The 115,343-nt window shown below is 68.4% G+C and carries 99 protein-coding genes and 1 tRNA gene (2 of these 100 running past the window's edge); 66 read left to right on the plus strand and 34 right to left on the minus strand.

Going from position 1 to position 115,343, the window contains the following annotated elements; genetic code table 11:
* The 7 genes from CFREN_RS04490 to CFREN_RS04520 form a co-directional block, all read left to right on the plus strand.
* On the plus strand, window positions 1-702 hold the 3' portion of the coding sequence (locus CFREN_RS04490; protein WP_209653535.1) for a hypothetical protein. The gene continues 372 nt to the left of window position 1, outside the view; only the last 702 of its 1,074 coding nucleotides appear in the window; the start codon falls outside the window, past its left edge; its stop codon occupies window positions 700-702.
* A 110-nt stretch (window positions 703-812) separates the two neighbouring features.
* Entirely contained in the window at window positions 813-1,655 is an 843-nt protein-coding gene (locus CFREN_RS04495) for an LOG family protein (protein WP_070523674.1), read from the plus strand.
* A gap of 71 nt (window positions 1,656-1,726) precedes the next feature.
* A complete protein-coding gene (gene folP, locus CFREN_RS04500) occupies window positions 1,727-2,539 on the plus strand; it encodes a dihydropteroate synthase (protein ID WP_070523759.1) in 813 nt (270 codons plus the stop codon).
* On the plus strand, window positions 2,536-3,414 hold the full coding sequence (locus tag CFREN_RS04505) for a glucosyl-3-phosphoglycerate synthase (RefSeq protein WP_209653532.1): 879 nt from the start codon (window positions 2,536-2,538) through the stop codon (window positions 3,412-3,414). Before folP ends, CFREN_RS04505 begins: the two co-directional genes overlap by 4 nt.
* Window positions 3,411-3,653: a hypothetical protein gene (locus CFREN_RS04510; protein ID WP_070523670.1), complete on the plus strand. Its 243-nt coding sequence runs from the start codon at window positions 3,411-3,413 to the stop codon at window positions 3,651-3,653. The genes CFREN_RS04505 and CFREN_RS04510 overlap by 4 nt, the downstream gene beginning before the upstream one ends.
* Before the next feature lie 11 nt (window positions 3,654-3,664).
* Entirely contained in the window at window positions 3,665-3,832 is a 168-nt protein-coding gene (locus CFREN_RS04515; RefSeq protein ID WP_070523668.1) for a DUF3117 domain-containing protein, read from the plus strand.
* Between the two features lie 225 nt (window positions 3,833-4,057).
* A complete protein-coding gene (locus CFREN_RS04520) occupies window positions 4,058-4,933 on the plus strand; it encodes a methyltransferase domain-containing protein (protein ID WP_209653530.1) in 876 nt (291 codons plus the stop codon).
* 6 nt (window positions 4,934-4,939) lie between these two features.
* Here CFREN_RS04520 and budA read toward each other — a convergent pair whose 3' ends face one another.
* Window positions 4,940-5,707, minus strand: coding sequence for an acetolactate decarboxylase (gene budA, locus CFREN_RS04525; protein WP_290252618.1), 768 nt, complete (start codon window positions 5,705-5,707; stop codon window positions 4,940-4,942).
* Between the two features lie 135 nt (window positions 5,708-5,842).
* On the minus strand, window positions 5,843-7,039 hold the full coding sequence (gene glgA, locus CFREN_RS04530) for a glycogen synthase (protein ID WP_070523663.1): 1,197 nt from the start codon (window positions 7,037-7,039) through the stop codon (window positions 5,843-5,845).
* A gap of 232 nt (window positions 7,040-7,271) precedes the next feature.
* Between glgA and glgC the strand changes: the two genes are divergently transcribed.
* Window positions 7,272-8,489, plus strand: coding sequence for a glucose-1-phosphate adenylyltransferase (gene glgC, locus CFREN_RS04535; protein ID WP_070523660.1), 1,218 nt, complete (start codon window positions 7,272-7,274; stop codon window positions 8,487-8,489).
* 572 nt (window positions 8,490-9,061) lie between these two features.
* Window positions 9,062-9,673: a type 1 glutamine amidotransferase domain-containing protein gene (locus tag CFREN_RS04540; protein ID WP_224371621.1), complete on the plus strand. Its 612-nt coding sequence runs from the start codon at window positions 9,062-9,064 to the stop codon at window positions 9,671-9,673.
* Window positions 9,674-9,893: 220 nt separating this feature from the next.
* Here the strand turns inward: CFREN_RS04540 and CFREN_RS04545 are convergent, their stop codons facing one another.
* Window positions 9,894-10,520 (minus strand): O-methyltransferase, encoded by a 627-nt coding sequence (locus CFREN_RS04545; RefSeq protein ID WP_209654731.1) that lies wholly within the window; start codon window positions 10,518-10,520, stop codon window positions 9,894-9,896.
* Window positions 10,521-10,814: 294 nt separating this feature from the next.
* Here CFREN_RS04545 and sigE point away from each other — a divergent pair, with 294 nt between their 5' ends.
* The 4 genes from sigE (at window position 10,815) to tatB (ending at window position 14,089) form a co-directional block, all read left to right on the plus strand.
* A complete protein-coding gene (gene sigE / locus CFREN_RS04550; RefSeq protein WP_244979810.1) occupies window positions 10,815-11,435 on the plus strand; it encodes an RNA polymerase sigma factor SigE in 621 nt (206 codons plus the stop codon).
* A gap of 165 nt (window positions 11,436-11,600) precedes the next feature.
* Window positions 11,601-11,960 carry a zf-HC2 domain-containing protein gene (locus CFREN_RS04555; RefSeq protein ID WP_168161408.1) on the plus strand — a complete coding sequence of 120 codons (360 nt, stop codon included), beginning with the start codon at window positions 11,601-11,603 and terminating at the stop codon, window positions 11,958-11,960.
* On the plus strand, window positions 11,957-13,483 hold the full coding sequence (locus tag CFREN_RS04560; protein WP_246580178.1) for a S1C family serine protease: 1,527 nt from the start codon (window positions 11,957-11,959) through the stop codon (window positions 13,481-13,483). Before CFREN_RS04555 ends, CFREN_RS04560 begins: the two co-directional genes overlap by 4 nt.
* Window positions 13,484-13,576: 93 nt before the next feature.
* Window positions 13,577-14,089 (plus strand): Sec-independent protein translocase protein TatB, encoded by a 513-nt coding sequence (tatB, locus tag CFREN_RS12825; RefSeq protein WP_217124652.1) that lies wholly within the window; start codon window positions 13,577-13,579, stop codon window positions 14,087-14,089.
* Window positions 14,090-14,106: 17 nt separating this feature from the next.
* On the opposite strand, the gene CFREN_RS04570 is transcribed toward tatB, so the two are convergent.
* From CFREN_RS04570 to CFREN_RS04585, 4 genes are all read right to left on the minus strand, one after another.
* Window positions 14,107-15,243: a nitronate monooxygenase gene (locus CFREN_RS04570; protein WP_209653526.1), complete on the minus strand. Its 1,137-nt coding sequence runs from the start codon at window positions 15,241-15,243 to the stop codon at window positions 14,107-14,109.
* Window positions 15,244-15,328: 85 nt separating this feature from the next.
* Entirely contained in the window at window positions 15,329-16,462 is a 1,134-nt protein-coding gene (locus tag CFREN_RS04575; protein ID WP_035119628.1) for an Mrp/NBP35 family ATP-binding protein, read from the minus strand.
* Window positions 16,463-16,473: 11 nt separating this feature from the next.
* Entirely contained in the window at window positions 16,474-17,058 is a 585-nt protein-coding gene (locus CFREN_RS04580; RefSeq protein ID WP_070523644.1) for a DUF1003 domain-containing protein, read from the minus strand.
* Window positions 17,059-17,061: 3 nt separating this feature from the next.
* On the minus strand, window positions 17,062-18,417 hold the full coding sequence (locus tag CFREN_RS04585; RefSeq protein ID WP_083291727.1) for a magnesium transporter MgtE N-terminal domain-containing protein: 1,356 nt from the start codon (window positions 18,415-18,417) through the stop codon (window positions 17,062-17,064).
* 167 nt (window positions 18,418-18,584) lie between these two features.
* On the opposite strand from CFREN_RS04585, the gene CFREN_RS04590 reads away from it, so the two are divergent.
* Window positions 18,585-19,070 (plus strand): YflT domain-containing protein, encoded by a 486-nt coding sequence (locus tag CFREN_RS04590; protein ID WP_070523640.1) that lies wholly within the window; start codon window positions 18,585-18,587, stop codon window positions 19,068-19,070.
* 87 nt (window positions 19,071-19,157) lie between these two features.
* On the opposite strand, the gene CFREN_RS04595 is transcribed toward CFREN_RS04590, so the two are convergent.
* A complete protein-coding gene (locus tag CFREN_RS04595; protein ID WP_209653524.1) occupies window positions 19,158-20,645 on the minus strand; it encodes a DUF6777 domain-containing protein in 1,488 nt (495 codons plus the stop codon).
* A 206-nt stretch (window positions 20,646-20,851) separates the two neighbouring features.
* Window positions 20,852-21,913: a magnesium and cobalt transport protein CorA gene (locus tag CFREN_RS04600; protein WP_246580179.1), complete on the minus strand. Its 1,062-nt coding sequence runs from the start codon at window positions 21,911-21,913 to the stop codon at window positions 20,852-20,854.
* Window positions 21,914-22,075: 162 nt separating this feature from the next.
* On the opposite strand from CFREN_RS04600, the gene CFREN_RS04605 reads away from it, so the two are divergent.
* Entirely contained in the window at window positions 22,076-22,843 is a 768-nt protein-coding gene (locus tag CFREN_RS04605; protein WP_209653522.1) for a type 2 periplasmic-binding domain-containing protein, read from the plus strand.
* Between the two features lie 121 nt (window positions 22,844-22,964).
* Here the strand turns inward: CFREN_RS04605 and CFREN_RS04610 are convergent, their stop codons facing one another.
* The 3 genes from CFREN_RS04610 to CFREN_RS04620 all read right to left on the minus strand — a co-directional run bounded on the left by CFREN_RS04610 (window position 22,965) and on the right by CFREN_RS04620 (window position 31,775).
* Entirely contained in the window at window positions 22,965-26,687 is a 3,723-nt protein-coding gene (locus CFREN_RS04610) for a multifunctional oxoglutarate decarboxylase/oxoglutarate dehydrogenase thiamine pyrophosphate-binding subunit/dihydrolipoyllysine-residue succinyltransferase subunit (protein ID WP_209653519.1), read from the minus strand.
* Window positions 26,688-26,753: 66 nt separating this feature from the next.
* Window positions 26,754-30,761 carry an ABC transporter ATP-binding protein gene (locus CFREN_RS04615; protein ID WP_246580180.1) on the minus strand — a complete coding sequence of 1,336 codons (4,008 nt, stop codon included), beginning with the start codon at window positions 30,759-30,761 and terminating at the stop codon, window positions 26,754-26,756.
* A gap of 42 nt (window positions 30,762-30,803) precedes the next feature.
* The gene (locus tag CFREN_RS04620; RefSeq protein ID WP_209653515.1) at window positions 30,804-31,775 is read right to left on the minus strand and encodes a hypothetical protein; all 972 of its coding nucleotides are present in this window, start codon (window positions 31,773-31,775) and stop codon (window positions 30,804-30,806) included.
* 712 nt (window positions 31,776-32,487) lie between these two features.
* Here CFREN_RS04620 and CFREN_RS04625 point away from each other — a divergent pair.
* Together CFREN_RS04625 and CFREN_RS04630 are read left to right on the plus strand one after the other, a co-directional pair.
* Window positions 32,488-33,423: a (2Fe-2S)-binding protein gene (locus CFREN_RS04625; RefSeq protein WP_209653513.1), complete on the plus strand. Its 936-nt coding sequence runs from the start codon at window positions 32,488-32,490 to the stop codon at window positions 33,421-33,423.
* A 134-nt stretch (window positions 33,424-33,557) separates the two neighbouring features.
* Window positions 33,558-34,502: a hypothetical protein gene (locus CFREN_RS04630; protein ID WP_209653511.1), complete on the plus strand. Its 945-nt coding sequence runs from the start codon at window positions 33,558-33,560 to the stop codon at window positions 34,500-34,502.
* Between the two features lie 63 nt (window positions 34,503-34,565).
* On the opposite strand, the gene CFREN_RS04635 is transcribed toward CFREN_RS04630, so the two are convergent.
* A complete protein-coding gene (locus CFREN_RS04635) occupies window positions 34,566-35,246 on the minus strand; it encodes a TetR/AcrR family transcriptional regulator (RefSeq protein ID WP_209653509.1) in 681 nt (226 codons plus the stop codon).
* 79 nt (window positions 35,247-35,325) lie between these two features.
* Here CFREN_RS04635 and CFREN_RS04640 point away from each other — a divergent pair, with 79 nt between their 5' ends.
* The 3 genes from CFREN_RS04640 (at window position 35,326) to CFREN_RS04650 (ending at window position 37,218) form a co-directional block, all read left to right on the plus strand.
* Window positions 35,326-35,865, plus strand: coding sequence for a hypothetical protein (locus tag CFREN_RS04640; protein ID WP_209653506.1), 540 nt, complete (start codon window positions 35,326-35,328; stop codon window positions 35,863-35,865).
* A gap of 87 nt (window positions 35,866-35,952) precedes the next feature.
* A complete protein-coding gene (locus CFREN_RS04645) occupies window positions 35,953-36,237 on the plus strand; it encodes a hypothetical protein (RefSeq protein ID WP_209653504.1) in 285 nt (94 codons plus the stop codon).
* A 24-nt stretch (window positions 36,238-36,261) separates the two neighbouring features.
* On the plus strand, window positions 36,262-37,218 hold the full coding sequence (locus CFREN_RS04650) for an ADP-ribosylglycohydrolase family protein (protein ID WP_209653502.1): 957 nt from the start codon (window positions 36,262-36,264) through the stop codon (window positions 37,216-37,218).
* A gap of 4 nt (window positions 37,219-37,222) precedes the next feature.
* Here CFREN_RS04650 and CFREN_RS04655 read toward each other — a convergent pair whose 3' ends face one another.
* Window positions 37,223-37,804 carry a hypothetical protein gene (locus tag CFREN_RS04655; protein WP_209653500.1) on the minus strand — a complete coding sequence of 194 codons (582 nt, stop codon included), beginning with the start codon at window positions 37,802-37,804 and terminating at the stop codon, window positions 37,223-37,225.
* Window positions 37,805-37,936: 132 nt separating this feature from the next.
* Here CFREN_RS04655 and CFREN_RS04660 point away from each other — a divergent pair, with 132 nt between their 5' ends.
* The 5 genes from CFREN_RS04660 to CFREN_RS04680 all read left to right on the plus strand — a co-directional run bounded on the left by CFREN_RS04660 (window position 37,937) and on the right by CFREN_RS04680 (window position 41,808).
* A complete protein-coding gene (locus CFREN_RS04660) occupies window positions 37,937-38,197 on the plus strand; it encodes a PDDEXK family nuclease (protein WP_209653498.1) in 261 nt (86 codons plus the stop codon).
* A 39-nt stretch (window positions 38,198-38,236) separates the two neighbouring features.
* A complete protein-coding gene (locus CFREN_RS04665; protein ID WP_209653496.1) occupies window positions 38,237-39,052 on the plus strand; it encodes an HNH endonuclease in 816 nt (271 codons plus the stop codon).
* A 122-nt stretch (window positions 39,053-39,174) separates the two neighbouring features.
* Window positions 39,175-40,068: a NaeI family type II restriction endonuclease gene (locus CFREN_RS04670; RefSeq protein WP_209653494.1), complete on the plus strand. Its 894-nt coding sequence runs from the start codon at window positions 39,175-39,177 to the stop codon at window positions 40,066-40,068.
* Between the two features lie 151 nt (window positions 40,069-40,219).
* Window positions 40,220-41,182, plus strand: a complete 963-nt coding sequence (locus CFREN_RS04675; protein WP_209653493.1) for a DNA cytosine methyltransferase — start codon at window positions 40,220-40,222, stop codon at window positions 41,180-41,182.
* A gap of 188 nt (window positions 41,183-41,370) precedes the next feature.
* Entirely contained in the window at window positions 41,371-41,808 is a 438-nt protein-coding gene (locus tag CFREN_RS04680) for a DUF8453 domain-containing protein (protein WP_494337279.1), read from the plus strand.
* An 11-nt stretch (window positions 41,809-41,819) separates the two neighbouring features.
* Here the strand turns inward: CFREN_RS04680 and CFREN_RS04685 are convergent, their stop codons facing one another.
* Complete coding sequence (locus tag CFREN_RS04685; RefSeq protein WP_209653488.1) at window positions 41,820-43,100, minus strand: dipeptidase; 1,281 nt, start codon at window positions 43,098-43,100, stop codon at window positions 41,820-41,822.
* Between the two features lie 162 nt (window positions 43,101-43,262).
* Here CFREN_RS04685 and CFREN_RS04690 point away from each other — a divergent pair, with 162 nt between their 5' ends.
* Together CFREN_RS04690 and CFREN_RS04695 are read left to right on the plus strand one after the other, a co-directional pair.
* Window positions 43,263-44,504 carry an MFS transporter gene (locus CFREN_RS04690; protein ID WP_209653486.1) on the plus strand — a complete coding sequence of 414 codons (1,242 nt, stop codon included), beginning with the start codon at window positions 43,263-43,265 and terminating at the stop codon, window positions 44,502-44,504.
* Between the two features lie 623 nt (window positions 44,505-45,127).
* Window positions 45,128-47,521: a DEAD/DEAH box helicase gene (locus CFREN_RS04695; protein WP_209654728.1), complete on the plus strand. Its 2,394-nt coding sequence runs from the start codon at window positions 45,128-45,130 to the stop codon at window positions 47,519-47,521.
* A 285-nt stretch (window positions 47,522-47,806) separates the two neighbouring features.
* Here CFREN_RS04695 and CFREN_RS04700 read toward each other — a convergent pair whose 3' ends face one another.
* The 8 genes from CFREN_RS04700 to putP form a co-directional block, all read right to left on the minus strand.
* Window positions 47,807-49,195 (minus strand): ABC transporter permease, encoded by a 1,389-nt coding sequence (locus CFREN_RS04700; protein ID WP_209653483.1) that lies wholly within the window; start codon window positions 49,193-49,195, stop codon window positions 47,807-47,809.
* Window positions 49,185-49,907, minus strand: a complete 723-nt coding sequence (locus tag CFREN_RS04705; protein ID WP_209654726.1) for an ABC transporter ATP-binding protein — start codon at window positions 49,905-49,907, stop codon at window positions 49,185-49,187. Before CFREN_RS04705 ends, CFREN_RS04700 begins: the two co-directional genes overlap by 11 nt.
* Before the next feature lie 11 nt (window positions 49,908-49,918).
* Window positions 49,919-51,007 (minus strand): efflux RND transporter periplasmic adaptor subunit, encoded by a 1,089-nt coding sequence (locus CFREN_RS04710; protein ID WP_209653481.1) that lies wholly within the window; start codon window positions 51,005-51,007, stop codon window positions 49,919-49,921.
* 352 nt (window positions 51,008-51,359) lie between these two features.
* Complete coding sequence (locus CFREN_RS04715; RefSeq protein ID WP_209653478.1) at window positions 51,360-51,947, minus strand: hypothetical protein; 588 nt, start codon at window positions 51,945-51,947, stop codon at window positions 51,360-51,362.
* Window positions 51,948-52,211: 264 nt separating this feature from the next.
* Window positions 52,212-56,144 (minus strand): proline dehydrogenase family protein, encoded by a 3,933-nt coding sequence (locus CFREN_RS04720; RefSeq protein ID WP_244979545.1) that lies wholly within the window; start codon window positions 56,142-56,144, stop codon window positions 52,212-52,214.
* Between the two features lie 235 nt (window positions 56,145-56,379).
* Complete coding sequence (locus tag CFREN_RS04725) at window positions 56,380-56,880, minus strand: DUF2269 domain-containing protein (RefSeq protein WP_209653476.1); 501 nt, start codon at window positions 56,878-56,880, stop codon at window positions 56,380-56,382.
* A 103-nt stretch (window positions 56,881-56,983) separates the two neighbouring features.
* Complete coding sequence (locus CFREN_RS04730) at window positions 56,984-57,721, minus strand: HNH endonuclease family protein (protein ID WP_209653473.1); 738 nt, start codon at window positions 57,719-57,721, stop codon at window positions 56,984-56,986.
* Between the two features lie 96 nt (window positions 57,722-57,817).
* Entirely contained in the window at window positions 57,818-59,368 is a 1,551-nt protein-coding gene (gene putP, locus CFREN_RS04735; RefSeq protein WP_070522716.1) for a sodium/proline symporter PutP, read from the minus strand.
* 320 nt (window positions 59,369-59,688) lie between these two features.
* On the opposite strand from putP, the gene CFREN_RS04740 reads away from it, so the two are divergent.
* The 4 genes from CFREN_RS04740 to CFREN_RS04755 all read left to right on the plus strand — a co-directional run bounded on the left by CFREN_RS04740 (window position 59,689) and on the right by CFREN_RS04755 (window position 67,903).
* Window positions 59,689-62,844 (plus strand): DEAD/DEAH box helicase, encoded by a 3,156-nt coding sequence (locus CFREN_RS04740; protein ID WP_209653471.1) that lies wholly within the window; start codon window positions 59,689-59,691, stop codon window positions 62,842-62,844.
* Complete coding sequence (locus CFREN_RS04745; protein WP_209653469.1) at window positions 62,831-63,871, plus strand: hypothetical protein; 1,041 nt, start codon at window positions 62,831-62,833, stop codon at window positions 63,869-63,871. The genes CFREN_RS04740 and CFREN_RS04745 overlap by 14 nt, the downstream gene beginning before the upstream one ends.
* A gap of 118 nt (window positions 63,872-63,989) precedes the next feature.
* On the plus strand, window positions 63,990-65,198 hold the full coding sequence (locus CFREN_RS04750; RefSeq protein ID WP_244979544.1) for a metallophosphoesterase family protein: 1,209 nt from the start codon (window positions 63,990-63,992) through the stop codon (window positions 65,196-65,198).
* Between the two features lie 11 nt (window positions 65,199-65,209).
* Window positions 65,210-67,903, plus strand: coding sequence for an AAA family ATPase (locus CFREN_RS04755; RefSeq protein ID WP_209653467.1), 2,694 nt, complete (start codon window positions 65,210-65,212; stop codon window positions 67,901-67,903).
* A 26-nt stretch (window positions 67,904-67,929) separates the two neighbouring features.
* Here CFREN_RS04755 and CFREN_RS04760 read toward each other — a convergent pair whose 3' ends face one another.
* Entirely contained in the window at window positions 67,930-68,313 is a 384-nt protein-coding gene (locus CFREN_RS04760) for a YceI family protein (protein ID WP_070522728.1), read from the minus strand.
* Window positions 68,314-68,471: 158 nt separating this feature from the next.
* Here CFREN_RS04760 and CFREN_RS04765 point away from each other — a divergent pair, with 158 nt between their 5' ends.
* From CFREN_RS04765 to CFREN_RS04780, 4 genes are all read left to right on the plus strand, one after another.
* Window positions 68,472-68,963, plus strand: a complete 492-nt coding sequence (locus CFREN_RS04765; RefSeq protein ID WP_070522731.1) for a MarR family winged helix-turn-helix transcriptional regulator — start codon at window positions 68,472-68,474, stop codon at window positions 68,961-68,963.
* Window positions 68,964-69,070: 107 nt separating this feature from the next.
* Complete coding sequence (locus CFREN_RS04770; protein ID WP_224371667.1) at window positions 69,071-69,559, plus strand: MarR family winged helix-turn-helix transcriptional regulator; 489 nt, start codon at window positions 69,071-69,073, stop codon at window positions 69,557-69,559.
* 81 nt (window positions 69,560-69,640) lie between these two features.
* Complete coding sequence (locus CFREN_RS04775; protein ID WP_224371669.1) at window positions 69,641-69,892, plus strand: PspC domain-containing protein; 252 nt, start codon at window positions 69,641-69,643, stop codon at window positions 69,890-69,892.
* A 91-nt stretch (window positions 69,893-69,983) separates the two neighbouring features.
* Window positions 69,984-70,056: transfer RNA gene (locus tag CFREN_RS04780), tRNA-Arg, on the plus strand.
* Window positions 70,057-70,128: 72 nt separating this feature from the next.
* Here CFREN_RS04780 and CFREN_RS04785 read toward each other — a convergent pair.
* The 3 genes from CFREN_RS04785 to CFREN_RS04795 are packed head-to-tail and all read right to left on the minus strand — an operon-like array spanning window position 70,129 to window position 73,129.
* Window positions 70,129-70,809, minus strand: a complete 681-nt coding sequence (locus CFREN_RS04785) for a LutC/YkgG family protein (RefSeq protein ID WP_209653464.1) — start codon at window positions 70,807-70,809, stop codon at window positions 70,129-70,131.
* On the minus strand, window positions 70,806-72,371 hold the full coding sequence (locus tag CFREN_RS04790; protein ID WP_209653462.1) for a lactate utilization protein B: 1,566 nt from the start codon (window positions 72,369-72,371) through the stop codon (window positions 70,806-70,808). Before CFREN_RS04790 ends, CFREN_RS04785 begins: the two co-directional genes overlap by 4 nt.
* The gene (locus tag CFREN_RS04795) at window positions 72,368-73,129 is read right to left on the minus strand and encodes a (Fe-S)-binding protein (protein ID WP_070522740.1); all 762 of its coding nucleotides are present in this window, start codon (window positions 73,127-73,129) and stop codon (window positions 72,368-72,370) included. The genes CFREN_RS04790 and CFREN_RS04795 overlap by 4 nt, the downstream gene beginning before the upstream one ends.
* 233 nt (window positions 73,130-73,362) lie before the next feature.
* On the opposite strand from CFREN_RS04795, the gene argS reads away from it, so the two are divergent.
* The 4 genes from argS (at window position 73,363) to thrB (ending at window position 78,773) form a co-directional block, all read left to right on the plus strand.
* A complete protein-coding gene (argS, locus tag CFREN_RS04800; protein ID WP_209653460.1) occupies window positions 73,363-75,015 on the plus strand; it encodes an arginine--tRNA ligase in 1,653 nt (550 codons plus the stop codon).
* A 3-nt stretch (window positions 75,016-75,018) separates the two neighbouring features.
* Window positions 75,019-76,371 carry a diaminopimelate decarboxylase gene (gene lysA, locus CFREN_RS04805; RefSeq protein ID WP_209653458.1) on the plus strand — a complete coding sequence of 451 codons (1,353 nt, stop codon included), beginning with the start codon at window positions 75,019-75,021 and terminating at the stop codon, window positions 76,369-76,371.
* A gap of 129 nt (window positions 76,372-76,500) precedes the next feature.
* Window positions 76,501-77,844, plus strand: a complete 1,344-nt coding sequence (locus tag CFREN_RS04810; RefSeq protein ID WP_070522749.1) for a homoserine dehydrogenase — start codon at window positions 76,501-76,503, stop codon at window positions 77,842-77,844.
* A gap of 2 nt (window positions 77,845-77,846) precedes the next feature.
* Complete coding sequence (thrB, locus tag CFREN_RS04815; RefSeq protein WP_035123363.1) at window positions 77,847-78,773, plus strand: homoserine kinase; 927 nt, start codon at window positions 77,847-77,849, stop codon at window positions 78,771-78,773.
* A 94-nt stretch (window positions 78,774-78,867) separates the two neighbouring features.
* Here thrB and CFREN_RS04820 read toward each other — a convergent pair whose 3' ends face one another.
* The gene (locus CFREN_RS04820) at window positions 78,868-80,586 is read right to left on the minus strand and encodes a long-chain fatty-acid--CoA ligase (RefSeq protein WP_209653456.1); all 1,719 of its coding nucleotides are present in this window, start codon (window positions 80,584-80,586) and stop codon (window positions 78,868-78,870) included.
* Window positions 80,587-80,984: 398 nt separating this feature from the next.
* Here CFREN_RS04820 and rho point away from each other — a divergent pair, with 398 nt between their 5' ends.
* The 19 genes from rho to CFREN_RS04915 all read left to right on the plus strand — a co-directional run bounded on the left by rho (window position 80,985) and on the right by CFREN_RS04915 (window position 100,582).
* Complete coding sequence (rho, locus tag CFREN_RS04825; RefSeq protein ID WP_246580181.1) at window positions 80,985-82,973, plus strand: transcription termination factor Rho; 1,989 nt, start codon at window positions 80,985-80,987, stop codon at window positions 82,971-82,973.
* Between the two features lie 90 nt (window positions 82,974-83,063).
* Window positions 83,064-84,137 carry a peptide chain release factor 1 gene (prfA, locus tag CFREN_RS04830; protein ID WP_035123366.1) on the plus strand — a complete coding sequence of 358 codons (1,074 nt, stop codon included), beginning with the start codon at window positions 83,064-83,066 and terminating at the stop codon, window positions 84,135-84,137.
* 3 nt (window positions 84,138-84,140) lie between these two features.
* Window positions 84,141-85,205 carry a peptide chain release factor N(5)-glutamine methyltransferase gene (gene prmC, locus CFREN_RS04835; RefSeq protein ID WP_224371684.1) on the plus strand — a complete coding sequence of 355 codons (1,065 nt, stop codon included), beginning with the start codon at window positions 84,141-84,143 and terminating at the stop codon, window positions 85,203-85,205.
* Window positions 85,202-85,867: an L-threonylcarbamoyladenylate synthase gene (locus tag CFREN_RS04840; protein ID WP_070522768.1), complete on the plus strand. Its 666-nt coding sequence runs from the start codon at window positions 85,202-85,204 to the stop codon at window positions 85,865-85,867. The genes prmC and CFREN_RS04840 overlap by 4 nt, the downstream gene beginning before the upstream one ends.
* A 13-nt stretch (window positions 85,868-85,880) precedes the next feature.
* Complete coding sequence (locus tag CFREN_RS04845; protein ID WP_070522770.1) at window positions 85,881-87,083, plus strand: MraY family glycosyltransferase; 1,203 nt, start codon at window positions 85,881-85,883, stop codon at window positions 87,081-87,083.
* Window positions 87,084-87,177: 94 nt separating this feature from the next.
* Window positions 87,178-87,567 (plus strand): Cg1360 family ATP-synthase-associated protein, encoded by a 390-nt coding sequence (locus tag CFREN_RS04850; RefSeq protein WP_070522879.1) that lies wholly within the window; start codon window positions 87,178-87,180, stop codon window positions 87,565-87,567.
* A gap of 401 nt (window positions 87,568-87,968) precedes the next feature.
* Window positions 87,969-88,787, plus strand: a complete 819-nt coding sequence (atpB, locus tag CFREN_RS04855; RefSeq protein ID WP_209654718.1) for a F0F1 ATP synthase subunit A — start codon at window positions 87,969-87,971, stop codon at window positions 88,785-88,787.
* 121 nt (window positions 88,788-88,908) lie between these two features.
* A complete protein-coding gene (locus tag CFREN_RS04860; protein WP_046651169.1) occupies window positions 88,909-89,160 on the plus strand; it encodes an ATP synthase F0 subunit C in 252 nt (83 codons plus the stop codon).
* Window positions 89,161-89,194: 34 nt separating this feature from the next.
* Entirely contained in the window at window positions 89,195-89,761 is a 567-nt protein-coding gene (locus CFREN_RS04865) for a F0F1 ATP synthase subunit B (RefSeq protein ID WP_035123370.1), read from the plus strand.
* A 5-nt stretch (window positions 89,762-89,766) separates the two neighbouring features.
* The gene (locus CFREN_RS04870) at window positions 89,767-90,585 is read left to right on the plus strand and encodes a F0F1 ATP synthase subunit delta (protein WP_209653452.1); all 819 of its coding nucleotides are present in this window, start codon (window positions 89,767-89,769) and stop codon (window positions 90,583-90,585) included.
* Window positions 90,586-90,640: 55 nt separating this feature from the next.
* Window positions 90,641-92,284, plus strand: a complete 1,644-nt coding sequence (atpA, locus tag CFREN_RS04875) for a F0F1 ATP synthase subunit alpha (protein WP_070522780.1) — start codon at window positions 90,641-90,643, stop codon at window positions 92,282-92,284.
* Window positions 92,285-92,336: 52 nt separating this feature from the next.
* Entirely contained in the window at window positions 92,337-93,317 is a 981-nt protein-coding gene (locus tag CFREN_RS04880) for a F0F1 ATP synthase subunit gamma (protein ID WP_035123375.1), read from the plus strand.
* 2 nt (window positions 93,318-93,319) lie between these two features.
* Entirely contained in the window at window positions 93,320-94,759 is a 1,440-nt protein-coding gene (gene atpD / locus CFREN_RS04885) for a F0F1 ATP synthase subunit beta (RefSeq protein ID WP_070522788.1), read from the plus strand.
* A gap of 12 nt (window positions 94,760-94,771) precedes the next feature.
* The gene (locus tag CFREN_RS04890) at window positions 94,772-95,146 is read left to right on the plus strand and encodes a F0F1 ATP synthase subunit epsilon (RefSeq protein ID WP_035123379.1); all 375 of its coding nucleotides are present in this window, start codon (window positions 94,772-94,774) and stop codon (window positions 95,144-95,146) included.
* A 171-nt stretch (window positions 95,147-95,317) separates the two neighbouring features.
* Window positions 95,318-95,839, plus strand: coding sequence for a DUF2550 domain-containing protein (locus CFREN_RS04895; RefSeq protein WP_246580182.1), 522 nt, complete (start codon window positions 95,318-95,320; stop codon window positions 95,837-95,839).
* Window positions 95,840-95,906: 67 nt separating this feature from the next.
* Window positions 95,907-96,599, plus strand: a complete 693-nt coding sequence (nucS, locus tag CFREN_RS04900) for an endonuclease NucS (protein WP_209653450.1) — start codon at window positions 95,907-95,909, stop codon at window positions 96,597-96,599.
* A gap of 112 nt (window positions 96,600-96,711) precedes the next feature.
* Window positions 96,712-97,044, plus strand: coding sequence for an Rv1322 family protein (locus tag CFREN_RS04905; RefSeq protein ID WP_209653448.1), 333 nt, complete (start codon window positions 96,712-96,714; stop codon window positions 97,042-97,044).
* A 225-nt stretch (window positions 97,045-97,269) separates the two neighbouring features.
* A complete protein-coding gene (locus CFREN_RS04910; protein WP_209653446.1) occupies window positions 97,270-99,390 on the plus strand; it encodes a glucose PTS transporter subunit IIA in 2,121 nt (706 codons plus the stop codon).
* Window positions 99,391-99,604: 214 nt separating this feature from the next.
* Entirely contained in the window at window positions 99,605-100,582 is a 978-nt protein-coding gene (locus CFREN_RS04915) for a PDDEXK family nuclease (protein ID WP_070522797.1), read from the plus strand.
* A 176-nt stretch (window positions 100,583-100,758) separates the two neighbouring features.
* Here the strand turns inward: CFREN_RS04915 and CFREN_RS04920 are convergent, their stop codons facing one another.
* The 3 genes from CFREN_RS04920 to mce all read right to left on the minus strand — a co-directional run bounded on the left by CFREN_RS04920 (window position 100,759) and on the right by mce (window position 103,079).
* Complete coding sequence (locus CFREN_RS04920; protein ID WP_209654716.1) at window positions 100,759-101,817, minus strand: LLM class flavin-dependent oxidoreductase; 1,059 nt, start codon at window positions 101,815-101,817, stop codon at window positions 100,759-100,761.
* A 54-nt stretch (window positions 101,818-101,871) separates the two neighbouring features.
* Window positions 101,872-102,507 carry an SNARE-associated domain-containing protein gene (locus CFREN_RS04925; RefSeq protein ID WP_070522889.1) on the minus strand — a complete coding sequence of 212 codons (636 nt, stop codon included), beginning with the start codon at window positions 102,505-102,507 and terminating at the stop codon, window positions 101,872-101,874.
* A 119-nt stretch (window positions 102,508-102,626) separates the two neighbouring features.
* The gene (gene mce / locus CFREN_RS04930; protein ID WP_209653442.1) at window positions 102,627-103,079 is read right to left on the minus strand and encodes a methylmalonyl-CoA epimerase; all 453 of its coding nucleotides are present in this window, start codon (window positions 103,077-103,079) and stop codon (window positions 102,627-102,629) included.
* 50 nt (window positions 103,080-103,129) lie between these two features.
* On the opposite strand from mce, the gene CFREN_RS04935 reads away from it, so the two are divergent.
* On the plus strand, window positions 103,130-103,429 hold the full coding sequence (locus CFREN_RS04935; RefSeq protein ID WP_070522799.1) for a thiamine-binding protein: 300 nt from the start codon (window positions 103,130-103,132) through the stop codon (window positions 103,427-103,429).
* An 80-nt stretch (window positions 103,430-103,509) separates the two neighbouring features.
* Window positions 103,510-104,535 (plus strand): tetratricopeptide repeat protein, encoded by a 1,026-nt coding sequence (locus CFREN_RS04940; RefSeq protein WP_209653439.1) that lies wholly within the window; start codon window positions 103,510-103,512, stop codon window positions 104,533-104,535.
* A 51-nt stretch (window positions 104,536-104,586) separates the two neighbouring features.
* On the opposite strand, the gene CFREN_RS04945 is transcribed toward CFREN_RS04940, so the two are convergent.
* The gene (locus tag CFREN_RS04945; protein ID WP_209653437.1) at window positions 104,587-104,982 is read right to left on the minus strand and encodes a TIGR02611 family protein; all 396 of its coding nucleotides are present in this window, start codon (window positions 104,980-104,982) and stop codon (window positions 104,587-104,589) included.
* Between the two features lie 335 nt (window positions 104,983-105,317).
* Here CFREN_RS04945 and CFREN_RS04950 point away from each other — a divergent pair, with 335 nt between their 5' ends.
* Window positions 105,318-106,460 (plus strand): serine hydrolase, encoded by a 1,143-nt coding sequence (locus tag CFREN_RS04950; RefSeq protein WP_224371701.1) that lies wholly within the window; start codon window positions 105,318-105,320, stop codon window positions 106,458-106,460.
* A 20-nt stretch (window positions 106,461-106,480) separates the two neighbouring features.
* Here the strand turns inward: CFREN_RS04950 and glgB are convergent, their stop codons facing one another.
* Window positions 106,481-108,676, minus strand: a complete 2,196-nt coding sequence (gene glgB / locus CFREN_RS04955) for a 1,4-alpha-glucan branching protein GlgB (protein ID WP_209653435.1) — start codon at window positions 108,674-108,676, stop codon at window positions 106,481-106,483.
* 186 nt (window positions 108,677-108,862) lie between these two features.
* Entirely contained in the window at window positions 108,863-110,893 is a 2,031-nt protein-coding gene (locus tag CFREN_RS04960; RefSeq protein WP_209653433.1) for a maltotransferase domain-containing protein, read from the minus strand.
* Between the two features lie 252 nt (window positions 110,894-111,145).
* Here CFREN_RS04960 and CFREN_RS04965 point away from each other — a divergent pair, with 252 nt between their 5' ends.
* The 5 genes from CFREN_RS04965 to CFREN_RS04985 form a co-directional block, all read left to right on the plus strand.
* Window positions 111,146-112,000 (plus strand): ABC transporter ATP-binding protein, encoded by an 855-nt coding sequence (locus tag CFREN_RS04965; protein ID WP_070522893.1) that lies wholly within the window; start codon window positions 111,146-111,148, stop codon window positions 111,998-112,000.
* Window positions 112,001-112,005: 5 nt separating this feature from the next.
* The gene (locus tag CFREN_RS04970; protein WP_070522895.1) at window positions 112,006-112,866 is read left to right on the plus strand and encodes an NUDIX hydrolase; all 861 of its coding nucleotides are present in this window, start codon (window positions 112,006-112,008) and stop codon (window positions 112,864-112,866) included.
* Window positions 112,863-114,125, plus strand: coding sequence for a THUMP-like domain-containing protein (locus tag CFREN_RS04975; RefSeq protein WP_209653430.1), 1,263 nt, complete (start codon window positions 112,863-112,865; stop codon window positions 114,123-114,125). Before CFREN_RS04970 ends, CFREN_RS04975 begins: the two co-directional genes overlap by 4 nt.
* A 259-nt stretch (window positions 114,126-114,384) precedes the next feature.
* Entirely contained in the window at window positions 114,385-115,170 is a 786-nt protein-coding gene (locus tag CFREN_RS04980; RefSeq protein WP_070522818.1) for an electron transfer flavoprotein subunit beta/FixA family protein, read from the plus strand.
* A 48-nt stretch (window positions 115,171-115,218) separates the two neighbouring features.
* Window positions 115,219-115,343 carry the beginning of an electron transfer flavoprotein subunit alpha/FixB family protein gene (locus CFREN_RS04985; RefSeq protein ID WP_070522821.1) on the plus strand. It continues 826 nt past the right edge of the window, so 125 of the gene's 951 nt are visible here — the first part of the coding sequence; its start codon is at window positions 115,219-115,221; its stop codon lies beyond the right edge, outside the window.

Genomic DNA, 115,343 nt, shown 5'->3' on the forward strand with positions numbered 1-115,343 from the left:
GCGGTGGCGGCCGGCTCGTCGGCGCAGGGCGGGGCCGGCGCGCTGGTCATGATCGGCGTGCCCGTTTTGGGTTTGGCCGTCGGCATGGTCGGCGGGGTGGCGGTGCGGGGGTCGTGGGATCGTCGTCAAGCCGAACGCGAGCGTCGTCTGGCGGCCCTGCCGGATTGGGCCCGCGACGAGCTCGGCGCCGCCGCCGACGGCCTGGACCCGAATGCCACGCGCCCGCCCGGCCCGGCCGTGATCGGTTCGCATTCCGATCCGGCGGTGCGTCTGCTGGCCGCGGTGTGCCGCCCGTTGCCCGGGTCGACGGTGCTGGCCGGTGAGCCCGCCATCGCGGTCAACGGTTCCCGCGTCGCCGTCGTCGCGTGGGGCCCGCGCCTGGATCGTGCGGTTCAGGCGCCGCCGCTGCCGCCGTTGCCGGCAGGGGTGGGGGCCCGGGTGTTCGTCGTGCGCGAGGGCACGGAGCTTGCTTCTTCGCTTGACGACGCCCCGGCCTCGACGCCGTCCGCCGCGCCGGCCGGATCCGCCGTGCTTTCCGGCGCGACCGAGATCGTGGCCACCGAACCCCAGGAACTGGCAGCGCATCTCGGCGCGGGCACCCCGCCCGATGGCGACGCCTGCCACGGCATCGCCGCCGACCTGCATGCCCGGGTGCTCGACGCTCTGGATGGTTACTCTGGGGTGGGCGAACGCCACGGCTGAACGCCGACGACGCAGATGACGCAAACGACGGAGCTGCCGTCGACGTGGGGTTCACGGCCCGCACCGCACCCGCGCACGACCACGAAGAAACCGACCAGGAGACCACCGACATGGCCCCGCACCGCACCCCTTCCCCGGAGCGCAAGCGCCAGCTGCGCGGACCGATGATGGTCCGCAACACCGGCGAGTACGACCCGAACCGCTCGACGACGGATCGCCGCCTGCTCGACCCGGGCCAGGCCACCGACTGGTTGCACACCGACACCTGGCGGGTGCTGCGGATCCAGTCCGAGTTCGTCGACGGGTTCGGGGCGCTGGCGGAGATCCCGAAGGCCATCACGGTGTTCGGTTCGGCGCGCATGCCGGAGGACCACCCGTACTACATCCAGGGTTGCGAACTCGGCCGCGCCATCGTCGAAGCCGGCTACGCGTGCATCACCGGCGGCGGCCCGGGCCTGATGGAGGCGCCCAACCGCGGGGCCTACGACGCCGACGGCCTGTCGGTGGGATTGGGCATCGAGCTGCCGCACGAGCAAAGCCTCAACGACTGGGTCGACCTGGGCCTGAACTTCCGGTACTTCTTCGTGCGCAAGACGATGTTCCTGAAGTACTCGCAGGCGTTCATCGGGCTGCCCGGCGGCTTCGGCACCCTCGACGAGTTGTTCGAGGTGCTGGTCATGGTGCAGACCGGCAAGGTCACCCGGTTCCCCGTCGTGCTGCTGGGCACGGAGTTCTGGGGCGGGCTGATCGACTGGATCCGCGACCGCGTCCTGGCCGAGGGCATGATTTCGCCGGAGGACATGGACCTGTTCCTGGTCACCGACTCCATCGACGAGGCCATGGAGTTCATCGTCGCCGCCCACGAGGGGCAGGAGCGCGATCGCCGGGAGGAAGTCGCGCGCGAGGCGATCGCCCGCGCCCACCGCGACGGCGACCAGGGGCTGCTGGACTGACGGTGAAGGAGTTCGACGGGGTGAAGGGCGCCCGGCGCAGCGCATTCCAGCCGACGCCGCTGCCGGCGGTGATGGCCATCGTCAATCGCACGCCCGATTCCTTCTACGACCGCGGGGCCACCGCCGCGGAGGACGCTGCGTTGGCCCGGATCGACGCCGTGGTCGCGGCGGGGGCGGACGTCATCGACATCGGCGGCGTCAAGGCGGGGCCGGGGCCGGTGGTCGACGCGGCCGAGGAGATCGACCGGGTGGTGCCCACCATCGCCGAGGCGCGTCGCAGGCATCCGGGCGTGACCATCAGCGTGGACACGTGGCGGGCGTCGGTGGCCGAGGCCGCCATTGCCGCGGGCGCGGATCTGGTCAACGACACGTGGGCGGGCCACGATCCGGAGTTGGTGGAGGTCGCCGGCGCGCACCGAGCGGGGTACGTCTGCTCGCACACGGGTGGCGCGGTGCCCCGCACCAGGCCGTTTCGGGTGCATTACGACGACGTGGTCGCCGACGTCATCGCCGAAACATCCGCGTTGGCGGAGCGGGCGGTGGCCTGCGGCGTGCCCGAGGACAAGGTTTTGGTCGACCCGACGCACGACTTCGGCAAGAACACCTTCCACGGCCTGGAGCTGCTGCGGCGCCTCGACGAGCTGGTCGCCGCCGGGTGGCCGGTGCTGATGGCGTTGTCGAACAAGGACTTCGTCGGCGAGACCGTCGGCCGGGACGTCGACGGGCGGGTGCCGGCGACGCTGGCCGCCACGGCGTGGGCGGCGGCGCAGGGCGTGGCCATGTTCCGCGTCCACGAGGTCGACGACACCGTCGACGTGTGCCGCATGATCGGCGCCATCCGCGGCGACGTCGCGCCCCTGTCGACGATCCGGGGGCTGCAATGAGCGGCGGGGATGGCGGGAACGTCAACGGCGGTGTGCATGGCACGAAGGCGGATCGCGGGGAGGCGGGCGTCGTCAAGCGTCCCGCGGTGTCGGTGATCCTGCCGGCCCTCAACGAGGAAGCGACCGTCGCGTCGGTGATCGAGTCGGTGCGGCCGAGCCTGGCGGCGGGCATCGTCGACGAGATCATCGTCGTGGATTCCGATTCGACGGATGCGACCGCCGAGGTCGCCGCGGCCGCCGGGGCGCGGGTGGTCAATTGGGCCGACGTGCTGCCGGACGTGCCCACCCGCCCCGGCAAAGGTGAGGCCCTGTGGCGCGGGGTGGCCGCCGCGCGCGGTGACGTCGTCGTCTTCCTCGACGCCGACCTGCGCGACCCGTCCCCGGCGTTCGTGCCGTCGCTGCTGGCCCCGTTGCTTGCCGACGACACCGTGCGCCTGGTCAAGGGCCATTACCGCAGGGATGCGCCGGGGGACGTCGGCGGCGGGCGCGTCACCGAGTTGACCGCCCGGCCGCTGCTGGCGGCGTTTCGGCCGGACCTGGCCGTCATCCGGCAGCCGCTGTCGGGAGAGTACGCGGCGTGGCGGGCCGACCTGATGGAGCTGCCGTTCGCCGCGCGGTATGGCGTGGAGATCGGCCTGCTCGTCGACGTCGCCGACCGGTGGGGCGCCGCGGCGATCCAGGAAGTCGACCTCGGGGTGCGCGTGCACCGCAACCGGCCGCTGGGCGAGCTTGCGCCGATGGCCGTGGAGGTGTCCGCGACGCTGCTGCGCAAGATCGGCCTGGCGCCGGCCACCGGCGAGGACCTTCCCGGCGACCGCCCGCCGCTGGCCACGATGCTGCCCGGGACGAGGCGGGAACGAGTGGGCGACGAATGATCCAGTTTCTCGTCGTGTGCCTGTATGTGCTGATCATCCCGGTGTTTTGGTCGGTGTTCGCGGTGCTGCTGGCGCGGTTGCCCGAAAGTGCGGACAAACCCCCGGCGGTGCGAAAAGGCGTATTATCGGTGAGCAGGCGCGGCGTCGGAGACGACCACGTCGGCAGTGTCGGCGACCGCGTCGGCGCAGGCGGCGCAGAAGAAACCGAAGCACAGCCGTCCACGCACTTTCACGAATGAGGAGAAGTCACATGGCAGCGATGAAGCCCCGGACCGGAGATGGACCTCTGGAGGCCGTGAAGGAGGGCAAGAAGATCGTCATGCGCGTTCCCGCCGACGGCGGCGGCCGCCTGGTCGTCGAACTGACGCCGGAGGAGGCCGCCGAGCTCGGCGCCGCCCTCACCGCCGTCGGCGAGTGACCCCGACCGATCTTCGATTCCGCCGGGTGGAGCCCGCTACGCGGTGAGGCGCCCCGGCCGTATTTCGCCGTGCCCCGTCGACGATGCGTCGGCGGGGCGTCGCGTTCGGTGGCCCATTGGCGGCCCGTTGTCATTGCCGCGGGGTGTGCCCGGTAGAATTGGCCACCATTCACCGGTGTTCGCGACGGGCGCCACCGGTTCGCCGGATTTCCGAGGAGGAATAGGTTGCTCGCCGACATCATCGACGTGCTCGCCGACCCCATCGACGGGTCCCCGCTGCGGTGCGGCGACCCCGAGTGGGCGACGCTGAAGTCCGAGTCCGGTCACAGCTATGACGTCGCCCGTCAGGGGTACGTGACGCTGGCCGGTGGCGCGGGGCTGCGCTACTCGGGCGATGACGCGAAGATGATCGCCGCCCGCGAGGAGTTCCTGTCCGGCGGGCATTACGCGCCGTTCGTCGAGGCGGTGACCGGCAACGTGCAGGACGTCCTCGACGACGCCTGCGTGGCGGAGGAGGCCAATCCGGCGATCCTGGAGATCGGCGCGGGCACGGGCTACTACCTGGCGCACACGCTCGACGGGGTCAGCGGTGCGCGCGGCGTGGGCATCGACGTGTCGGTGCCGGCGGCGAAGCACCTGGCCAAGTGCCACCCGCGGGTGGGCGCGGTGGTGGCCGACGCGTGGGCGCGGCTGCCCATCCGCGACAATTCCATCGACGCGATCACGGTGATCTTCGCGCCGCGCAATGCGGAGGAGTTCGCCCGCGTGCTCAAGCCTGGCGGCCAGGTCGTGGTGCTCACCGCGGCGACGGGGCACCTGGGCGAGCTGCGTCAGCCGTTGGGCATCATCGACGTCGAGCGCGGCAAGGTCGAGCGGATGATCGCGCAGGCCGAGGGCCACCTGGTGCCGGTCGGAGAGCCGGAGCTCGTCGAGTTCCCCATGACCCTCGATCAGGCCGCGATCGCCGCGCAAATCGGCATGAGCCCGTCGGCGCGGCACATTCATCCGGACGTGTTGGCCGAGCGCATCGCCGCGCTGCCGCATCAGATGGAGATCACCGCCCGCGCGTACGTGACGCGTCTGGGCAAGAAGGAGCGGTAGCGTCGGCTAGTCCTTGACCTCGGTGGCGTGGATCTGCGCGTCGAGGTCTTCGGGGGCGAGTTCGGCGCCGGAGAATTCCTCGGACAGCGGCAGGCGCAGCTGCAGGTCGGTGCCGGGGCAGATTTCGATGACGCCGGATTTCAGCTTGAAGTCGAGGACGTGGCCGCCGCCGGTGCGGTCGTCGTCGATGAAGTGGACGTGGCAGCCGGGCACGGAGATGCCCTTTTCGTACACGGGGGTGCGGAATCCGGCGATGACGCCGCAGACGTTTTCGAAGTCGACGGATTCGTCGGCTTCGGTCGCGTCGATCATCTTGGGGTAGGGGCGGGACTGCTTGACGACGGTCCGCGTGGTGACCCATTCGAACTCGCCGGTGATGCGCAGCGCGTACATGTAGTTGGCGCTGGGGACGACGGAGTCGATGAAGGGGGTGATGTCGGCGCGCACGCAGTTGGGCGGTGCGTCGCGGACGATGTGCGGCACGAAGTTGGTCACCACCGCGTAGGGGGTTTTCTGGCCCATCGACGCCTTCGTCGCCGAGCCGTCGCCGCGCAGTTGCCAGCACACGCCGTCGATGATGACCATTTCGCCGTCGAGGCCGTCGAAGGTGCCGATGCCGAAGTTTCCCTTGCCCAGCAGTTCGCCGATCGACATTTCTCCGTCGTAGATGCCGTCGAGCAGGGCCGTCATCAGCGACGCCTGGAAGAAGGTGTGGCGGGTGGTGGGCAGGTCGGCGGGGTGGTCGCCGCGGGTCGGGTTCGCGTTGGTGTTCACGCGCCCCAGGCTAGCGTCGTCGCGTGCGACGTGACGACGGTCGGCACCACCCTTGCGGGTGCGCCGGCCGTCATCGGTCCCATATGCCCGGACTCACTTGGTCGGGGCTACATGCTCGGGCCCACATGGTCCGACCTACATGAGGGACTTGTACACCTCGACGGTGTCGCGGGCGATGGTTTCCCAGCTGAAGACGTCGATGGCGCGCTGCTTGCCGGCCTCGCCGATCTTCTTCGCCGCCTCGCGGTCGGACACCATCTTGTTCACCGCGGCCGCGATGTCGGCTTCGAAGGTCGCCGGGTCGTTTTCGTCGTAATGCACCAGCGCACCGGTTTCGCCGTCGACGACGACCTCCGGGATGCCGCCGACGTCCGAGGCGACGACCGCGGTGCCGCACGCCATGGCCTCCAGGTTGACGATGCCCAGCGGCTCGTAGATCGACGGGCAGACGAAGGAATCCGCGGCGGTGAGGATCTCCTGGATCTTTTCCTTCGGCAGCATGTCCTTCACCCAGAACACGCCGTCGCGTTCGGCCTGCAGGTCGGTGACCAGCTGCTCGGTCTCCGCCGCGATCTCCGGGGTGTCCGGCGCGCCGGCGCACAGCACCAGCTGGACGCCGTCGTCGAATTGCGACGCCGCCTTGATCAGGTGGCCCACGCCCTTCTGGCGGGTGATGCGTCCGACGAAGGCGACCATCGGGCGCGACGGGTCGACGCCGAGGTCCGCCAGCACGGACCAGCCGTTGGCCTCCTGCGACTCCTCCCACGTCGGGCGCGGGTACCACAGGCCCGGGTCGATGCCGTTGAGCACGACGTGCACGCGATCCGGTTCGATGCGCGGGTAGGCGTCGAGGATCGCCTCCTTCATGCGGGCCGACACCGCGATGACGCCGTCGGCGTACTCCATGGTGTTCTTCTCCGACCACGACGACACGTCGTAGCCGCCGCCGAGCTGCTCGCGCTTCCACGGGCGGTGCGGTTCCAACGAATGCGCCGTGGCCACGTGCGGGATGCCCTTGAGCTTGCCGGTCAGGTGGCCGCCGAGGCCGGCGTACCAGGTGTGGGAGTGGACGACCTGGATGTCCGTCGCCGCCGCGGCGTCCGCCATGCGCAGGCCGGTGGACAGGGTCTTGATGGCGGGGTTCGCGTCGGCGAGTTCGGGGTCGACGCCGTGGACGTAGCACCCCTCCTCGTCGCGCGGGGCGCCCATGCAATGCACGTCGACGTCGACGCCATCGAGCCCGCGCATGAAACGGGTGAGCTCGGTGACGTGTACGCCTGCGCCGCCGTAGATTTCCGGGGGATACTCTCGGGTCATCATCGCAACTCGCATGTCAACAAGCGTATCCGCATTTGGAGGGGTTGGCCGTGGGCGGCGCATGCGGGGGCGGCGGGCGCGGGTGGGGTGTGTGCGCCGGCCGGGGGAGGCGGCGCGGGTGGGGAGCGCGGGTGGGACGTTCGGGTGCAGTGGGGCGGCGGCTGTCCGGGCGGCGTGGACGCGGGTGCCGGGGCGGGGGTAGGGGGATCGGAAGCGAGACCGCGCAAACGCATATAGGTTGGGAGGCGTGAGGAGTCAACCGAATGTTCTGTCCATCGTTCTCGCCGGCGGCGAGGGCAAGCGCCTGTTTCCGCTGACTGCGGACCGCGCCAAGCCCGCAGTTCCGTTCGGCGGGAGCTACCGCCTCATCGACTTCGTGCTGTCGAACCTGGTCAACGCGGGTTACGTCAAGATCTGCGTGCTGACCCAGTACAAGTCCCACTCGCTTGACCGCCATATTTCCCAGGCGTGGCAGCTGTCCGGCATCACGGGCCAGTACGTCACCCCGGTTCCGGCGCAGCAGCGACTGGGCAAGCGCTGGTTCACCGGGTCGGCCGACGCGATTCTGCAGTCCCTGAACCTCGTGTACGACGAGTCGCCGGAGTACGTCATCGTCTTCGGTGCCGACCACGTGTACCGCATGGACCCGGAGCAGATGGTCCAGGCGCACATCGAGTCGGGTGCCGGCGTCACGGTGGCGGGCATCCGCGTTCCGCGCTCGGAGGCGCATGCCTTCGGTTGCATCGATGCGGATGACAACAATCGGATCACCAGCTTCCTGGAGAAGCCGGCCGACCCGCCGGGCACCCCGGATGACCCGGAGTCGACGTTCGCGTCGATGGGCAATTACGTGTTCACCACCGATGCCCTGATCGAGGCGATCAAGCGGGACTCGGAGAACGAGGATTCGAACCACGACATGGGCGGCGACATCATTCCGATGCTGGTCGCCGAGGGCGAGGCCTACGTTTACGACTTCAAGGACAACTACGTCGCGGGCGAGACCGAGCGCGACAAGGGTTACTGGCGTGACGTGGGCACCATCGACGCCTTCTACGAGGCGAACATGGACCTGATTTCGGTGCACCCGGTGTTCAACCTCTACAACAAGAAGTGGCCGATCCACACGTTCGCCGATGAGAATCTGCCGCCGGCGAAGTTCACGCAGGGCGGCATCGCCCAGGCGTCGATGGTCGGCGCGGGGTGCATCGTGTCGGGTGGCACGGTGCGCAATTCGGTGCTGAGCACGGGCGTGGTCGTCGAGGACGGCGCCACGGTGGAGGGTTCGGTGCTGTTCCCGGGTGTGCGCATCGGCCGTGGTGCCGTGGTGCGTCATGCGATTCTGGACAAGAACGTGGTCGTGGGCGACGGCGAGATCATCGGCGTCGATGCAGAGCGCGATGCCCAGCGGTTCAAGATCAGCCCCGGTGGCGTGGTGACCGTGGGCAAGGGCGAGGTCGTCTAGTTCGTCGCGCGTCCCCGGGTGCCGCCGTCGGGTGGCGGTGGGGACGGTGTCGGGCGTCGTCATGCGTGACGACGTCCCGGCGTTTCGCCCATCCGGCGTGCCTCATGGGGTGCGCCGGTGAGGCCGGGGGCGTGGTTCCCGGTCGTGTGACTCCCCGGTGTCCGTCCCGGTTTGCGGCGGGCATGGGCCGTGGTGCGTGGTGACGTGCCGCGGCCCTTTTTTTGTGTGCGGCGACGGGTTCGTGGGCGCTGGTGGGGCTGCACATTTGACGAGTGTGCGCTGCCGGCCCTGTGGCGCACATTCGTTGGTGTTGGCGGTGCTGCACATTTGACGAGTGTGCGCCGTGAGCTCTGTGGCGCACATTCGTCGGTGTTGGCGGGGCTGCACATTTGACGAGTGTGCGCTGCCGGCCCTGTGGCGCACATTCGTCGGCATTGTGGCGGAATGCCCACCATCGGTGACTAATGGTTACCATGGAGTTTCGGTGATCCGCGGATGCGGATTGGCCAACCTGGCCCGAGGGGCGGCATCGCCTCCGGGCCTGAATTAACGAACGAGAAGTTGAGGAGACCATGACGGACATGTCCAACCAGGACCAGATCGATCACGGCCAGGCGGACCAGGGCCAGGCCGGCAATGGTCGGCCGCTCGATGGGCGTCGCGTGGCGGTGCTCGCGGGTCAGGGCGTGGAGCAGATCGAGCTGACCGATCCGATGCGTGCGATCCGCGCCGCCGGTGGTGAGCCCGTGATCGTGTCCTACTCCGAGGGGTCTTTCGTCGCGATGAAGGGCGACTGGGAGCACGCCGATACCTTCGTGGTCGACGTCGACGTCAACGAGGCCGACGTCGATGTCTTCGATTCGCTGGTGTTGCCGGGTGGCACCCTCAACGCGGATGCGGCGCGGATCGACGAGGGGGTGCTGCGCTTCGTCAAGGCGTTCCATGAGGCGGGTCGGCCGATCGCGGCGATCTGCCATGCGCCGTGGTTGTTCATTGACGCGGGCCTGGCATCGGGTACGAAGCTGACGTCGTATGTCTCGTGCAAGGCGGATCTGGTCAACGCCGGTGCGGACTGGGTGGATGAGCCGCTCGTCGTCGACGGTAACATCATCACGTCCCGCAATCCGGGCGATCTCGAGCCGTTCTGTGCGGCGATCGTCGAGGCGACCGCTTCGGCCCGCTGATCGTTCTAGGCGGACATGGCCGTGGTGCGTGGTGACGTGCCGCGGCCCCTTTTTCGTGTGTGCTGACGGGCCGCCCAGGTGAGGTGGGGCTGCACATTTGACGAGTGTGCGCTGCGGGCCCTGTGGCGCACATTCGTGGGAGGTGCCGGGGCTGCACATTTGACGAGTGTGCGCTGCGGGCCCTGTGGCGCACATTCGTCGGCTGAGTACGAGGCGCCGCCTACCTCTTGATCAGCGCAATCGCGCCCGAGCCAATGGGCAGGCGGGCCACCAGCGCGTCCTCGCGTTCGAGGAGGTGTTTTTCGGCCTCGCGGGCGGCGTTGGTGTCGCGGTCGCGGCGGGATTCGTCGGCGATGGTGCCGTCGAGGAGGACGCCGGCGAAGATCAGCACGCCGCCGTCGGAAAGCAACGGCCATGCGCGTTCGCGGAACATCGGGATCTCGGCGGGGGAGACGTCGGCGTAGATGAGGTCGTAGGCGCCGGGCGCCAGGCGGCCGAGCACGTCCAGCGGGCGCGACGGCAGGAAGCGGTGGCGCGACGGGCCGATGCCGGCGCGGCGGAAGGCGTCGCGGGCGAGCTTCTGGTGCTCGGTCTCGGGGTCGATGCACGTCAGCACGGCGTTGTCCGGCATGCCCGCGAAGAGGTGCAGGCCGACGACGCCGACCGCGGGGGTCGCGGCGACGGCGGCGGGTCCGTCGGGGCGGCGGGCGGACGCCAGGGCGGCGAGCGCGGTGAGCGTGTCGCCGGCGACGGCGTCGGGGATCGACAGGCCGAATTCGGCGGCGTCGTCGCGCGCGCCGGCCAGTGCCTCATCGGCCACGGAGGTGGCGTTGATGTGGGCGCTCATGGCGTCGAGGGCGGAGATCGGAGCTGCGGAATCGGTCACGACGCCGAGTCTAGGGCGGGGTCGTCGTTGTCCGGGGAGGGCACGCCGGGGCTTGCAGTGGAATCGGTGAGGGGAGACGCCAGGGGGATTTGTTTCGGAGCCGCAACTGTACTCACATGTGACTATCAGGTTAAGGTCAATGGACCCCCAGGTAGATGAGGCAAGGTACCTGCCATGAACGACGAAGGCTCTCCTGTTCCGGACAGCGTTCCGGACAGCGTTCCGGACAGCAACGCCCCCGCCGATGTGCGGGACATGGCCGATGGCGGCCCGGTGACGGGTGCTTCGGCGGAGTCCGAGATTCTTTCCGGCACGGCGGCCTTCGATGCGGGCGAGGGGGACATGCCCACGTGGGCGGAGTTGGTCGAGGAGCACGGCGACAGCGTCTATCGCCTCGCGTTCCGCCTGACGGGCAATCCGCATGATGCGGAGGATCTGACGCAGGAAACGTTCATGCGGGTGTTCCGTTCGTTGAAGCGGTACAAGCCGGGCACGTTCCAGGGGTGGCTGCATCGGATCACGACGAATCTGTTCCTGGACATGGTTCGGCATCGTCAGGCGATTCGGATGGAGGCGCTGCCGGAGAATTACGATCGCGTGCCGGGCACGGCGCCGACGCCGGAGGAGGTGTACGCCGACGCGAATCTGGATCCGGATTTGGAGCGTGCGTTGGCGGCGCTGCACCCGGATTATCGTGCGGCGGTGGTGCTGTGTGACGTCGTGGGCCTGACGTACGAGGAGATCGCCGACACACTCGGCGTGAAGATGGGCACCGTCCGTTCCCGCATTCACCGCGCCCGGACCCAGCTTCGCGCGCATTTGGAGGCTGCGGAGCGGGAGCGCGCGGAGCGCGAGTCCTTCACGCACGCGCGGTAGTTGCGCCATCGGGCGGTCGTCGTCGGTATCGTGGGCGGGAGAACCGACCGGTGGGGTGGTCGGCGTCGGCGGTGCGGCTTTCCGCGCCCGCTGCGTGACGACGTCCCGACCTTGCCCTTATCGCCCGTGATGTTGCGGGCCAGGCTTTTTGGAGGAGGCGCGACAGTGGCTGCACCGCATCAGGAGTTCGCGTCGACCGACCATTTGGGCACCGAGGCCGTTGCGGCGTTCGTCGACGGGGAGTTGGGGGCGGTGGCGCGTCGTCGTGCGCAGGCGCATTTGTTGGCGTGCGCCGAGTGTCGGCGTGAGGTGGCCAGGCAGCGTCAGGCGGCTCGGCGTCTCCGCAATTCCGGTGAGGTGCGCATTCCGGCGGATCTGCGGGAGCGTCTTGCGTCGTTGTCGCGGGAGCAGATGCCGGAGAATGCGCCCGGCGCCCGCCACTTGTCGCATCGCCGGCCGGATTCGTTGGCCGCGTTTTTCGAATCCACGTGGCGTACTTTGCGCGGGCCGAGGAACGGCCAGTGACGGGGCGCGATCCGTTCGCCCGTCCCGACGGCGTCGTCGGCGGCGTGGATCCCCGTCATCGGGGTGAGGAGTTCGGTGGAGACGACGCCGAAGGTTGGGGCACGGGTGGCCGCAGTGCCGAGGGCTGGGGAACCGGTGGCCGGGACGCCGGTGGAGACGACGCCGACCTCGACGCCTACGTTTCCCGTGAGGACCTGGCCTTTTCTCCGGGCGGTGCGACCCACCAAGGTCTGCAGTTGCCGCCGAATGTGGATGGACGCGGGTCGTCGTCACGCAAAGGCGGTGGCGGCGGACTGTTCGACGAACCACGCGACGACGCTGGGGACGGGTACTCGCCGTGGGCGAACCCGCGCACCCGCATGGTCACCGGAGGCACCGCGCGGAAGCCGAAGCGGCCCAAGCGGGAGCCCGTCGTGCCCGTGCCCCGCGTCGACGTGCGCGAGGCGATGTTCGGCCGCATCGTGCCGTGGCGTTTCCTCGCCCTCGGCGCGGCGGTGGTGCTGGCGCTGGGCGGCATCGGCGGATTCGCCGGCGGCTGGGCGGGCAAGACGTTCCGGGCCGACCATGAGCGCGTCGAACTGCGGCAGGTGGAGGGGCGTCCGGGCAACGGCGACCTCACGGAGATCGGCGACGTCGCCCGACGCGTGCAGCCGGCCGTCGCGTCGATCAGCATCGATGCGGCGGGGATGAGCGGCATCGGCTCGGGCGTGGTGATCGACGATGCGGGGCACATCCTCACCAACAACCACGTCGTCTCCGAGGCCGCCGATGCCGAGGACGTCGAGCTGGCCGTGACGTTCACCGACGCGGGCAATCCCCGCAGCGTGCCGGCCACCATCGTCGGCCGCGACCCCAGAACCGACCTGGCGGTGATCAAAGTCGAGGACGTCTCGGGCCTCACCGTCGCCGAGCTGGGCGATTCGTCGCAGGTCCGCGTCGGCGACACCGTCATCGCGATGGGGTCGCCGCAGGGTCTCAACGGCACGGTGACCTCGGGCATCGTCTCCGCGCTCAACCGTCCGGTGAAGCTGGCCGGCGAGGGCACCGACACCGACGGCGTGGCCGACGCAATCCAGACCGACGCCTCCATCAACCCGGGCAATTCGGGCGGTCCGCTGGTCGACGTGCGTGGTGCGGTCATCGGCATCAACACCGTCATCTACTCCGTGTCCGGCGGGTCGCAGGGCCTCGGTTTCGCCATCCCCATCAACATGGCCAAGGACATCGCCGAGCAGCTCATCGCCGGCGAGCAGCCCGTCCACCCCGACATCGGCATCGCCGCTCGGACGGCCGCCAATGGTGCGGTCACCGGTGCCGAAGTCGCCACCGTCGTGCCGGACGGGCCCGCCGACGCCGCCGGCATCCGGGAGGGCGACGTCATCACGGCGGTCGGGGAGCGGTCGGTTGGTTCGGCCGATGAGCTCACCGTCGCCATTTGGGGCGTGCCCGTCGGCGAGACCGTCCGCGTCACGCTCGTCCGCGACGGGCAGACCATGGAACTCGACGTCACTCCGGCGGGGTGAGCGGCGTCGCAAAGCAAACGCGGCGGCGGGCGCTGCGTAATCGGCCCGCCCAGCATCTGCAATCGACCGCCATGGCGGCTAAGGTACTAACTCGTGTTCTCTAATGTCGGTTGGGGAGAAATCCTCCTTATTCTCATCGTCGGTCTGGTGCTGATCGGGCCCGAGCGGCTGCCGAGCATCATCACGGATGTCCGTGCGATGATCCTCGCGGCCCGCACCGCGATCGACGATGCCCGGCAGAGCATCACCGGCGAATTCGGCGAGGACTTCGACGAACTGCGCAAGCCGCTGGGCGAGCTCAACGAGCTGCGCAAGCTCAACCCCAAGACCGCGCTGACGCGCACGCTTTTCGACGGCGACGACACGTACCTCGACCTGCTGTCCGGCAAGCCCGCAGCGGGTGGAGGGGCCGCCGGAACCGCCGGCGATGCCGCGAACCCCAACCCGGGTGCGGCCGGAGGCAATGCGCTGCCGGGCAACACGGTCAACACCAACGACGGCGGTGGAGCGAGCCCGAATGCCGGTGGCGCGAACCCCGCAGCGGACCCGAATGCTGGCGGCGCCCAGGCCGGCGGCCACAACTGGGCCGACGACGACGTTCTGTAGCGGACTCTGGCCCGCCGCTACGGAGCCAGATCGTCGAGGATCTCCGCCGCCGACGCCGCACGGCACGACCGGTGGCCCACGCCGGCCCACAGATTTAGACCCTCGGGATCGCCGACATCGGCGGCTGCGGCGCGGATCGGCGACGTCAGATAGTGCACGTGCGGGTACGCGGCCGGCGCCATTTCGGTGTACCGAAGCGTGAAGTCGTTGACCAAGGCACGGGCCAAGCGGCCGGAGAAGCAGCGGGTCATCACGGTGTCGCGGTCGCGGGCCAGCAGGGCTTCGCGGTGCGGCTGCCGCGTACCCGCCTCGTCGGCGGTGAGCAGCAGCGTGCCCACCTGCACCGCGTCCGCGCCGGCCGCCAACAAAGCCCGTACGTCCGAGCGCCCGCCGACGCCGCCGGCCGCGATGATCGGCACGGTCGGGGTGTCGTCGGCGATCCTCTTCGCGTGTTCTTCCGTCAGCGCGCGCACCGACCGCACGAGTTCCGCCGTCGCCGATTGCGCTTCAACGGAATCGACGGACGCGGGAATCTCGGCGACGGTGAAGGTCGACTGGTGTCCGCCGGCACCTGGCCCCTGGACGATGAGATAGTCCACCCCGACGTCGAGCGCCGCCCGCGCATCAACCGGGCCGGTGACGGTGACGCCGACCGATTTCCCGGCCTCGTTGAGGGCGTGCACGACCGCCCGCTCGGGTAACCCGAACGTGAAGGTGACGGTCGAAACTGCGTCGCACGGCCCGGCTGCGGAACTTCCGGTGAGCAGCGCGAGCTTGGCATCCCAATCGTCGTCGGACCACCTTGGTGCGGCGGGCAGATCCACCCCCGGGAAATCCTCGGCCAGAAGATCGCGGTACTCGCGCCAACCTTCGGAATCGTCCGCGTCCGGCACGAAGAGGTTCAGGCCGATGCGCCCGCGCGCCGACCGGCTGCTCCCGGAGGGACGGTCGGCGCGGCGACGGGAAGTCGGGGCGTCGCACAGCGCGGCAGCGGCGTCGATGACCTCGGCGAGCCGTGCCGCGGTGAGATAGCCCGCCGCGATCATGCCGAGGCCCCCGGCCCGCGCGACGGCGGAGACCAGTTCCGGCGTGGAGGGACCGCCGGCCATCGGGGCGCCGACGAGGGGGAGCGGGAGATCGCGGGGACTGAACATGGAGTCCAGAATACGCAATTGAAGTCGGGTTGACCGATGCGGACGGTGGGAGCCGGTGGCGGCCGGTGCTGGCCGCCGCGGATTCCTACTTGGGCGTGACACCCAGGCCGAGCGACTTTCCGGCCAGGGACTCGCGCCGGGTGAACAGCTTCGCCGCGATGTCGTTGAGGGCCTTGCCCGCGCCGGACTCCGGTTCCGACAGGACGATGGGGGTGCCCTCGTCGCCGCCTTCGCGCAGGCGGGTGTCCAGCGGCACCTGGCCCAGCAGCGGCACGGTCGCGCCGGTGATCTGCGTCAGGCGCTTGGCGACGGTCTCGCCGCCGCCGGAACCGAAGACCTCCATCTTGGAGCCGTCGGGCATCTCCATCCAACTCATGTTCTCGATGACGCCGGCGATGCGCTGGCGAGTCTGCAGGGAGATGGTGCCGGCGCGCTCGGCGACCTCGGCGGCGGCCATCTGCGGCGTGGTGACGATGAGCAGCTCGGCGTTGGGCACCAGCTGCGCCACGGAAATGGCGATGTCGCCGGTTCCCGGGGGCAGGTCGAACAGCAGCACGTCCAGGTCGCCCCAGAAAACGTCGGCCAGGAACTGCTGGATCGCGCGGTGCAGCATCGGGCCGCGCCACACCACCGGCGCGTTGTCGTCGACGAAGTGGCCGATGGAAATCAGCGACACGCCGTGGGCCTGCGGCGGCATGATCATGTCGTCGACCTGGTGCGGCTTGTCCTGCGAACCCATCATGTGGGGCACGGAGTGGCCGTAGACGTCGGCGTCGAGCACGCCGACGGCCAGGCCCTTGGCGGCCAGCGCGGCGGCGAGGTTCACCGTCACCGACGACTTGCCCACGCCGCCCTTGCCGGACGCCACCGCGTAGACGCGGGTGCGGGATTCCGGCTGGGCGAAGGGGATCACCGGCTCGGAGGCCGAGCCGCGGACGGCGTTGCGGAATTCGCGGCGCTGCTCGTCGTTCATCACGTCGGTGGTGACGGTGACGGCGCCGACGCCCTCGATGCCCTTGACGGCATCTTCGGTGCGCTCGACGATGGTGTTCTTCATCGGGCACGCGGCGATGGTGAGGTACACCTCGACGGCGACGTCGTTCGACTCCGAAATGGCGATGGACTTGACCATGCCGATTTCGGTGATCGGGCGACGGACCTCGGGATCCTCGACCGTGGAGAGGGCGGTGCGGACCTGGGCTTCAGTAATCGTGGACATCGGTTGGGATTCTATCGGTCGTCGTGGTCTGCGGGGGAGCCGGGGTGGCGGTCGTCGTGGTGCGCGCCGGGGTGGCGGTCTTCTTCGTAGAGGCGGGCTTCGATGCGTTCGAGGACGCCGGTGAGGTCGTCGAGTTCGCGGCGCAGGTAGTCGCGGGTGACTGCTTCGCCGACGATGGCGCGGACGCCGGCGATTTCGCGGGCGAGGAATTCGGTGTCGGCCTTGGTTTCGGCGGCGCGGCGGCGGTCTTCGTTGACGGAGGCGCGGTCGCGGTCCTCCTGCCGGTTCTGCGCGAGCAGGATCAGCGGCGCGGCGTAGGCGGCCTGGGTGGAAAACGCCAGGTTGAGCAGGATGAACGGGTAGGGGTCCCAGTTCCACCACATGCCGCCGATGTTGAGGGCGATCCAGGCGACGACGATGATCGTCTGAAACGCCAGGTATTTGCCGGTGCCGAGGAATCGGGCGACGCTTTCGGCGACTTCGCCGACGCGGTCGCCGTCGAAGTCGAGGTATTTCTTCCGGCGGGCGACGACGGGCGTGTCCAGCCCGAGGCGCTCCTTGGCGGGCCGTTCGGTGCGGTGGGCGTCCTTCGCCATGGGTTACGCCTCCTTCTTCGTCGTGCCGGTGGTCCGGGTTGCGTTGCTTTGCGACGCCTCCGTGTTGGCGGCAGCGGCCGTGCGGATGCGGCCGGCGGGGCGGATGCCGTCTTCGCGCCAGTCGTCGGGGAGCATGTGGTCGAGCAGGTCGTCGACGCTCAGCGCTCCGAGGAGGTGGCCTTCGTCGTCGATGACCGGCCCGCACACCAGGTTGTAGGTGGCGAAGTACCGTGCGGCGATTTCGTCGTCGTCTTCGGCGTACAGGGGCGGCAGGTCGGGGTCGAGGATGCCGCCGATCTGCGTCGACGGTGGTTCGCGCAGCAGTTTCTGCAGGTGCACGCAGCCGAGGTAACGGCCGGTGGGAGTCGCCGTCGGGGGGCGCACGACGAAGACCATCGACGCCAGCGACGTCGGCAGCTCCGGGTCCCGCGCCCTGGCCAACGCCTCGGCGACGGTGGTGGTGGGCTGGAGGATCAGAGGGTCCGACGTCATCAGACCACCGACGGTGTCGGGTTCGAAGACCATGAGTCGCCGCAGCGCCTGCGACTCCTCGGGGGCCATGAGTTCCAGCAGCACGTCGGCTCGGTTTTCGTCGAGTTCGCCGAGCAGGTCGGCGGCGTCGTCGGGATCCATCTCCTCCAGGATGTCCGCGGCGCGTTCGATGGTGAGGTCTTCCAGGACTTCGGTCTGGTCGTCGTCGGGAAGTTCCTGGATGATGTCGGCGAGCAGTTCGTCGTCAAGCGCCTCTGCGATGCGGCGGCGCCGTTCATTGGACATGTCGGCCATGGCGGAGGCGACGTCGGCGGGGCGCATCTCGTGGAACTCGGCGATGAGCTCGGTGTCGTGGTCGCTGGGTTCCGCGCCGGCGCCGAGGCCGTGGACGTGGTTCCACGGGGCGACGGCGACATCCCGGCGGCCGCGCAACCCCCGTTTCGGGCCGAGCACGGCGACGCGGGTGAGGATCCAGTCGCGGGTGCGGGAGCGTTCCATCTCGACGTCGGTGAGTTCCTGCGGCACGCCGTGCAGGTGCTCCAGGTCGGGGTCGTCGATCTGCACCTTCGCGCCGACGAGGTCGCCGAGCACCGTCGATTCGCCCGGCCGCGCCCGGAATTGCCGCATGGACACCAGGCCGGAGTTGAGCAGGATCTCATTCGGCTCGATGGCGGTGATGCGCCCCATGGGCACGAACACCCTGCGCTTGTCGGTCAGCTGCAGCACCAGCCCCAACGCCCGCGAAGGGGCACCGGAGGGGCGCAGCCGCACGACCACGTCGCGGGCCCGTCCGATGGCGTCGCCGTCGGGGTTGCGGACGATCATCCCCGACAAACGGCCGGCGTACACGCGATCGATTGAAGTCATGGACACAACAATAACCGCCGCGTCGGGGCCGCCGTGATTGGAACAAATTCCGAGGCCGGGCCGTTGAAGGGGGTGGAACGAGCGGGCATCCGCCGACTCACTTCCGTTGGCCGCCAGTCGCCGGCCGACACCGCCCGCAGCCGAGGATCAAAAGGAGCATCACCGTCATGGCCCAGGGCCGCCGCCCCTACGGAAAACCCACCGCCACGCCGCCCGAGGGATGGCCGATCGGAACCTTCACCACGTACGCCGAGGCGCAGGCCGCCGTCGACGAACTGTCCGACCGGGATGAGTTTCCGGTGTCGGATCTGACCATCGTCGGCGTCGACCTCATGCAGGTCGAGCGGGTGGTCGGCCGTCTGACGTGGGGCAAGGTACTCGGCGGAGGAGCGTTGTACGGCGTGTGGATGGGCCTGTTCTTCGGCCTGCTGCTCGGCCTGTTCCAGGAAGACTGGATCGCCCCGCTGATCACCGGCGTCGTCGTCGGCGCGGTGTTCGGCATCATCCTGGCCGCAGTGCCCTACGGCATGCAGAACGGCAAGCGGGACTTCGCGTCGACCACCGAGATCGTCGCAGGCCGGTACGACGTCCTGTGCAACCCCCGCAACGCCGAGAAGGCCCGCGACCTGCTCGCCCAGCGTCGACTGCGGTAGGCGCACCCCACCCCTCCCGCTGCCGCCGTCGCCCGTGCCCGTGCGCGCGGGCATCACGGGCGCGCTGCCGGGGCTGCGGCTGATCGCTTACTGATCCAACACGGCCATCTCCGAACGATCGACGTAGACGTCGTCGTTTTCGTCCATGACGAATCCCGATGCAACGGCATCGCAACCAATGGTGTCGCCCAGGTTGAAGCAGGTGATTCCGCCGACGGTGACGGATTCTCCCGGTTCAAGAAGCTTTGAAGGATTCAGTCCGATGAGCGGGCTCTCCAACATCAGCGCGACCGGAATGAACCGCTCCCGAGGTCCACCGGCGATGAGAAAGTTCAGCGGACCATTGCCGTCAGGTGCATTCGGATATTGCGGGTCGATGGACATCCACCGCCCTTCCCGTCCGGAGTCCAAAAAATCCTGTACGAAACAGTAAACCGCTTGATTCTCCGGATGGATCAGGCAACCGACATCTCGGTTGGAGAATTGAACGTAATGGTCGCCCAGATAATCCGGTGTGCTGTCAGTCCGGAACTCCTCGGGGTCGACGGCGGCCGTTTGAGACCTCCAGTCGGCATCGCCGGATTCCGCATCGGCGTCTGATCCATCGCCGACGCCGCCCCAGCCGGTTTCGGCCCACTGCTGGTAGTCGGTGAAGCGGTCCGCACCGGTGGGGCGTTCGGATGCGTCGCCGTCGGCTTCGGCCAGACCCATTTCCCCGAGGAGCGTGGCGTCGGGACGCACGCCCATGTCCTTCGGCGTGGTCACCGGGGTGTCGTCGGTGACGGCATCGAGGACTTCTTGCTGCGTGGCGGAATCACCGGAGTCGATGCCGATGTCGAGCGTGGTGCCATCGTCGATGTCGATGACGTTGATGGTGTCGATTGTGACGTCGGTTTCGTAGATGGTCACGACGTCGCGCGGTTTGTATCCATCCCAGTTGGCCTTGTCGACTTCCGGAGCGGTGTAGCCGTTCCATGCTTCGGCAAGCGGGTTGCCGCAGGAGCACCGGACGCGGGGCACGCCGTAGGCATCGACCATCACCGCAGTGCCACGCTGCAGCACCGACTGGTACGGCGTTGCCCGTCCATTGTCGTAGCCGTGGTTGGTCACCCACGTGTCCTGGCGCAGGATGGCCGGGGTCAGCGAGTGGACGTAGCGCTCCACGTCGTGGGCGTTGATGCCGATTCCTTCGGCGAACGCGGCGTTGAGGTCGGCGTTGGCGGCCAGGTTGGCGACCAGTTCATCCGCATCACAGACGCTGAGTTCGCCGGACCCTCCGTAGATGTTGGGGTCATCGCCGGCGACGGCGCCTTGAGCGGAGGCACTGACCAGGTTCGAATGGATCGAACCCGCAGCCACGTCCTTGTTGACCGCCGATTCCATGAACGGATTCGGTCCGGGGTCGTCGGTGGAGATGTAGGACATTGCGGCAAGGTTCTTGCCCACGCCGCCAATGAAGAAGACGACGCCGCCGACGACGACGGACAAGACGACGAAGACGACGAGTGCCATCACCGGGCCATTGATGCTGCGCTTCTTCTCGGGCACCGGCCCCGACCCTGGCCAAGCGGTCATGGGCGCCCCATTGAGCGGCCCCCGAGCGCCGGACGATGTGGGGTGCCCGGCAAAACTGCCGGTGTTTGCCGGCGTCGAGTCGAAAACGTCCTCGCCGAAGAAGTCGTCCGGACCCGATCGGGGGTCGGGGCCATTGTCTTCGGGTTGCGGAACATCCCAGGGGTTGTTGCTCATTTCGGTGCCCTAAAACTCGTTGAAGGTGGTCATCACAGCCACTTGTTGCGGCGCAGCAGCCATACCAGGAACGCGACGATCCCGGCCATGATGAGCAGGACGATGTAGTACCCGTACTCCCAATGCAGCTCGGGCATGCGGTCGAAGTTCATGCCGTAGATTCCGGCCAGTGCGGTCGGCACGGCGAGGATGGCGGCGTAGGCGGAAATGGTGCGCATGTCGGTGTTCTGCTGCAGCTGGATCTTCACGGCCGCGGCGTCGATCAGGGCGGACAGACGCTCGTCGAAACCCTGCGCCATGTCGGCGGCGACGAGTTGGTGGTCCAGGACGTCCGACAGGTAGCGGCGGACGGACTTCGGCATCAGCTGGCCGCGCATCGCCATGATGGAGCGCAGCGCCGTCGTCAGCGGGTCGATGGCGTGGCGCATCTCCAGGATCTCGCGCTTGAGGATGTAGATGTCCTCGATCTCCGTGATGTATCCCGGCTCGAAGACGTCGTCTTCCATGTCTTCGACGAGTTCCTCGAGCTGCTGGACGGTGCGCAGGTAGTCGTCGACGAGGTAGTCGGTGATCGCCCACAGCACGCCCGCCGGCCCCGGCTGGATCAGCTCGGGGTCCTCGGCCACGCGTTCGCCGAGGATGCTCAGCGCCTCGCGGGCCATGCCCATGCGGATGGTGATGATGTAGTTGCGCCCCAGCACCATGAGCAGCTGGCCGGTGTTGATCTTCTCGTTTTCGTCTTCCTCCGTGCCGTCCGGGTTGTAGTGGACGGAACGGATGACGAAAACCATGTGGTCGTCGTGAATCTCGACCTTCGGGCGCTGCCGCTGCGTCAGGGCGTCCTCGACGGTGAGCTCGTGGAGGCCGTACTCCTCGGCGATGGCGTCCATCTGCACCGCGTTCGGCCGTGACAGCGACAGCCACACGAAACCTTCGCCGCGGTTGCGGACCTCTTCGAGTGCGCTGCGGTGGTCGAATTGCCCCGGCAGGCGGTGCCCGTTGACGTAGACGCCGCAGTCGCGCATCGCGTCCTGCGCCGGCTCGAATGCTTTGCGACGATTCGTCCGCGGAGTCGGCCGGGGGGACGAGGGCACTGGGACCTCCTACGTGGGTAATCTGGCGGCGTATTGCCGATTGACGGAAGCGAAGTGGTGAAGGCCGTGAGCGGTGCCGCGAAGATGACGGAGGTCCGGCGCATCGGAATGAGCTTACGACGCGACCGGCGGTATCGCCGAACGGGTCAAGCACGGGGGGCAATGCGCATGCGGGGTGCGGAGTCGACGGGGACGTCGACGGCAAGACTGCCGGTGATGCTGTCGGCGACGCTGGCGACGACCCTGGTGCTGGCCGGCTGCGCGTCCCAGGACCCCGCCGTGCCCGTGCCCGCCGAACAGTCCGAGCCGGTCGTCGTCGGCGCCGACGCGCGCATCGCCCAGCAGGCCGTCATGGCCGAGGTGTACGCCGGCGCGCTGGAACGGCGTGGTCGGGAAGCCGCGCCGGTCGTCGAGGTGCCCGCCGACGAACGGATGCTGGCCGTGCAGTCGGGGACCGTGACGCTGTCGTTCGGCTGCACCGGCGAACTGCTGGGGCTCATCGACCCGGCGACCGCCCGCGAACTCGCCGAGGAATACCTCGCCGACGACGACCCCGGCAAGGCCCTGTCCGCCGAATGGCGCGACCGCGTCTACGGCGCCATGTCGGCGGCGCTGCCCGGCGAAATCATGGCCACCGACCCGTCCAACGCGCAGGGCTGCGGCCGCGAGGACGGACTCGACGAGGACGAGGCGGCCGCACTCGAAGCACGCGTGGACGAGGACCCCGGCGCCGTGCTGCCGCAGCACATCGTGCCCTTCTACCTCAAGCCGGCGCTTACGAGGGCCGATCGCGTCAACGTCCTCAACCGCGTCGCCGGGTCGCTGTCGACCGAAGAACTCGACGACCTGACCACCCGCGTCACCGCGGGGGAAAACCCGTCGGAGATCGCCGCCGAATGGCTCGACACCTCCCGATTCACCACCGGGTAGACGCCGGGGGAGGGGCGTCGTCAAGCAAATCGCGCACAGCCCAACCGGACATGCGGAAGGCCCCCGCCCCGACCCGATGGTCGGAAGCGGGGGCCTCGTCAAACCCTGATGCGCGGGCGGCCTACTTGAAGGCCTCCTCGAGCAGAGCCTTCTGTTCCATGGCGTGAACCTTCGCCACACCCGTCGCCGTCGACGACTGGGCGCGACGCGACACGCGGGTCAGCTTCGGCATGTCCGGCAGGACCTCCGGCAGACCCAGCGCCAGGAACGGCCACGGACCCTGGTTCGCCGGCTCGTCCTGGACGAAGCGAACCTCGGTGGCGTTCGGGTAGTTGTCGAACGCGTCCCGCAGACGGTTGAACGGGATCGGGTGCAGCATCTCCAGACGGACGATGGCGACGTCGTCGCGCTTGTCCTTCTGGCGCTTCTTCTCCAGCTCCCAGTACAGCTTGCCCGACACCAGCAGGATCGTCTTGACCTTGTCCTTGTCGCCCTGCCCGGACTCGAAGTACTGGTCGTCGATGACCGACTTGAACTTCTTCTGCTCGGTGAACGCCTCCACCGGCGACACCGCGGCCTTGTTGCGCAGCATCGACTTCGGGGTGAAGACGATCAGCGGACGGTGCAGGTCCGACAGCGCGTGGCGGCGCAACAGGTGGAAGTAGTTCGCCGGGTCCGACGGCTGGGCGACGGTGTACGAACCCTCGGCCGCCAGCTGCAGGAAACGCTCGATGCGGGCGGAGGAGTGGTCCGGGCCCTGGCCTTCGTAGCCGTGCGGCAGCAGCAGGATCAGCTTCGAGGTCTGGCCCCACTTCGCCTCACCGGAGGAGATGTACTGGTCGATGATGGTCTGCGCACCGTTGGCGAAGTCGCCGAACTGCGCCTCCCACGCGACGACCGCGTCCGGGTTGCCCAGCGTGTAGCCGTACTCGTAACCCATGGCGGCGTACTCGGTCAGCGCCGAGTTGTACACCATGAAACGGCCGCCGTTGCCCTGCGACTCGGCGTAGGCGTTGACCGGGTTGTACTCGGCGCCGGTGTTCGGGTCGATGAGGACCGCGTGGCGCTGGGTGAAGGTGCCGCGGCGGACATCCTCGCCCGCCAGGCGGACGGTGCGGCCGGCGCCGGCGAGCGAACCGAACGCCAGCAGCTCCGCGAAGCCCCAGTCGATGCCGCCTTCCTTCGCGGCCTCGGCGCGCTTCTTGGCCACCGGGGCGACGCGCGAGTGCGCGGTGAAGCCCTCGGGGAGGTTGACGTGCGCGTTGCCGATGGCCTGCAGCTCGACCTTGTCGATGCTGGTGTCCAGGCCGTGCGGCAGCGGCTGGGAGCCGGTGATGCCGGTCTGCTCGCCCGGGCCACCGCGCTCGGCGGCGCGGACCTCGTTGAACACGGCCTCCATCTGGTCGTGGAAGTCGCGGCGGGCGGCCTCGGCCTCTTCCTCGGACAGGTCGCCGCGGCCGATGAGGTCCTCGGTGTAGGCGGCGCGCACGCCCTCCTTGGCGTCGATGACGTCGTACATCGCCGGCTGGGTCATCGACGGGTCATCGGCCTCGTTGTGGCCGCGCTTGCGGTAGCAGACGAGGTCGATGACGACGTCCTTGCCGTAGCGGTTGCGGTACTCGACGGCCAGCTGGCCGACCCACACGACGGCCTCCGGGTCGTCGCCGTTGACGTGGAAGACCGGGCAGCCGTAGGCCTTGGCCAGGTCGGTGGCGTAGTACGACGAACGCGAGGAGTCGGGGGAGGTGGTGAAGCCGATCTGGTTGTTCACCACGATGTGGACGGTGCCGCCGACCTTGTAGCCGCGCAGGGCCATCAGGTTCAGGGACTCCTGGACGATGCCCAGGCCCGCGAACGCCGCGTCGCCGTGGAGCAGCATCGGCATGACCGAGTAGCCCTCTTCGCCGCGGTCGATGATGTCCTGCTTGGCGCGCGCCAGGCCCACGACGACCGGGTTGACGGCCTCGAGGTGGGACGGGTTGGCGGTCAGGGTGATGTCGATCTCGCCGTCGCCGAACATCTGGATGTGGCGGCCCTCGGTGCCCAGGTGGTACTTCACGTCACCGGAGCCGCCGGCCTGGGCCGGGTCCATGTTGCCCTCGAACTCGGTGAAGATCTGCGACAGGGGCTTGCCGACGATGTTGGCCAGCACGTTGAGACGGCCACGGTGCGGCATGCCGATGACGACCTCGTCGAGGCCCTGTCCGGCCGCGGTGTCGATGGCGGCGTCCATCAGCGGGATCAGCGACTCGGCGCCCTCGAGGGAGAATCGCTTCTGGCCGATGTACTTGGTCTGCAGGAAGTTCTCGAACGCCTCGGCGGCGTTGAGCTTCTGCAGGATGTACTTCTGCTCGGCGTGCGTCGGGCGGGGCTGGCCGCCCTCGATGCGGTCCTGCAGCCACTCGCGCTCGTCGGCGTCGAGGATGTGGGTGTACTCGGAACCGACCTTGAGGCAGTAGGCGTTGCGCAGGCGGATGAGCACCTCGCGCAGGGTCATGCGCTCCTTGCCGCCGAAGCCGCCGACGTTGAACGTGCGGTCGTAGTCCCACAGCGACAGGCCGTGGGTGGCGATGTCGAGGTCGCGGTGGTCGGGGGTGATGATGTTCGGGTGGTCGAAGTGCAGCGGGTCGATGTCCGCGAGCAGGTGACCGCGCTGGCGGTAGGCCTCGATGAGGCGCATGACGCGGGTGTTCTTGTCGACGCCGACGTTCGGGATGTCCTGCGCCCAGCGGACCGGGGTGTAGGGCACGCCCATGTCCTCGAAAATCTGGTCCCAGAACTTGTCGTCGACGAGCAGCTGCGACATGGTGCGCAGGAACTCGCCGGACTCCGCACCCTGGATGATTCGGTGGTCGTAGGTCGAGGTGATGGTCACCAGCTTGCCGACGCCCAGCTCGGCGAGACGGTCGGCGGAGGCGCCGGCGAACTCGGCGGGGTAATCCATGGAGCCGACGCCGATGATGGCGCCCTGGCCCTTGGTCAGGCGGGGCACGGAGTGGCGGGTGCCGATGCCGCCCGGGTTGGTCAGCGAAATGGTGACGCCGGAGAAGTCCTTGCCGGTCAGCTTGCCGTTGCGGGCGCGGACGACGATGTCCTCGTAGGCGTCGACGAACTCCTTGAACGACAGCGTCTCGCATTCGCGGATGGCCGCGACGACGAGGGCGCGGGAGCCGTCCTTGTTCTGCATGTCGATGGCCAGGCCCAGGTTGATGTGCTCCGGGACGACGAGCGTCGGCTTGCCGTCGACGACGTCGTAGGAGTTGTTCATGTCCGGGTGGGCCATGACTGCCTTGATCATCGCGTAGCCGATGATGTGGGTGAAGGAGATCTTGCCGCCGCGGGTGCGCTTGAGCTGGTCGTTGACCAGGGTGCGGTTTTCGAACATGAGGCGGGCGGGCATGTCGCGGACCGACGTGGCCGTCGGGACCTCCAGCGAGATGTCCATGTTCTTGGCGATGGCCTTGCCGATGCCGCGCAGGGCGGTCTTGCCGGCCTCGGGGGCCTCGGCGGCCGCGGCGATGTCCATGGGGGACTTCTTCGCCCGGATCGGGGAGGCCTTCTGCGGGGTGCCGGTCGGCTCCGGTCCCTTCGACGGGCGGCGGCCGGTTTCCCTGGCCTCGGCCTCGGTGGCGGCTGCGGGCTTGGCCATCGGCGCCGGATCCTGCGGGTTGTTGCGCGGGGTCGCGGAGCCGACGCGGCTGGCGGCCGACAGGTCCGAACCGGAGGCGTTCTTGGTGAAGTAATCGCGCCATTCCGGGTCGACGGAATCGGGATCCTTCTTGAACTGCTGGAACATCTCGTCGACCAGCCACTCGTTCTGGCCGAAGCTCATGTCGCTGCTCACGGCAGGTACTCGCCTCATTTCATGTTGATTGCATCTGCGCGTTGACTGCGGAGTTTTTGGAGTCAATCAAGGATAACGGTTGTTGTCCCGTTCCTCCACGTCCGCCGCCCCTTTATGGTACGTGTCCCAAAGCCGAGCGTAGGGGCCGCCCGCCGCCAGTAGAGCGGCGTGAGCCCCGTCTTCGATGATGCGACCATTTTCGATCACCAAAATTCTGTCGGCGCGGGCTGCGGTGGCGAGTCGGTGGGCGACGATGACCGAGGTGCGGCGGCATGTGGCGCGGTCGGCGGCGGCGAGGAACGTCGCTTCGGTGGCGGGGTCGAGGGTGGCGGTGGCTTCGTCGAGAAGCAGCAGCGCGGGGTCGACCATTTCGGCGCGGGCCAGGGCGATGAGTTGGCGTTGGCCGGACGACAGACCGCGTCCGCGTTCGTTGACGGGGTGGGTGAAGCCGCCGGGGATGGCGGCGATGGCGGTCAGTGCGCCGACGCGGCGGGCGGCGTCGGTGATGGCGTCTTCGTCGGCGTCGGGGCGGCCGTAGGCGATGTTCGATGCGATGGTGCCGTGGAACAGGTGGGGTTCCTGGGGCACGTAGCCGAGGGTGGCGCGCCATTGTTCGAGGGGGAATTCGCGGATGTCGGTGCCCGAGGCGCGCACGGCGCCGGACACGGGGTCGTGGAAGCGGGCCAGGAGCTTGACGACGGTCGACTTCCCCGCACCGGTGGATCCGACCACGGCGACCGTTTGCCCGGCGGGGATGTGGAGGTCGAGTCCGTCGAGCACGGTCGGCGGGAGGGAGGTGGGGGCGGTGGTGTCGGCTTCCTCGGTGGAGTCGATGGTCGCACCGGATCCTGCATCGGTCTTTCGGCCGGTGGTCGCGTCGCCGTCGGAGGCGTCGGAGTCTGCGGGGGCGTAGCGGAAGGTGACGTCGTCGAGTGCGACGTCGCCGGCGGCGGCCGCCCGGGCTCCGTCGCGGGCGCCATCGTCGGCGACGGTCGGTTCGGTGCCCAACAGGTCGGAGATGCGGGTCAGGCCGACGCGCGCTTGCTGGTAGCCGTCGAAAACCTGGGACAGCTGCTGGATGGGGCCGAACATCATGCCCAGGTACAGGGTGAACGCGATGAGCACGCCGGCGGTGGTGGCGCCCTCGGCGACCTGGGTGGCGCCGACGAAGAGCACGGCGGCGGTGGTCAGTTCGGCGATGAGGTTGATGCCGGGGAAGAAGACGCTCACGGCGGCCTGGGCGCGGATGCGCAGGCGGCGGTAGCGGTCGGACTGGCGGGCGAAGGACCGTTCGACGTCGGCGACGCGGTGGTGCATCTGGATGGCGCGCAGGCCGCCGATGGTCTCCTGGAAGTCGGCGTTGACGGTGGAGACCTGTTCGCGGGCGGCGGCGTAGAGCTTCGACGAAATCGACCGGAAGACCGCCGTGGCCACCGCGACGATCGGCAGCGCCAGCAGCGCCACCCCGGCGAGCGTGACGTTGGTGGCCAGCAGCATGCCGGCGACGCCCAGGAGGGTGGACAGGGCGATGATGCCCTGGGCGACGCCGGTTTGCAGGAAGGACGACAGGGCGTCGATGTCGGTGGTCATCCGTGTCATGATGCGTCCCGACCGTTGACGTTCGAAGTAGTCCAGTCCCAGCGAATGCAGGTGGCGGAAGGACCGGACGCGCAGCGCGTAGAGCAGGCGTTCGCCGGTGCGGGAGGTCAGCACGGTCGTGGCGGCGATGGCGATGAAGCTCACGGCCACCACGCCCAGGCCGGCTGCGGCGGCGAGCCAGAGGGTGGTTTCGTCGCCGGCGGACACGCCGTCGTCGATGGCCCAGCGCACGAGCATGGGGAACGCGAGGTCCGCGGCGGTGGTCACCAGCAGCAGTGCGACGACGGCGAGAATGAGCATCCGTGCGTTGGACAGCAGGTTCGGCAGGCTGAACGGCCGCGAGTCGTCGAGGGCGGAGGCGGCGATGCGGGGTTCTTCGTCGGCAGGGGGCAGGGCGGCGATGCGGTCGAGGAGGTCCTGGGTGACCGGGGCGTTCATCATCGCGGCCCCCATGCCGCCGCCCATCCCGCGATGGCCGCCGCCCCGGCCGCCCCCGCCGCTTGCGCCCATCGCACCGCCTGCGCCGCCACCGCTCATTCCGGCTCCCGCGCCCGTTGCCGAGATCACGCGGTCGGACCCGACGCCTGCATCGGCCTCGGTCTTCGCCGTCGGCCACAGCACCGCCCGGTCGGGTTCCGCGGCGTCGGGTGCATCGATGACCAGGGGATCGGCGTCGCCGTCGCGTTCGGCGTCGAGCGCGGCGCGGGCGCGGGCGCGGTCGTCGTCGGACAGGTCCATCAGGTCGGCGAATCCGGGGTGGCCGGCGAGAAGTTCGTCGCGCGTGCCGTAGCCGGTGACGCGCCCGCCGTCGAGGACGAGGATGCGGTCGGCCAACTCCAGGGTGGAGGAACGGTGGGCGACGACGACCGTGGTGATGTCCCCGTAACGGGTGCGCAGCGCCCCGAAGATGAGGGCTTCGGTGGCGGCGTCGATGGCGGAGGTCGCGTCGTCGAGCACCAGGATCCGCGGCCGGGCGAGCAGAGCACGGGCGAGGGCGACGCGCTGGCGTTGGCCGCCGGACAGGTTGTGGCCGCGCTCGCCGATGGCGGTGTCCCACCCGGCGGGCAGCTGGTCGACGAACGTCACCTGCGCATCCTCGGCGACGGCCTCGATTTCCGCGTCGGTGGCGTCGGGTTTGGCCAGCGCGATGTTGTCGCGCAGCGTCCCCGAACGCAGGAACGGCTCATCGGGCACGACCGTGATCGCGCCGCGCACGTCGTCGGCGGTGGCCAGGGCGATGTCCGCGGCCCCGGCGTCCTCCTTGCTTGACGACGACCCGCCCACGATCTCGATCGACCCGGAATCGGCGACGTAAAAACGCCCCAGCAACTCCGTCAGGATCGTCTTTCCCGCCCCCGGCGGCCCCACCAGCGCCAGGGTCGAACCGGCGGGGACGTCCACGTCGACGTCGTCAAGCAAAGTGCGCCCGCCCCGAGAATGCGTCACTCCCCGCAACCGCAGCCCCACCGGCCCCGCCGGCACGGCAACCGGGTCGTCGGGGTCGGGATGATCCGGCACCGACTCGATGACCTCGCCGACGCGATCGATGCTCGCCGCCGTGAGCTGCAACGAAATGATCATCGTCGACACCATGCGGGACAAGGCCGTCAACGTCGTCAAATACGTGGCGAACGCCACGAACGTGCCCACGGTGATCGAACCCCGCAACGCCAACCAACCGCCCACCGCGATGTTGACCACCAACGACACCTGCGGCAAAGCCTGCAACGCCGGCTGAAACCGCGCGTTGAGCTTCGCCGACCGCATCCGCAACGCATACAACGACCGCGACAACGCATCCAGCCGCGCCACCTCACGCGACGACTGCGCGAACGCCTTGACCACCCGCACGCCCGAGACGGTCTCCTCCACGTGCGTCGCGACGTCCGCCGCCTTCTGCTGCGCCGTCCACGTCGCCGCATACAGCGCCGAGCGGGACTTCACCGCGACCGCCACCACCAGCGGAATCACCGCCAGGCCCACCACCGTCAACGGCAGGGAAAGCATGAGCATCACGCCGATGGTCAACACGATCTTGACCACCGCCCCCAACGTCAACGGCAACATCGCGAGCATCCCCTGAATGCCCTGCAAATCCGAGATCGCCCGCGAAACGACCTGGCCCGTGCGCACCCGGTCCTGCGCCGGGCCGTCCAGCGCCTGCAACGAACGCAGCAGCCGCACCCGCAAATCATGCTGGACGTCAAGCGACAGCAGCCCCGCGGTAAACCGGCGCACCACCTGCGTGAGGAACCGAGCCACGCCCACGCCCACGAACACCGCGATCACCGCAGCCAGCGGTGCCAGGCCGGGCAGCAGCGCGGTGGAGGCGCCACCATCGCCCTGACCCGTCGCGACGTCGATCGCATCGCGCGTCAACAGCGGGATCACCGTCTCCAAAGCGACGAGCAACACCGTCGCGACGACCACCGCCGCCAACGGCCCCGGATGCCGAAGACACGAACGCCAGATCACGCGCGCCGGGTGGGTCCCGGGTGCGGCGGCGGGACCCGGCACCTAAGCCTCGGGGCTCTTGTCGGAGGAGCCGCCCTTGCCCGTGTCATCGTCCTTGCCGCCGATCCACCCGAACGACAACGGAAGCTTCGGCAGGGAGAACTGGGCCTTTGCGAGGTCGTCGTCGGAAAGCGCGAACTCCTCCGGCCACGACGCCGGAATCGGACCAAGCGCCAGACGCGCCCGCTCCATCAACTTCTTGGCGATCTTGCGATTCGCCCCCGCGCCCACGAACGCGCCGATGCCCATCGGCATCAACTTGCCGATCATCGCCATCCGCGCCGACTTCGCGAGGCGCTTCTGCGCCTGCTTGATCATCATCTTGTTCAGCCCGCCCAACTGCGGGACGCCCAAACGCGCGATCAGCGACGCCGCCGGGTCCTTCGCCGGGGCCTGCTTCCGCAGCGGCTCATCGCCCATCGCCGCCGCGACCAGCGCCGTGCCCGACGCACCCATCAACGTGACCAGCACCAGACTGCGGCGCCGCTCCTCCTCGCCGATGCTGATGCCCCGCAGCGACGCCGACGCCAGCGTGTACCAGGCGGCGATCTCGAGGAAGACAACCGACTCCAACGCCACCGCGCCGAGACCCGTGACGAAACCGACGCCCGGAACGACCGCCGCACCGCCCGCCGCGCCACCGGAGCCGGTGACCAGCGCCAGGAAGTGATCGTCGATGCGCTTCTGGATCTGCGCCGGAGTCTCGTCCGGCTTGCGCGCGTGGAGCTGCCGGACGTAGCCCGTGATCGCCGAGGTCTGCCAGCCCATCGCGGTGTCCAGCGAACGGATCAGGAGGCGGCCGGCGATGCCCGTCTCGTCCTGCAGCTTCTTCGGGTCCGAGCCGACGGCGTCGGTGACGAAACCGCCGTCGCGCGGGGCGCTGTCGAGGCCGACGGGGCCGTCGCCGTTGGCGTCGTCTGTGGTGCGGGGCTTGGTCTTCGTGGCGTCGCCGTTCTTGCCGAAGAATCCGAACATGTGGCGTCCTTCCTGGTCGTCGGCCATCAACCGCCGAGAATCGACTGTTGGCTGCCGGAATTGGTCTACCGGTTGCCGACGGTCGCCGGGGGTTATCGACCTGATTCTATCCGCATCGGCGATTCGCGGGACCCATTGGTGAGTGCCGTTACCCAACTGTGTCGTTGTTCATCCCGTGTGTCCATCCATCCCGTGTGTCGATCCACCGCATGTATCCATCCACCGCGTGTGGCGATGCACCGCGTGTGTCCATCCACCCCGTGTGGTGATCCATCCCGTGTGCCGATCCACCCCGGGTGTCGATCCATCCCGTGTGCCCCCGGGATTCTCGGCCCACTCCGGTTTCCCTGTTCGGCCGCCTCGTCTGGCCCCGGATTCTCGGCCCACTTCACTTCCTCGCGGTCTGCGGCGCACTCGACGGCGCTCAATGGCGTCCTGGCGGGGTAACAAGTTTGCTATCGCACAAAACGGGACATTGTCGTTGGCTTCGACCTGGGGTTTTGCGGGTGTCGGCTGTCCCGTTTTGTGCGACCTCGCGGGATTCTGGGGCGGGAGTGACTGGGGTGGGTGCGGTGGCTGCAGTGGTGGCGGTGGTCGGGTTGGGTGCGGTGGCTGCAGTGGTGGCGGTGGCCGGGTTGCGTGCGGTGGCTGGGGTGGCCTGCGCAGGCTGTCCCTAGGCTGGAGGCATGCGCACGGCGAGAGGTGGACTGTCATGACCGACGGAACCGACGGAATCGACGGAACTGTTCCGGCCAACACGGGTCCGGTGCCCGAGCCGGCGCGGGAGTATGCGCGGACTCTCGCCGAAATCCCGCGGCTCACCGCCGAGGTCAATGCTCACGACGGCGCGCGCTGGTGGGCGGGCGAAGACGCGCGGACGTTGCTTGCCGACGACGGCGATTTCCTGCGCGCCCGAATCGACGCCGGCCGGGCGTTGTTCCCGATGCCCGATGCCGCGGCGAAGGGTCCCGACGGCGCGGGCGACCAGAGGTTCCAAACGCAGCTGTGGTGGTATTCGACGTGCAATTCGTGGTTGGGCCCGGCGGCGGCGTCGATTGTGGTGCAGGGCCGGGCGCCGTCGGCCGAGTGGGCGGGGTTGACGGTCTTCGAGCGCGACGACTACTGGCTGGGCTTCGCCTCCGACTCCTTCGTGGATGTGGGCGCCGACGACGGCGTCGAGCCCGGCGACCCGGCCATGGCCGACGCGGTGCGGGCCTACGGGCGGGCGCTGGGGGAACTGGTGGCGCCGGTCGTCGCGGCGATGGAGGAGGAGTTGGGGGTGCGGCCGGCGCCTTCGTGGGCGATCGTCGCCGATGGCCTGGCGGGCGCCGCGGTCGCCGCGGGCAATGAGGTGATGGAGCCGTGGGCGGGTGCGCTGATCGGCGCGTGGCTGGTGGAGGGCTTGGGCGAGGTGGCGCGGGTGCCGGCGCCGCGTTTCGTCGACGTCGTCGCCGGCGCGGGGGCGGATGGCGTGGTGGCCACGGATTTGGCGGCTGCGGCGGATGGGGCGGTTGCGGACTTTGACGTCGTCACGCATGTGGAGCGGTCGTCGTGTTGCATGATTTTCCACTGTCCGGACGCTGACTTGTGCGTGTCGTGTCCGCGTCGGTCGGCGGAGGAGCGGCGTGCGTTGTGGGCGGGTGCATGAGCGGGGCCGCGCCGGGCGTGTGACGGGGTGGTTTTGGTGGCGGCGGGGGCGGCGGGTTGTCGCTACGATGGCGGTCGTGCCGCGGCCGGTGTTCGGGCGTTGGGCTGACGTCGATTGAGGGAAGGGTCCCAGTCATGAGCTTCTTCGAGGATATTGCCGCGGCGCTGGATCGCGAGGACATCGAGAGCCGGGTTAACGGTGACACCTTGTTCGTGCCCATCACCTTGGATTTGGAGGTCCAGTTCGTCACGATCGACGAGGATTTGCCGGCGGCGGAGGTGTATGTCGCGGCGGCGGACGTCGATTCGGATGATGACGATTTCGAGGCCGTGTTGGTGTCGGTCGTGTTCTCGGTGGAGGATGCGGTCGATGCGGTGGCGCATCATGTGGCGACGGATCGGGTGGTGGCGTTGCTGCGCACGCTGCTTGATGGTGACGACGATCGCGTGTCGGATCTGGAGTTCGAGCAGGATCCGGAGGAGGCGACGTTGGTGTCGGCGGAGGTGGGGGAGTCGTCGGTGCTGCAGGTGTTGGTGTCGGCGAATGACAATGATCCGGTGGCGCATGTGCGGTTCATTGCGCAGGACGAAAATCTGGATGAAATCGTCGATCAGGCGATTGCGGAGTTTTGGGATTCGGATACGGAGACGATTCTCACGGATGAGGATCGTCGGAAGATGTTCGCCGACCTGTATGCGGATGCCGCGAGCTTGCGCAATGAGGTTTTGACGTTGGGGTCGTTCCGGGATTTCGACAAGTTGTTGGATGTGTTGTCGCTGGCCGCGGATCGTGCCGAGGAGTGGGAGGATCAGCTCGCGCCGGTGGAGGATGGTTTCGCGGAGTCGTTGTACGAGTCGTACCGGGATGGGGACGACTGGGACGATGACGATGATTACGACGACAATGACGAAGACGACTTCGATGACGACGACGACTTCGACGATGATGAGCTTGACGACGATGACCTCGAGGGCGAGGAGTCTGAGGATGATGGCGACGAGGACGACTCCGACTCGGATGACGACGAAGACGACTCCGACGATGATGATGACTCGGACGACGCGGATGACGAGAAGTAGTCGCGTGTAGCGCGTATCGAGGAAGCGGGGCACTGGCATTGGGCCGGTGCCCCGCTTTCGCGTTTACGCTTCGGTGATTCGAGCTTCGGTGATTCGGTCGAGGGCGCGGGTGAGCGTTGCTTCGGCGCCTCGGCTGGTGGCGTCGGTGGCGAATGCGGGGTTTTCCAGGCAGCGCAGGGCGATTCCGTCAATGGCGACGCGCAGGTCGGTGGCGAGTTCGGTCGAGGCGTCGCTGGTCGGGTCGAGGTCGGGGCGAAGCTGGCCGACGATGTCGGTGCACAGTTGGTCAAGTTTCGCGCCGGCGTCTTTGATCGACTCGCGGATGGGGGCGCTGTCGGGGTGGGCGGTGAAGAGCGCGAGTTGAACCACCAGTTGCGTGCGGGTGGTGTCGGTCAGGGGGATGACCTCGCGGAGGACGGCCAGGAACATGTCGCGCTTGGGGGTTCCGGCGGCGAGTTCGCGGGCGTAGACGGCTTGGATCTGTGCGGCGGCTTGGGTGGCGTTGTCGGCCATGAGCTCGATGAACAGTGATTCGTGGGAGGGGAAGATGTGCCGGAGTGAGCCGGTGGCCATGCCGGCTTCGGCGGCGACGTTGCGGACGCTGGCGGCTTCGATGCCGCCGCGCAGGATCAAGCGGCGGGCGGCGTCGAGTGCTTGGGCCTTTCGTTCGTCGGCGGTGAGGCGTGGTCGGGGGCTGCGAGGGGAGCGCGAAGTGCCCGTTGAGCTACTGCCGGAATCTGCCATGACGCAATTCTAGCCCAGTCGTGCTAGTCTCCGTGATTAGCACGACCGTGTTAGAGGTGTGGGAGGGAAGTGATCGGCCATGGTGTACGCGATCATTGCGTGTGAGATTGGATTCTGGGTGCTCATCGCGGCGGGCCTGTTGGCGAGGTATCCGCTGGGTATGTCGCGGTTGGGGTTGGTGTTGTTGGCGCTGACGCCGGTGGTGGATGTCGCGTTGTTGGCGTTTACGGTCATTGATCTGCGTACGGGTGGTCAGCCGAGCTTGGTGCACGGGGTGGCGGCGTTGTATTTGGGCTTTTCGGTGGTGTTCGGCAAGCGTTCGGTGGCGTGGGCTGATCGGATGTATCGGCGGAAGGTGCGGGGCGAGGATGTCGCCGAACCGGACGTCGGGTCGAAGCTGCGCAAGGAGTGGGTGGACTTCGGCTTGGCCGTCGTGGCGGCGGGAATCGCGGCGGTGGTGTTGGAGGTGTGCGTTTTCGCCGTCGGTGGTGGCGTCGAAACGCAGTCCCTGCGTGATTGGCATCCGCGGCTCGGCATGATTTTGGCGATCTGGTTCATCACCGGCCCTCTGTGGGTGATGCTGTCGCCGCGTGAGCGTCAGTCGGCGGAGGCGGGGTAGGGCGCTGGTAGCTGTGGTCGCGGGCTCCATTGGCATGGGGGTGTCCCGGGGCTACTCTTCGGGTAACCGGAGGAGGTGCAGAACGCCATGACTGCAATCACGAGTGATGATTTTGATCGAACCGAAGCTTTTGTTCGTTGGTTGATGTCTGAGTATCCGGTCGACGATGACTTGCGAGAATGGGCGGAGCATGACTTCGATCATGGGTACCCGTGCTCACCCTTGACGGAAATTTTTTCCGGTTTTCGAGCCCGGGGAGTCAAGATTCCGTCCGAGGTATTCGATGAGGCCATGCGACATTTCGAGATCCATCGAGGTCCGGCCGATGCTGCCGATTGGCGTGCCGTATTTTCCGACATCGTCGCCGATTAGCCACTTTTCCCTATCCTGGCCATCATGACTTCCGTTGATTCCGCGCTGCTGTGCGACCGCGCCCGCGGGTGCTTGCTTGGCCAGTTCATCGGCGATTCGCTGGGCAGTCTCGTGGAGTTTGAGGCGCCTGAGGAGATCGCCGAGCGTTACCCGGACGGGGTGCGCGATCTCGCCGACGGTGGCACGTGGAATCTGATCGCCGGCCAGCCGACGGACGATTCGCAGATGGCGATGATGCTCATTCGTAGTTTGCAGCGCTGCGGCACGTTCGATGCCGATGACGTGATGCGCGGTTACGTTCATTGGTATTCGACGGGCCCGTTCGATATCGGCGGCACGTGTGCGCAGGCGTTGTCGGGTGAGGGGCTCAACGGGGACTCCCAGGCCAATGGCGCCCTCATGCGCGTCTCTCCGCTGGGCGTATTCGGTGCTCGCGAGGACGTTGGCATCGACGCCGCCGCCGATTTCGCCCGCGCGGATGCCGCCCTGACCCACCCGAATCCCGTCTGCGTCGATGCCAACGCGGTGTTCGTCACTGGTCTGGTCACCGGCATTCGTGGTGGCGCGGCCGGGGAGGTCGTCGATGCGATGGAGGCCGCCGCCTTGGAGCGGGCGGTGGCGCAGGCGATTGCGGCGGGCCGCACGGGTGTCGTCTCCGCGTATGAGGGGCACATGGGCTGGGTGTTGTTGGCGTTGTCGATCGCGGTGCGGCAGCTCGTGCTTTACGACGATCCCGTCGAGGCTCTCGTCGACGCCGTCGGCATGGGCGGCGACACGGACACCAATGCGGCGATTGCCGGGGCGTTGCTTGGCGCGGTGCATGGGGCGGGGGCTTGGCCGGAGCGCTGGGTGACCGGCGTACTGGAGTGCGAGCCGGCGGAGGGGCGCCCCGGTGTGGCGAATCCGTTGGGCCGTGAGTTCTGGGCGACGGGTCTGCTGGAGCAGGCCGACGAGCTGGCGGGCACGGACTACGGGGAGTAGGCGTCTACGCTGCTCGATGTCGTGGACTGAACAGTTCGGGTGGGCTGGTGAACACCCGGCCTTCACGGTCACCGATCCAGCTGAAGCGCAGGGCGCCGGTGGCAGGGTCGGTGCCGTTGGCGTGGATGTTGGCGGCGTCCCGGGCGTCGTGGAGGGCTTCGGCGATGGCGCGTGCATGTGCGTGTCGGGTGGAGGCGGTGGGGTGGTCGTCGTGAAGCCCCACGCGGATGGACACCGTGAAGAGGTAGACGGGGTTGCCACCGAGCAGGAAGTACTCGGGGTAGCGCAGCGACAAGTCGCGGACCAGGCCGGCGGGGACGCGGACGCGGTGGGTGCGGACGGTGGCTGTGACGGCGTCGGTGTCGGGCAGGGTGATGGTGTGGTCGAGTGCGCCGGGGTGCAGGCTGCGGGCGGCGACGGGGTGGCGGTGGAACGTGAAGATCAGCGCCAGATCGTCGGCGCAGGTGGTGCGGTAGCGGTCGGCGAGGGCGGAGGCGTGCCGGGGGAGTTGGTGCACGTCCGGGCGAGCGGCGTCGGGGCAGGTGGTGGGCCGGTTGGTGGCGGGGGTGTTTGGGGAGGTCGTCATGGCCCGCACGTTAGACGACGGCTCGGACGGGTGTTCGAAGCTCATTCGAACATGTGTGCCATTCAGGTGCGGCCGGCATGGTGGAAGTCGATGTCACGGCGGTCGTGGCGATCGAAGGTCCGGGGAGGCGAAATGAAGCGATCGGGGCCCGCACCCCTGAGTGACCAGGTTTCGCGCAACTTGAGTCGCGTCAAACGGCGCGACACCAAGCCGGAGATCGCGTTGCGCTGGGAACTGCATCGCCGGGGCCTGCGGTTCCGGGTGGATTACGGGGGGGTCCCGGGGCATCCGGATGTTGCGTTCATCAGGGCGAAGATCGCCGTTTTCGTCGATGGTTGCTTTTGGCACGGCTGTGACATCCATGGGTCGATCCCGAAGAACAACGCCGCGTGATGGCTGGCCTAAAGGTCGTTAAACATGCGAAAATAATCGGTGAAGACAACTTATGCTGTGAGCCTATCGGGGTGGACGGTCAAAGGTGGAGGAGCGATGGGTGTGGGTGGTAAGCGGCCGGATGAGGTCGAGTGGTGGCGTCTTGAACATCATCCGGGCACCAAGAGGGTTAATGGAGTAGAGCGTCGGATCGCGTCGTACCTCTACCGAAACGTTGAAGTTGGCGAGAAGTTCACTACGGATGAGCTGCGCCGAAAGATCACGGTTGCCGGTGAGCGGAACTCGGATGAGCACTTCCAGCGGAGGCTGCGTGAATTGCGTAAAGACGGCTGGATTTTGCCCACCCAGAAGGAGCTGGCCAGCCTCGGACCGGGGGAGTATCTGGTGCAGCAAAAAGGCTGGGCCCCTGAGCTTGGCCCTCGCCCCAGAAAGGAGCTGATTTCCAACGCGGTACGAAACGCGGTGTTCGCTAGGGATGGCTTCACTTGCCAGTTGTGCGGTGAGCGAGCCGGTGATGTCTACGCTGATGATCCAGCAAGTACAGTGCGTTTGACGGTTGGCCATATCGCTGCCCAGGCGCACGGTGGCAGCAACTCGATGGAAAACCTGCGTGCTGAGTGCTCCCGCTGCAACGAGACTAAGCGTGATGAAGGTCAAGCTCCGGAGCACGTCGGCCACATTTGGTCGTCTGCGGTGAACCTCCCGCTGAAGGACAAGAAGGTGCTTCTTTCGTGGCTCCTGTCTGGTGCGCGCCCCCGTGACAAGGTCGAACAAATCTATGTGCGAACGCGGCTGCTCAGTGCGGAGGACCGTCAGCGTGTCATCGAGAAACTGCGTGCAGCGACGGAAAAGTAACTCGACATCGTGTGGGATCGTCCTTGGTAGATCGGAGCCTTTGAATGTGCCCTCATCAGAACAGGAGATACTCGAAGGACATGGTTGGAACGTGCGGTAGTGGAGACCAGGATCTCCTGCGGGTGCGGGATCTGATTCTCAAAGCGGATCCTGATGGGACACGGTTCGCTCAGACTTTTCGGTCGTCGTATGACCGGCTCTATAACGGGCAGTGGACCGGCCGCTACTCGTGGGATCAGCTCTACAAGACCGAAAAGACGCACTTCGGCACGCTGATTGAGATCGCCATCCGCCAGGAGTTCGACGACATCATCGATGACGGTGTCCAGGACCATCTCGACTACCGCATCTCCGGTGTCGATGTCGACTGCAAGTTCTCGATGGGCAAGGCCCAGTGGATGATCCCTGTGGAATGTGTCGGTGAGATCATCATTGGACTTCATGCTTCGGATGAAGCCTCTACATGGAGCTTGTGTGTCGAGCGGGCGACCGAGGATCGGTTGACGCAAGGTGGCAATCGCGACCGCAAGCGGTCTTTCACGAAGGCGGCTAAGGCAGACATTCAATGGCTTTTCGAAGATGCGGCGTTGCCGGTCAACCGGTTGCTTCATCTTCCTCAGCCTGACCGAGACGCGATCTTCGAGCCACGGTCCGGCCAAAAACGAGTGTGTGAGCTTTTTCGGCGGACACTCGGCTTGACCGTTAACCGGGAGTCCATTGCCGCTGTGGCGGAGCAAAAGGACTACATGAAGCGTGTCCGGGGCAACGGTGGTGCCCGGGGGCTGCTTCAGTCGGAGGGGATCGTTGTGCTTTCGGGGAAGTACCGGAACCAGGCCAGTATTGTCGAGCAACTCGTGGGGGAGCAGCTTATGCCGGAAGAGTTGATGTCGCTGAGGCTCGTCCCCGCGGCGGCCAGCGATCCGGAGCCGCGGGTTGAGATCAGTGGGGGCTGGTGGCGGGTGGCACATCCGGGAGACCCTGTGGTGGCGGCACCTGTCGTGCGAGATGCGACGTAGGGATCTCTGCGAGACGCTGCTAGTCTGGCTTGCGTCTTCGAACATGAGGTCGCACTAGTGTTCGAATGGCTCGTCTGTGGTCCGACGGGCTACATAGGATGCGCGTCAGGCGTCGGTTTGGCGCCTGGAACCAGTCCAGGAGGATTGTGGCGTGAGTGAACTTGTCTCGTTGGAGATTTGCGCGGGTGCCGGTGGGCAGGCGCTTGGTCTGGAGCAAGCTGGTTTCCGGCATGTCGGAGCCGTTGAAAATGATGAGCATGCATGCCAGACCTTACGTATCAACCGTGACCACGATGGGTTGGAACCCGAGCACCGCTGGAACGTCATGGAAATGGATGTCCATGACCTCGATGGTCGCGACTACCAGGGCATTGATCTCTTTGCCGGCGGAGTCCCTTGCCCACCGTTCTCTATCGCGGGCAAGCAGCTAGGTGCCGACGATGAGCGAGACCTCTTCCCCAAGGCGCTCGAGATCGTTGCCGATGCCCGGCCGCGTGCGGTTCTGCTGGAGAACGTTCGAGGCCTTTCACAGCCGCGCTTCGCGTCATACCGAAAGCAGATCCTCGACCGTCTTCATGAGTTGGGTTACTACACCGAATGGCACCTGATCCATGCTGCTGAACATGGTGTCGCGCAGCTGCGGCCTCGATTTGTGCTCGTAGCGGTCGAGCAGAAGTACCAGGGAGGCTTCATCTGGCCAGAAGCCAACCCGAACCCGCCAACCGTGGGTGAGGTTCTCAGGGATCAGATGGCTTCGAATGGTTGGCCAGGAGCTGACGCGTGGGCGGAACGTGCTGATGGGATTGGGCCGACGCTTGTTGGCGGTTCCAAGAAGCATGGCGGTCCTGATGTGGGCCCGACCCGTGCCCGCCAAGGGTGGGCCAAGCTCGGCGTCAAGGGCAGCTCGATCGCGGAAGAAGCGCCGGCGCCGGACTTTCCGCTTGATGAGATGCCCCGTCTTACTGTCAAGATGGGGGCATTGATTCAAGGCTTCCCGCCAGAGTGGGAGTTCTATGGCCGGAAGACTGCCGCCTGGCGTCAGGTTGGAAACGCCTTTCCGCCGCCGGTTGCGCGAGCACTGGGTGGGAGCATTGCTCGGGCTTTGGGGCAATAGTGCCGTTGGTCGCCGTTGGCAGATGGAAAGTGGGGAGAAATTGTGAACGCGATTGAGGCGTTGGGCGCTTTGTCCTCTATTGCAACGACAATCGCGGCGATAGCGGCGGTTGTTTCCCTTCGCCTCATGGCTCGTGACTCCTGGGACCGTTCAAAGCCATATGTCTATGCGCAGCCGGTTCCGGGACTTTGGGGCGGGGGTCAGCAGATCTCCGCGTAGTCAATCATGGCCAGAGTCTGGCTCGGGACGTAAGGATAGAGCTCAAAGACTTTGATTGGAGTGATTTGGGAGAAGATCACGTCTTGAAGGCGCTCGACAAGGGGGTGCGGGGCAAGAAAGTCGACCTTCCGCCGGGTGCAGCTCTTCGGTTTATGTGGCGACATATTTCCAAAGAAGGAGTTCGGTATGGCATGCCCGATGAGCAATGGGTAGCTATTCGATATGTTGATGTTCGCGGGAAGTGTCACTCGGAAAAGTACTTGATATCCAACTTGATGGCGAAGGCTATGCCTGCGCCTATCCAAGGTGCAGAGCGGACTTCTGGAGAAAAAGGCGTGAGAGAAATTGCGAATATCTCACTTGCGATCCGAGCGCTAAATAATCATGTTGGAGAGCTGCGCAGATAGCGAGGCGCCCCCTACTCCGGCAGCACCTCCCGCAGGACGCGGAGGGTGTTGCCGCCCATGATCTTCGCGATGTCCTCGTCGGAGTACCCGCGGTCCATCAGTTCTTGGGTGATCACGGCCAGCTGGGAGGTGTCCCACGGCACCTCCACCGACCCGTCGAAGTCGGAGCCCAGCGCCGCGGCGTCGATGCCGGCGACGTCCACCACATGGTCGATGGCGTCGACGACCGGCCCGGTGCCCAGGCCGCACACCGCGTCCTCCCAATAACCGATGCCGATCACGCCACCGGTATCGGCGATGCCCCGGATCTGCTCGTCGGTCAAATTCCGGTTCACGTCGCACGTCGCCCGCACGCCGCCATGCGAGTACACCAGAGGGGCGTCGGCAAGCTCGATCATGTCCGCCATCGCAGCCGGGCTGGCATGCGCCAAATCCACGGCCATGCCCAGCTCCTGCATCTCGGCGAACACCTCACGGCCCAAATCCGTCAAACCCCCGCGATCCACGCCATGCATCGACCCGGCGACCTCGTTGTCGAAGAAATGCGTGAACCCCGCCATCCGCGCACCCGCGTCATACAGGCGCCGCAGGTTCGACCCGTCGCCCTCCAGATTGTGCAGTCCCTCCAAGGCATACAGCGCGCCGATCACGTCCCCGCCGGCCTCGCGCTCGGCCACCAGCGCGTCCAACTCGCCCTTGGTCCGCACCCACTGCAGCTGCCCATCCGAGCCCTCGACCGCACGATCCAGCTTCTCCGCGTGATACATTGACCGCTCGAACAACGACCCCCATGTCCGCGGCGGCTGCAACTGCGCCGCCACCAGGGGAGTGATGTTGTCCGTCTCATCCGTGTTGCCGTCCAGGTTCTGCCCCCGCGGCGACTGCGTCACCGACGCGAACACCTGCAACGCCACATTGCCCTCCCGCAGACGCGGCACATCCACGTGCCCGCGCTCGCCGCGATCCAGAATCGACCGCTTCCACAGCAACGCATCCGAATGCATGTCGGCGATCAGCAGACCGTCATGCAGTTCCAGGGCCTGCGGCGACGGTTCCTTCAGCGCCACCTCCGCCACGGGGTTCCTCTGCTTTTCGACGATCCCCGGCCCCACCGCCAACACCCCCGCAGCGATGACGCCCAACCCCACGACGACCGCGCCGCCGATCTTCAGGCCACGCCGCTTCTTGCGGGGCTTGCCGGACTCGGTTTGGCCGACCTCCACTCCCTTCGCCCCGGCCGGTGCCTCGGCAGCGTCCGATGCGTCCGTCCGTCCTCGCTTAGTCGCATTCATGTTTGACACGCTAACTGAATTCCCGACCGTTGTGGCGTGGATCACGTCACTTCTTCGGGGAGAAACGCGACCGCCACGGGGGACCGACGCGGCCGAACCTCGACGACATAGACGTCGTCAAGCAAAAACGGCCCGTTTTGACCCCGGGTCTATGGTGGACACATGCAACAAAACCGTGGCCGCGCCGCTGCCACGCGCCACACGAAAACCCCGATCCCGCACGAAATCTGGGTACTGGTCAGCGCGGCGTTCATCATCGCCCTCGGCTTCGGCCTCATCGCCCCCGTTTTGCCCCAATACGCCCGCAGCTTCGACGTCTCCGTCTTCGCCGCCAGCTTCGTAGTCAGCTCGTTTTCCATCTTCCGGCTCATCTTCGCGCCGACGTCCGGACGGCTCGTGGACAAGGCCGGGTACCGCCGCACCTACCTCGCCGGCCTGACCATCGTCGCCGTGTCCACCCTGCTCGTCGCCACCGCCTGGGACTACTGGTCCCTGCTGGCGTTCCGCGCACTCGGCGGCATCGGCTCGACGATGTTCACCGTCTCGGCGATGGGCCTGATCGTGCGCATGGCGCCACCGAACATCCGCGGCAAATGCTCGTCGGCCTACGGATCGGCGTTCCTCCTCGGCAACGTGTTCGGCCCCCTGCTCGGCGCCGCCATGGCCCCCTGGGGCATGCGCACGCCCTTCTACATCTACGGATTCGCCCTGGTCGTGGCTACGCTCATCGTGGCCGTGCGGCTCAACCCCGAGGCGCTGCGGCAGAAGGTGCCCGTGCGCACCACCCCCGTCATGCGCTTCCGCGACGCCTGGCGCGACTCCGCCTACCGCGCCGCCCTGGTGTCCGGCTTCGCAAACGGCTGGTCCAACTTCGGCGTCCGCGTCGCCATCGTCCCCCTTTACGCCGCCGCCACCTTCGTCCACGGCGCAGCGGTGGCGGGCCTCGCGCTGACCGCCTTCGCCGTCGGCAACGTCATCGCCCTGCAGTTCTCCGGCTCGCTGTCCGACCGCATCGGGCGGAGGCCCCTCATCTTCGCCGGGCTCGCCGTCAACGGCCTGTTCACCGGGCTCATCGGCTTCATGCACGGCGACGTCACCCTGCTCGCCGTGTCGGCGGCGGCCGGCTTCGGCGCAGGCATGATCAACCCCGTGCAGCAGGCGGTGCTTGCCGACGTCATCGGCTCCGACCGACAGGGCGGCAAGGTCCTGGCGAACTACCAGATGGCCCAGGACCTCGGCGCGATCTCCGGGCCGCTGGTCGTCGGACTCATCGTCGACCTCGCCGGCTACCGCGCGGGATTCGTCGCATGCGGGATCATCACCGGCATCGCGCTGCTGGTCTGGCTTGGCGGGCGCGAGACGCTCGGGCGCGTGCCCACCTCCGCCAAACCGGCAGGGGAGTAGGGGCGGCGGACTTCGACGAGTGTGCGCTGGAGGGCGTGAGGTGCACACTCGTCAGATGTGCAGCCCCCGGCCCGTTGACGAGTGTGCGCTGGAGGGCGTGTGGTGCACACTCGTCAGATGTGCAGCCCCCGGCCCGTTGACGAATGTGCACTGGAGGGCGTGTGGTGCACACTCGTCAGATGTGCAGCCCCCGGCCACCGCGTGAGCGCCGACCATGGTCGCCGTCGAAGTGACCTCCGCCACCGTTGGGTCGAGTTAATCGCGTTTTGGCATGTAGAACGGGTAACGTGGCTCGGGCAATGAGCACAACCGATGACGGTGCCGGCGACGCGAATACGCCGGAGAGCAACGACGAATCGGTATCCACGGATAGCTCGCACGACAGCGCACCCCTCACCCTCGACGACGTCCTCAACGCGTCGACGGACGATGGCGCGCAAGTCAGCAGGGATATGAGCGCCACCGCGGACACTGACGATGGGCGGGCCGACACGGCCCACGAAGACAATTTGACTGCAGAGCACGCGGCGAACGAGACCGCGGACGAGACGGCCGGACGGGCCGCACACGAGGCCCCTCAGGGCCGGGAAGACGCCCCGACGGGCGATGAGATGGGTACGACAATGGGAAATAACGACAACACGGGCGCCGAAAACACCGACGTGATCCGCGATGAGCAGGGAGCGGAACTGAACGGCGACACCGCGGAGCAGAGCGCCGCGGAAGAGAACGTCGCAGAGAACGCCGTCGAGAACACGGCCGAAGAGAACGTCGCCGAGAACCCGGCCGACGAGCAGGGCGAGCAGCAGGCCTCCGAAGACCAGGCCACCGACAACGCCGCCGAGAACACGGCCGTCGAGAACACCGCCGACGACGTGGAGACGCCGAAGGGCGACAAGGCGGACGTCGCAAAGCAAAACAAGCATGACGACGACGCCGACGGCGAAGAAGGCCCCGGCTTCGACGAACTCGACCTGCCCGACGAAGTCGTCAACGCAGTCGCGAAGGTCGGCTTCGAATCCCCGTCGCCCATCCAGGCCGCGACGATCCCGACCCTGATGTCAGGCCGCGACGTCGTCGGCCTCGCGCAGACCGGCACCGGCAAGACCGCCGCCTTCGCCCTGCCGGTCCTCGCCCGCATCGACCGAACCGTCCGCGCCCCGCAGGCCCTGGTCCTCGCACCCACCCGCGAACTCGCGCTGCAGGTCGCCGACTCCTTCCAATCCTTCGCCGACCACCTCGGCGGCATCTCCGTCCTGCCGATCTACGGCGGCCAGTCCTACGGCATCCAGCTGTCCGGCCTGCGCCGCGGCGCCCAGATCATCGTCGGCACCCCCGGCCGAGTCATCGACCACCTGGAAAAGGGCTCGCTGGACATCTCCGACCTGCGCTTCCTGGTACTCGACGAGGCCGACGAAATGCTCAACATGGGCTTCCAGGAAGACGTCGAACGCATCCTCGCCGACACCCCGGACGACAAGCAGGTCGCACTGTTCTCGGCGACCATGCCGGCCGCGATCCGCCGCCTGTCCAAGCAATACCTGGACGAGCCGCAGGAAATCACCGTCAAGTCGCAGACCCGCACCGCGGACAACATCCGCCAGCGGTTCCTCATGACCGCCCACCGCAACAAACTCGACGCGCTGACCCGCGTGCTGGAGGTCGAGGAATTCGAGGCGATGATCGTCTTCGTGCGCACCAAGCACGAAACCGAGGAACTCGCCGAAAAGCTGCGCGCCCGCGGCTTCACCGCCGCCGCCATCAACGGCGACATCGCGCAGAACCAGCGTGAACGCACCATCGACCAGCTCAAGTCCGGCCGCCTCGACATCCTCGTGGCCACCGACGTCGCCGCCCGCGGCCTCGACGTCGACCGCATCAGCCACGTCGTCAACTTCGACATCCCCCACGACACCGAGTCCTACGTCCACCGCATCGGCCGCACCGGCCGCGCCGGACGCTCCGGCGAGGCGCTGCTGTTCGTCACCCCCCGCGAGGGCCGCCTGCTGCGCGCCATCGAACGGGCCACGAAGTCGTCGCTGCACGAAATGCAGCTGCCGTCCGTCGACGAGGTCAACGACTCCCGCAAGTCGAAGTTCATGGACGCCATCACCGAAGCGCTCGCCGACGACCAGGTGCCCGTGTTCCGCGAGCTCATCCAGGCCTACGCCGACGAGCACGACACCCCGCTCGTCGACATCGCCGCCGCCCTGGCCGCGCAGTCGCAGAACGGCGACTTCCTGATGAAGGAACCGCCCCGCCGCAAGCGCGACGGCCGGGGCCGCTTCGACGAGGACCGCCGCGGCCGAGGCCAGCGCGACCGCCGCAGCGAGCACGCGGCCCGCCGCGCCGAGCGCGCCGAGTTCACCCGCGAGGGCATGACCAAGTTCCGCATCAGCGTCGGCCGCCGCCAGCACGTGCGCCCCGGCGCGATCGTCGGCGCCATCGCCAACGAGGGTGGCCTGACGTCGAAGGACTTCGGCCACATCGACATCCGCGGCGACCACACCCTGGTGGAGCTGCCGGCGAACATGCCGCAGGAGGTCTTCGACAACCTGAAGGACACCCGAATCTCGGGCCAGCTCATCCACCTCACCCCGGACGACGGCACCAACGTCGACGACGGGTCCTTCGCCTACGACGACCGCGACGACCGCGGGGGTCGAGGCGGCCGAGGTGGCCGGGGCGGATTCCGCGGCGGGCGCGGGGGAGACCGTGGCGGGCGCGGTGGTTACCGCGGTGGCCGCGGGCGTGGCGATGACGATCGGGGCGGCCGTGGTGGTCGCGGCGGTTACCGTGGTGGCCGAGACGACGATGAGCGTGGTGGCCGTGGCGGACGGGGCGGCTGGGACCGCGACGACCGTGGTGGCCGTGGCGGACGGGGCGGCTGGGACCGCGACGATCGGGGCGGCCGTGGTGGTCGCGGCGGTTACCGCGGTGGCCGGGACGACCGTGGTGGTCGCGGCGGTTACCGTGGCGGCCGAGACGATCGCGGCGGCCGCGGCAGCTGGGACTAGGCGCAAACCACGGGGTCTCCACCGGATCGTGTGGTGGGGGCGCGCGGAGCCGTGCGGTTTCGGCCGCCACACTCGCAAACCACGGGGTCCAAACCACGGGGTCGACCGTTTTACGGCCTTAAACCACGGGGTCGGCACTGACCCCGTGGTTTAGACCCCGTGGTTTGGGGTTGGGGGTGCGGATCCCGTGGTTTAGACCCCGTGGTTTGGGGGAAGAGTGTTGGACCCCGTGGTTTAGACCCCGTGGTTTGGGGATACGGGGAGGGGGAGCGGGGGAGCGGCGCGTCAGAACCGGATCGCGTCGATGGGCTTGACCCGCACTGCGATTGTCGCGGGAATCACGCCGGCCAGCGCGCCGACCAGCGACGCGATGGCCACGCCCATGAACGCCGCGGTCAGGGGGTACGGCACGGCGCCGAGTTCCATGGGCAATCCGAGCACGTCCTCGACGGGCATCTGCTTGACGGTGATGATCGACAGCACCACGCCGATCACGCCGGCGACGGTGGTGGCGACGACGGACTCGAGGAACACGGAGATGAAGATTCGCGCCGCCGACGCCCCCATCGCCCGCCGGATGCCGATTTCGCGGACGCGGTGGCCGACGGTGACGATCGACACGGTGAGCAGGCCGAGCGCGCCGAGTGCGATGACGATGCCGCCGACGATGCCCAGCACCTTCGTGATCATCGAGTTCATCTGCTGGGTCTGCTCGACGTCCTGGTCGGCGGTGGTGGCGGTGACGTCCCAGCCGGTGCCGAGCAGGCCGCCCATCATGCTGGTCAGGGTCTGCCGCGCTTGTTGGGCGTCGTCGACCGGGGCGGTGACCAGCAGGTTGCGGGTGCCGATGGGGCCGGCGTACCCGGCGTACCTCAGGGTGTCGTAGGACACGACGGCCAGGGGCGAATCCCAGGATCCGAGGTCGTTCATCACGCCGACGATGGTGAATTGCGTGCCGCCGGTTTCGCGGGCGGTGAACGTCGGGTGGTCGGCGAGGTTGGGGGAGCCGAGCTGTTCCCACAGCATTTCGTTGACGACGGTGGGGTTCATCAGGCGTTCGCCGTCGCCGTCCTGCAGTGCGCGGCCGTGGCTGATGGTGCGGCGGTAGATGTCGAACCAGCCGGGGTCGACGCCGTGGATTTCCGGGTCGCCGGAGCTGAAGCACGTCGGGTCGATCATGGGGTCGCACTCGGGTGCGGCGGGGATGTTCACGGCGAGCGATTGCGTCCGCACGCGCGACCAGTGGGTCGACCCGACGCGGTCGACGGTGGCCAGGGCGGCGTCGGAGAAGGGGTCGTCGATGGTGCCGTCAGGCTTGACGACGTCCGGCTCATCGCCGGAGGAGCCCGCGTCCATGGGCGAGCCGAACATCATCCCCGTGGGATCGGTTCCGAAGCCGAAGTCGGCGCCGTCGACCGCATCGGCGGACCCCTGGTTCACCGTCACCGTCACGGTGCCGGGAATGCCGGTGAACTGGGCCTCGGACGCCTCGGCGGAGGAGGTGAGGAGGTTGCTCAACGCGATGACGGTCGACATCGCCCACACGGCGGCGGCGACGCTGACCAGGGACAACATGATGCGGTTGCGGTTGATGCGCAGTTCGTGCCACGCCTCCAGCAGCGCGCCGAGGTACGGCGTCAGCGACTGGGCCAGGGAACCGGGTTCACGATTCATCGTCGCCTCCGACCGGCAGATGGGGCGCCCGCAGCAGCGAATCGTCGTGAAGCGTGCCGTCGCGCAGTTCCACGATGCGATCCGCCCGCTCGGCGACCTCCAGGTCGTGGGTGATGACGAGCAACGCCGAATCGTTCTCCGCGGCGACCTCCTCCAGCAGGTCCATCACCACCGCACCGGTGTCCAGGTCGAGGGCGCCGGTCGGCTCGTCGGCGAGGATCACCTTCGGCATCCGCACCAGCGCCCGGGCGATGGCCACCCGCTGCTGCTCGCCGCCGGACAACCGGCCCGGCATCGCGTCGAGACGGTCGCCCAGGCCCACCCGGTCGAGCATCTCCGCCGCCAACTCGCGACGGCGCCAGAACTTCGGGCCCTTGTCGTACAACAGCGGAACCTCGACGTTGTCCAGCGCCGTGCGCGACGGGAAGAGATTGAACTGCTGGAAGACGAACCCGAAGGAATCGCCGCGCAGGGCCGCCCGCGAGGCGTCGTTGAGCGTCGACACGTCGGTGCCGTCGAAGGTGTACGTGCCGCCGTCGGGCAGATCGAGCATGCCGATGATGTTCAGCAACGTCGACTTGCCGCTGCCGGACTGGCCGATGATGCTCACGTGATCGCCCGGGGCGACGGCGAAATCGATGCCCCGGAGGATGGGCAACAGCTCGCCGTTGGGCAGCTCCACCGTGCGGGTGACCCCCGCCAGCTCCATCATCGCGGCCACCGTCAGTTCCCGGCCGGGGCGTCGTCGGCCCCGGAATCGGCGCCGGCATCGGCGTCTGCGTCGTCGCCGCCATCGGCGTCGTCGTAGGGCACGACGTCCGGGTCGCCGTCGTCGTCGCGCGAGACGGCGGGGACGAACATCAGGACTTCCTCGTCCTCGCGGAGGCCGCCCTTGATTTCGATGTTGGTGCCGTCGTTCGGCCCGAGCTGCACCTTGCGGCGCACCGGCTTCTGCGACGGATCCTCCGCCGGCAGATAGACGATGCCTTCGTTGAAACGGCCTTCGACGGCGGACACCGGCAGGGTGTTGACCTCTCCGGTGACGGCGCCGCCGATGGTCAGCGTGGCGGGAATGCCCTCGTAGACGGTTTGATCGTCGGGGATGTCGCAGCGGATCTGGGGTCCGCCGGCGCTCGCCGCGTCCTCGGCGGCCATCCCGGCGGCACCGCCGGAGGAGGAGGTCTGCCCGACGGTGACGATCTTCACCTCGGTGCACAGGAACGGCCCCGGCCCGTCGGTGATGCTCAGCGAACCCGAGCGCAGCGCGTCGCCCATGGAGTACAGCTGGCCGGGCTTCGGCTGCGCCATCGCGTGGAACGAGTTCGGCGAGATCGTCCCGATCTCCTGGCCGACCTCGACGACTTGGCCGATGACCACGTCCATGCTCACGGTGCCGCCCGCGCGCGCCGGGATGTCCCGGTAGCTGACCTCGGGGGCGACGGCGGCGGCGTCTTCGTCATCGGTCGCCGCCGCGGCACCGGCCGGCATCGTCGTCGACTTCACCTGGATCAGGCTGCGCCCCTGGTCGACCACCTGCCCCGACGACACGTACACCGCGGTGATCTCGCCGGACGCGGTCGCCCGGATCGGAGTGGGCGCGTCGCGCAGGATGGTCGCCGCCAGCTTCGCCTCGTTGTTGATGGTGTTCTTCTCCAGCGTCACCGTCGGCTGGGAGAAGTCGCCGTCGCCGACGAGCTGCGGCTCATCGCCGCCGGGGAAGAAGGCGATTTTCACCAGCGACAGCGTCGCCAGCGTCAGCAGCGCGTATTTGAAGGCCCGCAGGAGGCCCGCGCCTCGCTTCTTGTTCTTCATCGTGGGTGGTGTGTCCGTTCGGGAGGTGGGGGACGCGTCCGGGTGGTTCATCGGTGGTGGAACTGCATGGTCGCCACCCTGGGAATGCAGGCCCGGGTGGTGTGCAACAACAGGGAGATTAACACCGGGGATCGGCATTGCCCACGTTTATTTTGGTGATGAGTTTCACTTATTCCCGTTGTTGCGACGCCCGGCCTCCCGTCCGGCCTCCCGCGTCGCCGGATGCCCCGCCGGCCGGTGCCCACCTCACCGCGATTCTTCATCGGGACCGGGGCTTTTCCATGCTTGACGACGAACCGGCCCCCACCCGAAACAGGTGGGGGCCGGGGACGTCGTCAAGCAAAGAAGGTGACTACACAACCGTGAACTCGCCGTCGATGTACCGGTAGGTCACGTCGTCGAGCACGCCATCGCGGTCCTTCCAACGAACCGTGATCGAGTCGGCGTCGGTCGCCGTGACGGACTCGACCCGGCCGGCGTCGGGGCCGAAGCTCGGGTCGGCCTCGAAGCCTTCGGGAACGGCCGCCGTGCCCAGGTACGCGCCGTCGTCCGGGCCGTAGAGCAGGACCGCCTGCGGCGAGGAACCCGTCGCGCCGGCCACCGTGATCACCTGCGCGGCCACCGCCCGGTCATCGGCACGGGCGATGGGGAAGTAGCCGTCGGCGACCCAGTCCTGGTCCGCCGAGATGCGGCCCTCCCGCTGGGCGGCGTCGATCGCGGCGTCGAGACGGGCCTGATCGGCCTGGTCGTCGGCGGGGCCGGTCTCGATCTGGGTCTGCGCCGGGGCCGGTGCCGGATCGGCCGGTTCCGCGCCGGCCGTCGGGGCGATGGCGCCGGCGGTCAGGGCCAGCGCCGCCGCAGCCGAAGCGGTGAGCGCCCGGACGCGGTGGCGACCGGTGGTGGTGTGACGGGTGTTGGTGCAGAGGTCGGGGTTGCTCATCGTGTTGACCAAGATGTCCTCTCCGATCCGCCGAAGAATATTGCGTCGGGGACAAGGCGGCGGACCTCGTCGACCGGGCGCCGGGGCACCGGTTGCCCGGGGTTTCCGGGCGCCCGATCAACGTGCGGGGCCCACGATCGTCGTGGAGACCGACGCAGGCAAGGCGATGTCGCGACCGTTGTCGCATCATCGCCGGAGCGTTATGGGTATGTGATGTGCTGCGCCGTGGGGCGTCGCGCCGCCGTCGGGGGACCGGGGAACCGGTTAGACGCGCAACGCCGCGCGCAGTCCCTCCTCGACGCCTTCGGACACGTGGCCGAAGCGGTGCAGCGACCACGAAATCGACTGCTCCCGCAGGTAGTGCAGCATCTCGTGGCGGCCGCTGCGCACCACCGGCGCCGGATCGAGCCACGACCCGTTGTCGGCCGCGGCCCGCAGCGCACCCTCGGGCACGGCGCCCAGACACCGCACCCGCGACGACGCCTCCGCCGCCACCCGCGAGGTGAAGTCCGCGTCATCTTCGACGACGACCTCGATCAACCCGTGTGCGGCCAACACCCGCAACGTGGCGGCGAACGGCGAATCGGGGCGACTCGGCGACGTTCCCGGCCGGGCACCGGCTTCGGCGTCGCCCATCACCGACGGTGCGACGGTGACCACCGGCACGGCCGCCCGGCGGGTGCCCGGGGCATCGACGCCCGCGCCGACCGCCTCCCGCGCGGCGGCCGCAGCCAACGCCGTCCGCGCCAACTGCACCGGGTTCGCACCCGGACCCACGCGCACGGTCGGCTGCGGGAGGGGACGGTAACGGAAGACGTTGGCCTCGCCGATCAACCCCGATTCGTCGCGGGCGACGCCGAACTCGGTGCCCCGCCAGTACGCATCCGATGCCGCGGCGTCCCGGAGATACTCGATCGCGCCGTCGATGAGGGCGGCGGTTTCCTCCCGGGTGTCGGCGGACCCGGCGGCACCCTCGCGCAGGGCATTGGCCAGGTCACGCAACACGGCGTTGCCCCTGCGGCCGGGGCTGGCCTTCGGAATGGCCGACGACGCGACGTCGTGAAGCGTTCCCAGCTGCGCCACGTAGTTGGGGCCGCCCGCCTTCGCACCCGGACCGACCGACGACCCCTTCCACCCGCCGAAGGGCTGGCGGCGGACGATCGCGCCGGTGATGTGACGGTTGACGTAGGCGTTGCCCACCTCCACCTTCGACAGCCACGTGGCCACCTCGGAGGAATCGAGGGAGTGGATTCCGCCGGTCAAACCGAAATCGACGGCGTTCTGCCACTCGATGGCGGTGTCCAGATCCGGTGCGCGCATGATGCCGAGCACCGGGCCGAAACACTCCGTCATGTGGAACCACGAACCGGGGCGGACGTTGTCGCGGATGCCCGGCGACCAGATCGTGCCATCGTCATCGAGCGGGCGCGGGCGCACCAGCCACGATTCGCCGGGCTCCAGGGAGGTCAGGCCGCGGCGCAGTTTCTCGCCGGGCGGTTCCACCAGCGGGCCCATGTCCGTGGACAGGTCCCGGCCGTGGCCGACCTCGAGGGTGCGGGTGGCGTCGAGGATCTGCTCCAGCAGCCGCTCGGACTCGCCCGCGGCACCGACGAGGATCGCCAGAGAACCGGCAGAACACTTCTGGCCGGCGTGGCCGAACGCGGACGCCACGATGTCCGCCGCCGCCAGATCCGGGTCGGCGGCCGGGGTGACGATGATCGCGTTCTTACCGCTCGTCTCCGCCAACACCGGCCGCTCGGGCCGCCACGTCCGGAACAGCGCCGCAGTCTCCGACGCGCCGGTGAGCACGACGGCGTCGACGTCGTCATGCGTGATCAGGTGCTTGCCCGCCGCGGCCTCGTCGGTGTTGGCCAGCTGAATCAAGTCGGGGTCGGCGCCGGCGTCGCGCAGCCCCTCGCGCAGCGCGGCGACGGCGATCTCCGCCACCCGCACCACCTGCGGCGCCGGTGACACGATCACCGCCGACCCCGCCGCCAGCGCCGCCACGATGCCGCCGACGGGAATGGCCACCGGGAAATTCCACGGCGGCGCGACGACCGTCACCCGATTGGGCGTCAGCGCCACGCCCGGTTCATCGGCCAGCGCCCTCGCCGACGCCGCGTAGTACCGGATGAAATCGATCGCCTCGCTGACCTCCGGGTCGGCCTCGGCCACCGTCTTGCCCGGCCCATGCACCGCCGCGGCGATGAGGCCGCCGCGTCGTGAAGCGAAACGCCGCGCGACGGTCTCCAGAACCGCCGCACGCCCGTGCTCGCCGAGGTCGGACCACCCCGCCTGCACGCTCGTGGCGCGATGGACCACGGCATCGACGTCGGCGACGTCGGTGATCAGCGGCGCCCGCGACGGACCCGGATCATGCGCCGGATCGACCAGCGCCTTCGCCCACTCGCGATTGGCGGGCAACGCGGGATCGGTGTCTGGCTCGTTGGCGAAATCCGCCGGCGACGCCGCCGTCCGGGCCGTCTCCGCGCGGGGAGTGGTCACCGTGCCCGGGGCCGCGTCGCGCGTGGTCGGCGGGCCCTCGACGCGGCGGTCCTGGGTGCGGCGCGGCTCGGCGAGCGTGGAGTCGCGCTCGACGACGGCCTGCCGGAACCGCGCCTCCTGTCCCGACATCGGCGACTGGGGCGACGACGGCGCCGGACCATCGCCGCCGGCCCGCTCGGACTCGTCGACCGAGGTCATCGCGTGCAGGAAATTCTCCTCGGCGGCGTTTTCCTCCAGCCGGCGCACCAGGTAGCTCACCGCCACGTCGAAGCTGTCGGCGTCGACGACCGGGGTGTACAGGATCAGGCGACCGACGTCGTCCTGGATCACCTTCTGCTGCGCCGGGGCCATGCCCTGCAGCATCTCGGCGTCGATCTGCTTTTCGACGCCCCGTGCCCGCGCCAGTTCCACCGCCGCCGCCATGGAAAAGAGGTTGTGGCTGGCGACGCCGACCCGCAGGCTGTCGGCGACATCGGGACGCAGCGCGCGATCGAGCAGCCGCAGGTAATTGGCGTCCGTTTCCGCCTTCGTGGCGTACGGCGCGCGGACCCACCCGTGCGAGTCGGCGGTGACGGTCTCCATCGACAGGTTCGCGCCCTTGACCAGGCGCACCTTCACCGGGGCGCCGCCGCGGGCCGTGCGGGCGCGGGCGAAGTCGATGAGCCGATCCAGCGCCGCCACCGAATCCGGCAGATACGCCTGCAACACGATGCCCGCCTCCAGGCCCAGGAACTCGTCCTCGGACAGGATGCGCTCGAAGACCTCCAGCGTCAGATCGAGGTCGTGGTACTCCTCCATGTCCAGGTTGATGAACGGGGCAGCCGGCCGCGACGCCCGCCCCGGGGCGTCGACGGCGATGCGGTACAGCGGACGGAGCGTGCCGACGAGCCGGTCGACGCTGCCGTCGAAATCCCACGGATTGAGCTGCGAGACGACGCTCGACGCCTTCACCGACACGTAGTCGACCATCGGGTCGCGCAGCAGCGCCATCGTGTCCCGCAGGCGGCGTTCGGCCTCCTTCGCGCCGAGGACGGCCTCGCCGAGCAGGTTCAGATTCAGGCGACGGCCGCGGGTGCGGGCGTCGGCGAGCAGTTCGTGCAGCGCCTCGCCGTCGGAGTCGAGGATCAGGTGCCCGACCAATTGCCGCATGCGGCGGCGGGCGATCGGCATGACCAGCCACGGGGCCTTCGGGGCGAGCAAGCCGCCGAGCTTCATCGCCGCGCGGTCGAGCGGGGACAAAAACGACGGGGTCTTCGTGCCGCGGGTCAGGCGCACGAGCTGGCGGGCGGCGGTGGCGTCGTCCTCCGGGCGGGCGACCTGGTCGACGAACGCCATCGTGTAGTCCACGCCCGCCGGATCGTGGACGAGCTTGGCCAGCTGCTCCGCCGCATGATCCGAGGCATCCTGGACCGGGCCATCGGCCTCGCCGTCGCCACCTGCGGCCGGGGAGGAGTCGCCCGCGGCGCGGGAGCGTCCGGTGACCTTCTCCGCTTCTGCGAGCCACCCCATCGCCCGCTCCACCGCGGCATCCACCAAATCCTCGAGGGGAGTCAGGGCCGCGTCGCCGGTCCCTTGGTTGGACTGAGCCTCTTGAGCTTCCCGGGCCCCCTGAGTCCCCTGGCCGGCCGGGGTGCCCGGGCCGTCGTCGCGACCGTCGTCGTCGATCTGATGGCGGGCGTGCGTGGGGGCCATGGTTCCTCCTCGGGCGGGATCGGGCGGTCCCCGCGCCGGGCGGGTGCCCGTGCTGTGCGCGGGGAGGGGCGGCGGTGGGTGCCGCCTTCTGTCCGCGACCCTACGTATTGTTCCCACTGGGAAACAACCTGCGTTGGCGCGGCCGGCACGGTCCCGGCAACGCGAAAACCGGCCGACGGGAATCCGTCGACCGGTCGTGCGCGGAGTGCGCGTGGTGCGCGAGGTGCGTGCGGACCTAGATGAAGAACATCAGCACGGCGGTGATCAGCCACAGGGCGCTGAAGATGCCGGAGAACATGGCCAGCTGGCCCTTGGCCTTGTCCCAGTCCAGCGCGGCGGCCTTCTCGGCGCGCTCGCGGAAGTCCGGGTCATCGGGCAGCTCGTCATCGCCGGCGACGCCGAGGCCGGCCAGCATGACCGACTGCTTCGGGGTGATGACGAAGTACAGCAGCGCCCACGCGATGATCGTGAGGGTGATCGAGGCGTGCAGGGCGCCCTGCTTGATGTAGTTCTCGATGTCGGTGAACATGACGCCGAAGCCCAGCAGCGGCACGGCCAGCGAGAACAGGCCGTAGGTGCGGGTGACGGCGTGCATGGTGCGGGCGGCGCCGACGGTGCCGGCTTCACCGCCGCAGGCGGCGAGGGCGAGGCGGGGGAACATCGAGACGGCGACGGTGACCGGGCCGATCAGCAGGATCGCCGCGACGACGTGGGCGATGAGGACGACGTTGTTCACGTAGTGCCTTTCAGGTGGCGGATGTGGGCTGGTTCATGGGGAAACCGCCGGGTCGGGCGGGTTTCCCATCGGGGCGTCATGTTAGCCGACGGGGTCGGACGGCTCAGCGGACGGTGATGCCGCAGGCGTCGGCCATAGCCTCCCAGTCGGCGATCGACACCGCCAGCCGCCAAGCGACGGCGACGCGGAGGTAGCGGGCCGAATAGTCGCAGCGCAGGTCGCGGTTGGGCGGCAGCCACTCCGCCGGCGTGAGGTCCGACTTCGCCCGGTTGACGCCGGAGGCGACGGGCACGAGGTTGCGCTCCGCGTCGTTGGCGAAGGCGCGGCGGGTGCGGGCGTCCCACCGGTGCGCCCCGAAATCCCACGCGGCGGCGAGGGGATAGACGTGGTCGATGTCCGCGCCCTCTGCCGTGAGGTCGTCGCCGGTGTAGGGGTCGGCGATGATCGTGGCGCGGTTGCCGTCGCCGGTGCCGAACCACTCCGCGAGAACCGCGTCGCGGGTGTCGCCGGTGCCGGTGCCTGTGCCAGTGCCTGCGTCCGGGCCTGCGCCGGCCGGCGCCCAACCGCCGAAAAGCGACCGGTCGTAGCCGAGGACCGTCACCCGCTCGGCGACGACGCGGACGGTGGCGAGCAGTTCGGCCACTTCGGTACGCCGCCCGTCCCGACCACCCGCGCCATCGTCCGCGACGCCGCAGGCCACGGTGCACCCCAGGGGCAGGGCGATGAAAACCGCGACGAGGCGTCGTAAAGCAAAGAAGGGGAGGGGACTGCCGCACGCCGTCGGGGCGCGGGAAACGACACGGTTGCGGAAGGGCGCGAAAACGCGAAAAAGGCGGGTCACGTCTCATTCGACGCGACCCGCCCTCAAACGGTTCCGTTCAATTTCCCTCCCCACCCGGATGGGGTGGGACGGGGCGGCAACCGGCGGAAACCGGGTTTAGACCGTGGTGCCGGCCGGGGCAGCGGGCTTGGCGGCCTCGGCGGCGGCACGGTCGAACTCCTCGACGATGTGCGGAGCCGGAGCCTTCGTCAGCAGGGACACCGCGACCATCGCGATGGCGGAGGCCAACACGCCCGGCACGATCTCGTACAGGGTGTCCGTCAGCGGGCTCATGCCCCACGCGAACGACGTGATGGCACCGACGATGATGCCCGCCGCGGCACCCGGCACGTTCAGGCGACGCCAGTACAGCGACGCCACGATGACCGGGCCGAACGCCGAACCGAAACCGGCCCACGCGAAACCGACCAGCGACAGGATCGACGAATTCGGGTTCGCCGCGATGATGCCGGCGACGACCGCGACGCCGGCCACCGCGATGCGCGACGCCATCATCGACGTCGAGGACCGCAGATTCTTGTTCACGACGCCGCGGTACAGGTCCTCGATCAGCGCCGAGGACGACACCAGCAGCTGCGACGAAATGGTGGACATGATCGCCGCCAGCACCGCGGTGAGGATCAAACCGGCGATCAGCGGGTGGAAGATGACGCGGGTCAGGTCCAGGAAGATCGTCTCGTACGACTCCGTGTCCGTGATCGACGCGTCGGGGTTGCGCGCGAAGAACACGGTGGAGACGATCGCGACCAGCGTCGTGCCGAGCATGCACAGCACCTGCCAGGTCACGCCGTAGCGACGACCGGCGACGGCGTCGGCCGGGGAACGCAGCGCCATGAAACGCACGATGATGTGCGGCTGGCCGAAGTAGCCCAGACCCCAGGCGAACAGGCCGATCGCGGTGATCAGCGGCACGCCGGTGAACGGGTTGAAGAAGTCCTCGACCGGGGTGCCGTCGCTGCCCGGGTAGGGGTTCTCGGCGGCGAAGGAGAACAGGTCCGAGACCGGCTCGCCCTCGCCGGTGAGCACGAACATGGCGACGATGGGCACGGCGATCAGCGACAGGAACATGATGACGCCCTGCACGGCGTCGGTGTACGACACCGCCAGGAAACCGCCGAACAGGGTGTAGAGCACGGTCACGCCGGAGACCAGCAGCAGGCCGACCATGTAGTCGCCGCCGAAGGTGGACTCCCAGTAGCGGCCGCCGGCGACCATGCCGGAGGACACGTAGAAGGTGAAGAAGATCAGGATGATGATGCCGGAGGCGACGCGCAGGATGCTCGTCGAGTCCTCGAGGCGGTTTTCCAGGAACGACGGGATGGTGATGGAGTTCTTGGCCACCTTGGAGTAGCTGCGCAGGCGCGGGGCGGTGAGCTTCCAGTTGGCCCACGCGCCGACGCACAGGCCGATGGCGATCCACGTCTGGTTGAGGCCGGACAGGTAGATCGCGCCGGGCAGGCCCATCAGCAGCCAGCCGGACATGTCGGACGCGCCGGCGGACAGTGCCGCGACGAACGGGTGCAGGCCGCGGCCGGCGAGCATGTAGTCGTCGTATTCCGTGGTCTTACGGTAGGCCGTGAAGCCGATGTAGAGCATCAGGGCCAGGTAGATGACGATGGCTATGAGATACCAAGTCGTCGTTTCCAAGTGGGTCCACTCCTTCAGGTGTGGGAAATCATGTCTACGTGCGTAAAAGTGACTAAACGACGTTTTCACGTTCCCGCCGGGGCGCGCAAAACGGTGACCTGGGTTTTTCCGGTCGGGCGCGCTTTTTTGAACCTTAATGTGACCTGTGAGCGGCGGGGATAACGAATTCGTAACAATGTGGGTTCGGCGATTCTGATCGCCCTGTTGCGCGGGGTGGTTCCGGGGCCTGTCGGGGTGGAGGCGCGGGTGCCCGAGCGGGTTCGGAGTCGGTGTTCGAACGCGCGGCTGGGACGATCCGGGGCGGGTGGCATGATCGGGGCATGTCTTCGACCACCCATCTGCTCCACGGTTTGTGGCTGCCCGGTTCCGGGTTGAATCTGTGGCTGGAACGGGTCGAGGGGCATCGGGTGTTGGGGGCGCTTGACGACGCCTCCCGGGAGGCGCTGCCGGCTGCGGCGCTGGCCGCGCTGTCGTCGGTGCCCAGGGGGCGACCCGAGGTGGAGCTGCGCACGCCCAAGGGCAGGACCGTGCGGCACGTGTTGCCGACGTGGGCGTTCGTGCCGGAGCGTGCGGTGACGGTGCTGGAGTCGTTGCGCGGCGACGTCGACGATGTCGCCATCGCCGCGGATCTGCGTTTCCTCGTTCGGGTGCAGGAGTCGTTGGAGCGGTGGGCGCGCGCCGGGCGTGCGTTGGTGGCGGTGACGTGGGAGGACGGCCAGTGGTGGCCGCAGTGGAGGTTGCCGGACGGGTTGAAGGAGACGTCGTGGCGGGCGCAGGTGGCCCAGCGCACTCCGCCGGTGCTCATGGTCAACGGTGGCGGCGGGATGCTCGACGATCTGGTCGGCCGGTTGTTCCACTGGACGGTCAATGCCCTGTTGTCCGATCTGCCGGAGCCGCCGAAGGGGCGGCAGGCGTTCGTGCGGGCGCTGTTGGATTCGGAGCCGTTGCGGCGGGCCACGCCGGACGTGGCCACGGATCTGGCGCAGTGGCGGGCGTCGGCGACGGGCGAGGACGTCCGGCTGCTGCTGGTGCTCGAGGAGCCGGAGGATTTCGACGATCCGGATCATGGCCGCGTCATCGACATCGTCAAGCGCCGGGGGCGAAGCGGCGCCGAGGGGGAGGGGGCCGACGGTGCCGCCGAGCCCCTGTGGTGGCCGTTGCGCATGCATTACCGCATCGGCGTCGATGCCCCCGAGCGGCTTGACCCGGCAATGTGCCGGGGCTCGGTGCTCACCCAGCTGCGTCCGCAGTTGGAGGTGGCCCAGCACGCCTTTCCGGTGTTCCGCGACGCGATGTCGGACGGCGATGGCCTGGACCTGTTGCTGAGTCCGGAGCAGGTCGTGGAGTTGGTGGCCCGGGGCGTCGATGCGCTGCGCGACGTCGGCATCGCGGTGATGCTGCCGCGCTCGTGGGTCGCCGCCGAGCCGACGCTGCGCCTGGAGGTCGATCCGCGGGAGATGCAGCCGGTCGGGTCGGTGCGCGGGGCGACGGAGTCGCGCGTCGGTTTCGACCAGATCGTGGATTACACGTGGCGGCTGACCCTCGGCGACGAGGTGTTGTCCGACGATGACATCCGTCGCCTGTCCGAATCGGGTTCGGGGTTGGTCAAGCTGCGCGACACCTGGGTCGCCGCCGATCCCGTTGCGACGCGCAAGGCGCTGAAGTTCCTCGAGGAGCAGACGAAGGCCGGCGAGGCCACGGGGAAGGGCTCGGCGGCGCTGAAGGAGCTCCACTTCTCCGAAGGGGCCGTGTCGCAGGCGCCGGTGCCGGTCGACGTCGACGCCCGCGGGTGGGCGCGGTCGCTGTACGGGGCGGGCGGCGAGGACCACGTCGCCGATGCGGCCGGGAAAGCCGGGGACGACGGGGAGGGCGAGAGCATCGCCGACGGCGCGTTCCAACGTCCGCGGGTGCCCACCCCGAGGGGTTTCGTCGGACAGCTGCGCGAATACCAGCGGCGCGGCCTGGATTGGCTGGCGTGGATGTCGGATGCCGGATTCGGCGTGATCCTCGCCGACGACATGGGTCTGGGCAAGACGGTGCAGATCCTCGCGTTGCTGCTGCATGAGAAGGAAACCCGCCTCTCCGCGGAGTCCGGCTGTCTGCGGGATGGGGAAGACGTCGTCAAGCACTGGCCGACGCTGCTGGTGGCGCCCCTGTCCGTGGTGTCGAACTGGGCGAACGAGGCTCGGAAGTTCGCGCCGGGCTTGAAGGTGGAGGTGCTGCACGGCGGCAATCGGCCGCGCGGGGAGGAGCTCAAGCGCGTCGCGGAGAATGCGGATCTGGTGGTGACCACCTACGGCATCGTCGCCCGCGACCCCGGCGAATGGGCGGCGGTGGAGTGGGATCACGTCATCCTCGACGAGGCGCAGGCCGTGAAGAACCCCAACACCGCGGCGGCCAAGGCGGTTCGGCTGCTGCCCGCGCGGCAGCGGATCGCGTTGACGGGCACGCCGGTGGAGAACAACCTCGGCGAGCTGCGGGCGATCATGGATTTCTGCAACCGCAACATCCTCGGATCGGCGCGGTCGTTCCGGTCGAGGTTCGCCGCGCCCATCGAACGTGACGGCGACGTCGAGGTGGCCGCCGAGCTGCGGGCGATCACGGCTCCGTTCATTCTGCGGCGCATGAAGACCGACCCCGGCATCCTCGACGACCTGCCGGAGAAGGACGAGTCCGTCACTCTCGTGCCGCTGACCGCCGAGCAGGCGCTGCTGTACAAGGGGTGGGTCGAGGATCTCGAGCGCGAGGTCGAGGCGGCGAAGGGGATGAAGCGGCGGGCGCTGGTGTTGCAGGGCATCACCAAGCTCAAGCAGATCTGCAACCATCCGGCGCATTTCCAGTCCGACGGGTCGCCGCTGCTCAACCGCGGCCGGCACCGGTCGGGCAAGGTCGCGGAGCTGGAGCGCATCGTCGACCAGGCGGTGCTTGCCGACGAGCGCGTCCTGGTGTTCACCCAGTACACGGCGTTCGGCCGGATGCTGCAGCCGTGGCTGTCCGAGCGGCTGGGCCGCGAGATTCCGTTCCTGCATGGCGGGGTGTCGCGGGCGGAGCGGGCGCGGATGGTCGACGAGTTCAACCACGAGGATGGAGCGCCGGTGATGGTGCTGAGCCTGAAGGCCGGTGGCACGGGCCTGAACCTCACGGCCGCCAACCATGTGGTGCACGTCGACCGTTGGTGGAATCCGGCGGTGGAGGACCAGGCGACCGACCGCGCCTACCGCATCGGCCAGCGGCGGGATGTGCGCGTGCACAAGCTGGTGGCCAAGGGCACGATCGAGGAACGCATCGACCAGGTCATCGCGGGCAAGGTCGATTTGGCGCGGGCGGTCATGCCGACGGGCGAGGCGTGGCTGACCGAGCTCGGGCTCGATGAGCTGCATCGCCTGTGGAGGCTCGACGACGCCCGATCGCGCGAGGCCGAGCGGGCGGCCCGGGCCGGGCACGTGAAGGAGGAGGATCGGGATGGCCGGCGGTGATGTGACGTGGGGCGACAACGTCATCTACGCGAACTTCGGTGACGGTAGCGCCCGTGGCAGGGGACGGCGCGCCGCCCGGGGGACGTCGTCGCGGAAGGGGGCGACGGGTCGTCGTGCGGTTCGGGACGCCTCCCGGGCGCCGCGCACCCCGGTGGCCCGGCGCCTCTGGGAGTCCGTGGCCGACGCCACCGACGACGGGCGGCTGGAGCGCGGCCTGGCGTACCACCGCGACGGCAACGTGCTCGGCTTCCGGATGGTCGACGGGCAGGTCGTCGGAGAGGTGAAGGGCAGCCAGCCGGCGCCGTTTACCGTGGTGGTCAAACTGCCGTACCGCGACGCCGACGCGGCCGACGCGGTGTTGCGGTGGCTCGCGGACACCGATGGGGCCGCGGACGCCTTCGCCCGCGGGGGGTTGCCGGACAAGCGGCTCGATGAATTGCTCGTGGCCGACGACGAAGAGCCGGCGCCGCGATGTTCGTGCCCCGACCCGCATCCGGCGTGCAAGCACGTCGTCGCGGTGATGGCCGCCGCGGCGCAGGCCCTCGACGCCGAGCCGCTGAACGCGTTGGAGCTGCGCGGCGTCGGCGTGCACGAGGCCAAGCACCGGCTGGCGGCGATGGCCGCCGACGCTGCGGCGAAGAAGTCGGCGCGGCGCACCGGCCGCGATGCCGACGGCGGGCCCGCCCGCCCCGTGCGCCGACCGACCGGGCCGGGGGCCCACGATGCGGTGCTCGAACTGGTGGAACGGGACTTCTGGGGCAATGACCTGCCCGCGATCGAGGTGCCTGCGCCCGAACCGATGGTCGTGCTCCGCGACACCGACCCGACGCTGCTGCATGCGGCGCTGCGGTCGACGACGGTGCTGTCGGTGGAGACGCTGCGCGCGGTGTCGGATCTGGAGGATTGCTGGGATCATCTGCTGTCGCCGCCGTCGTTCGATGATGCCGACGCCGATGGCGGGGCCGGCGGTCCCCGTGGCGGCGATGACGATGGTGTCGTCGCAGCGTCGTTCGACGACGAGGAATGACCTGAAATGGTCGGGGAAGGGGACGGAACTTCCCGAAGTGACGCTCGGGTGAACCGATGTTCGAATGGGGGTGGGCGTCGGCGGGCGGTGATCCGGGGCCTCTGATAAGACTCTGAACATGGATGAGCAGCGGGATTGGCGGTCGGAGGGCGGACACGGCGACGTACCGGAGGGTGCGGTGCGCTTCCTGCACACGTCGGACTGGCAACTGGGCATGACCCGGTGGTTCCTCAAGGAAGGCGACGGGGAGGCGCAGGCCAGGTACTCGGCCGACCGTCTCGAGGCCGTGCGGCGCATCGGGCGGCTCGCGCAAGAGCGGGGCGCCGAATTCATCGTCGTCGCCGGCGACGTCTTCGAGTCGAACACGCTGCCCGAACGCGACTTCCAGCGGTCGCTCGACGCCATCCGCGAACTTCCCGTGCCCGTGTACCTGCTGCCCGGCAACCACGACGCGCTCGATGCGACGTCGGTCTACCACCGGCGGGTGTTCGACGAGGTCGCCCAGAAGGGCGTGCACGTCCTGCGCGATTCGGAACCCGTGGAGGTCCGCCCCGGCGTGGAGATCGTCGGCGCGCCCCTGACCAGCCGGGTTCCCGACGTCGACCTCCTCGCGGAGGCTCTGGAGGACCTCGAGCCCACCGGCGGCGTGCGCGTCGCCGTCGCCCATGGCCAGGTCGCCGGGTTCGGCGCGGAGGTCGGGGAAACCCTGTCGCTGGAGGCGATTGCGGCGGCCGTCGACAAGCGCGCCGTGCATTACGTCGCGGTGGGAGACTCGCACTCGGCGCAGCAGCTCGACGACGACGGGCGCGTGTGGTTCTCCGGATCGCCGGAAACCACCGACTACGACGACAAGGAGAAGAACTCCGGCACCGTGCTCGTCGTCGACGCGCGGCCCGACCGGGCGCCGCTGGTGGAGGCCGTGCACATCGGCCAGTGGCATTTCCGGGCCATGGACCGAGACATCGCCGACGTCGAGGATGCGCGGGCCTGGCTCGACGAGCTGCGGATGCTCAACGACAAGTCGCGCACCTGCGTGAAGTACTCGCTGCGCGGCACCCTCAACCTCGTCGCCGACGCCGAGCTGAAGCGGGGACTGCGCGAGATCGAGCCGTCGTTCGCCGCCCTGTACCGGCGGGCCAGCGGCTCCGAAATCACCGTGGTGCCGGAGGACGGCGACATCGGCGCGCTGGGAGTCAACGGCTTCCCGCTCGACGCCGCCGAACGGCTGAAGACGAGGACGGCGGACCCGGCGCTGGCCGAGGAAGACCGTCGGACCGCCGCCGACGCGCTGGCGCTGCTCGCGCGCCTGGCCGGAACCGGGAAGTAGGGGAGGACGCCATGAAACTGCACTCGATCGAGCTGAAGAACGTCCGCGGCATCGAGCACCTGGTCGTCGACGAGTTGCCGGACCGCGGCGTGGTGGTCATCGCCGGCGACAACGAGATGGGCAAGTCGACCATCGCCGAAGCCATCCACGTCGCCCTGTCGTGGCCGGCGAAGGCCGAGCGCAAGGAAACCAAGGCGCTGCGGCCCAACAACCGCGACGCGTTCCCCGACATCAGGTTGGACATGACGCTCGGCGACACGCGCTTCGTGCTGCGCAAGGTCTTCGCCGGCCAGCGCGCGGCCACGGCCACCGAAATCACGGTGCTCGAGCCGGAGCGCAAGGAGCTGACGGGCGAGGCCGCCCAACAGTGGCTCGACGAACTCACCCGCGGCGAGGGCACGCGCGAACTGTGGGACGTCTTCGTCGCCCGCCAGGGCACCGAGCAGAAGGCGCTGCAAATGGGCTCGTACGCGAAGGTGACGGCGGCCCTGCAGGAGGCGTCGGGCGGCACGGCGGAGACCGAGGGACAGAAGTCCATCCTCGAGGCCGCGCTGGCCGAACGGGCGCTGTACTACACGGCCCAGGGCCGCGAGAAGGCGCCGCTGAAGGAGGCCCGCGAGGCCGTCGAGGCCGCCGAAACCCGGTGGGCCGCGGCGTCGGAGCGGGTGGCGCAGGTCCGCGACCTCGTGGAGGAGGCGAAGAAGAACGACCGTCGCCGCGCCGAAGTGGAATCCGCGCTGCCCGAGGCGGAGGCCGAGGTGGCCACGTGGCGCGAGACCGTCGCCGAGCTCGCCGAGTTCCGCCACGCCAAGTCGAAGGCCGACGACGCGGTGACGCTGGCGAGCGTCGAGTTGAAGAACGGCCGACAGGCCCGCGAGAGTCGCGACGAGCTCATCGCCCAGGAAAAGCAGGCGCAGGCCGCGTTGGAGCGGGTGGCCGAGGAATTGGTGCCGCTGCGGGAGGCCGCCGAGGCGGAGGTGCGGGAGGTCGACGAGGTCGAGGCGAAGGTCGTGGAGACCCGCGCCGCCCGCGACCGCGCGCGCCGTCTGTTGCAGCTTGCCGACGACGACCTGACCCAGTGCGCGAACGTGCGAAAGCTCGCCGAACTCGACGACGTGCTGGAGCGGGTCCGCGACCTCGAGGAGGAGGTGCGGGACAAGCGCCGCAAACTCGCCGAGCACCGCATCACCGCCGACGACGCGAAGCGGGCCGGCGACGCGGAAAACGAGTGGCGTACTGCGACGACGGTGCTCGAGGCGTCGTCGTCGGAGTTGACCGTCAGCGCCGCAACCGAGCAGACGGTGACCATCAACGGCGATGACGTCGAGGTCGGGGCGGAACCGGACACCCGCGCCGTGACCGCGCCGACGAGCGTGCGCGTCGGAGACGTGACCGTCACCGTGACGCCGGGCGACGGGGCCGGCGAGTACTCCGGGCGGGCGGCGCTGGCGAAGGAGAAGCTCGACGAGATTCTCTCCGAGCTGGGCGTGAGCTCCGTGCGGCGGACGGAGGAGAAGGCCAAGGCGCGCGCGGTGGTCGAGTCGGAGTTGGAGATCGCCCGCACCCGCCTCGACGCCGAGCTGAGCAACCGTGACCTGGCCGACATCCGCGAGACCCGCGACGGGCTCGACGCCGACGTGGAGGCGTACCCGGCCGTTCGCGCCGAGATGATCGCCGGCTGGTCGGACAACGGCGGCGGGGGCGGGGACCTCGACGTCGAGATGCCCGCCGACGAGGACGAGGCGCAGGCGATCCTCGACGCCGCGAAGGAAAACGAGCGCACTACATCCGGCGAGTACGAGGCCGCGATGCAGGCGGCGCAGACGATGAGCGCGCGCCCCGCCCGCCACGAACTCCACGCCAAGCAGGCCGACGAACACGCCCGAATCGAGGATGTGCGTCGCGCCGTCGATGCGCTCACCGAGGCCCGCGCCCGCGAAACCGACGACGCCCTGGCCGAACGGTTGGCGGGCCTGGAGTCCGCGTTCGACGACGCCCGCGTAGCCGCAGAAGGCGCCGCCCGGGTTCTGGTCGAGCGGGGCGCCGAAGACGCCGATGAGTCGTTGGCCGGCGCCGACGCGCACCTGCAGGGGCTGCGTGACGAGCAGATCCGCCTGCGCATCCGCCGCGGGGCGTTGACCGGCGAGCTGAAGTCGGTGACGGGCGTCAACGAGGAACTCGCCGACGCCGATGCCGAGCGCACCCGCCTGCGCCGCGAGCTGGAATCCATCACCCGTCGGGCGGCGGCGGCGAAGCTGCTGTACGAAACGCTCGAGGAATCCCGCCGCGACACCCGCCAGGCCATCGGGGAGCCGCTGTTGCAGAAGCTCACCCAGTACGGCGGCGCGGTCTTCGGCCACAGCACGACCTTCGAGCTCGACGACGGGATGGCCGTGAAGTCGCGGTCGAACGCCACCGGCACCTTCGAGTTCGACGCCCTGTCGGGCGGCGCCCAGGAACAGATCGATGTGCTGCTGCGCCTGGCCGTCGCCGGCGTCATGGACGGGGGAGGCGGTGCGCCGGTCATCATCGACGACGCGTTGGGCTACTCCGACCCGGACCGTCTGCGGAAGATGAACAACGCCTTCGCGCGGGCGGGCGAGGACAGTCAGATCCTCGTGCTGACCTGCTACCCGGAGCGTTTCTCCCGCATCGCCGACAGCCACCGCCTGGACATGGCGGACCTGCTGCGCGCCGACGGCTGATCGGACGAGAAACCCGGGCGACAAACCTACGCCTTGACGGCGGAGACCTCGATCTCCAGGACGACCTTGTCCGACACCATGACGCCGGAGTTCAGCGGGGCCTGCCAGTCCACGCCGAAGTCCTTGCGGTTGATGGAACCGGAGGCGGTCAGGCCGATGCGCTCCTGGTCGAAGGCGTCGACGTTGGTGCCCTCGAACTCGACGTCGAGGTCGATCGACTTGGTCACGCCCTTGATGGCGACGTTCGCGGCGTTGGCGTCGCCGTTGTCCGGGTCGACGGTGAAGGAACCGGTGTAATCGGTGAAACGGCCGCGGGTCTTGGTGACCATCGCGTGACGGACCATGAAGCCGATCTGCGAGTGCGCGGCATCGATGTTCCAGGTGCCGGCGAAATTGGGGGAGAGGGTCATGACGATTCCTTCCGACGTTGTTCGAATCCGGTTCGGGAGGACCGGCCCGGCGACATGTTGTCATATCAACAACTCCGATCGTAACGACCGCATGATGACACGTCAACAACGTTGTCGGTTTTGGTGAAAACCGTGGTCAATCGGGTAGCGTCTTGGTCATGCAGCAGGAAGTACCGTGGCTCGACGACGATGAGCAGACTCTCTGGCGCGCGATGATGGATGCCGCCAAGGCGGTCGAACGTGCGATGGACACGCGCCTGCTCGCCACCGAGGAGATCTCCAGCGCCGACTTCTCCGTGCTGGTGCAGCTCTCGGAAGCGGAAGGGGGCACGGTGCGCATGCGCGAACTCTGCGAGGCCCTCAGGTGGGACCGCAGCCGCATGTCGCACCAGATCACCCGCATGGCCCGCCGCGGCCTGGTGAACAAGCTGCGCTGCGCCAACGACAGCCGCGGCATCGACGTCGAACTCACCGCCCATGGCCGCGACGTCATCGAACGCGCCGCCCCGGACCACGTCCGCATGATCCGCCGCATCGTCTTCGACGAACTCGACGCCGTCCCCGGCCTCGACCGCGACGCCGCGCTGGCCGCCCTGCGCAACGTTTCCACCGCCGCCGAAGCGTTCCGCGACATGACTCTTGAGCAGTAGCCGGGTTCGGCGGTGGCCGCGATCCGGCGGGCGTCGCAAAGCATGCGAAACCGCGCCACCGGCACCCGACTACTCTTCCCGGGCCTATCCCCGTTAGCCTTACGGACATGACGGACATGAACGACTACGAATGGCTCACCGACGACGAGCAGCGCTTCTGGCAGATGCTCGTGTCCGCCTTCCGCAGCGTGGAGCGCAACATCGAGGCGACCCTCCGCGAAAACACGGGACTGACCTTCGGCGACTTCACGGTGCTCATCGCGCTGACGGAGACCGAAGACGGAGTCATGCACGTCGACGACCTGTGCCGCCGCCTGAAGTGGAACCACCCCCGCGCGCTGCTGCACACCTCGCGGATGGAAAAGCGCGGCGTCATCAGCGTCGAGGACCCCGGCGCCGACCCCGACTCCGACTACACCGTCGCCCTGACCGGCGTGGGACGCCACGTGTTCGCCGAGGCCGCGCCGGATTACGTCGCCACCGTCCGCTCCGAGGTGTTCGAGCGGCTGTCCGACGACGATGTCGCCACCATGTCCCGCTGCTTTACGGCGATTTTGCGCAACTCCGAAAACGGCAACGGCTCTAATCTGCTGTAGCCGCCGGTCGCAGTCGTTCGCCGTCCGCGATCGTCGGTGAACGCCGTTGCTGCCCTCGGCGTGGTCCCGTAAAATCGGGGCATGGCCAACATGGGCAACAACGAACCGTTCAACCAGCAGAAAATCTCCCAGTCCATCGACCGGATGGTGGGCACGCCGGTGCGCCGCAGCCACTCCAACAAGTGGGTCGCCGGCGTGTGCGGCGGCATCGAGGAAGCCACCGGATTCAACGTCACCGCACTGCGCGTCATTTTCGCCGTGCTCGGGCTGACGGTCGCACCGCTTGCGCTGCTGATCTACCTGGGCCTGTGGCTCGTCGTCCCGGAGGCGTAAAAAACCGCCGCGCCGGACGCGCCCACCGGGGCCTTTCGTCGTTCCGCGGGAGGCGGTGCTAAAGTATCGGACGTTGCCCGCAAGGGCGCACGCCTCCGTAGCTCAGTGGATAGAGCACCGGTTTCCGGTACCGAAGGTCGTAGGTTCGACTCCTATCGGGGGCACCGCGAAAAGTCCCGCACCACGTTGGTGCGGGACTTTTTTCGTCGCCGGTCCGCCCCGGCACCCGGGTGCGCCTACCCGGCGATGACCACCACCAGGGTGCGCGGGCCGTGGACGCCCTCGACGCGGTTGAGTTCGATGTCCGACGTCGCCGACGGCCCGGAGATCATGGTGATCGGCGCGGTCGGCTCCAGGCGGGCGATGGCCTCGGGCACACCGTCGACGATGGTGTCGGCGGGCACGACGCACACGTGCAGGTCGGGCACCAGGGTCAGGGCGCGTCGCCCGCAGGCGGGGGAGCCGTCGAGGAAGATGGTGCCGGTTTCGGCGGAGGTGACGGCCGAGGACGTCACGACGCCGTCGAGCACGTCGAGTTCCGTCGGCGCGAACAGGCCCGGCTCGTCGACGACGACCTCGTCGACATCGCCCAGCCACGCTTCGTCGAGGCCGACGGGGATGCCGACGCGCTCCACGCCATGGTCGGCGAGGGCCTTCGACACCGCCTCGCCGATCGCCTTGGCATCGTCGTCGCAGCGGATGACCTCGGCGCGGTAATCCACCAGTCGATCGACGAGCAGGTCGATGAGCTCGACGCCGGGCGTCCGCCGCCCGCGGATGTAATCGCGCGGAACGGGGTACTCCTCGCCGGGCACGCCGGGGTCGATGCCGGCGCCCTCCGAAATCACGCGTCCCTGCCGCGCGCGGGCGTGGGCGTCGCGGATTCGGGCGAGCATTTCCTGCTTTGCGACGTTCATCGGGTCGCCTCCTCGGTGTCGTCGGTGGCGTCGCCGCCGCCGTTGATGTTCGACGGAACGGTGTGGGCGGCTTCGTCGTCAAGCATCGCCCGCGCCGCATCGGTGCCCCACCACGACCGGAACGCCTTCTTCGGGGGCACGGGAGTGTCGCGGGCATCCGACCAGCCGGACAGGAACAGCGGCAGGCGGTGGATCTCGCCGTCGCGAAGCCCCAGCACGCGGGCCAACGACGCCGAACGCACGGCCATGTCCCACAGGCGCGGGCCGCCCATGACCCACCCGAGCAGGCCGAACAGCTTGCCCTCCACCGGCGGGCGATGGTCGCGGACCTTCTGGTGCCGCAGCTCCAGCAGCGCCGCCGGGATGTCGATGCGCACCGGGCACACCTCGAAGCACGCCCCGCACAACGACGACGCGTACGGCAGCGACGCGTTCGGGTCCTTCGCCGAATCCATGCCCGTCAGCTGCGGCGACAGGATCGCGCCGATCGGCCCCGGGTACGTCGAACCGTAGGCGTGGCCGCCGGCGCGCTCGTAGACGGGGCAAATGTTCAGGCACGCCGAACAGCGGATGCACTTCAGCGCCTCGCGGCCGATGGGATCGGACAGCGTGGCGGTGCGGCCGTTGTCCAGCAGCACGATGTGGAATTCGCTCGGGCCGTCGCCGTCGGTGACGCCGGTCCACATCGAGGTGTACGGGTTCATGCGCTCGCCCGTCGACGACCGGGGCAGCAGCTGCAGGAACACCTCGAGGTCCTGGAAACGCGGCAGCAGCTTCTCGATGCCCATCACCGTGATCAGCGTCTCCGGCAACGTCAGGCACATGCGGCCGTTGCCCTCGGATTCGACGACGGCGACGGTGCCGGTTTCGGCGACGCCGAAGTTCGCGCCCGAGATGGCCACCTTGGCGTTCATGAACTGATCGCGCAGGAACAGCCGCGACGCCTCGGCGAGTTCGGCGGGCTCGCTGCCCAGGTCCGGGTCGACGCCCGGGATGCCGCGGCGGAAGATGTCGCGGATCTCGTCGCGGTTGCGGTGGATGGCGGGGACGAGGATGTGCGACGGCTTGTCCTCGCCGAGCTGGACGATCAGCTCCGCCAGGTCGGTTTCGCGGGCGGAGATGCCGGCGTCGGCCAAGGCCTCGTTGAGCCCGATTTCCTGCGTGGCCATGGACTTGACCTTGATGATGTCCGTCTCGCCCGTCGCCCGCACCAGGTCGGTGACGATGGCGTTGGCCTCGGCGGCGTCGCGCGCCCAGTGGACGTGGCCGCCGCGGGCGGTCACCGCCGCCTCGAACTCCTCGAGCAGCTCCGGCAGCCGGGCCATGACGTCGCGCTTGATGGCCGACCCCGCCAGGCGCAGCTCCTCCCAGTCGGGCTTCTCGCCGACGACCTCGCCGCGTTTGGCGCGGATGGCGTGGGTGGCGTTGTGCAGGTTGGCGCGCAGCTGGTCGTTGCGCAGTTCGTGGTGGGCGGCGGCGGTGAAGCCCTCGTCGCCGCGCAAATGGCCGACGCCTGCGGGGGCGCGCGGGGGCACGGGCAGGCCCAGGTTGACGGGGCTCATCGGGCGTCTCCTTCATACGGGCGGCGTTTGGTGGAGGCGAGGATCTCGGCGATGTGCAGAGCCTTCGCCTCCGAGTCGCGTTTGCGCAGCGAGCCGCCGATGTTGAGCAGGCAGGACGCGTCGCCGGCGGTGACGAACTCCGCGCCGGTGGACTCGATGTGGTCGACCTTGTCGGCGACCATGGCCGCGGAGGTTTCGGCGTTCTTCACGCTGAAGGTGCCGCCGAAGCCGCAGCACTCCTCGGCGGCGGGCAGATCGACCAGGTCGATGCCGTCGACGGCGCGCAGCAGCCGCAGCGGCCGGTCGCCGACGTGGAGGACGCGCAGGCTGTGGCACGTGGAGTGGTAGGTGACGCGGTGCGGAAACCACGCCCCGACGTCGGTGACGCCGGCGACGTCGACGATGAACTCCGACAGGTCGAGGGTTTTGTCCGCGCACGTGCGGGCGGCGTCGGCTTGGGCGGCGGTGCCGAAACGCGAGGCGATCATCGGGTGCTGGTGGCGCACGGCGCCGGCGCAGGACCCGGAGGGGGCGACGACGTAGTCGACCGACGGATCGGTGAACGCGTCGGCGTAGGCGTCGATCTGGGGGAGCGCCTCTTCCTGGTATCCGGTGTTGACGTGCATTTGTCCGCAGCACGTCTGCGTGGCGGGGAAGACGACGTCGCAGCCGAGTCGGGTGAGCACCGCGGCGGTGGCCTGCACCGCGGACGGGAACATCACGTCGCCGACGCAGGTGGCGAATAGGGCGACCTTCATGGGGCAGCTCCTCGGTGGTGGGTGGGGCATGGGGGGACAAGGGGCCGCTTGTCCCCGCCGAGTCTACGCGCGGTCGCGGATCCCCGAACCGATTCAGCGCATCCGGTGAGCGTCGTTCAGGGGTGCTTTGCGACGGCCATCGGCACCCCGGGAGCCGCCGGGTATGGAGCCGACGGGGAAGACGATCGACCGTCGTAAAGCGGGGTCCGCCGCACCCGCTAGGATGTGCAACCATGACTCCAGCCGAACTCGCCGCCCTGATCCGCGGCCTCGCCGTCGACGTCTTCACCGAACACGACCTGGACCCGTCCGTCCTGCCGGACGAGGTCGTCGTCGAGCGACCCCGCAACCCGGAGCACGGCGACTACGCCACCAACGTCGCCATGCAGGCCGCCGGACGCGCCGGCGCCAAGCCCCGCGACGTCGCCGGCTGGCTGGTGGACAAGCTCGCCGAGGCCGACGGCATCGACGAAGCGTCGGTGGCCGGTCCGGGATTCATCAACATCCGGCTGGGCTCCGCCGCCCAGGGCAAGATCGTTTCCGAGATCCTCGCCGCCGGCGACGCGTGGGGCAACGGCGACGACTACGCCGGCACCAAAGTCAACCTGGAGTTCGTCTCCGCCAACCCCACCGGCCCGATCCACCTCGGCGGCACCCGCTGGGCCGCCGTCGGCGACGCCCTGGGCCGGGTGCTCACCGCCCGCGGCGCCGACGTCACCCGCGAGTATTACTTCAACGACCACGGCGGCCAGATCGACCGCTTCGCCCGCTCCCTCGTCGCCGCCGCCAAGAACGAGCCGACGCCGGAAGACGGCTACGGCGGCGACTACATCGCCGACATCGCCGCCAAGATCGTCGACGTCCGTCCCGACGCCCTCGACGGCGAGCCCGCGCAGGTGCAGGAACTGTTCCGCGCCGAGGGCGTGGAGCTGATGTTCGCCCACATCAAGCAGTCGCTGCACGAATTCGGCACCGACTTCGACGTCTACTTCCACGAAAACTCGCTGTTCGAGTCCGGGGCGGTCGAGGCGTCGGTGGAGAAGCTGAAGAACGACGGCAAACTCTACGAGCACGACGGCGCCTGGTGGCTGAAGTCCACCGACTACGGCGACGACAAGGACCGCGTCGTCATCAAGTCCGACGGCAACGCCGCCTACATCGCCGGCGACATCGCCTATGCGAAGGACAAGTTCGACCGCGGCTTCGACCTGTGCATCTACATGCTCGGCGCCGACCACCACGGCTACATCGCCCGCCTGAAGGCCGCCGCCGCGGCGCTGGGCTACGACGCCGACGCCGTCGAGGTGCTCATCGGCCAGATGGTCAACCTGGTGCGCGACGGCGAGGCGGTGCGCATGTCCAAGCGCGCCGGCACCGTCATCACGCTCGACGACCTGGTGGAGGCCATCGGCATCGACGCCGCCCGCTACTCGCTGATCCGCTCGTCGGTCGACTCCTCCCTGGACATCGACCTGGCGCTGTGGGCGTCGCAGTCCAACGACAACCCCGTCTACTACGTGCAGTACGGCCACGCGCGCATCAGCTCCATCGCCCGCCGCGCCGCCGAGGCCGGCGTGACCTCCGACGGCGCCGACTTCGGTCTGCTGACCCACGACCGCGAGGGCGAGCTCATCCGCACCCTCGGCGAGTTCCCAGCCGTGGTCGCCGCCGCCGCGCAGCTGCGCGAGCCGCACCGCGTCGCCCGCTACGCCGAGCAGCTCGCCGGCGTGTTCCACCGTTTCTACGACGCCTGCCAGATTCTGCCGAAGGCAGGGGAGGACGCCGAGCCCCTCCACGCCGCCCGCCTGGGGCTGGCCGAGGCCACGCGCCAGACCCTCGCCAACGCGCTGGGCCTGCTCGGCGTCACCGCCCCGGAGAGGATGTAGCCCGTGGCCGATACCGCGCGCACCGGCACCGCCGCCTTCAACGGACTGCCCGCCCACGTCTGGCCCCGCAACGCCTCCCGCGGCGACGACGGCGTCGTCTCCATCGCGGGCGTGAAGCTGACCGACGTCGCCGAGCGTTTCGGCACCCCGGTCATGGTCGTCGACGAAGACGACTTCCGTTCGCGCTGCCGTGACATGGCGGCGGCCTTCGGGGGGCCGGAGCGCGTGCATTACGCGTCGAAGGCGTTTTTGACGCGCACCGTCGCACGCTGGGTCGACGAGGAGGGGCTGTCCCTCGACGTCGCCTCCCTCAACGAGTTGCGCATCGCGCTGATGGCGGATTTCCCGGCCGAGCGCATCACCGCGCACGGCAACAACAAGGACGACGAGTTCCTCCGCGCCTGCGTCGTCGAGGGGGTCGGCCACGTCGTCCTCGACAGCGACCAGGAGCTCGAGCGGCTGGAGATCATCGCGGGCGAGGAGGGCCGGACCCAGCGGGTGATGGTCCGCGTCAAGCCCGGCATCGAGGCCCACACGCACGAATTCATCGCCACCAGCCACGAGGACCAGAAGTTCGGTTTCTCCCTGGCGTCCGGTTCGGCCTACCGTGCCGCGGAGGCTGCGGTGAAGGCGGAGCATCTCGACCTGGTGGGGCTGCATTGCCACGTCGGTTCGCAGGTGTTCGATGCCCGCGGGTTCACCGCGGCCGCCGATCGGGTGCTGGAGCTGTACTCGCGCATCCACGACGAACTCGGCGTGGTCCTGCCGGAGCTCGATCTCGGCGGCGGTTACGGCATCGCCTACACCGAGGATGAGGAGCCGCTGGACGTCGACGCGGTCGCCCGCGAACTGCTCGCCGCCGTGGCCCGCATCGCCGAGGAGCTGGGCATCGACGCTCCGACGGTGCTCGTCGAGCCGGGTCGCGCCATCGCCGGCCCCGGCACGGTCACCGTCTACGAGGTCGGCACGGTCAAGGACGTCACCGTCGCCGAGGGCGTCACCCGCCGCTACCTGTCGGTCGACGGCGGCATGAGCGACAACATCCGCCCCGCCCTGTACGGCTCGCTTTACGACGCCCGCCTGGTGTCCCGCATGGCCGAGGGGCGACCCACGGCGACGCGCATCGTCGGATCGCACTGCGAATCGGGCGACATCCTCATCCGCGACGCCGACTACCCCGACGACATCCGTCGCGGCGATCTCGTCGCCCTGGCCGCCACCGGCGCGTACGCCTATGCGATGGCCAGCCGCTACAACGCCTTTTCCAGGCCCGCGGTGGTCAGCGTGCGCGACGGCGTCGTCACGCCCATGATGCGGCGCGAAACCATCCGGGACTTCCTGGCCCTGGAAGGGTAGGGCCCGCCCGCCGTCACCCGACGGGCGGGGACGGCGGGGCCACCAGTAGGCTGATCGGGAACAATTCCGGACAGGAACATTGATCCGGTCGGGACCGGGACGTACACAGACGAACACAACGGGAGAGCAATGAGCACGAACAACGAGGCCACCTTCAACCCCGGCAAGGGCGCGGGCGAGTCCGTCGGCGTGGCCATTCTCGGCCTCGGCACCGTCGGCACCGAGGTGCTGCGCCTGCTGGGCGAGAAGGCCGAGGATTTCGAGCGCCGCATCGGCGGCCCCATCGAGGTCAAGGGCGTCGCGGTCCGCGACAAGTCCAAGCCGCGCCCCGGCATCGATCCCGAGCTGATCACCGACGACGCCTTCTCTCTCGTCGAGCGCGACGACGTCGACCTGGTCGTCGAGGTCATCGGCGGCATCGATTACCCGCGCCGCGTTGTGCTCGCCGCCCTGCGCGCCGGCAAGTCCGTGGTCACCGCCAACAAGGCGCTCGTCGCCGCCCACGGCGCCGAGCTGTCCGAGGCCGCCGATTCCTCCGGCGCCGACCTGTTCTTCGAGGCCGCAGTCGCCGCCGCGATCCCGATCGTCGGCCCGCTGCGTCGCTCGCTGGCCGGCGACACGGTCAACAAGGTCGTCGGCATCGTCAACGGCACCACCAACTTCATCCTCGACGCCATGGACTCCACCGGCGCCGACTACGACGAGATGCTCGCCGAGGCCACCCGCCTGGGCTACGCCGAAGCCGACCCGACCGCCGACGTCGAGGGCCACGACGCCGCCTCCAAGGCCGCGATCCTGTCCTCCCTGGCGTTCCACACCCGCGTCACCGCCGACGACGTGCACTGCGAGGGCATCTCCGGCATCACCGCCGACGACATCGCCGCCGCCAAGGCCGCCGACTGCACCATCAAGCTGCTGGCCACCTGCGAGCGAGTCAAGGACGAGGACGGCAACGAGGGCATCTCCGCCCGCGTCTACCCGGCGCTGATCCCGCGCCGCCACCCGCTGGCCACCGTCCGCGAGTCCTTCAACGCCGTGTTCATCGTCGCCGAGGCCGCCGGCAACCTGATGCTGTACGGCAACGGCGCCGGCGGAAATCCGACCGCCTCGGCCGTGCTCGGCGACGTCGTCGCCGCCGCCCGCAACATCGTCCACGGCGGCCGCGCCCCGGGCGACTCGACCTACGCCAACCTTCCCATCCTGGATTTCGGAGACGTGCGCACCCGCTACCACATCGACCTCCACGTCGACGACCGCCTCGGCGTGCTCGCCGAGGTCGCCCAGACCTTCGCCGACCACGGCATTTCGCTGCGCACCGTCCGCCAGGAGGGCGCCAACCCGGGGGCGCGGCTGGTGATCATCACCCACCGCGCCAAGGAGCGCGAGCTGGAGGCCACGGTCGAGGCCCTGCGGAACCTCGACGCCGTCCTGGAGGTCAACTCCGTCATCCGCATCGAGGGAATGGACATCTAGCCATGGCCCAGGAACTGCTGCCGGGCCAGAAGGTCCGGGTGACGGTGCCGGGTTCGTCCGCGAACCTCGGTCCCGGGTTCGACACCCTGGGTCTGGCTCTGTCCATCTACGACACCGTCGAGGTCGAGGTCATCGAGGCCGGCGTCGAGGTGGAGATCTACGGCGAAGGCGCCGAGGAGCTGCCGACCAACGAATCGCACCTGGTGGTCCGCGCCATCCGCTCGGGTCTGCGCGCCGCGGGCATGGAGGCCCCGGGCCTGCGCGTGGTGTGCCACAACACGATCCCGCAGTCGCGTGGCCTGGGTTCGTCGGCCGCGGCCGCCGTCGCCGGCGTCGCCGCCGCCAACGGCCTGTGCGGATTTCCGCTGTCGGAGGATCAGGTGATCCAGGAGGCGTCCGTCTTCGAGGGCCACCCCGACAACGCCGCCGCGTCCGTGCTCGGCGGGGCGGTGGTCAGCTGGACCGACAAGCCCGTCGACGGCCGCACCGCCCCGCAGTACCGGGCCGTCGGCCTCGACGTGCACCCGGACATCCGCGCCACCGCGCTGGTGCCGTCGTTCCACGCCTCGACCAACGCCGTGCGCCAGGTGCTGCCGTCCGACGTCAGCCACATCGACGCCCGCTTCAACGTCTCCCGCGTGGCCGTCATGGTCACCGCGCTGACCAGCCACCCGGAACTGCTGTGGGAGGGCACCCGCGATCGCCTGCACCAGACGTACCGCGCCGAGGTGCTGCCGGTGACCGCCGAATGGGTCAACCGCCTGCGCAACCGCGGATACGCCGCGTTCCTGTCGGGCGCCGGCCCGACCTGCCTGGTCCTGTCCACCGAGGAAATCCCCGCCAAGGTGCTCGACGAGGCCCGCGAAGCCGGCATCAAGGTCATGGAGCTGACCGTCGCCGGACCGGTCCAGGTCGAGGTGGAAAGCTAGGACTCACCGCAGCCGCAGCAAAAAGACGCCCCGGGTTCGGGGCGTCGACGCGGGCCGTCGTCACGCAAAAACCGTACGGCCCGCCGGGCCCGGGCTACTTCTCGCCCGGGCCCTTCAGCTTGATGACGTCGAGTTCGCCCGCCGCCAAATGCGCGCGCAGGTCCTTCTTGTCGAACTTGTCCACCGACGTCTTGTCGATGTGATCGACGAACGCCCAGTAGTCCGGCAGCATCCACTTCGGCAGCTTCGGGCGCAGCTCGTCGCGAAGCTTCTCCGCCTGATCGCGGTCGGCGGGCACATCCGGGTAGAGGACCGTGACGGCCAGCGGGCGCTCGCCCCATTTGTCGTCGGGCACGCCGATGACGGCGCACTCGACGACCTCCCGCGACTCCATGACCAGGTTCTCCAGCTGCACCGAGTAGATCCACTCGCCGCCGGAGCGGATGACGTCCTTCGCGCGGTCCTGCACCGTGAGGTAGCCATTGCGGGTGATCGACCCGACGTCGCCGGTGCGCAGCCACCCGTCGGCGGTGAACCGCGACCGGGCGGTGTCGACCTCGTCGCCGCGGAAGACGTGGGCGTCGCCGCCGTCCTCCTCTTCCGGGGAGTGGTAGTACGAGCCGGTGACGGTGTTGCCCCGCACCTGCAGCTCGCCCTGGTTGCGGTCGTGGAGATCCAGCACGCGGCCGTCCTCGTCGACGATGCGGAAATCCATGATGTCGGGGAAGCGGCCCTGGCTGACGCGGTAGCGCTCGCGGGCCTCGCCGGACGCGCCCGACGGGGGTCGGGCGACCGTGCCCACCGGCGACGTCTCCGTCATGCCCCACAGGTGGATGACGTCGACGCCGTAGCGCTCCTCCCACATGCGGATCAGCGCCGGCGGTGCGGGGGAGCCGCCGACGAAGATGTCCTGCAGGCTCATGCGCTCCGGCGGGTTGTTCAGGTAGTGGACCATCAGCGAAATCCACAGCGTGGGCACGCCCTGCGCGACGCGCGGCAGAGAGGTGGCGATGATCTCCGCCAGCCTCGGCGCCGACAGATCCGCCCCCGGAAACACCATCGGGGCGCCGCAGGCGAAGCTCGCCAGGGGCACGCCCCAGCTCAGCACGTGATAGATGGGCACGCAGCACAGCCACGGGGTGCCGTGCGAGATGGCCAGCGAGTCGGTGGTGCGCACGTTGAGGCTGTGCAGGTACAGGGAACGATGCGAGTAGATGACGCCCTTCGGCGCGCCTTCCGTGCCGGTGGAGTAGCACATGGCCGCGCCGAGGGTCTCGTCCAATTCCGGCCAGTCGAAGGTGGACGGGCGGCCGTCGAGAAGCGCCTCGTAGGAGTACCAGGGCAGCCCCTCCGGCAGGCGCGACGCCGCCTCCTCCAGGCCCTCGGTGCCGGTGATGATCACCGCCCGCACGCCCGGGCACTCCGGCAGCATGCGGCCCAGCTCCCCGGTCAGGCGCGGGTCGCAGACGATGACCTCGTCGTGCGCGTGGTTGATGATGTGCACGATCTGGTCGTCCATCAGCTGCTGGTTGAGCGGCTGGAACACCGCGCCCATCGACGCCACCCCGAGGAACACCTCGAGATGCTCGGCGCAGTTGTACATCAGGGTGCCCACGCGCTGGTCGCCGTCGATGCCCAGCTCGTCGCGCAGCGCGTGGGCCAGGGCGGAGGCGCGCGACGCGATGGCGGCGAAGGTGGTGGTTTCGGGGCCGCCGTCGTGCCACGACGTCACCGTCGTGTTGGCGTGGATCGTGCGGCCGTACTCGAGGATCCTCGCCACCGAAAGCGGGATTTCCTGCATCGTGCTGCGCATGGGTACAGGGTAGCCCGAAGGTTGCGTCGACACGCCGCCCCCGCCCCGGTTGCCCCGCGGCGACGGCGGCGATTACTCTTGGGGGCCAGGACGCCGCGACGTAGACCGTCGGACCTCTCCGCCACCCCGTTTCCATCGCTTTTTCGCGACGCCGCCCGCGTGTGCCGGGTGGCGGGGGTTGACTTCAGGTTCCGCGATCGGCAGCGATCGCCCCCGGGGATTCGATTTGGGGGCGCAATGATCTCCGCGGCGTCGGCACCCCACGACACCCGCGCGACGGGATCGGCCGCCGGATGCGGCCGGGTAGATCGGGGCCGCGCAGTCCCGGCCCCCGCTTCGGGCCGCACCGGATCGATGGTGCGGACGATGAGTCGAGGGAAACACACGAAAGGATTTCCGTGACCGATACGGACACCACCGGCGCCAACCAGGGCCAGGAGAATCTGACGGCACTGCGCATGGCGGAGCTTCGCGCCATCGCTTCCGGCAAGGGCATCCGCGGCATTTCGGCGATGCGCAAGCATGAGCTCATCGCCGCGATTCAGGGGGCGGGGGAGGGCCGGGCCCCTGCGGCGAAGAAGCCGGCGAAGGATTCGGGCGAGGACGCGGGCAAGGGTTCCGCCGGGTCGCGCGGCGAGGATTCCGGCTCCGCCGGGCGTGACGACGACTCGTCCGCCGCCGATGACCGCGGCAACGACAAGAATGACCGCGGCGACGAGAAGAACGACCGCGACGACAACCGGGGCGGCAAGAACGACCGCGGCAACGATGGCGGCGACCGCAACGGCGGCACCGACGACAATCGGGGCGACAAGAACGGCAAGAACGACAAGAACGACCGCAAGGGCGGCAACGACGACAACCGTGGCGGCAACGACGGTCAGAACGAGTACCCGTCGCGGTCGCAGTCCCGTCGCGCCCGCCGCGAGCGTGCCCGCCAGCGCAACCAGGAAAACCGCGACAACCAGGGCGGTCAGAACAACAACGGCGGTGGCGACAACCACGGCGGGAACAACCAGAACAGCGGCGGCGGCGACAACCGCGACAACCACGGCGGCGGCGACAACCAGGGCGGCCGCAACCGCAACCGGAACCGCAACGACGACAACGAGGGGCGCGGCAACCGCCGCAACCGCCGCAATCGTCGGGACCGCAAGGGCCGGGACAACCAGGGCGGCGGCGACGGCGTGCGCGAGGGCGACGTCCTGCAGCCCGTCGCCGGCATCGTCGACGTGATGGACAACAACTCGGCGTTCGTCCGCACCTCCGGCTACCTGCCGGGCGCCAACGACGTCCACGTTTCCCAGCAGCTCGTGCGCAAGTACGGCCTGCGCAAGGGCGACGCCATCACCGGTCAGGTCCGCATGCCCCGCGAAGGCGGCGGCGGACAGGTCACCCACGGTTCAGGCCGCAACAAGCGCAAGTACAACCCGCTGGTGCAGGTCGACACCGTCAACGGACAGACCCCGGATGAGGCGAAGAACCGTCCGGAGTTCGGCAAGCTGACCCCGCTGTACCCGAACCAGCGCCTGCGCCTGGAGACCGAGCAGAAGATCCTGACCACCCGCGTCATCGATCTGATCATGCCGATCGGCAAGGGCCAGCGCGCCCTCATCGTCTCCCCGCCCAAGGCCGGCAAGACGACGATCCTGCAGAACATCGCCAACGCGATCGCCACGAACAACCCCGAGTGCTACATGATGGTCGTCCTCGTCGACGAGCGTCCGGAGGAAGTCACGGACATGCAGCGTTCCGTGCGCGGCGAAGTCATCGCCTCCACCTTCGACCGTCCCCCGTCGGACCACACCACGGTCGCGGAGCTGGCCATCGAGCGCGCCAAGCGACTGGTGGAGCAGGGCCAGGACGTCGTCGTCCTGCTCGACTCCATCACCCGCCTGGGCCGGGCCTACAACAACTCCTCGCCGGCGTCGGGCCGCATCCTGTCCGGCGGCGTAGACTCGAATGCGCTCTACCCGCCGAAGCGTTTCCTCGGCGCCGCGCGCAACATCGAGGGCGGCGGGTCGCTGACGATCATCGCCACCGCGATGGTGGAGACCGGTTCCGCCGGCGACACCGTGATCTTCGAGGAGTTCAAGGGCACGGGCAACGCCGAGTTGAAGCTGGACCGCAAGATCTCCGAGCGCCGCGTGTTCCCGGCGGTCGACGTCAACCCGTCGGGCACCCGCAAGGATGAGCTGCTGCTGGCCCCGGAGGAGGCCCGCATCATGCACAAGCTGCGTCGCATCCTGTCCGCGCTGGACCCGCAGGCCGCGATCGACCTGCTGATCAAGCAGCTGAAGAAGACGAAGAACAACCGCGAGTTCCTCATGCAGGTGGCGACTTCGGCGCCGATGGCCGCCGACGTGGACGTGGACGAGATGCTGTAGCCGAGGTCGGACCCCCTTCCCGGCGCTTGCCGTCGGCGGGGCCACGCGGCGCAGTCAATCCACTTCCATTTCGACGACGAGGAACATCCCATGGCCAATCAGGTTTCCGCAGTAGACGACATCCTGTCCGAATACCACGGGCTCGAGGCGCAGCTGGCCGACCCCGAGCTGCACAACGACCCGAAGCAGGCGCGCCGGGTGGGCAAGCGCTTCAACGAGCTGCAGCCGATCATCCAGACCCACGCCAAGCTGACGCAGGTCCGCGACGACATGGAGGCGGCCCGCGAGATGGCGGCCGAGGACTCCGAGTTCGCCGCCGAGGCCAAGCGCCTGGAGGTGGAGGAGGAGGAGCTCGAGGAGAAGCTCGCCGACCTGCTGGCTCCGCGCGATCCGCACGATTCCGATGACATCGTCATGGAGATCAAGTCCGGCGCCGGCGGCGAGGAGGCCGCGCTGTTCGCCGGCGAGCTGGCGCGCATGTACCAGCGTTACGCCGAGAAGCACGGTTTCTCCACGGAGATCCTCGGCCTGTCGGAGTCGGATCTGGGCGGCGTGAAGGACATGACCATGTCCATCCGCGCGAAGAATCCGTCGCGCGACGGCGCGTGGAGCGTGTTCAAGTTCGAGGGCGGCGTCCACCGCGTCCAGCGTGTTCCGGTCACCGAGTCGCAGGGCCGCATCCAGACTTCCGCCGCCGGCGTGCTGGTCTACCCGGAGCCCGACGAGATCGAGGACGTGCAGATCGACGACAAGGATCTGCGCGTCGACGTCTACCGTTCCTCCGGCAAGGGCGGCCAGGGCGTCAACACCACCGACTCGGCGGTGCGCCTGACGCACCTGCCGACCGGCCTGGTGGTCACGTGCCAGAAGGAGCGTTCGCAGATCCAGAACAAGGCCCGCGCCATGCAGGTGCTGGCCGCGCGACTGCAGCAGATGGCCGAGGAGGAGGCCGCGGCCAACGCCTCGGACGCCCGCAAGTCGCAGGTCCGCACGATGGACCGGTCGGAGCGCGTGCGCACGTACAATTTCCCGGAAAACCGCGTGTCCGATCACCGCATCGGCTACAAGGCCCACAATCTGGACGCGGTTCTCGGCGGCGACATGGAGGATCTGCTCAAGGCCCTCCACGACGCCGAGCGCCAGGAGCGCCTGGAAGCCGAGTAGTCGGTGTCGGCTCCGTCGACCGTCGGGTCGATTCTTTCGGAGGTCGCGGCCGCGCTGGCCGACGCCGGTTGCGCGTCGCCGCAGGCAGATGCCGAACAGCTGATGATGCACGTCAGCGGCCGGTCGCGCACCGACCTCATCCTGTCGCGCCGTGATCCGGTGGCGGCGGATGATCCCCTCGTCGCCGAGTTGCCGGCGCTGGTGGTCCGCCGCGCCGCCCGGGAGCCGTTGCAGCACATCCTGGGCACGGCGCCGATGGGCCGGTTGGAATTGGCCGTGGGGCCCGGCGTGTTCGTGCCGCGCCCGGAGACCGAACTCCTCGCCGAGTGGTGCATCACGGCGCTCGGGGATGTTGGGCTTGACGACGACCCGCATCGTCGTAAAGCAGGAGCACCGGCCGGGAACGGGCCCGTCGTGGTCGACTTGTGCACCGGATCCGGTGCGCTCGCGTTGGCCATCGCCGACCGGGTGCCCGCGGCATCGGTGACCGGCGTGGAACTCGACCCGGTTGCAGCCGAATGGGCGCGGCGCAACCTCGACTCCTGCCGCGAACTGTGGGCGGGGGAGGCCACGCCGCGAACCGGTGCGGTGCGCATCATCGCCGGCGACGTCACCGACCCCGGCCTCGTCGACGGCGCCGACGCCCCGCTGGCCGACCTGCGCGGCCGCGTCGACCTCGTCGTCTCCAACCCGCCGTACGTGCCGCTGGCCACCTACGTCGACGCCGAAGTGCGCCACGACCCCCATCACGCCGTGTTCGGGGGAGACGACGGACTCGACGTCATCCGGCCTATGCTGAACATCGTGCGCGAGCTGCTCGCACCCGGCGGCGCCGTCGCCATCGAACACGACGACGACTCCGGCGCCGACGTATCCGAACTGCTCGCCGGAACCGGATTTTGCCGCGACATCGAGGTTCACCGCGACCTCGCCGGGCGGGACCGGTTCACCACCGCGTACCGTTGCGGCGGCGGGCACCGCTGCGCGCGACGCGGCGCCACCGGAGACGGCGCCACCCAAAATGACTCCACCCGAGACACGAACGAAGGGACAGACCAGGCGACATGAGCATCATCCACGACTGCTCCACCGACGAAGGCCGCGAGAACGGCCTGAAGGCCGCCGTCGACGCGGTGCAGGCAGGCCGTCTGGTCGTGCTGCCCACCGACACCGTCTACGGACTCGGCTGCGACGCATTCAACAACGCCGCCGTCGCGTCCCTGCTCCGGGCCAAGCACCGCGGCCCCGACATGCCGGTGCCGGTGCTCGTCGGCTCGTGGACCACCGTCGACGGACTCGTCCGCGAGCACACCGCCGCCGGTCGCGCGCTCGTCGAGGCGTTCTGGCCCGGCGGGCTGTCCCTCGTGGTCAATCAGGCGCCCAGCCTGCCGTGGAACCTCGGCGACACCCGCGGCACGGTGATGCTGCGCATGCCGCTGCACCCCATCGCCATCGAACTGCTGCGCCGCACCGGTCCGATGGCCGTGTCCAGCGCGAACATTTCCGGCCAGGAGCCGGCGCTGACCGCGGTGCGCGCCAAGCAGCAGCTCGGCGCCGAGGCCGCGGTGTACCTCGACGGCGGGCGCGCGACCATCGGCAAGCCGTCGACCATCGTCGACCTGTCCGGCATGGAGCCGCGCATCCTCCGCGAGGGCGCCGTCACTGCGGAGCAGATCGGGGAGGTCCTGGGCAAGGACCCCGCCGCTTTGCGACGGCCCGCGGGCGCCTGATCGGCCGACCACCATGGGCAACGACGTCGCGCTGCTCGCCGCCTCCGGAGCCGGGGCCGGCGTGCCCCTCCGGGAACTGGCGCTGCTCGTCCTCGTCTCGGCGTCGGTGAGCTACCTGCTCACCGGAGTCGTCCGCTACCTGGTGGTGCGCAGCGGGCACCTGGACATGCCGCGCGAACGCGACGTCCACGACATCCCCAAACCGCGCCTGGGCGGGGTGGCCATGTACAGCGGCATCATCGTCGCCATTTGGGTGGCCAGCGAGCTACCCGCCCTGAACAGGGGATTTCCGCCGATGACGCCGGACATGTACGCCATGGTCGCCGCAGCGACGATCCTGCTGCTCGTGGGCATCCTCGACGACCTGTTCGACCTCGACGCCCTGACCAAATTCGCCGGACAGGTGCTCGCCGCCGTCGTCATGTCCCTGATGGGCGTGACGTGGTACCTCCTGTACATCCCATTCGGCGGCGGCACGACGCTCATCCTCGACCCGGTGTCGTCGACGTTGGTGACGGTGCTGTTCACCGTCGCACTGATCAACGCCATCAACTTCGTCGACGGCATCGACGGACTCGCCTCCGGGCTGGGCATGATCGCCTCCGGTTCGCTGCTCGTCTACTCGATGGTCATGCTCCACGACCAGGGCGGCACCGTGTCCGCCTACCCGCCCGCGATGATCTCCGCCTGCCTGCTCGGCGCGTGCATCGGTTTTCTGCCGCACAACTTCGAGCCGGCGCGGATCTTCATGGGCGACTCCGGCGCAATGCTCATCGGCCTGATGCTCGCCGGCGCGTCGGTGTCGGCGTCGGGGCGCATCTCGCCGTCGATGTACGGCACCGCCGATGCGCTGGCCCTCATGTCGCCGATCATCGTCGTCGTCGCCGCGCTGAGCGTGCCCATGCTCGACCTGCTGTTGGCGATCATCCGCCGCACCCGCCGGGGACAGTCGCCCTTCGCGCCCGACAAGATGCACCTGCACCACCGCCTGCTGGAAATGGGTCACAGCCACCGCAGGGTCGTGCTGGTGCTCTACATGTGGGTGTCCGTCGTCGCGTTCGGCGCCGTGGGCACCACCGTGTTCCCCGCGCCCTTCGTGGCCGTGGCCTTCGGCTTCCTGCTGGTGCTCGCCGTGGCGTTGACGATGGTGCCTATCTGGCGCCGCGGGGGAGCGGGTACCATGTCCCCCCGTGAGCGAAGACACTCCCATCAATGACGACGACCGCCTGACCGAAGGCACGGCCGGTGGCCCCTCGGATGCTGCCGACGCCGCCGCTACGGCGCCGACGTCGAAGTACGACGATCCGCGCATCCCGCTGCTGGCGGCCGCCCGTTCCGGCCTCATCGCGCTGGGCGTCCTCACCGTCATCTCCCTGCTCGTGTGGGGAGGCAAGGACGGCATGCCGGGCGTGTGGGGAGTGGTCCTCGGCGCGGCCATCGGCGGCGGTTTCGTTCTGCTGACCGTCGTGTCGGTGCTCGTCACCGCGCGGTCGACCCCGGCGATGACCGGAGCCGTGGTCATGTTCGGATGGCTTGCGAAGATCGTCGTGCTGATCCTCATCCTGCTCGTCATCAAGGACATGACCTTCTACGACACGATGGCGTTCTTCGTCACCGTGGTGCTCGCCCTCATCGTGACGCTCGGCGCGGAAGTGTGGGGGATGTCTCAGTCGAATCTCACGTACGTGACCGGAGGCTGACGAGGGCTCGACTCGAACGTGCGGACGATGGTTTCCGTTTGATGGCACGTCATCGCCGGTCATCACCCCCGATCATTTCCGCTTTCACCCGAAAACGGTGCAATCCCACAGGATCGAGCGCCGTTTTCCCGCTTTACGGGGTCGAATGCCCGGGGGTGTGCCCAATGTGAAAAACGTGCCGGAACTGTTATCCTGAGCGATGGGTAAGACGGCTTGCCCCCGTTTCGGGTTTCCCGCAGACGGGGGCGCAGGTCGGCGGCCGTAGAAATACGGGGTCGGCTTCGGCTGCCACCCCGTGTACGCCGTGCAGATGTGCGAATGGAATCGCCGGCGCTCCACGTTAAACGACGTCCTTCGCACCGCTTGACCCAGTTCATGCGGCCCAATCACGGGAGAGAACGCTGAGCGTTTCAACACTTGCCGCCACGAAGGGTGAGTTTCACTCACCCAACTTGCAGGAGGAGTACTTCCCGGGTGAGCTGTACGACCACTTCATCATCGGAGGTGCCGGCGACTGGTACGCCATGGACCGCCTGATGTTCGTTCGTCTGCTCATGGCCGTTCTCGTCGCCATCTTCTTCGTGGTCGCCTTCCGGCGGCCGAAGCTGGTGCCGACTGGACTGCAGAATGTCGCCGAGATGATGCTGGACTTCGTCCGCATCCACATCGCGGAGGAAATTCTGGGCAAGAAGGAGGGCCGCCGGTTCCTGCCGGTGCTGGCCACCATCTTCTTCCTGGTCATCTCGATGAACGTTGCGGCCGTCATTCCCGGCCTCAACATCTCGCCCAACGCGCGAATCGGCATGCCGCTGATTCTCGCGCTGTTCGCGTATGTCGCCTTCATCTACGCGGGCTCGAAGAAGTACGGCTTCTTCAAGTACGTGAAGTCTTCGGTCGTCATCCCGAACTTGCCGCCGGCGCTCCACCTCATCGTGGTGCCCATCGAGATCTTCTCCACCTTCGTTCTGCGCCCGGCCACGCTGACCATCCGTCTGATGGCCAACATGCTGGCCGGCCACATGGTCCTCGTTCTTCTGTTCGGAGCCACGAACTTCTTCTTCTGGCAGCTGAACGGCTGGACGGCCCTGTCCGGCTTGACCCTCATCGCCTCGATCCTGTTCACGCTGTTCGAGCTTCTGGTGATCTTCCTGCAGGCGTACATCTTCGCCCTGCTGAGCGCCGTGTACATCGAACTGTCGCTGCACGCAGACGAGCACTAGCAAGCCCGCCGCCGGGTCACCCGGCATCGGGCCCAACTTCATAGCACGACCCATTTGACCTCGCCCGGGCATCCACTACGACTCACGAGCCCGGGAATCCTCAGAAAGGGAACGGTTCATAATGAACGACGTCATCCTCTCCGCCCAGGACACTGTCGCCGCCGTCGACACCAACGCCGGCCTGAAGACCATCGGCTACGGCCTGTCGACCCTGGGCCCGGGCCTGGGCATCGGCATCGTCGCCGGCAAGACCGTCGAGGGCATGGCTCGCCAGCCCGAGATGGCCGGCCAGCTCCGCACCACCATGTTCCTGGGCATCGCCTTCACCGAGGCGCTCGCCCTCATCGGCCTGGTCGCCGGCTTCGTTTTCTAAGTCCGGACCTCAACTAAGCGGAGAACACTGAACCATGACGGATTTCATTACCTACCTGGCTGCGGGGGAGGCTCTTCCTCTGGAGGAGCAGATCAACCCCCTGCTGCCCAAGAACTATGACATCGTCTGGTCCATTGTCCCGCTCATTGTCATCCTGGTGCTGTTTTGGAAGCTCGTGCTTCCGAAGTTCCAGGAGGTCCTGACCGAGCGGGAGGACCGGATTGAGGGCGGCATCGAGCGTGCCGAGGCCGCGCAGGCCGAGGCCAAGGCCGCTCTCGAGAAGTACAACAGCCAGCTCGCCGAGGCCCGCACCGAAGCCGCCAAGATTCGCGATGAGGCCCGAGTCCAGGGTCAGAAGATCATCGCCGAGGCGACCTCGAAGGCCAACGACGAGAGCGCACGAATCATCGAGTCCGGTGAGAAGCAGCTGGCGGCCCAGCGTGAGCAGGTCGTCGCCGAGCTTCGCAAGGAGATGGGGCAGAACTCGATCAACCTCGCGGAGCGTCTGCTCGGCGAGCAGCTGTCCGACGACGTCAAGAAGTCGGGCACGATCGACAGCTTCCTCAGCAACCTTGACACCGTGGCCACGGCCGGAAAGTAGGCGACATGCACGCAGCTAGCCGCGAATCTTTGGCGCACCTCCGCACGGAGCTGGACGCCGCCGTCGGCGGTGCCACCGTCTCCGTCGCGAACGCGGCCCAGACCGGCTCCGAGCTTTTCGACGTCGTCGAAACCCTCGACTCCGACCGCGGCCTGCGTGTCGCCGTCGCCGACCAGTCGGTTACGGCGGAGCAGCGCTCCGGAATCATCCGGAGCCTGTTCGCTGGAAAGGTGTCCGAGACGACCCTCAAGGTCATCACCGACGCCGCCACGCAGACCTGGTCGAACTCGCGCGAGTTCCGCGCGGGCCTGGTGGAGCTGGGCCGTCGCGCCCTGCTGCGCTCCGCCGAGGGCCAGGGCCAGCTGGAAACGGTCGAGGACGAGCTGTTCCGTTTGGGCAGCATCCTCGTCAACGAGCCGCAGCTCGAGCAGCTGCTGGCCGACAAGGCAGCGACCCCCGAGGCGAAGCGGGGTCTTCTGGCCTCCGTGCTGTACGGCAAGGTCACCTCGGTGACCGAGGCGTTGGCGCTGCAGGCCGTCGGGCGCCCCGAGAAGCGCCCCGCGGACGACATCGACTCCCTGTCCCGGCTTGCCGCCGGCCTCCGGAATCGCACCGTCGCCCGTGTGACCAGTGCAACCGCTATCTCCCCGGAGCAGCAGCGTGCGCTGGCGGACAAGCTCGGCCGGCTTTACGGCGAAGAGATGTCCATCCACACCGAGATCGATCCGTCGATCCTCGGTGGACTGGTCATCCGGGTCGGCGATGAGGTCATCGACGGCAGCCTTTCGACGAAGCTCGAGAAGCTGCGCGTCGGCCTCGGCTGACGGATGGTTTGACGAAATTTCACTGGAAGTAGAATTTACCGAGAGCAGGAAGAACATGGCGGAGCTGACGATCTCCTCCGACGAGATCCGTAGCGCGATTGCGAATTACACCTCGAGCTACTCCCCGGAGGCCTCCCGGGAGGAGGTCGGCGTGGTCATCAGTGCTGCTGATGGCATTGCGCAGGTTGCGGGTATGCCGTCGGTCATGACCAACGAGCTTCTCGAGTTCCCGGGCGGCGTCATCGGCGTCGCACAGAACCTCGACACCGACAAGGTCGGCGTCGTGGTCCTGGGCAACTTCGAGTCGCTCGCCGAGGGCGACGAGGTCAAGCGGACGGGCGATGTCCTGTCCATCCCGGTCGGGGACAATTTCCTCGGCCGCGTTATCAACCCCCTGGGCCAGCCGATCGACGGCCTGGGCGACATCGAGGCCGAAGAGGACCGCGTCCTGGAGCTCCAGGCCCCGTCCGTGCTGCAGCGTCAGCCGGTCGAGGAGCCGATGGCCACCGGCATCAAGGCCATCGACGCGATGACCCCGATCGGTCGTGGTCAGCGACAGCTGATCATTGGTGACCGCAAGACCGGCAAGACCGCGGTCTGCCTGGACACCATCCTCAACCAGAAGGCGAACTGGGAGTCCGGCGATCCGACGAAGCAGGTGCGCTGCATCTACGTCGCGATCGGCCAGAAGGGCTCGACCATCGCCGGCGTGCGCAAGACCCTCGAGGAGCACGGCGCCCTCGAGTACACCACCATCGTGGCCGCCCCGGCCTCCGATGCCGCCGGCTTCAAGTGGCTGGCCCCCTTCGCGGGTGCCGCCCTGGGCCAGCACTGGATGTACCAGGGCAAGCACGTCCTGGTCATTTACGATGACCTGACCAAGCAGGCCGAGGCCTACCGTGCCATCTCCCTGCTGCTGCGTCGTCCGCCGGGACGCGAGGCGTACCCGGGTGATGTCTTCTACCTGCACTCCCGTCTGTTGGAGCGTGCGGCGAAGCTGTCCGACGACATGGGCGCCGGTTCGCTGACCGCCCTGCCGATCATCGAGACCAAGGCCAACGACGTCTCCGCCTTCATTCCGACCAACGTGATTTCGATCACCGACGGTCAGGTCTTCCTGGAGTCTGACCTGTTCAACCAGGGCGTCCGCCCGGCCATCAACGTCGGCGTCTCGGTTTCCCGAGTCGGCGGTGCGGCCCAGACCAAGGGCATGAAGAAGGTCTCCGGCAACCTGCGTCTGGACCTCGCGTCCTACCGCGACCTCGAGGCGTTCGCGATGTTCGCGTCCGACCTCGACGACGCTTCGAAGCGTCAGCTCGAGCGCGGCCAGCGTCTGGTCGAGCTGCTCAAGCAGAAGGAGAACGAGCCGCAGGCGGTGGAGTACCAGATGGTCTCCATCTACCTGGCCGGCGAGGGCGAGTTCGACGACGTCCCGGTCGAGGACGTTCGCCGCTTCGAGTCCGAGCTGATGGAGTACCTGTACTCCAACAACGACGCCGTGTTCCAGCAGATCGAGGGTGGCACGCCGTTCTCCGACGAGTCGAAGTCGGCTCTGAAGAGCGCCGTCGCCAACTTCAAGAAGGGCTTCCAGACTTCCGATGGCGCGCCCGTCGTGAAGGAGGCTCCGGCGGAGCCCCTCGCCGAGGGCGAGAAGACCAAGGAGCAGATCTCGGTCTCCCGCAAGTCCGCCGCGAAGTAGTCGGGGCGTGTTTGCAATGACCGTTATCGAAAAAGAAGGGAGGCGTTAGAACATGGCGAATCTTCGTGAGCTTCGCGACCGAATCAAGTCTGTGAACTCGACCAAGAAGATCACCAAGGCACAGGAGCTGATCGCGACGTCGCGCATCACCAAGGCGCAGCGACGCGTCGCCGACTCCCAGCCCTACGCCGACGAGATCGAGCGCGTCATCGGCCGCCTCGCCTCGGCTTCCTCGCTTGATCACCCGATGCTGCATGAGCGCGAAGGCGCGAGCCGTGCCGCGATTCTCGTGGTGACGTCCGATCGCGGCATGTGCGGCGGTTACAACCACAACGTCCTGAAGAAGGCCGCGGAACTCCGCGCGTCGCTGAAGGAAGAGGGTTACGAGACCGTCACCTACGTCACCGGGCGCAAGGGCATCGACTACTACGATTTCCGCGAGATGCCGATCGCCGGCAGCTGGGAGGGCTTCTCCCAGGATCCGGATTACGACCTGACCCACGACGTCCGTCGTCACCTGATCGACGGTTTCGTGGCGTCCTCCGACGGTGAGGCGAAGTACCGCGAGGGACTTCGCGTCGCCGAAGGCCAGGGCGTCCAGGGCTTCGACCAGGTCCACGTCGTGTACACGGAATTCGTGTCGATGCTGTCCCAGACCCCGCGGGCGCACCAGATGCTGCCCATCGAGCCGGTCATCGAGACCGAGGAGATCGAGCTGGGCGAGGACATGCTTTCCGACGGTGCCGGCGAGCTGCACCCGGACTACGAGTTCGAGCCGGACGCCGACACGCTGCTGGCCGAGCTGCTTCCGCAGTACGTGTCCAGGAGCCTGTTCGCCGTGATGCTCGAGGCCGCCGCCTCCGAGTCCGCGGCGCGACGCAACGCCATGAAGTCCGCGACCGACAACGCGACCGAGCTGGTCAAGGACCTCTCGCGCGTGGCCAACCAGGCCCGTCAGGCGCAGATTACCCAGGAAATCACAGAGATCGTCGGTGGCGCCGGTGCGCTCGACGACAGCGGAGAAAGTGACTAGATATGAGCACAGCTCTCAATGAGCAGAACACCGCGACGGCCACTGGCCGCATCGTGCGTGTCATCGGTGCCGTCGTCGACGTGGAGTTCCCGCGTAACGAGCTCCCGGCACTGTACAACGCGCTGACCGTGGAAGTGACCCTTCCGTCGGTCGCCAAGACGATCGTCCTCGAGACGGCGCAGCACCTGGGCGACAACCTGGTGCGCACCATCGCCATGGCCCCGACCGACGGTCTGGTCCGCGGCGCCGAGGTCACCGACACGGGCAAGCCGATTTCGGTTCCCGTCGGCGACGTCGTCAAGGGCCACGTCTTCAACGCCATGGGCGACTGCCTGGATGAGCCGGGCCTGGGTCGCGACGGCGAGCAGTGGGGCATCCACCGCGAGCCGCCGGCCTTCGACCAGCTCGAGGGCAAGACCGAGATCCTGGAGACGGGCATCAAGGTCATCGACCTGCTGACCCCGTACGTCAAGGGCGGCAAGATCGGCCTGTTCGGTGGCGCCGGCGTCGGCAAGACCGTTCTGATCCAGGAGATGATCACCCGTATCGCGCGTGAGTTCTCCGGTACGTCGGTGTTCGCCGGCGTCGGTGAGCGCACCCGTGAGGGCACGGACCTCTTCCTCGAGATGGAGGAGATGGGCGTGCTGCAGGATACGGCCCTCGTCTTCGGCCAGATGGACGAGCCGCCGGGAGTCCGTATGCGCGTCGCGCTGTCGGGCCTGACCATGGCGGAGTACTTCCGTGACGTGCAGCACCAGGACGTGCTGCTCTTCATCGACAACATCTTCCGCTTCACGCAGGCCGGTTCCGAGGTGTCGACCCTGCTGGGCCGCATGCCTTCGGCCGTGGGTTACCAGCCGACGCTGGCCGACGAGATGGGCGTCCTCCAGGACCGCATTACGTCGACCAAGGGCCGTTCGATTACGTCTCTGCAGGCCGTCTACGTGCCCGCCGACGACTACACCGACCCGGCTCCGGCGACCACCTTCGCCCACCTCGACGCCACCACGGAGCTCGACCGCTCCATCGCGTCGAAGGGCATTTACCCGGCCGTGAACCCGCTGACCTCGACGTCTCGCATCCTCGAGCCGTCCATCGTCGGCGAGGAGCACTACCGCGTGGCGCAGCAGGTCATCAACATCCTGCAGAAGAACAAGGAGCTCCAGGACATCATCGCGATCCTGGGCATGGACGAGCTGTCCGAAGAGGACAAGATCACCGTCCAGCGTGCCCGCCGCATCCAGCGATTCCTGGGCCAGAACTTCTTCGTCGCGGAGAAGTTCACCGGCCTGCCGGGCTCCTACGTGCCGCTGAAGGACACCATCGTGGCCTTCGACCGCATCTGCAAGGGCGATTTCGACAACTACCCGGAGATGGCCTTCGACGGCCTGGGCGGCCTCGACGACGTCGAGAAGAAGTACGCCGAGATGCAGAAGAAGTAAGGGGCGTTCCACATGGCTGACATCGCCACCGAACTGGTCGCCGTCGAGCGCAAGCTCTGGGAGGGCAAGGCCACTTCCGTGACGGCCGAGACCACCGAGGGTGAGATCGGCGTGCTGCCCGGCCACCAGCCGTTCCTCGGCCAGCTGGTCGAAAACGGCACGGTGACCATCCGGACCGACGACGGCCAGGTTCTGGTCGCCGCCGTCCAGGGCGGGTTCCTCTCCGTGTCCACGAAGAAGATCACCGTCCTCGCCGACAAGGCGGTTTGGGCCGACGAGGTCGACGTCTCCGACGCCGAGTCCCGCCTCCAGTCGGACGACCCGGACGTCAAGGCTCGGGCACAGTCCGAGCTGCGCGCCACGCGCCGCGCTTCGGGTGCCGCCTAGGCGGTAACCGGTCGCACGACCAGGTTCTCCACCCGCATCAGCGAGAGGGGGGCGCCGGAACCACACGAGAGTGTGGGGCCGACGCCCCCTTTTTCGTTTTACCCTGGGCCCAGCTTCCATTAAGATTTCCTTAATTCCCGTGTTCTTCCGGGGCCGCGGATTCCCTGCGCGGTGGACGGAGTCGAGCGAATCGAGGTCGGTGTGGACGCCCTGAACGTCTTCGTGGTGGTCGTGGCCTTCGTCCTGCTGCTCGGGGGAGCGCTGGCGATGTGGCGGTTCACCAAGTTGCGCTCCAAGGGCACGCCGGTGATCATCCGCCCGATTCCCGCCCAGGACGGCGCCGCGTGGCGCCATGGGGTGATGACGTACAACGAGGGCACCGCGCTGGTGTACAAGCTTCGTTCGCTTCGTCCGGGTGCCGATCTTTCCTTTCCCCGCAACGATGTCGAGATCCTCTCGCGCAGAGAGCCGACCGACGTCGAGGCGGGTTTTTTCGATTCAGGGCTCCACGTCGTCGCGCTGGCGGTGGCCGGCCAGGGGGAGTGGGAGCTGGCCGTCGACGATTCGGGTGACACGGCGCTGGTGGCGTGGGTGGAATCCTCGCCGTCCGCGCGTCAGACCCGCACCCTGCCGACGAACATCGAAGAGCGTTTCCGCCGCGTTCGGGGCCGCGCCCGGCGCCAGGGCCGGTAACGCGCGCGCTTTCCGTCTCCCGGGGCCGTGAATCACGGGCGGAACGCCGACCGTTAGGGTGTGGGGCATGCGTCTCGTCATCGCCCGCTGCACGGTCGACTACGTCGGTCGGCTCACCGCCCATCTTCCGGAGGCCCCGCGCCTGCTCATGGTCAAGGCCGACGGATCGGTGTCCATTCACGCCGACGATCGGGCCTACAAGCCCCTGAACTGGATGACCCCGCCGTGTTCGCTGTCCGAGCAGCCGATTCTCGACGAGTCCGGAGAAGACACGGGCGAGTTGTTGTGGGTCGTGGAGAACTCCAAGGGGGAGCAGTTGCGCATCACCATTTCCGAGGTGCTTTCCGACGACTCCCACGAGCTCGGCGAAGACCCGGGCTTGGTCAAGGATGGCGTGGAGACACACCTGCAGGAGTTGCTCGCGGAGCATTTCACCACCTTCGGCGAGGGCTGGACGCTGATCCGCCGGGAGTACCCGACGGCGATCGGCCCGGTGGACCTGCTGGGCCGTGACGCGGACGGGGCGACGGTGGCGGTGGAGGTCAAGCGCCGCGGCAACATCGACGGCGTGGAGCAGTTGACGCGGTACCTGGACATGCTCAACCGCGACGAGATGCTCGCCCCGGTCGCCGGAGTCTTCGCCGCCCAGGAGATCAAGCCGCAGGCGCGCACGCTGGCCGAAGACCGCGGCATCCGGTGCGTCGTGGTCGACTACGACGCCCTGCGCGGCACCGAATCCAACGAATTGCGGCTTTTCTAGCGGGTAGCGTCTCTTTCAACGGCGACTGTTCCAGCGACGTCGCAACGACCGGGCACGCCGACTCGGCCCACCGGGCCGGGCGAACCCGGCGCAGGAAACGGAGGGCAGGAACGTGGGACGGGGCAAGAAGCGCAGGCGCGGGCCGTCGCAAAGCAAAGGCGGCGCACACCGCCCGCTGCCGAGCCTCGGCGCCTTCCAGACCACGCGCACCGAATCCGGGCCGGGCAGGCTCGCGGGGGAGGACTTCAACGTGCGCGACGTCGCCTCCGGGCAGGCCACGAAGTGGTACCGGTGCCCGGGCTGCGACCAGGAGATTCCGCCGGGCGTGGCGCACATCGTGGCGTGGCCGGCCGATTACGGGGGACGCGCCGACGACCGTCGGCATTGGCACCGCAACTGCTGGGGCAAGCGCGCCGACCGGGGCATCACGCGACGCTGGGGCTAGGCACCCCCCGAACGGACGGAAACGGACATCGTCGGGAATGCGGGGTATTCCGTTCGGTCACGGCCGGGAGTAGTCTGAATCAAGACAGTTCCGGAAACGGGCCACGGCTCGGACATGACCGCACGACCCGCGGTGTGCAGCGGGAACGCGGCCCCGAACGGCCACGCGCTTCCGGCAGCACCCGCGGTTCGCCCGACGGCCGCCGCGGCCGACGAAAGGGACACCATGGCCGGATCGGTCGAGTCCACGGCAGCATTCATCCTCGACAAAGTCGGTGGGCCGGACAACATCACCTCCGTGACCCACTGCGCCACCCGCCTGCGCTTCCACCTCCGAGACCTGTCCAAGGCGGACCAGGAGGCCATCGACGCCGATGACGAGGTCCTCGGCGTCGTGCCCCAGGGATCCACCGGGCTGCAGGTCATCATGGGCGGCGACGTGGGCAACTACCACCAGGCCCTCATGCGGCAGCCCGGCATGGGCGACGCGGAGAGGGAAGAAGGCACGAAGACCACGTCGCGCGGCCCCAAGACCGGTGCCGACGGGAAGAAGGAGTACGACGGCGTCCGCGGCAAGTTCGGCTGGGTCGACTACTGCTTCGAGTTCCTGTCCGACACGTTCCGGCCGGTGCTGTGGGCGCTGCTCGGCGCGTCGCTGATCATCACCCTGCTGGTGCTGGCCGACACGCTCGGAATCCAGGACTTCAGCCCCGCCGACGGCGAGACCCTGCCGCCGACGTGGCAATTCCTGCACGCCATGTGGCGGTCGGTGTTCTACTTCCTGCCGATCATGGTCGGCGCGACGGCGGCGCGGAAGCTTGGCGCGAACGAATGGGTCGGCGCCGCGATCCCCGCGGCCATGCTCACGCCGGAGTTCATCGCCCTCGGCGACCAGGGCGACACCGTCACCGTCTTCGGGCTGCCGATGGTCCTCAACGACTACGCCGGGCAGGTCTTCCCGCCGCTGTTCGCCGCGGTGGTGCTGTACTTCGTGGAGAAGGGCCTGAAGAAGATCATCCCCGGCGCCATCCAGATGGTGTTCGTGCCGTTCTTCTCGCTGCTGATCATGATTCCGGTCACCGCGTTCGTCGTCGGCCCGTTCGGCATCGGCCTGGGCAACGGCATCTCCAACATGCTGCTCGCCATCAACGAGTTTTCTCCGTTCATCCTGGCCATCGTCGTGCCGCTGATCTACCCGTTCATGGTCCCGCTGGGACTGCACTGGCCGCTCAACGCGATCATGATCCAGAACATCGCGACGCTGGGCTACGACTTCATCCAGGGCCCCATGGGCGCGTGGAACTTCGCGTGCTTCGGCCTGGTCACCGGCGTGATGATCGTCGCCATGCGGGAAAAGGACGCCTCCATGCGCCAGGTGTCCTCGGGCGGCATGTTCGCCGGCCTGCTCGGCGGCATTTCCGAGCCGAGCCTGTACGGCGTGGTGCTGCGCTTCAAGAAGACGTACCTGCGGCTGCTGCCCGGCTGTTTCGTCGGCGGCGTGGTCATGGGCCTGTTCAACGTCAAGGCGAAGGCGTTCGTGTTCACGTCGGTGCTCACCGTCGGCGCCTTCGATCCGCTGGGCGGCTACGTCATCGGCATCGCCGCGGCGTTCTTCACGTCGCTGCTGCTGGTGGTGTTCTTCGACTACCGGTCGGCGGACGAGAAGGCCGAGGCCCACGAGCGCATCGCCCGGGAGCGCGCCGCCGCGATGGCGGAGGTGGAGGAGGCCGCGAACGCGCCTGTGCCGGAGTCTGCGGACGCCGCGTCTTCGCGTGACGACGCCGACGTTTCCGCCGCAGGGGCCGGGGCCGCGGGTGCGGGCGCCGCGACCGCCGTTGCGGTGAAGGACGTCGACGCGGACGCCGCCGTCGACCTCGCCATCGCCGCCCCCATGAGCGGCACGCTGCTGCCGCTGTCCGAGGTGCCCGATGCCGCGTTCGCCGCCGGCAAGGTGGGCAAGGGCGCGGCCATCGATCCCGACGGCGACGTCGTGGTCGCACCCGCCGACGGCAAGGTCATGGTCACCTTCCCGACCGGCCACGCCGTCGGCCTCAAGCTCGACAACGGCCTGCAGGTCCTCGTCCACATCGGCGTCGACACCGTGAACATGGACGGCGAAGGCTTCAAATTCCTCGTGGCCAAGGGCGACCGCGTCACCGCCGGCACGCCGCTGGTGCGCTTCGACCGCGACGCCATCGTCGCCGCCGGCTACTCGCCGATCACCCCGGTGCTGGTGACCAACCACAGGAAATTCGCGGGGGTCGACGTCGTCGCAAAGCAGGGGCCCATCGCAATCGGCGACGCCCTGCTCGAGGCAACCCCCAAGCCGCCGAAGCCGGAGGCCTGACCTGACGCCCTGGGCGTAGAGCCCCGCTATCCCACCTCGAATGACGTAACCCACCCGCAATAGCGGGTGGGTTACGCCATTCGAGGGGGGGTTGGTCGATTTCATGGAACCGATCCACCGCGAACCGCGTCTAAGTCATCGAGGAGACCACCGGCGGCGACCACCAGGTCGACTGCCCGGTGGCGAGGCAACTGACGAAAAGGGGCGAAACTCGATGACGGGGGAGCGGGAATCACTGGTCACGCATGCGGAGACCGGATTGATGCTGAGCTCGATGCAGGGGGAGTCCGGACCGCGGCTGCTGCAGGCGGCGCTGAGGGACGGGCGGATCGAACGAATCACGAGAGGCGTATACGCGACCGTGGAGGCCAGGGCCCGCCACGAGACCTTCATGCTGCTCGCCATGGCCATCGGGCTGACCAACCGCGCGGCGATAGTCACCGGCCCGGCGGCCGCCGCCATCATGGGGTTCGCGTTCATCATCCCGGACGACGGACGCGTGGACGTGCTCGCCATCGGGTCGAAGGATCGCCGGGCGGGACGCTCGGTAGCGCGGCACGCGGTGACGGGGATCGGGACCCCGTGCATTTCACGGGGCGTCCGCGTGACGTCACCGGCCCGGACGGCGCTGGAAACGTGCCTCCTGCACGGGATCAAGGCCGGATTGGTGGTCGTCGAATCCGTGCTGTGGAAGGGGAGCGCCGATGCCGCAGCCCTGGCCGCGGAACTGCGGGCCATGGGCAGGCGGCGCGGAATCGGGTCCGCGCGGCGGGTGCTAGCGTTGGCCTCGAATCGCAGCCAATCAGCGGGTGAATCACTCGTGCGCTGGTGCATCGACCGAGCCGGGCTGCCACAGCCGCTGCAGCAGGTGGCGGTATTCGACCGGCATGGGAACTCGCTCGCCGTGGTCGACTTCTTCTGGCCCGAGCTGGGCCTGGTCATCGAATTCGACGGTCTGGTGAAGACCTCCGGCGAGTATGGGGATCCCGTGCAGGTGGCCCGAAAGCAGCTCGAGAGGCAGGACCTTCTGCTGCACGCCGGATTGCGCGTCATGCGCCTTGGGTGGGCTGACGTGTTGTCCGGGCGGTGCGTGCCCGTCCTGCTCGACGCGTACCGGCAGCGCCGTGCCCAAGGATCCGACTTCACCGGCCAGCACCGCCTCGCCGATGTGGCGTCGATGTCGCGGCGGTGAGGAGAACGCGAGGAGGCGGAGCGACACGGGAGCGAAGGCGGTGTGCAGGCGGTGCGCGCCTGGCGCACGAACTAACCCACCTCGAATGCCTTAACCCACCCGATACAACTGGTGGGTTAAGTCATTGGAGGTGGGTTAACGGGACGGGGGCGCAGCTTCGCGGGAACGGCGCCCTGCTACCCGGGAATCTCGTCCGTCGGGTAACCGGTCGTCGGGCCCTCGGAGCCCGGCCTCCAACCGAGCTCGGGCGCGACGTGCTCGGCGAAGGCCGACAACAGGTGCAGGTTGTAGTCCACGCCGAGCTGCGAGGGGATGGTCAGCATCAGCGTGTCGGCGCTCATGACGGCTTCGTCGGCCAGGAGCGCCTCCACGAGCTGATCGGGTTCGCCAGCGTAGCTCTTGCCGAACGTCGACCGGAAACCGTCGATGACGCCGATCTGGTCGCGGCCCTGGGCCTCGCGGATGAACAGCTGACGGTCGACGTCGGTCATGATCGGGAAAACGCTGCGGCTCACCGACACCCGCGGCGTCCACTCGTGGCCGGCCTCCGCCCACGCGGCGCGGTAACGGGCGATCTGCTCGGCCTGCAGCGACGCGAACGAGTCGCCGGTGGCCTCGGTGAGCAGGGTGGAGCTCATGAGGTTCACGCCCTGCCGCGCCGCCCATTCGGCCGTGTCCCGGGAACCCGCGCCCCACCAGATCCGCGAGGCGAGACCGGGGGAGTGCGGCTCGACCCGCAGGTACTGGTTTGGCCCGAACTGGGCGGGGTCGGCGGTGGCCAGGCGCTCGCCGCGCACGGCCCGCAGGAACAGATCGAACTTTTCGCGGGCGATGTCCGCGCCGCGCGGGTCGGTGGAGCCGTCGTAGCCGAAGGCCTCCCAGCCGCGCAGGGCGGGTTCCGGCGATCCCCGGGATACGCCGAGCGCCACGCGTCCGCCGGAGAGCAGATCCAGGGCGCCGGCCTCTTCCGCGAGGTACAGCGGGTTTTCGTACCGCATGTCGATCACGCCGGTGCCGACCTCGATGTGCTTCGTCCGTGCGGCGATGGCCGACAGCAGCGGCATGGGCGACGCCGCCTGACGGGCGAAGTGATGGACGCGGAAGTACGCGCCGTTGACGCCGATCTCGTCGGCGGCGACGGACAGCTCGACTGCCTGGGTGAGCATGTCCGCGGCGTCGTGGCCGGAGCCGGGGCTTCCGTAGTGGCCGAATGACAGGAACCCGAAAGATTTCATGTCCATGTCAACAAAGCGGGGGGCGGGCGCTATTCCCGAAGCCGCACGGGCCGGCTAGATTTTCTTCTTGCGCGCCTTGACGACGACCAGCACCAGCAGGCCGATCGTGAACCACAGAAGATAGCGGTTGACCACGTTGATCACCTCGAGCACCTGATCGCCGAAGGTGTGGCCCAACCACATGAACAGACCGTTGACCGCCAGGACGCTGAGCGCGTTGATGGCCATCACGACGCCGAGTCCGACCTTCAGCAGCCCGGCGATGGCGTTGAGCACGGTGCCCGGCACCGGCCCCGGGCAATAACCCAACGGCACGAGCCCCAGGATGACTGCCGTGGTCTTGCCGCTTTCCTTGGTCAGCGCCTTGGTGAAGAACGTGCGCGCCCGCGGCATGTACTGCAGCGACATGTCGATGAACTCCATGCCCCACCGCTTGCCCATCAGCCAATAGACGGGCACGAACTTCAACGCGCCCACCAGCGACGCCGCGAGGTAGAACCACCAGTCGCCGTTGCCGACCGACGCATTCGCGCCGGACACGGTGGCGCTGGTGTAGCCGCCGATGAGCAGCGAATACGCCAGAGGATGCGACAGCAGCCACGCCCGCAGCGCCAACATGGCCATGGAGTAGACGCCCATGGCCATGAGGAGGACGAACAGGAGCTTGTCCATCGGCTCCGGGTTCTTCATGAAGTCGGGGAGCTCGGGCTCGTCCCCGCCACCTCCGGAGGCGTGGTGGCGCCGGTCGTTTCGCTGTTCGGTCACGACAGTGAGAGTAGACCAGCCCCCGGATCCGCCGGACCCTGCACCTACTTGGCGGGCTCGACCAGCTCGAGCAGCACGCCGCCCGCGTCCTTCGGGTGGACGAAGTTGATGCGGGAACCGGCGGTGCCCTTCTTCGGCACCTCGTAGAGCACGCGGGTGCCCTGCTCCTTCAGGTGCGCCATCAGGGCGTCCATGTCGGTGACGCGCAGGGCGTACTGCTGGATGCCGGGGCCCTTCTTGTCCAGGTACTTCGCGATGGTCGACTCGTCGTTGAGCGGGGCGAGGATCTGGACCAGGGTGACGCCCTCGACCTTCTCGGCCGGCCCGAGCATGGCCTCGCGGACGCCCTGCTCCTCGTTGACCTCTTCGTGGTAGTTCACGAAGCCCATGTTCGCGCGGTACCACTCGACGGCGGCGTCGAAGTCGGGCACGGCGATGCCGACGTGGTCGACGTGGGTGACGAAGTGGTGGGGGACGGTGACGTTGTTCTCGCTCATGCCTTCCAGAATACGGTGTTTGCCTCGGCGGCGGCGCTACGCTGGGATGCATGATCGTCGCCTTTTCCGTCGCCCCCGCGTCCGTGGATCCCGATGAGGGGATGTCCGCGGCCGTCGCCGAGGCCGTCCGGGTGGTTCGCGAGTCGGGCTTGCCCAACGAAACCAACGCCATGTTCACTCTCGTCGAGGGCGAGTGGGATGAGGTGATGGACGTCGTCAAGCGCGCCACCGAAGCCGTGTCGTCCGTCGCGCCGCGCACGTCGCTGGTGCTCAAGGCCGACATTCGCCCGGGGTTCACGGGGCAGTTGTCGGCGAAGGTGGATGCGGTGGAGCGTCGCCTCGCGGAGTAGGCCGCTTTTTTGCTTGACGACGGCCCGTCGTCCCGCCCGACCGGCCGACAGTTTCCCACGACCGTTAGGATCCCATTCCCATGACGCATGCCCACGGACATTCCCATGGCCACTCGCACTCGCACGGACACTCCCACGGCGGCCACCGCTCGTGCTCGACGCCTCCGCCGCCGCCGGGCACCGTGGATTTGGAGGCCCTGAAGCGCGAGGCCGACGCCCGGGCCGAGGCGGAAAAGCGCATCTCCGACCAGGGAGAGGGACTGCCGCCGTTGGTGGAGGCCACCGTCGAGAATTTCGAGCCCGAGGTGGTCATCCGTTCCGAGCAGGTGCCGGTGGTGGTGCTCATCGGCGCGGCGGCGTCGCCGGAGTCGGTGCGGATGCGGCTGCTGCTGGAGGAGATGGCGCGCGAGGCGAACCTCAACTGGATCGCAGCGTGGGTGGATGCGGACACGCAGTTCGACGTCGCCCGCGCCTTCGGCGTGCAGGCCCTGCCGACCGTGGTGGCCGTGGCGATGGGCCAGCCGATCGGCCAGTTCGTCGGCGAACAGACCCGCGAGTACATGGACCAGTGGATCGAGGCGGTCATGGACGCCACTCGCGGCCGCCTGAAGGGCCTGCCCGCCGGCACCCGCATGATGGGCGAGGGGGAGGAGGGCCCCGACGAGGGCGCCGGCCTGAAGCCCCCGACGGATGATCCCCGCCTGCAGGTCGCCGAGGACAAGCTCAACGAGGGCGACTTCGACGGCGCGGTGGCGGTGTACGACGAGATCCTCCAGTCCGAGCCGGCCAACGCGGAGCTGAAGGCGGCGCGCACCAACGTGGCGTTCCTCGCCCGGGCCCAGAAGATCGACCGTTCCTCCGACCCGGTCGCCCGCGCCGACGCGGACCCGAAGAACGTGGAGCTGGCGCTGGACGCCGCCGACGTGGAGATGCTCGTCGGCGATCCGGCGCAGTCGCTCGAGCGTCTGCTGGTGCTGCTGCCGACGGTGTTCGGCGACGATCGCACCGCCGTCAAGGACCGACTGCTGGATCTGCTGCAGCTTTTCGACGCCGCCGATCCCGTCGCCCTCGACGCCCGCCGTCGGATGGCCAGCGCGCTGTTCTAGAACCCGGGGCGGACGGGGCGGGGCGGGGCCGGACGGGAGAGTGCCCCCGGCTCAGGCGTCCTGGTGGGTGTACGGCCAGTCGTCGGGGGCGACGAAGTACCAGACCGACGCCATGACCGCGGCCACCGAGATCGTCAGAACGGCTCCCAGGGCCACTTGCGTGGCCCAGTGTCGGGCGCGGAACCATTCCTCGGCGTCGTCGTAAAGCCGGGCCAGCCGCACGTTGAGCCGCCGCATGGGCGGATGGACCAACGACAGCAGGCCCAGTGACACGAAGATCAACAGCCAGCCGGGCGCCGGCGTGGGCAAAATGACGACGCCCACGATGAGCAGGCAAAACCCCAGGACGAGCAGGATCGGGGACAGGACGGGGCCGTACCAACGCCGCCGCATCCGCTCGTGGCGGTCCTTCATCCGGTCCATCAACCGGCTGATCCTCTCCTCCACGGGCCCTCCCTTCCGATGCTCGCGTCCGTGCCGCGCGTCCGTCCCGCGACCGTTCGGTGGTCCGGGCGCATATTCCGACGATTTTGCCATCCCGCAGCCGTGAGCGCCCGTCGAAAACACGGCGAAACCGCTCCATCGCCGGCATATGGGGGGGGATTTTCGGGTGCGTCCGTTGGAAGCCGATGCTTGACGACGGCCGTGACCTGGTACTCTGCCGACGTTCACCGAAGAAGAAACGTCGACGCCCGACTTCCGGAAGCGGACCGGGCGTCTTTTCGCGGCCCGAACGCGCCAGCCCGACGGGATGCGGCGCCCGGGGCGACACCCAGGAGACGATGATGCGAGCACGAACGGGGACGGCGAGGAAGGTCCCCGGACTCATCCTGGCCGGCATGACGGTCACCGCGCTGCTGGCCGGCTGCACGATCGGCGGCGGCGACGCCCCCGCCACCGAGAACCCGACGGCCACCGTCGAATCCGTCGACGGGTGGGACCCGTCGGAGGAAGTGGAGTGGACCGACGCGCAGAAGATCCTCGACGACGCCGTCGACGACTTCTACGACCTGTACGGCATCGACCTGGCCGTCTACCTCCGCGTCATCGACGGCCCGTACCGCGGCCTGACCGCAGCGGCCGGCGGCGACGAAAAGCAGTACTCGGCGTCGACCATCAAGGCCCCGCTCGTCGTCACCGCGCTGAACACTTTCGGCGACGACCTCGACGAGATCGTCACCGTCGACTGGGAGGACGCCGTCGGCGGCAGCGTCATCGGCCCGGGCGACTACACCGTGGACACGTTGGTGCGCTACGTGATGGCCTACTCCGACAACACCGCCGCCAACGGCCTCATCGACGCCGTCGGCGGATTCGATGCGGTCAACGACGTCATCGAGGCGGCCGGCGTCGACGGCGAGCGCTACCACCTGGGCAACAAGATGAACATCCCGAACCCCTCCGGCGACCGTTCGTGGATCTCGCCGAGCCAGGCCGCGCTGTTCATGGCGCGGATCCAGGAAGTCGCCGACGGGCGCGGCGACCACGACTTCATCGACCGGGACACCGCGCAGCAGGCGCTGACGTACCTGACGTACGGAGGGGCGCAGAAGTTCGCCATGTACGTCGGTTCCGCCGTGCAGAAGACCGGCGACACCGGCGAAGGCACCAATGACCACGGCATCCTCTACACCGCCGCGGGCCCCGTGGCCTACGGCATCACGACCCGCTTCGGGACCCCTATGAACGAACTCACCGACGCGCTGCTCGGCCAGCTCGGCGGGCGGATCGCCCCGCTGTTGCCGGACTACAACCGCCTCGACGACGACGGGAAGCCCGTGAGCCCGAAGGACGCCGCGACGTGGAGCGCCGACGAGGACGGCGACGGCATCGCCGACCGACTGGCCGACGCGGACGCCACCGCCGAGCCGCAGTACGACGAGACCCTCGAACCCGACTGGTTCAACCCCTACCGGGCGTCCTAGGCAAGCTGCGCCGCCCGGGATCAGCCCTCGTGGCGGAACCAGATCGCGGTGTTGGCCGGCAGGGTCAGCTCGATGGACTGATCCTGGCCGTTCCAGCCGTGCGACTCGGCCTCCAGGGTGCCGTTGAGGCCGTAGCCCGAACCGGCGTAGCGCTCGTCGTTGGTGTTGAGCACCTCGCGCCACGCACCCGTACGCGGGACACCGATGCGGTAACGCTCCTGCGTCGCACCGGACAGGTTGAGCACGCACGCCAACACGGACCCGTCGTCGCCGTAGCGGACGAAGGACAGCACGCTGTTGTTCGTGTCGTCGGCGTTGATCCAGGAGAAGCCCTCCGGACGATCGTCCTGCGACCACAGGGCGTTGGTGTCGCGGTAGATGGCGTTGAGGTCCTTGACCAGCAACTGGATGCCGCGGTGGAACTCGCCGCCCCAGCCCTCGAGGTTGTCCCACGCGATGGACTCGTCATGGTTCCACTCGCGGTTCTGGCCCAGCTCCTGGCCCTGGAACAGCAGCTGCTTGCCCGGGTGGCTCCACATGAAGGACAGCAGGGTGCGCAGGCCGGCTGCCTTGTTCCAGTCGTCGCCCGGCATCCGCTCCCACAGCGAACCCTTGCCGTGCACGACCTCGTCGTGGCTGAACGGCAGGATGAACTTCTCGGAGTAGGCGTAGACCATCGCGAAGGTGATCTCGTGATGGTGGTACGAACGGTGGATCGGATCCTTGGAGAAGTACTCCAGGGTGTCGTTCATCCAGCCCATGTTCCACTTCATGGTGAAGCCCAGGCCCCCGTCCTCGGTCGCGGCGGTGACGCCAGGCCACGACGTGGACTCCTCGGCGATGGTGAGGAACCCCGGGTGGTGCTTGTGCACCGTGGCGTTGAACTCCTGCAGGAACTGCACGGCGTCGAGGTTTTCGCGGCCGCCGTACTGGTTCGGCAGCCACTCGCCCTCGTTGCGGGAGTAGTCGAGGTAGAGCATCGACGCGACGGCGTCGACGCGCACGCCGTCGATGTGGAACTCCTCGGCCCAGTACAGGGCGTTGGCGTACAGGAAGTTGCGGACCTCGTTGCGGCCGAAGTCGAAGACGTAGGTGCCCCAGTCCTTCTGCTCGCCGCGACGCCAGTCCGGGTGCTCGTAGCAGGCGGTGCCGTCGAAGCGGGCCAGCGCCCAGTCGTCCTTGGGGAAGTGGCCCGGAACCCAGTCGACGATGACGCCGATGCCGGCGGCGTGGAAGGCGTCGATGAGGGCGCGCAGCTGATCCGGCGAACCGAAACGGCTGGTCGGGGCGTAGTAGGAGGTGACCTGGTAGCCCCAGGAACCGGCGAACGGGTGCTCGGCGACCGGCATGAACTCCACGTGGGTGTAGCCCATGTCCTTGACGTAGCGCACCAGCTGCTCGGTCATGACCTCGTACGACAGGCCCCGCTTCCACGAGCCGAGGTGGACCTCGTAGATCGACATCGGCTCGGCCCGCCAGTCGGTGGTGGCGCGCTTGGCCATCCACTCGTCGTCCCTCCATCGGTATTCGGACTCGGCGACGACGGAACCGGTGGCCGGCGGGACCTCGGTGGCGAAGGCCATCGGGTCGGCCTTGTCGCGGCGGTGTCCCTCCGGGGTGGTGATGGCGAACTTGTAGACCTCGCCCGGGCCGACGCCCGGGATGAAGACCTCCCACACGCCCGATCCGCCCATGGAGCGCATCGGGTACTGGGCGCCGTTCCACATGCAGAAGTCGCCGATCACCGCCACGCCGCGGGCGTTGGGCGCCCACACGGAGAAGGACACGCCGGACACCTCGCCCAGTTCGGTGTCGTAGGTGCGCGGATGCGCGCCCAGCGCCTCCCACAGGCGCTCGTGGCGGCCTTCGCCGATCAGGTGGAGATCACCCTCCTGGACCGTCGGCAGGAAGCGGTAGGCGTCCGCGCGTTCCTCGACGGAACCGTCGGCCCACGTGACGCGCAGGCGGTAATCGAAGTCCGGCTCACCCGGAACCAATGCCGCGTAGACGTCGTCGCCGACCGGTTCGGCCTCGAATTCTCCCCGGGTGGAGACGACGGTCACCGCGGTCGCGCCGAAAATGCGGGCGCGGATGACGGTGTCGCCGTCGATCAGGTGCGCACCGTAGAACGAGTGGGGGTCGTGGTGCGTGCAGCTGCGGAGACGATCCATGTCTCCGGCCGGGATGGTCAGGCGCGGATCGGTGGGGGCGCTCATGGCGGTCCTTCCAGGTGGATTCCGGTGTATTCGTCGTGGGACGGGCCGAACGGGGATCGGGTCGAACTGTGTTGCGTCGGGGCACGCCGAAGTCCCGACCGGGAATTCGGACGGACCCGCCTCCAGCGTATGCGCGTGTGGCGGGGCCCGTGCCGGGGTGACCCCGGGTGGGGCCGGGGGCGCCGTTTAGCCCTCGTAGTCGGGGACGTCGCGCCACGCCAGCTTGCGGCGCAGGCTCTCGGGCACGTCGGGCAGCTGGACGATGTGGGCCACGTTCGACCACGGCTCGAGGCGGATGAAGTTCTCCTTGCCCCAGTCGAAGCGCTGCCCGGTGATCAGGTCCTCGACGTCCATGCGGTCGGTGCTGCGGCGGCCGATGGAATTCATGTCGATGTCGAGGATGCCCTCCTGGGCGTTCCACGGATCGAGATTGACGACGACCATGACGGCGTCGCCGGTCAGCGGGTCGATCTTGGAGTACGCCAGCAGATTGTCGTTGCCGATGTCGTGGAAACGCAGGGTCCGCAGCTGCTGCAGGGCCGGGTGCTCGCGGCGCAGGGTGTTGAGCAGGGTGATGAAAGGCTCGAGGGAGTCGCCGGATTCCAGCGCGGCGTCGTAGTCGCGGTGGCGCAGCTGGTACTTCTCGCTGTCCAGGTACTCTTCGGAGCCTTCCTTGACCGGCACGTTTTCGTAGAGCTCGTAGCCGGAGTACATGCCCCACAGCGGCGACATGGTCGACGCCAGCGCGGCGCGGATGGCGAAGGCGGCGCGACCGCCCTTGACCAGGAAGTCGTGGAGGATGTCCGGGGTGTTGACCCACAGGGACGGGCGGGCGATGTCGGTGTGCTTGACGATTTCCTCGCCGAACTCCTTCAGCTCCTTCTTCGTGGTCTTCCACGGGAAGTAGATGTAGGACTGCGTGAAGCCGGCCTTGGCCAGGCCGTACAGGCGGGCCGGGGCGGTGAAGGCCTCGGCGAGGAAGATGACCTCCGGGTTGGTTTCGTGGACGGTCTCGATGAGCCATTCCCAGAAGTTGCCCGGCTTGGTGTGCGGGTTGTCCACGCGGAAGACCTTGACGCCGCGCTTGACCCAGAACTTCACGACGCGCAGGACCTCCGCGTAGAGGCCCTTCGGGTCGTTGTCGAAGTTCAGGGGGTAGATGTCCTGGTACTTCTTCGGCGGGTTCTCGGCGTAGGCGATGGTGCCGTCGGGCAGGACGGTGAACCAGTCCGGGTGCGCCTCGGCCCACGGGTGGTCGGGGGCGCACTGCAGGGCCAGGTCGATGGCGACCTCCAGGCCGCGTTCCTCGGCCGCCTTGACGAACTCGGCGAACTCGTCTTCGCCGCCGAGCTTCGGCTCGATGGCGTCGTGGCCGCCGTCGGCCGAGCCGATGGCCCACGGGGAGCCGACGTCGCCCGGCTCCGCGGTCAGGGTGTTGTTGCGGCCCTTGCGGTTGATTTCGCCGATCGGGTGGATCGGGGGCAGGTAGACGACGTCGAATCCCATGCGGGCGGCGCGGTCGAGCTGGGGGAGGGCGGTGGTGAACGTGCCGTGCAGGAGGTTGCCGTCTTCGTCGAAACCGCCGTTGGAGCGCGGGAAGAACTCGTACCAGGAGCCGAACAGGGCCTCGCGGCGCTCGACGAGGACCTTGCGGGTCTTGCCGCGGGTGAGCAGCTCGCGCAGCGGGTGGAGTTCGAGGATGCCGCGGGTCTCGTCGGACAGGGCCGGGGAAACGCGGGCGCGCAGTTCGGCGTCGGAGCGCAGCGACTGGGCCACGCCGCGCAGGTGCGAGCGGTACACGGTGGCGGCGCCGGTGGCGGCGCGGTCGAACAGGCGGGCGCCGATCTCGAGGTCGTTGGCCAGCTCCTCCGCGGACTGCCCGGCCTCGATCTTCTTGATCACGGCGTTGCGCCAGGTGGCCATCGGGTCGGACCAGGCGTCGACGCGGAAGGTCCACAGGCCGGGGGCGTCGGGGACGAAGGTGGCGTTGACCTGGTTGGGGTCGTGGTCGCTGAAGCGCATGGGGATGCGCTGGGTGCGGGCGGCGAAGGAGGATTCCTTCGGGCCCTTGACGTTCAGCGTCGCATTGAGCGCATCGTGGCCCTCGCGCCAGACGACGGCGAAGACGGGGACGACTTCACCGGCCACCGCCTTGGACGGGGTGGCGCCGCCGTCCACCTGGGGTCGTACGTCGTCGATTCCGAGTCGTCCGGTCACCTTGGGGGTCTCCTTCGCGTCGCGTTCGTGTCATCCGATGGTGCGTCCACCGTGCGTCCCCGGCGGCGACCTGCCGGCCGCCGCGGATACTCCCTCCAGCGTAGTGGAGGTTCGCCGATCCCACAGGGGAGGAATTCGCCGGTCGGCCCCGATCGGGTAACACCGGACGCCGCGGCCCGGATGCCGCACGTCGGCCGCCACGCGGGGGAGCGCGTCGGGGCGCGGGGCGGGGAAGTGGGGCACGATGGTGACGTGGCTGACTTTGACTCTGACTTCAACGACGACGACTTCGACGAGGACCTGCTGATCGATTTCCGCGGGGTCTCGCTCAAGCGCGGCGGCCGCACCCTGGTCGGCCCGCTGGATTGGCAGGTCGAGCTCGACGAGCGCTGGGTGGTGCTCGGGCCGAACGGCGCGGGCAAAACGTCGCTGATGCGCGTCGCGGCGGCGGAGGAGTTTCCGTCGTCGGGCGTGGCCCGGGTGATGGGGGAGCGTCTGGGGCGCACGGACATGCGGGACCTGCGCACGATGATCGGCTTGACGTCGTCGGCGCTGGCGCATCGGATTCCCGCCGACGAGAAGGTGGCGGACCTGGTCATCTCGGCGTCGTATTCGGTGTTGGGCCGGTGGCGCGAGACGTACGAGGAGATGGACTTCCGCCAGGCCGCGGACATCCTGGAGAAGATGGGCGCCGAGCATCTGGCGGATCGCACGTGGGGGACGTTGTCGGAGGGCGAGCGCAAGCGGGTGCTCATTTCGCGGGCCCTGATGGTCAATCCGGAGCTGCTGCTTCTCGACGAGCCGGGCGCGGGCCTGGATCTCGGCGGGCGCGAGGATCTGGTGGGCTATCTCGGTGATCTGGCGTTGGATGCGGATGCGCCGGCGATCGTCATGATCACCCACCACGTGGAGGAGATTCCGTTCGGTTTCACCCACGCGATGCTTCTCGACGACGGTGGCGTGGTGGCCCAGGGGCTCATCGACGATGTGCTCACGAGTGAAAATCTGTCGAAGGCCTTCCACCAGTCCATTGCGGTGGATCGCATCGACGGCCGGTTCTTCGCGCGCCGGGCGCGCCGGGCCGGTGCGCACCGGAGGAAGGAGTGACCGGCATGGGTGGTTCGCAGAAGAAGGGTGCCGCGATTCCGGCGACCCCGCGGTTGGCGTCGACGGTGTTGTTGGTGCGCGATTCGGTGCACGGCATCGAGGTGTACGTGCAGGAGCGCGTGAGCACCATGAAGTTCGCGGCGAACATGACGGTGTTCCCGGGCGGCGGGGTCGATGCCCGCGACTTCCCGGGCGACGTCGACGGCGACGGCCACGACAGTCCGAGTTTGGCGTGGTCGGGGCATCCGCCGCAGTGGTGGGCGGAGGCGTTCGACGTCGCGCCGGCGACGGCCCGTGCGTTGGTGTGCGCGGCGGTGCGCGAGACGTTCGAGGAGACGGGAACATTGCTGGCGGCGGATGCGTCGGGTGACGTGGTCGTCGATTCGGGGCGGTTCCATGCCCGGCGCAAGGCGTTGGAGTCCCATGAGCTGTCGTTTTCGGACTTCATGGCGGACGAGGGGCTGTGCCTTCGCTCCGACTTGCTGCGGCCGTGGAGCAATTGGGTGACTCCGGAGGGCATGCCCACGCGCTACGACACGTATTTCTTCCTGGCGGCGCAGCCGGAGGGGCAGATCGCAGACGGTGACACGTCCGAGGCGTCGTCGACGGGGTGGTTCCGGCCGACGGCGCTGATGGAGGGTTGGCGCGACCGCAAGGTCGGTCTCATGCCCCCGACGTGGGCGCAGATCAAGCGGCTGGTGCGGTACACGACGGTGGCCGAGGTCCTTGCCGCGGCGGATTCGGGGCAGGAGCCGCCGCATCGCACGACCAGCGATTTCTTCGGGGACCCGTTCATGGACGAGTTCTTCGCGGTGTCCACGCATCTGGGGCATCTGCGGGATCTCGCCGAGCGGGGTCGCCGGTGAGCCTGTCTTCGGCGGAGGTCCGGGCGCTGCTCGCCGATCCCGGGTTGGCCGGAGCCGCCGCGGGCCTCGAGCTTTCCGACGCCTCCCTCCTGGCCGATCTCACGCACCTGCGGGAATCGCTGGGTGAGTCGGCGGAGTTGGCCCGGGCGGTGGTCGAGTTGGAGCGGGCGCGCCGGTCGACGGCGGGAAAACTGCCCGGGTGGTGGCTGCTGGACTCCGATTCCGCGCAGCAGGCCACGCATGCGGCCGTGGCGCGGGCCCGCGCCGAACGCTTGACGACGGCCGTCGGGGAGGGCGTCGCCCCGGGGGTGCATGACGTCACGTGCTCCATCGGCGCGGAGATCGCCGCGTTGACGGAGTACCGGGCCGAATCCGCCGTCGGCGCGTTTCCCGTGCTGGGGTCCGACCTGGACATGGCGCGAGTGCTCATGGCCCGCCACAATGCTCCGGACGCGCACGTCGTCGTCGCCGATGCGCTGGCCCCGGTGAGCGAGGGGATGATCATCGTCGCCGATCCCGCGCGCCGGGCCGGCGGCCGCCGCATCCTCCGGCCGGAGGATCTCCTGCCGCCGTTGCCCGACCTCATCGACGCCTGGCGTGGCCCGGGCGTCCGCCGCAATCACGAGATGGCCGTCAAATGCGCCCCCGGCATCGACTACTCCGACTGGGAGGGCGAAGCCGCCGTCACCTCGGTCGACGGCGGGGTCAAGGAAGCGTGCCTGTACACGCCGGGACTTGCGGCCACACCTCTGGGGGACGGGGGAGACGTCGTCACGCGAAGCGCCCACCTGCTGCGGACCCGGGGCGAGGGCGCCGTCGGGGAACGCTACGACGACACGATGCCCGACGATTGCGGCGTCGGGGATGCGGGGCGCTGGATCATCGACCCCGACGGGGCGGTCGTGCGCGCCGGGCTGGTGCGCCACTACGCCACCGCGCACGGGCTGCGGCAACTCGACGAACGCATCGCCCACCTCACCGGCGACGCCATCCCGCCCGGGGCCTCCGGATTCGAGGTGCTCGAGCAGGTGCCGCTGAAGAAGGTCAAGCGGGCGCTGGCGGCGCGGGACTGCGCATCGGCGGAGATCCTCGTGCGCGGCGTCGACGTCAATCCGGACGTGCTGCGCAGGCAATGGAAGCTCGGCGGGGCGAAGAAGGGCGGCGGGAAAGGCGCGCAGCTCGGCGTCGTGATCACCCGGATCGGGTCGACGGCGACCGCCTTCGTGTGCGGCCAACGGCAGTGGGGACCGGAGTCGTAGAGGCGGGGGTACCCGACGTGCGCCTTTGTCACCCTGCGTTAATGGAGATTCACTCAACTAGAAACGAAAAAATATCGACATTGTTACGTGGATCACCTACAGTTCACCCTTGACTCTGTTACCTTCGACACAGAGGGCGCGCCGACCGGCCGCGGTCACGCAAACACCGTTTCGGGTGCGAACATGACCCGCGCCGCGGGTGCGCCGGATAAATTCATGACACGTTCACAGTCACTCAACCAGTAAGGACGACAGACACATGCCGAACATCGTGGTTCTGGTCAAGCAGGTCCCGGACACCTGGTCCGAGCGCAAGCTCGCCGACGACGACTTCACGCTCGACCGCGAAAGCGCCGACGCCGTGCTCGACGAGATCAACGAGAACGCCGTCGAGGCCGCCCTGCAGCTGAAGGAAGAGCACGGCGGCAACGTCACCGTCGCCACCATCGGCCCGGAGCGCGCCGTCGAGGCCCTCCGCAAGGCCCTGTCCATGGGCGCCGACGACGCCGTCATCCTGTCCGACGACGCCCTGGCCGGCTCCGACGCCATCCAGACCGCGTGGGCCCTGTCCACCGTCATCGACGCCATCGGCGACGTCGACCTCATCATCACCGGCAACGCCTCCACCGACGGCGGCACCGGCACCGTCCCGGCCGTGCTCGGCGTCTACCGCGGCCTGCCGGTCCTCACCCACATGCGCTCCGTCTCCGTCGACGGCTCCACCGTCACCGGCGAGCGCGAGACCGAGGACGGCATCCACCAGCTCAAGGCGAACCTCCCGGCCATCGTGTCGGTGACGGAGAAGGCCAACGAGCCGCGCTTCGCCTCCTTCAAGGGCATCATGGCCGCGAAGAAGAAGCCGGTCCGCGAGCTGACCCTGGCCGACGTCGCCGCCGAGGCCGAGCAGGTCGGCCTGGAGAACGCCGCCACCTCGGTGACCTCCGCGACGCCGAAGCCGCCGAAGACCGCGGGCGAGCGCATCACCGACGAGGGCGACGCCGGCGTGAAGCTGGCCGAATACCTCAAGGCCCAGAAGTTCATCTAAGCGCCCATCGCGAACACCGCACGAACGAACAGCAGGAGAAGAATCACAATGACCGACGTCCTCGTTCTCGTCGACCACAACGATGGCGAACTGAAGAACACCACCGCCGAGCTCCTCACCGCCGCCCGTGCCTTCGGCACCCCCGCGGCCGTGGTTGTCGGCAAGCCCGGCAC

It is taken from the genome of Corynebacterium freneyi (assembly GCF_030408835.1).
GTDB lineage: Bacteria > Actinomycetota > Actinomycetes > Mycobacteriales > Mycobacteriaceae > Corynebacterium > Corynebacterium freneyi.

Excerpts from the sequence above, each read along its gene's own strand:
- CFREN_RS04495 (WP_070523674.1), top strand. The coding sequence starts at position 813 with ATGGCCCCGCACCGCACCCCTTCCCCGGAGCGCAAGCGCCAGCTGCGC.
- folP (WP_070523759.1), top strand. The coding sequence starts at position 1,727 with ATGGCCATCGTCAATCGCACGCCCGATTCCTTCTACGACCGCGGGGCC.
- CFREN_RS04505 (WP_209653532.1), top strand. The coding sequence starts at position 2,536 with ATGAGCGGCGGGGATGGCGGGAACGTCAACGGCGGTGTGCATGGCACG.
- CFREN_RS04510 (WP_070523670.1), top strand. The coding sequence starts at position 3,411 with ATGATCCAGTTTCTCGTCGTGTGCCTGTATGTGCTGATCATCCCGGTG.
- CFREN_RS04515 (WP_070523668.1), top strand. The coding sequence starts at position 3,665 with ATGGCAGCGATGAAGCCCCGGACCGGAGATGGACCTCTGGAGGCCGTG.
- glgA (WP_070523663.1), bottom strand. The coding sequence starts at position 7,039 with ATGCGAGTTGCGATGATGACCCGAGAGTATCCCCCGGAAATCTACGGC.
- CFREN_RS04540 (WP_224371621.1), top strand. The coding sequence starts at position 9,062 with ATGACGGACATGTCCAACCAGGACCAGATCGATCACGGCCAGGCGGAC.
- CFREN_RS04545 (WP_209654731.1), bottom strand. The coding sequence starts at position 10,520 with ATGAGCGCCCACATCAACGCCACCTCCGTGGCCGATGAGGCACTGGCC.
- sigE (WP_244979810.1), top strand. The coding sequence starts at position 10,815 with ATGGCCGATGGCGGCCCGGTGACGGGTGCTTCGGCGGAGTCCGAGATT.
- CFREN_RS04570 (WP_209653526.1), bottom strand. The coding sequence starts at position 15,243 with ATGTTCAGTCCCCGCGATCTCCCGCTCCCCCTCGTCGGCGCCCCGATG.
- CFREN_RS04575 (WP_035119628.1), bottom strand. The coding sequence starts at position 16,462 with ATGTCCACGATTACTGAAGCCCAGGTCCGCACCGCCCTCTCCACGGTC.
- CFREN_RS04580 (WP_070523644.1), bottom strand. The coding sequence starts at position 17,058 with ATGGCGAAGGACGCCCACCGCACCGAACGGCCCGCCAAGGAGCGCCTC.
- CFREN_RS04585 (WP_083291727.1), bottom strand. The coding sequence starts at position 18,417 with ATGACTTCAATCGATCGCGTGTACGCCGGCCGTTTGTCGGGGATGATC.
- CFREN_RS04590 (WP_070523640.1), top strand. The coding sequence starts at position 18,585 with ATGGCCCAGGGCCGCCGCCCCTACGGAAAACCCACCGCCACGCCGCCC.
- CFREN_RS04595 (WP_209653524.1), bottom strand. The coding sequence starts at position 20,645 with ATGACCGCTTGGCCAGGGTCGGGGCCGGTGCCCGAGAAGAAGCGCAGC.
- CFREN_RS04605 (WP_209653522.1), top strand. The coding sequence starts at position 22,076 with ATGCGCATGCGGGGTGCGGAGTCGACGGGGACGTCGACGGCAAGACTG.
- CFREN_RS04620 (WP_209653515.1), bottom strand. The coding sequence starts at position 31,775 with ATGTTCGGATTCTTCGGCAAGAACGGCGACGCCACGAAGACCAAGCCC.
- CFREN_RS04625 (WP_209653513.1), top strand. The coding sequence starts at position 32,488 with ATGACCGACGGAACCGACGGAATCGACGGAACTGTTCCGGCCAACACG.
- CFREN_RS04630 (WP_209653511.1), top strand. The coding sequence starts at position 33,558 with ATGAGCTTCTTCGAGGATATTGCCGCGGCGCTGGATCGCGAGGACATC.
- CFREN_RS04635 (WP_209653509.1), bottom strand. The coding sequence starts at position 35,246 with ATGGCAGATTCCGGCAGTAGCTCAACGGGCACTTCGCGCTCCCCTCGC.
- CFREN_RS04640 (WP_209653506.1), top strand. The coding sequence starts at position 35,326 with ATGGTGTACGCGATCATTGCGTGTGAGATTGGATTCTGGGTGCTCATC.
- CFREN_RS04645 (WP_209653504.1), top strand. The coding sequence starts at position 35,953 with ATGACTGCAATCACGAGTGATGATTTTGATCGAACCGAAGCTTTTGTT.
- CFREN_RS04650 (WP_209653502.1), top strand. The coding sequence starts at position 36,262 with ATGACTTCCGTTGATTCCGCGCTGCTGTGCGACCGCGCCCGCGGGTGC.
- CFREN_RS04655 (WP_209653500.1), bottom strand. The coding sequence starts at position 37,804 with ATGACGACCTCCCCAAACACCCCCGCCACCAACCGGCCCACCACCTGC.
- CFREN_RS04660 (WP_209653498.1), top strand. The coding sequence starts at position 37,937 with ATGAAGCGATCGGGGCCCGCACCCCTGAGTGACCAGGTTTCGCGCAAC.
- CFREN_RS04685 (WP_209653488.1), bottom strand. The coding sequence starts at position 43,100 with ATGAATGCGACTAAGCGAGGACGGACGGACGCATCGGACGCTGCCGAG.
- CFREN_RS04690 (WP_209653486.1), top strand. The coding sequence starts at position 43,263 with ATGCAACAAAACCGTGGCCGCGCCGCTGCCACGCGCCACACGAAAACC.
- CFREN_RS04695 (WP_209654728.1), top strand. The coding sequence starts at position 45,128 with ATGGGAAATAACGACAACACGGGCGCCGAAAACACCGACGTGATCCGC.
- CFREN_RS04700 (WP_209653483.1), bottom strand. The coding sequence starts at position 49,195 with ATGAATCGTGAACCCGGTTCCCTGGCCCAGTCGCTGACGCCGTACCTC.
- CFREN_RS04705 (WP_209654726.1), bottom strand. The coding sequence starts at position 49,907 with ATGATGGAGCTGGCGGGGGTCACCCGCACGGTGGAGCTGCCCAACGGC.
- CFREN_RS04710 (WP_209653481.1), bottom strand. The coding sequence starts at position 51,007 with ATGAAGAACAAGAAGCGAGGCGCGGGCCTCCTGCGGGCCTTCAAATAC.
- CFREN_RS04715 (WP_209653478.1), bottom strand. The coding sequence starts at position 51,947 with ATGAGCAACCCCGACCTCTGCACCAACACCCGTCACACCACCACCGGT.
- CFREN_RS04720 (WP_244979545.1), bottom strand. The coding sequence starts at position 56,144 with ATGGCCCCCACGCACGCCCGCCATCAGATCGACGACGACGGTCGCGAC.
- CFREN_RS04740 (WP_209653471.1), top strand. The coding sequence starts at position 59,689 with ATGTCTTCGACCACCCATCTGCTCCACGGTTTGTGGCTGCCCGGTTCC.
- CFREN_RS04745 (WP_209653469.1), top strand. The coding sequence starts at position 62,831 with ATGGCCGGCGGTGATGTGACGTGGGGCGACAACGTCATCTACGCGAAC.
- CFREN_RS04750 (WP_244979544.1), top strand. The coding sequence starts at position 63,990 with ATGGATGAGCAGCGGGATTGGCGGTCGGAGGGCGGACACGGCGACGTA.
- CFREN_RS04755 (WP_209653467.1), top strand. The coding sequence starts at position 65,210 with ATGAAACTGCACTCGATCGAGCTGAAGAACGTCCGCGGCATCGAGCAC.
- CFREN_RS04760 (WP_070522728.1), bottom strand. The coding sequence starts at position 68,313 with ATGACCCTCTCCCCCAATTTCGCCGGCACCTGGAACATCGATGCCGCG.
- CFREN_RS04765 (WP_070522731.1), top strand. The coding sequence starts at position 68,472 with ATGCAGCAGGAAGTACCGTGGCTCGACGACGATGAGCAGACTCTCTGG.
- CFREN_RS04770 (WP_224371667.1), top strand. The coding sequence starts at position 69,071 with ATGACGGACATGAACGACTACGAATGGCTCACCGACGACGAGCAGCGC.
- CFREN_RS04775 (WP_224371669.1), top strand. The coding sequence starts at position 69,641 with ATGGCCAACATGGGCAACAACGAACCGTTCAACCAGCAGAAAATCTCC.
- CFREN_RS04785 (WP_209653464.1), bottom strand. The coding sequence starts at position 70,809 with ATGAACGTCGCAAAGCAGGAAATGCTCGCCCGAATCCGCGACGCCCAC.
- CFREN_RS04790 (WP_209653462.1), bottom strand. The coding sequence starts at position 72,371 with ATGAGCCCCGTCAACCTGGGCCTGCCCGTGCCCCCGCGCGCCCCCGCA.
- CFREN_RS04795 (WP_070522740.1), bottom strand. The coding sequence starts at position 73,129 with ATGAAGGTCGCCCTATTCGCCACCTGCGTCGGCGACGTGATGTTCCCG.
- argS (WP_209653460.1), top strand. The coding sequence starts at position 73,363 with ATGACTCCAGCCGAACTCGCCGCCCTGATCCGCGGCCTCGCCGTCGAC.
- CFREN_RS04810 (WP_070522749.1), top strand. The coding sequence starts at position 76,501 with ATGAGCACGAACAACGAGGCCACCTTCAACCCCGGCAAGGGCGCGGGC.
- thrB (WP_035123363.1), top strand. The coding sequence starts at position 77,847 with ATGGCCCAGGAACTGCTGCCGGGCCAGAAGGTCCGGGTGACGGTGCCG.
- CFREN_RS04820 (WP_209653456.1), bottom strand. The coding sequence starts at position 80,586 with ATGCGCAGCACGATGCAGGAAATCCCGCTTTCGGTGGCGAGGATCCTC.
- prfA (WP_035123366.1), top strand. The coding sequence starts at position 83,064 with ATGGCCAATCAGGTTTCCGCAGTAGACGACATCCTGTCCGAATACCAC.
- CFREN_RS04840 (WP_070522768.1), top strand. The coding sequence starts at position 85,202 with ATGAGCATCATCCACGACTGCTCCACCGACGAAGGCCGCGAGAACGGC.
- CFREN_RS04845 (WP_070522770.1), top strand. The coding sequence starts at position 85,881 with ATGGGCAACGACGTCGCGCTGCTCGCCGCCTCCGGAGCCGGGGCCGGC.
- CFREN_RS04860 (WP_046651169.1), top strand. The coding sequence starts at position 88,909 with ATGAACGACGTCATCCTCTCCGCCCAGGACACTGTCGCCGCCGTCGAC.
- CFREN_RS04865 (WP_035123370.1), top strand. The coding sequence starts at position 89,195 with ATGACGGATTTCATTACCTACCTGGCTGCGGGGGAGGCTCTTCCTCTG.
- CFREN_RS04870 (WP_209653452.1), top strand. The coding sequence starts at position 89,767 with ATGCACGCAGCTAGCCGCGAATCTTTGGCGCACCTCCGCACGGAGCTG.
- atpA (WP_070522780.1), top strand. The coding sequence starts at position 90,641 with ATGGCGGAGCTGACGATCTCCTCCGACGAGATCCGTAGCGCGATTGCG.
- CFREN_RS04880 (WP_035123375.1), top strand. The coding sequence starts at position 92,337 with ATGGCGAATCTTCGTGAGCTTCGCGACCGAATCAAGTCTGTGAACTCG.
- atpD (WP_070522788.1), top strand. The coding sequence starts at position 93,320 with ATGAGCACAGCTCTCAATGAGCAGAACACCGCGACGGCCACTGGCCGC.
- CFREN_RS04890 (WP_035123379.1), top strand. The coding sequence starts at position 94,772 with ATGGCTGACATCGCCACCGAACTGGTCGCCGTCGAGCGCAAGCTCTGG.
- nucS (WP_209653450.1), top strand. The coding sequence starts at position 95,907 with ATGCGTCTCGTCATCGCCCGCTGCACGGTCGACTACGTCGGTCGGCTC.
- CFREN_RS04910 (WP_209653446.1), top strand. The coding sequence starts at position 97,270 with ATGGCCGGATCGGTCGAGTCCACGGCAGCATTCATCCTCGACAAAGTC.
- CFREN_RS04915 (WP_070522797.1), top strand. The coding sequence starts at position 99,605 with ATGACGGGGGAGCGGGAATCACTGGTCACGCATGCGGAGACCGGATTG.
- CFREN_RS04920 (WP_209654716.1), bottom strand. The coding sequence starts at position 101,817 with ATGAAATCTTTCGGGTTCCTGTCATTCGGCCACTACGGAAGCCCCGGC.
- CFREN_RS04925 (WP_070522889.1), bottom strand. The coding sequence starts at position 102,507 with ATGAAGAACCCGGAGCCGATGGACAAGCTCCTGTTCGTCCTCCTCATG.
- mce (WP_209653442.1), bottom strand. The coding sequence starts at position 103,079 with ATGAGCGAGAACAACGTCACCGTCCCCCACCACTTCGTCACCCACGTC.
- CFREN_RS04935 (WP_070522799.1), top strand. The coding sequence starts at position 103,130 with ATGATCGTCGCCTTTTCCGTCGCCCCCGCGTCCGTGGATCCCGATGAG.
- CFREN_RS04940 (WP_209653439.1), top strand. The coding sequence starts at position 103,510 with ATGACGCATGCCCACGGACATTCCCATGGCCACTCGCACTCGCACGGA.
- CFREN_RS04950 (WP_224371701.1), top strand. The coding sequence starts at position 105,318 with ATGATGCGAGCACGAACGGGGACGGCGAGGAAGGTCCCCGGACTCATC.
- glgB (WP_209653435.1), bottom strand. The coding sequence starts at position 108,676 with ATGAGCGCCCCCACCGATCCGCGCCTGACCATCCCGGCCGGAGACATG.
- CFREN_RS04970 (WP_070522895.1), top strand. The coding sequence starts at position 112,006 with ATGGGTGGTTCGCAGAAGAAGGGTGCCGCGATTCCGGCGACCCCGCGG.
- CFREN_RS04980 (WP_070522818.1), top strand. The coding sequence starts at position 114,385 with ATGCCGAACATCGTGGTTCTGGTCAAGCAGGTCCCGGACACCTGGTCC.